The following is a 115,343-nucleotide window of genomic DNA, read 5'->3' as shown; positions in this document are numbered from 1 at the left end:
ATCACTTCGGTACCGGGTACGCCGGGTAGCCGCACATCGGTAAGAATCAGATTGAAACTCTTTAAATCAAATTTTTGTTCCGCCTCTTCAACCGATTCGGCTGTTTTAACTTTGTAACCGCGGCGGGTCAGCAGTCGATCCACTGCCGAGCGAATGACCGACTCATCTTCAATAACCAGTATCTGACTCATGATGCTTTGGGTCCGTGTGTTTGGGCAGTTGGATAATGACCCGGGTGCCGATACCCGGTGCCGAGTCGATCTCAATGCTGCCATTGTGTTCGTCGATGATTTTTCCCACCATGGGCAGTCCCAGGCCGGTTCCCTTTCCGGCATCCTTGGTGGTAAAGAAGGGCTCGAAGATCTCTTCCCGGACCTCTTCAGGTATGCCTTCACCCTGGTCCATCACTTCGATCTGTATCTGGTCGTTAGATGCAAACGCGAAAATCTCCACCCGGTCACCCGGTTTGGAGGCGTCACAGGCGTTGGTCAATAGGTTCACCATGACTTGGGCCAGTCGTTGGCGATCGCCTTTTATGCTCAGCTCGGTCGGGCAACTGTTGCTGAAGTCTACGTGTTTGCCGGCACGTGTCAGCCCTACCAGCTGAATCGCCTCCTCCATGATCTCATTCAGGTTGCAGGTCTCGAAGTTGAGGCCGATGCGCCCGCTACGGCTGTAACTCATGAGGGAGTGCACGATACTGCTGATCCTTTTGGTCTGTTGCAGGATCGCCTCGATGCTCTCTTCGGTGGTCTGTTCGTCTCGCTCTTCGAGCAGGTTCTGAGCCAGTGATGCGATGCCGGAGACCGGGTTGCCGATTTCGTGGGCCACGCCGGCCGCCAGCTTACCGATGGAGGCGAGACGGTCGCTGTGGGCCAGTTCCGCCTCCAGGGTCTCCAGATCGGTGAGGTCTTCCAGCAACAGCACCAGACCGCTGCGCGGTCCGGTTTGGTAGCGTGGCAGGTCGGGATCAAGAATGGCCGCTTTGTGCAGGTTGAACCAGTGTGGGCGGTTGTTGATCGGCACTTCCATGTGATGAATATGTTCATCCTGGGCCAGCGCGAAACCGGCCAGCAATTCACCCCAAGGTTGGGTTAAGGTGGAGAGCTTGCGGCCGGTAGCTTCGTTACTGGGTACGCCGCTCATTACCTCCAGGGCCAGGTTCCAGGTGACCACCGTATGGTCCGGATCCACCGCACACACGCCGAGGGGCAGGTCCAGCAGGATCTGTCGATGATAGCGGCGCAGCGCATCCAGGTCGGCGGTCAACCCCTTCAGTTTGCTGCGGGACTGCTCCATGCGCTCTTCCATATGACGGATCGAATCGGCCAGGGCGGTCTTGGCATCGGCATCGATCTTGAGCTGCTGGTTGATGATCATGTGTGCCATGGCCGGGCCCAGCAGGCCCGACAGGTTGCGCTCAATGCGTTGCCTGAGCCGCTTCAACTCACGCGGGCGGGTCTCGGTGCGTTCCAGCTGCAGATCGTCCAGTGCCTGGTTGACCTCCATCTCGGCTGCCTCCTGCCCCAACATCACGGCCAGCCCCTCGGCAAACTGGGTAGGGGAGGCCGCGGTCAGAGTGCCGGACAATGGGGCCATAATCGCCACTTCGCTACGGCAGGCAAAGGCGGTCTCTTCCTCTTCCGGTGATTGGCGGGTCATCAGTGAGATGATGGCGAACAGCAAGCCGTTGCAGGCTAGGGACCAGAAAGTGGAGAACTGCCAGGGATCCAGTCCGGAGGTGTCCTGCATGGCCGGCAGGTCGATACCGGTGGTGAGAAAGCCTGATTTCTCCAGCAGCGGCAGCAACAGGGTGATGATCCATATGGTGATTCCCCCGAGCAGGCCGACGATAAACCCTTCGCGGGTAGCTCGACGCCAGTAAAGCAGTCCGATGATGCCGGGGAAAAACTGGGCCACCGCCACAAACGAGATCAGTCCCAACTGCACCAGCCCCTGATTGTGTTCCAGCACCTCGTAGAAGATGTAGCCGGCAAAGATGATCAAGCCAATCAGCAGGCGCCGGCCCCACAGCAGCCAGCGATACAGGTCTACCTTGGGATCCGGGTAACTGGCTGGCAGCAACAGGTGGTTCAGGCACATGGAGGAGAGTGCCAGAGTGGAGACGATGACCATGGCGCTGGCAGCCGAAACGCCGCCGATAAAGGCTACGATCGGCAACCAGGCTGGACCTTTGCTGAGGGTAATGCCGAGCACATAATAGTCGGCGTCCATGTTCAACTGCAGATACTCACCGGCCCACAGGATGGGTGGTATGGAGAGATTCAGCAACAGTAGAAACAGCGGGAATGCCCAACTCGCGGTTGCCAGGGAGCGGATCGACAGGTTTTCCGTGAAAGTCATATGGAACTGTCTTGGCAACAGGAACGCGGCGCAGAAGGAGAGGAACAGCAGGGTGGTCCAGGGGCCTTCCCGCACCGGTTCATAGAGTTTTTGCAGCGCCTCGGGATGTTCGGCCAGATACTGGTTAATCGATTCGGGGCCGGAGAAGACGCCGAAGATGGCGAAAAATCCCACCATCAGCATGGCGATGATCTTGACCAGGGACTCGAAAGCGATGGCGGCCACCAAGCCCCGGTGCTTTTCACGGGGTGAGATGTGACGGGCACCGAACAGGATGGAGAACAGCGTCAGCATGCCGCAGAAACCGAGAGCCAGCAGTTGCGGGATTTCGTCGTGCGTCAGCACCTGGATGGAGCTGGTGACGGCACGGATCTGCAGGGCGATATAGGGCAGCGAGCCGAGCAGCATGAACAGAGTCACCAGTACCCCGCCCCACTGACTGCGGTAGCGGAACGCGAGCAGGTCGGCCAGCGAGGTGAGCTGGTATTCCCGGGTCAGCCGCAGCAACGGTTGCAGCAATACCGGACTCAGGATGAATGCGATGGTCACCCCGAGGTAGACGGTCAGAAACTGGTAGCCCTCGCTCTCGGCGAAGCCGACACTGCCGTAGTAGGTCCAGGAGGTGGCGTAAACCCCCAGTGAAAGGACGTAGACCGGGGCGTTATCGGTCCATCGATCGGGTACCAGTCCGCTGTCGGTGACGTAGGCGACGAAGAAGAGCAGCAGTAGATAGAACAGGCTGGCCCCGAACAGGATCTCCAGGTCATAAGTCATGGTGTGGATAGCGCCAGCGTAACCAAGCCCCCAGCAGAATAACGCATAGCCACAGGGCATAGGGCATGAGCCAATGAGCCCGGTCGTCCGCCCACCAAGCGGTTAGGGGCGAGGCGAAGAGAAATAGGGCGAAAAGCGCCAGTAACAGCGCACTCTCTCTTAACCGAATCGGGTCGGGATGGCTTTGCATGCGGCAAGAGTACCAGTTGTTACCAATAGTAACAACTTGGCTGGTTGGCGCGTGCTGCCGGTCTCCCGAGTCCTCGGCAATATCGCCGGATGAGTCAATTCCAACATGGGACTTGGTACAACTGAATACAGGTCGTATGATCGGGTAGGGCTTTGCTTCCGTGCCTTGAGGTTTGATAACCAAGGTCTGGATAATCGGAGAGAAAAAGAGGGTGATCGATGAATCCTGAAAAGGTGGTTTTTGGCTTTTTTATTGTGTTGGCGCTGACGCTGAATTTCGGCTTTTTTGTAGGTGAGATCGACAACCCTGATCACCACCACGTTTATGAGCTGTTTGCCGTGGTGGTGGTCAATTTGATCGCTACCCTGCTCAAGTTCGGAGACCGAACCCAGATGGGGGCGGTGTTGCTGGCCACCAGCCTGGTGGCGGTACTGCAACTGCTGGCGGCGGCGCTGATCTGGGCAGTGGCCGAGCATGCCTCAGGTATCGGCCTGACGCCGGCCATGATGGCGAGTATCGTCTCCCTGTCGGGCGGGGCCATGCTGGCCAATGTGATTTCCGTGATACTACTGGTAATCGAGACAGTGATGCTGCGGCGTTAATCCCGGCTGGCGACTATGCATAGCATCTTTTTCCTCATCTTTCGCCGTATGCGTCAGCCACTGCTGACGTTGGTGATGACCTATGCCATTGCCGTACTGGGCCTGACGCTGATTCCCGGACAGGATGCTGTCGGTAATCCTTGGCGGATGGATTTTTTTCATGCCTTTTATTTCGTCAGCTTTATGGCTACCACCATCGGTTTTGGCGAAATCCCTTATCCCTTCACCGATGCGCAACGTCTCTGGGTCACCTTTTCCCTCTACGCCACGGTGGTGGTCTGGATCTATGCTCTCGGTACGCTGCTCTCCCTGGTGCAGGACAAAGCCTTTCAGCAGGCGCTGACGGAGCGTGCATTTGCCCGCCGGATACGCCGCATACGGGAGGATTTTTACCTGATTTGCGGTTACGGGGAGACCGGCGGCGCACTGGCTTACGCCTTGACCGAACGGGACCGGTCAGTGGTTGTGATCGATATCGACCCCGACCGGATCAGCATGCTGCAGTTGGAGAATCTGCGCCGCTTTATACCGGCCCTGCATGGCGATGCGGCGCGCCCCCGTTATCTGTTGGAGGCCGGTCTGAAGCATGCGCGCTGTAAGGGGGTGGTGGCGCTGACCAATGACAATGAGGTAAATCTCAAGGTCGCGATCACCAGTAAGTTGCTGCATCCTGAGATCAAGGTAATTTGTCGGTCCGATTCCCATGATGTGGAAGAGAACATGGCTTCGTTCGGCACCGACTACATCATCAATCCGTTTGATACCTTCGCCAAACATTTGGCCACCGCCCTGCAGGCGCCGGGGATATATCTGTTACACCACTGGCTGACCGGTGGCCGGGGCGTTGACTGGGAGGTGCCGGTCAACCCTCCTGCCAAAGGACGGTGGATTGTTTGCGGATATGGTCGTTTCGGACGGGCAGTCTGTCATCGTCTGAAGAGCGAAGGGATCGAACCGATGGTGATCGAATCGATGCCGGGGATGACCGGCATGCCGGAATCGGGCTTCGTACTGGGGCGCGGGACCGAGGCGAAGACTTTGCATGAAGCGGGCATCGATCAGGCAGTCGGTTTGGTTGCCGGTACCGATAACGATGCCAACAACCTTTCGATCATCATGACCGCGCGGGAGCTCAGGCCGGAGCTGTTTGTGATTCTGCGGCAAAATCATAAGGAGAATCAGTCGATTGTCGATGCGGTAAACGCCGATATGGTGATGCATCCGAGTGCTATCATCGCCAATCGTATCCGGGTATTACTCGGTACCCCCTTGTTGTATCAGTTCACCAGTCTGGCGCTGCACCAAGACGATGCTTGGGCGCAGAGTCTGGTTAAGCGCATCGGTCAGTTGGTCGGTTACCATCCCCCTGCTATCTGGGAGGTGTTGCTGGATAGCGAAGGTTCCCTGGCGGTCTGTGAGGCGCTTGATAGCGGTCGGAAAGTCATCCTCAGCCATTTGTTGGCAGATCCGGTCACGCGAGAGAATACACTTCCCGTCATCTGCTTGCTGTTGAAACGCGGAGGGACAAGTCTGATGCTGCCTGAAGGTAGTGAAGGGGTCAGATTAGGTGATCGGTTGCTGTTTTGCGGGCGCCGCCAGGCACGCGACCGCATGGAGTGGTGTCTGCAGAATACCCATGCGCTGAATTATATTCTGACCGGAGAGGTAACCTCGGGCGGTTGGATTTGGCGAAAACTGGGACTGAAAAGCCGTGTAACGCTAACGGGTCAGCAGGTGGCAAGTAAGGATAATGGTGGTTGATGGGGGGCCGAGCTGAAATTATTTCAGTGAGGTGCAATGGCCCAAGATCGGTTAGGATGAAGGTCTAGCCTGGCCCCGGATGAACCGGCTGAAAAGCGTTAGCATGCTCTGAAGAGCGGTTCGTCTACGCGGAGCTGACACGAATTTTATGGGATAGCAAAAAATATGCTTATACCCAAATCACTGGATTCTTAGCTTGTTATATGGAGGCATCCCATGCATTATCTATTGGAAAAACTACATAAAGATCATAGGAATCTGGAGAAAATTCTCGATCTGTTGACGGCTCAGCTGGATCACTTTCTGGCAGGACGTGAGTCCGACTTCGATCTTAAGATTGAACTGCTGGAGTACATGGAGGCCTACGCCGATCAGGCGCACCACCCGCTGGAGAATGCCATGTTTACGGTGGCGAAGCCTCTGGCTGGTGAAAAGGCTGATCTAATGGATCGCCTGATGCAGCAGCATCAGGAACTGGCGCATTTGACCCGTACCTTTCGCAACTCCCTGGAGAATATCTATCAGGGCGGGGTGATGCCGCGGGAAGAGCTGGAGGTGCAGGGCAGGGAGTTTATCGCGCTGCAGCGCCTACATCTGGCGCTGGAAGAGCAGGAGGCGTTTCCACTGCTGGAGCAAGTACTGCAGGAGAAGGATTGGGATCAGATTGTTGAACAGTCCCCCAATCATGCGGACCCGGTGTTCGATAAGCCGGATAAAATCCGTTTTCAGACTCTGTTTGAGTATCTGAGTAAGGTCGAATAGAGGTGTGGCCTTGCACGACACAGGTGGATGTCGTGTAAGGCCAGTCAGGATGACGGCGTGTATTAATAAAGAAATCACCGTAGGATTCAGGAGTAGAAACCGATTGATTCAGTGCCGGCTGGGCATGTATAGATCATTGTTAACAGCGACGTTCCTTGGGAGGAAGAGAGTATGGCTCATATCGTTGTATTGGGGGCAGGTACAGGGGGTATGCCCTGCGCCTATGAATTGAAAGAGGCACTGGGCAAAGAGCATCAGGTCACGGTAATTAATGAGCGGGAGGAGTTCCAGTTTACCCCTTCCAATCCCTGGGTGGCGGTGGGTTGGCGCGACCGCGCCAGCGTGACCTTTGACATTCGTCCTCACCTGGAACGTAAAAACATCGGCTTTATCGCCAAACGCTGCAGCAAGATTGATGCGGTAAACAATACTCTTGAGATGGAAGATGGCGAGGTAGTCAGCTATGACTACCTGGTGATCGCCACCGGCCCCAAGCTGTTCTTTGAAGAGGTGGAAGGCGCCGGGCCGGCTATCGGAAACACCCAGTCCATCTGTACGGTGGATCATGCACTGACCGCCTATGATGCTTACCAGAAGCTGTTGGATGATCCCGGACATGTCATCATCGGTGCCATGCCGTTTGCCAGCTGTTTCGGGCCAGCTTATGAGTTTTCATTCATCATGGATGCCGATCTGCGTAAGCGCAAGATTCGCGACAAGGTACCCATGACCTACGTAACCTCCGAGCCCTATATCGGTCACCTCGGATTGGGTGGTGTAGGCGATTCCAAGGGGTTCCTGGAGTCTGATCTTCGCGCGCACCACATCAACTGGATTACCAACGCCAAGGTCACCAAGGTTGAAGAAGGCAAGATGCACGTCGAGCAGTATGATGACGGTGGCCATCTGGTGAAGACCCATGAACTGGAGTTTAAATACTCCATGATGCTGCCGTCGTTCAAGGGTGTGGATGCGGTCGCCAACGTGGAGGGGCTCTGTAACCCCCGCGGTTTCGTTTTTGTCGATAGCCATCAGCGTAATCCGACTTATCCGAATATCTACTCGGCGGGCGTCTGTATCGCCATTCCGCCGGTTGAGGCGACAGCCGTACCGACCGGAGCCCCCAAGACCGGTTATATGATTGAGTCCATGGTTACGGCGATCGTGCATAACATCGCCGATGAATTGGCGGGACGTGAGTTGTCGACCAATGCTACCTGGAACGCCATCTGCCTGGCCGATATGGGTGATACCGGTGCCGCCTTTGTGGCTCTGCCGCAGATCCCGCCGCGCAACGTAGCCTGGTTCAAGAAGGGCAAATGGGTGCACATGGCCAAGATCGCCTTCGAGAAGTATTTCATCCGCAAGATGAAGAAGGGCACATCCGAGCCGATCTACGAGAAGTACATCCTGAAGATGTTGGGTATCGGCAAGTTGAAATAACGGTCACCAACCGAAACAGAAAGCCCGGCGATTAGCCGGGCTTTTTTTGTGCCGCGAAGTGATCACCTGGTCGGGAAATTGGTGAATCAGTGCTGGAACTGCTCCAGCAACTGTTTCAACTCATGTGCCTGATGACTCAGGTTGGTGCTGGAGTTGGCGACCAGCTGTGCACCTTGGGAGGTGCTGTGGGAGGCGTCATCGATACGTCCCATGTGCTCTTTTACCGTGACGATCAGGGTGTTCTGGGATGTGGCGGCCGTGGACAAGCTGTTGCTGATCTGGTTGACCGAGGAGATAGTACCGGCGATCTCTGCCAGCAGTTCCGCCGCCCGCTCGAAATGCTCTTCTGTCTGCATGGCGCGGTTACGGGCGTTCTCCATCACGTTCACGGCCGAACGTGAACCTGTCTGCAGTTGGCCGATGATTTTTTCAATCTCTTCGGTGGATTCCTGGGTGCGGGTTGCCAGGGTGCGTACCTCATCGGCCACCACGGCAAATCCGCGCCCCTGTTCGCCGGCACGGGCGGCTTCGATGGCGGCATTCAGTGCCAACAGGTTGGTCTGCTCGGCGATGTTGCGGATGACATCCATGACGATACCGATACTGGCACTTTTCTCATCCAGTTGTCCGATCACTTCACCCGCTTTGTTCATATCCGTGATTAACGCCGAGATGGAGCCGATCGCCTCGGTGGCAATCAGGGTACCCTCTTTGGCGTGCTGGTCGGCCTGTTCGGTGGAGTTGGCCGCTTCAATGGCCATATCCGAAACTTGGTGAATGGTGCCGCTGATCTCGTCAATCGCCTGGACCGACTGATGGGTCTCTTCCTTCTGTTGGGCCGCCTGCTCCCGGGCCTGATTGGCGATTTCAGCAAGCTGGTGGATATTCTCATCCAAGGCGTTGGTGGAGTGGCCGATGCGGCCGATCATGTTGCGCAGGTTGGTGGACATCAGGTTGAAGCTGTTGATGATTTCGCCGATCAGATCATGGCTCACCATGGTGCATTGGTGGCTGATATCGTTGTTGCTGATCGCTTGGGCGACTTCGGAAATCCGTTTCAGGCGCCGCAGCAATACTTGCTTGCAAACCCAGTAATTAGCTATGCCGATGGTCAGGCCGGCAATCAGGCAACCGATGTTGAACCAGAGCTGCATGCCGGGCTTCCATTCCACAAAAAACTGCGCATAGAGGGGAAAGAGCAGTCCCATTGCCAAGCCAAAGCCCAAATAGGCCATGAGAAGTGTGCGCAGAATACTTGGCTTCATAGACAATTACCTGATTGTTATTGGGTAACTGAATAGCGGCAATACCTCCTTGATCTTTATGGTCATTAATATAAGTATTTCTTATTGATGTGATAAGTGTAGGTGGCTGTTGCGGTTCGGACGACCAACAGATTGCACCGGGCCGGTTTGGTTAGGGGTGCCGCCAGAGATGTTTGGTCACCAGACCGGTGAGGGCATCGATATGCGTCGGTCTGTCATTCAGTGCCGGTATGTAACGGTAAGTTTGTCCACCAGCAGCGAGATAGTATTCCCGGTTTTCTTCCCCGATCTCCTCCAGTGTTTCCAGGCAGTCGGCCGGAAAGCCGGGGCAGATAACATGGACCCGTTTCACGCCCTTGGCACCCCACTGTTTCAGGGTTTCATCGGTATAAGGTTTTAGCCACGCCTGCCGGCCGACCCGTGACTGGAAGGTGATTGCCCACTGTTCCGGTTTAAGTGCCAGGGCGGCCGCCAATCGCTCAGCTGTAAGCCGGCACTCATCCGCATAGGGGTCGCCTTGATCGGCATAGGTTTGGGGAATGCCGTGAAACGAGAGCAACAGGCGGTCGCACTCACCTTCGGTCTGGGTAAATTGCTGTACGCTCTCTGCCAGAGCATGGATATAGCCCGGATCATCCGGATAGCGGTTGATAAAGCGTAGCTCGGGTAACCAGCGCCAGCGCCTTAAGATACGGCTGATTTCGTCGAAGGTGGAGGCGGTGGTGGTGGCCGAATACTGCGGGTAGAGCGGCAGCACCAGGATACGTTGTGCATTGGCTTGGCGCAGGGTTTCCAGCCCATCCTCAATTGAGGGAGAGCCATAGCGCATGGCCAGCACGACCTTGGCTGGGCTCTCCAGCCTTTCATCAAGACGCTGCTGCAGCGCGTCGGCGATCGCCCTGGAGATGACCAGGAGGGGAGATCCTTGATCTGTCCAGACTTTGCGATAGGCTTCGGCGGAGCGTTTTGGTCGGATACGCAGAATGACGCCGTTCAGTATCAGCCACCAGATCAAACGGGGAATCTCCACGACCCGGGGGTCGCTGAGAAACGCTTTCAGGTAACGCCTGACATCGGTGACCGAGGGGGAGTCAGGTGTTCCCAGGTTGGTGATCAGGATACCGGTGCAGGGAGGGGTTCGGTTATCGGGAGCGGGTCCGTGAAATCGCATGTGCTGCTTCGGGTGGCTGACATAAGTTCGGCCTATGATCCCCTATTCTACCGGTGAGGCGCAATGCCCGACCCGGTGATAAGGGCGGCGTGCCGCCGCTCGGTGTATGATGACGGCACCGCCCGGGACTTCCGTTGTCTGGGGGGCGAATTTAACCGGCGTGAGACATAGGTGGATGAGTGGCTATGGTGGAAGCAGCGGACAGCGCGATCATTGAGCGTTTTGCCGATGCGTTGTGGATGGAGCGTGGGCTCAGCCGCAATACCCTGTCTGCCTACCAGTCCGACCTGGTCAAGCTGGCGGAGTGGCTGATCCGTCAGCGTCATACCAACCTGTTGCAGGCGAGCCAGGATGACCTGCTGGCGTATTTGGCGGCACGGGCGGTGGCGGGCAAAAAGGCGCGCTCCTCGGCGCGTATGCTCTCCTGTCTCCGCCAGTTCTATCAACACGCGTTGCGAGAGGGGTGGGTTCGGTTGGACCCTTCGGCGCAGATCGATTCCCCGAAACTGGGACGTCCCTTGCCCAAGTCGCTGACCGAACAAGAGGTGGAAGCGCTGTTGGAGGCGCCGGAGATTGACGATGCCGAAGGGATGCGGGACCGTGCCATGCTGGAGTTGCTCTACGCCACCGGCCTGCGCGTTTCCGAATTGGTCGGTCTACAGTTCTCCCAACTTAGCCTGAATCAGGGGTTGGTCAAGGTGATGGGCAAGGGGGGCAAGGAGCGGCTGGTTCCCCTGGGCGACGAGGCGGTGGAGTGGCTAACCCGTTTCATCCGTTCGGCTCGCCATGAACTTTTACATGAGCGGCCCAGTGACGACGTGTTCCCCACTCGACGCGGGGCGGCCATGACCCGGCAGGCGTTTTGGTACCGGATCAAGAAACACGCTGTCACGGCGGGTATCAACAAACACCTTTCACCCCACACCCTGCGCCACGCCTTTGCCACCCACCTGTTGAATCATGGCGCCGACCTGCGGGTGGTGCAAATGCTGTTGGGACACAGTGATCTCTCCACTACCCAGATCTATACCCATGTAGCCCGTGAACGCCTGAAGAGTATGCATCAGCAGCATCACCCCCGTGCCTGAAGGAAGGTCCATGGGGGATCATCTGTTGGGCCGCGCTTGACGGCGGGCAATATGGTAGCCTTATCCGACCCGAAACCGAGTATAGAGGAGTGAAACCCGTGCCATCATTTGACATCGTCTCCGAAGTGGATATCCAGGAGGTTCGCAATGCCGTCGATCAGGCCAAGCGCGAAGTGTCTACTCGCTTTGATTTCAAGGGAACCAAGTGTAGTTTCGAATTGAAGGATGCCGAGGTCACATTGAAAGGTGAGCAGGAGTTTCAGCTTCAGCAGATGATGGATATCCTGCGGCAGAAAATGGTCAAGAGGAAGGTCGATATCGCCTGCATGGATATCAAGGATCCGGAGACCACGCTGAATGCGGCTACCCAGAAGGTGTTGATTAAACAGGGCATCGAAACCGACACGGCCCGCAAGATGGTGAAGAAGATCAAGGGGAGCAAACTCAAGGTGCAGGCGCAGATACAGGGCGATCAGGTGCGCGTGACGGGCAAGAATCGTGATGATCTACAACAGGTTATTGCGCTGTTCAAGCAGGAAGACTTCGACCTGCCCCTAAAATATATCAATTTCCGGGACTGAGTCGAGGGGATGCGGATGCAGCGGTGTCGATGGCTGATCCTGGTCTTGCTGTTATCGGTTATGAGCGGCGTGGCTGCTTCCGTGAGCGAAGCGGAACAGATCGACCAAGTGCGAAAAAGCCTGGCCCTGCTACTGCCGGAAGTGCTTCCGGAAAGCATCCGGCACACGCCGATACCCAACCTGTTCGAGGTGGTGGTGGGGACGCGCCTGGTCTACGTGACCGGCGATGGCCGTTATCTGATCGAGGGTGAAATTATCGATCTGGAGCAGCAAAAAAACCTCACCAATCCCCGTCTCAACGCGGTGACTGTGGCGGCTATTGATGCGATTGGTGAACAGAATATGCTGATCTTCGAACCGAAGGAACAGGCCAAACACACCATCACTGTATTTACCGATATCGACAGTGCCTACAGCCGAAAACTGCATCAGGAGATCGAGCAGTACGCCCGTCGTGGCATCCGCGTCCGTTACCTGTTTTTTCCGCGGGCCGGGCTGGAGAGTCATTCGTTTAACAAGGCGGTAGCGGTATGGTGTGCCCCCGATAGGCGGGCGGCACTGGAACGGGCGATGGCCGGCGAGCCGATCGATTCCCCTTCCTGCCCGAATCCGGTACAGCAGCACTGGCAGTTGGCGGGGCGCATGGGCGTCTCCGGTGCGCCGGTACTGGTACTGGATAACGGGGATATGTTGCCGGGTTATGTCTCGGCGGAACGGCTCTCTGAAGTCCTGGACAAAATGCAGCGCTTGCAACAGCCGTGATACCGTTTGCCTGGCTGATCCGGACGACCTGGAATCGTTCGGATGGCCAGCTTGCAGAAATGTGCAGTCGTTTACAGATTATTCCGCGCTGGTAGCTGAAGATTCAAGTCTGATAGAAAAGCTGCCGATACCACGGTCATGGAAAGACAGTGCCACACTGCGAGGGTGATCTGAACCGACCGGGTCAGGATCAGTAAACAAATATGAAAGTAATGCCCATCAGCGCTGTCACCTGCACCGATACCGGTCGGGTCCGCGAGATCAATGAGGACAGTGTGGCGGCGCTTGAGGCATACGGACTGGTTATTTTAGCCGATGGGATGGGAGGCTATAATGCAGGTGAAGTGGCCAGTGAACTGGCGGTAGAAACCATTACCGCCAATTTGTTGCCGCTCTATACTGACGATGAGATGGTGCCGGCGGCAGAGTTGATCGGTCCGGCGGTCGAAGCGGCCAATGAGATGATCCTCGACACGATGCAGGCCGAGCCGGCCTACCAGGGTATGGCTACCACCGTGGTCATGGCGCTGTTTTGCGATAATCGGGTGCACTTTGGGCATGTGGGTGACTCACGGCTATACCGTTTTCGTCGTGGAGAACTGGAGCAGTTGACGCGCGACCACTCCATGGTACAGGCACTGGTGGATGAAGGGATGTTCGACACGATACAGGAGGCGCTGGATGCCGGCGTCAAGGGCAATATCCTAATTCGTGGGCTGGGTATCCATGATGCGGTGGAAGTGGACGTGGGCGTCTCCAGGGTCGAAGCGGGTGATCTGTATCTACTCTGTTCGGACGGCCTCAGCAATATGGTCGCTGATCCGGAAATGCGAGATATATTGAGACAAGCGGACGGACGTCTGCAAGAGGCCGCCGATCGGTTGTTGCAAATGGCACTGGACAATGGCGGTCTGGATAATGTGTCACTGGCACTGGTAAACCCACAACCTTAATGTGAATGCGGCCAGAGAAACTGGGTCGGGAGTAACGATGGAAAAGCTGGTTATTAAGAAAGATGATGTGCTGGTTGATGAGATGCCGATTGATAAACAGGTATTCACAATCGGTCGGGACACGGAGTCCGATCTGCAGCTGAACGATCCTTCGGTGAGTCGACATCACGCTACGATAAAGCGAATCTATACCGATCTCTATATCGAGGACCTGGGTAGCACCAACGGCACCCAGCTGAACGGGCGGACCATCACCAAGCATGTACTCAAAGCGGGCGACCAGTTGGTCATCGGCAGCTTCCTGCTGGATATGGTGGCCGAGGCGCCCGAGGAAGAAGAGGCTGACTTGGACAAGACGGTGGTGATTCAACCGGAGGCAGTGGCGGCCGCCCGTGCCAGCCAGGCCAAGCCGGTAAGAAAACTGTTGCCCAAGAGTGCCACCCTACGTTTCTTCCGCGGCCCGAACAAAGGCAACCTGGAAAAGATCGACCGCTCCCTCTATACGATTGGGAAACCGGGGGAAAATGTGGCGGTAATCGCCCGCCGCCCCCAGGGTTTCTATCTGCTGCATATTGGCGGTTCCAGTTTCCCCCGCATCAATGACAAGGAGATCGACTCCAAAGGTGGCGTGCAGCTGCAAGAGGGCGATGTGGTCGAGGTGGGAGAGTTCATGGCGGAGATCTCCTTCGCCACCAAATAGCGGTGGCTGTTCGTTCCACCTTACGTCGCCTTGTCTGCCCGGCGGTTCACCCCGCCAGGGCCGCTCACCGCTGTTGAGCGTATCCTGTTCCCATCTCCTATCCTGGTATACAGGTCGATCAGACGGCATCTCCCACTACCTTCCCAAATGGCAACAGCCGACGTTCCTGTGCAATAGCAAGAATCGGGTGGCCTCACCGGGTCGTCGTATCTATAGTTGCCTTAACCTGAATCCTTCGCGAATTATCCGGGGTAACCGTTAATCACGGCCAGTTCCGGCCCCATTTTTTGTCGGCTCATTTTCCCCGATAGGAGTCTTGATATGGATAGTGCCAGTTTTGTACGTCTCTTCAGCTTGGCGGCGATCTGGGGTGGCTCGTTTCTGTTTATGCGCATCGGCGCACCGGTGTTGGGAGCCGCCTGGCTGGTGGAGTGGCGAGTCGGGTTGGCCGCGCTGTTTCTGGCGCTGGTGGGTTGGCATCTGCGTAAGCGTCTGCAAGCTGCGGCCCATTGGCGGCATTATCTGGTACTGGGGCTCTTCAATTCGGCGTTGCCATTTTTGCTGTTCAGCTACGCCGCCCAGACGCTTTCCGCGTCGCTGTTGTCGATACTGAATGCCACGGCGCCAATCTGGGGCGCGGTAATTGTGGCGCTGTGGACCCGCTCCCCGCTCGCTGCCAAGACGCTGACCGGTCTGCTGTTGGGGATTGTCGGGGTTGCCCTGTTGGTGGGGTTCGACAGCGTGGCCTGGCGTCCCGGTGCGCCGCTGGCGATCTGCGCGGCACTGGGGGCGGCCTTCTGTTACGGCATTGCCTCCACCTATGCCCGCACGGCCCGGACGGTCGATGCCTTTAGTAACGCCCACGGCAGCATGTGGGCCGCCACGTTGTTGCTGTTGCCGGTGGTGCCGTTTTTCCCCATGTCCGGCACACCGGATGGATCGGTGATCGCCTCGGTCGTGGCCTTGGGGATTCTCTGTAGCGGTATCGCTTACCTGCTCTATTTCCGCCTGATCCAGGATTTGGGTGCGCCATCGGCCCTGACGGTCACTTTCCTGATCCCCATGTTCGGGGTGTTCTGGGGACACCTGTTTCTGGATGAGGTGGTCGGCTGGTACACCTTGGCCGGATCGCTGGTGGTGATTGTCGGCACGGCCCTGGTGACCGGCTTCTCACCGCGCCAGCTATTTCTTTCGAAGGTCGGTCAACATGCCTGAATCCCCTGACAGTGAAGGGTCGCTTCAGTATTCGCGCGTCGCCCGGGCGATTCGTTATCTGCAGTCGCATGCCCGGCGGCAACCGTCGCTGGCCGAGGTGGCCGCCGAGGTGGGATTGAGCGAGTACCATTTCCAGCGTCTGTTCAGCCGCTGGGCCGGTGTCTCGCCAAAACGGTTTCTGCAATACCTGACCAAGGAACGGGCCCGGCAAGTCTTGCAGGAGTCCCAATCGCTGCTGGATGCCAGCCTGGAGGCGGGACTCTCGGGTCCGGGGCGCTTGCACGACCTGATGATCAGTTGCGAGGCGATGACTCCCGGACAGATCAAGGCTCGGGGAGCGGGACTTGAGATCGGTTACGGTTGGAGTGAGAGCCCGTTCGGCATGGCGCTGATCGGTTGGACGCCGCATGGGATTTGCCACTTGGCTTTTCACGATGAGCCGGAGAGCCGTTTCGAGGAAGAACTGGCCGGGTTCTGGCCCGAGGCCCGCCTGCGACAGGATGCCACGCAGGCAGGCCGATTGGCGGCGCAGATCTTTCCGCGCCAACCGCGGCCGGGCACGTTGCATCTGGTGCTGCGGGGTACCAACTTCCAGATCAAGGTGTGGGAAGCGTTGCTGCGGGTCGCCGCCGGGGAGTTGGTCTCCTATTCACGATTGGCGGCCCTGGCGGGTTCACCCGGCGCGGCGCGGGCAGTCGGGTCGGCCCTGGCCGGCAACCGGATCGGTTATCTGATTCCCTGTCACCGGGTGATTCGTGAAACCGGTGAACCGGGGCAGTACCGCTGGGGCAGTGAGCGCAAGTTGATCATGCAGGGGTGGGAGGCGGCCCATCGGGACGCGCTTCACTCACTCAGCGATTTCAGCCGATAGAGCGCGTCCAGTGCTTCACGGGGGGTCAGCTCGTCCGGGTTTAGTTGTTCCAGCGCTTCCAGTACCGGGGATATCAATTCCGGTTCGGCGGCGAACAGGGAGAGCTGGCTGGCGTGCTGGTCGGTGTGGCGCTGGGCCGATAGCTCCAGTTCCCGTAACCGCTGGGCGGCCCGTTTGATGATGGGGCGCGGAACGCCGGCCAGGGCCGCTACCTGCAGACCGTAACTCTGATTGGCAGGACCTTCGCGCACCGCGTGCAGGAAGACGATCGACTCTCCGTGCTCGACCGCATCCAGGTGCACATTGGCAATGCCAGGGTACTCTTCCGGCAGGGTGGTGAGTTCGAAATAGTGGGTGGCGAACAGGGTGAAGGCGCGAATGCGGGTGGCCAGTTCCACGGCGCAGGCCCAGGCCAGCGACAGGCCGTCGAAGGTGCTGGTCCCGCGGCCGATCTCATCCATCAGCACCAGACTGTTTTCCGTGGCGTTGTGCAGGATGTTGGCGGTCTCTTCCATCTCCACCATGAAGGTGGAGCGGCCGCCAGCCAAGTCGTCCGAGGCGCCGATACGGGAAAAGATCCGGTCCACCGGACCGATGTGTGCTTCGTCCGCCGGGACAAAACTGCCGGCATAGGCGAGTAACACGATCAAAGCCGTCTGACGCATGTAGGTGGATTTACCGCCCATATTGGGGCCGGTGATGATGAGGATACGCCGCAGGTCACTGAACTCGACACTGTTGGCCACGAACGGCGCGTCACTGACCCGTTCCACGACCGGATGCCGGCCATTTTCAATCTGGATGCCGGGGTTGTCATCGAGTACGGGCGGATTGAGTCGCAGGTTTTCGGCCCGCTCGGCGAAGTTGCCGATCACATCCAGTGCGGCCAGTGCGGCGGCACACTGCTGCAGTGGGGCGATGACGGCCTGCAGGGTCTCCAGCAGCGCTTCGTAGAGCATCTTTTCCCGGGACAGGGAGCGTTCCCGCGCCGATAGCACTTGATCCTCGAACTTTTTCAGTTCCGGGGTGATGAAGCGTTCGCTGCCCTTCAGGGTTTGGCGACGCACATAGTCATCCGGTACTTCATCCGATTTACTGCGGCTGATCTCAATGTAGTAGCCGTGCACCCGGTTATAGCTCACCTTCAGGTTGGCGATACCGGTGCGCGCCTTCTCCCGGCCCTCCAGGTCCAACAGAAACTGATCGGCGTTCTGCGACAGGTTGCGCAGTTCATCCAGTTCCGCATCATAGCCTTCGGCCAATACCCCGCCATCCCGGATCAACATGGGCGGTTGTTCGATAATGGCGCGCTGCAGCAGGTCGACGGTGTCGGGATGGGTACCGCACTCCTGCGCCAGCCGCTGCAGCAGCGGGGTCTCCAGGGTGGCCAGCCGGGATTGCAGTGACGGCAACTGATGGAGCGAGTCGCGCAGGGTCGCCAGATCCCGCGGTCGGGCGCTCTTCAATGCCACCCGGGCGAGGATGCGTTCGATATCGCCAATGCCCTTGAGGCACTCCTGCAGGGCGGGAAACGCCTGCTGTTTCAGCAGCAGGCCGATGGCGTCGTGGCGTTCCCGGACCTGGGTCATATCCCGTAGCGGACGGTTAATCCAGCGCCGCAACAGACGGCTGCCCATGGCTGTGCTGGTCCGGTCCAGTATTCCCGCCAACGTATGCTGGGTCTGGCCGCTGAGGCTGTTGTCCAGCTCCAGGTTACGCCGGGTGGCGGCATCGATAATGATGGCCTCTTCGCGGCGCTCCACCGAGAGTCCGCGGAGATGGGGTAAGGCACTCTGCTGGGTATCCTTGACATACTGCAGCAGGCAGCCGGCGGCGCCGATCGCCAGCGGCAGGTCGGCGCAGCCAAATCCCCCCAGGTCACGGGTGCCGAACTGGCGGGTTAATAGCTGCTCGGCGCTGTCACGATCGAAGTGCCAGGCGGGGCGACGGGTGGTGCCGCCCGGGGCGGTGATTCCTTCCGGCAGGGCATAATCCTCCATCAGCAGCAGTTCAGCCGGGTGCAACCTTTCCAGTTCACCAGCCAGCGCTTCGCTACCGTCCAACTGCTGCACCACGAAGCGCCCGCTACTGAGGTCAAGGGTGGCGAGACCGAAACGGTCGATTTGCTGTATCAGCGCGGCCAGCAAGTTATCGCGGCGCTCCTCCAGCAGGGCATCGTCGGTGACGGTGCCGGGGGTGACGATGCGCTGTACTTTGCGTTCGACCGGCCCCTTGCTGGTGGCCGGGTCGCCCACCTGTTCGCAGATCGCTACCGATTCCCCCTGTTTGACCAGTTTGGCCAGGTAACCTTCGGCGGCATGGTAAGGGATGCCGGCCATGGGAATCGGCTGCCCGGCCGACTGTCCACGCTTGGTCAGGGTGATGTTGAGTAACCGTGCGGCCCGCTCGGCGTCGCCATAGAACAGTTCGTAGAAATCCCCCATACGGTAGAACACCAGCATATCCGGATAATCGGCCTTGATGCGCAGGTACTGCTGCATCATTGGTGTGTGGGCGGGGCTGGCTGTATTGCTCATCGGTCTCGGTTGGGTGTGGGTTGGAATGGATTACTCGAAGTTGTAGTGCTTCTCGACGGGTTTGAGGATCTTCCAGGTACAGGAGAGGCCGGCCGGAAAGGTAACCAGGTCGCCGCGCCCGAAGGTCTGTGGTTCACCGCCATCCGGCGTTACTTCAACCTGACCGCGCAGAAAATAACACACCTCGGTACGGTCGTACTGCCAGGGAAATTCGGAGATCTCTTTTTCCCAGATGGGCCACTCAAATACACCGAGGATTTCCAGTTTGGCGGGCGACGCCTTGTGCTCACAAAGGATTTGCATGGACAGCTTCCGGGTTGATGCTTCAGGGTCGCACAGTGTAGCCGAAATCGTCTGTATGGTCAGGCCCGATCTGCGAGGAAGTGCCGTTCGACTTGCGCCGGCCAAGGCGAAACAAGATACTCTGCGCTATGAATACGGAGTTGGAACAATCTGCCCAGGCATTGGCGCAGCGCCTGTTGGCCGCCCACTCAACGCTGGCTACCGCCGAGTCCTGTACCGGCGGTTGGATCGCCAAGGTGCTGACCGATATCGCCGGCAGCAGCCTGTGGTTCGACCGGGGCTTCGTGACCTACAGCAATCAGGCCAAGCAGGAGATGCTGGGGGTCAGCGGTGAGACGCTGGCGATCCATGGTGCGGTCAGTGAAGCGGTGGTGCGGGAGATGGCGGCCGGTGTGCTAGCCAAGAGCCCGGCCGATCTGGCGCTGTCGGTCAGTGGCATTGCCGGGCCCGGCGGGGGTACGCCGGAGAAGCCGGTGGGCACGGTTTGGTTCGCCTGGCAGGTTCGCGGCGGCGAGCTGGTTAGCGACTGTCACCTGTTTGACGGTGACCGGGAGGCGGTGCGGCGGCAGGCGGTCGTGGTGGCCCTGCAGGGTGTGTTGGCGCTTTTGTAGCAGGTGCCCCTGTCCGAATCGTATTCGCGTGGGCACAAACAACGTGCCTACCCTTACCAAGTGGACAGGGGGGCTTGAATCAGTCGTTCGTATGTCCCGCCAACCGCTTCAAGCGTCGCACGCCAAAGAATACCGCTGTCAGTACCAGCGGGATGGCAATGCCGGTCCCCAACTCCACATTGATACCGATTCCCGCTGATTTGAGCCCCTTTAGGCCATAGCCCACCAGGCCCAGCAGGTAGTAGCTGAGCACCACCACCGACAGACCCTCCACCGTCTCCTGCATACGCAGTTGCAGGTAGGCGCGACGATCCATGGAGCGCAGCAGGTCTTTGCTCTGTCCCTCCATGCTGACATCGACCCGGGTGCGCAGCAGGTTGGAGGCGCGGGCCACCCGGGTCGCCAGTCCCTGAATGCGCTGTTCCACCGAGCGGCAGGTGTGCATGGCCGGCGCCAGGCGGCGCTGCATGAATTCGTGCAGCATCTGTACTCCCTGAATCCGCTCCTCACGCAGTTCTGCCAGGCGTTGCAGGATGATGTCGTAATAGGCGCTGGAAGCGCTGAAGCGGTAACTGGTGCTGGCGGCAATCTGTTCTACCTGTGCCGCCAGACCGGTGAGCTGCTCCAGGGCGCGGTGTTCATCTTCCAGATTGTCAATATCGACGATTTCGCTGGTCAGGTCGTTCAGTGCCTGGTCGAGTTGACCGAGTTGCTGGCCGTATTGCTGGGCCAACGGAAAGGCGAGCAGGGCCAGCAGGCGGTACTGTTCCACCTCGTAAAGACGCTGCAGCAAGCGACCGGCCTGGCGGCTGCGCAGGTGATTGTCCTGGATTAGAAAGCGGCTAAAACCGTCGGCGTGGATATGAAAATCGGTCCACACTTCGGCCGCCCCGCCGGCTACCACTGAACCGGTTACAGTATTGCTGGCGAACAGGGTTGCCAACTCTTCGATCTCCTGTTTCGGGTACTCTTTGGGGGCCAGCGCCAGATGCACCGCCGTCAGCAGTTGTCCCGGCAGCTGTTCCAGCCAGTCCGGCGGTACCCGGCTGATGGCGGTCTCCTGGAACGGCTGGTCGAACGGGGCTGTGTGGAAGAAGGTGTAGCTGGAGAATTCGCTGTGGCGCTCCCATTTCAAGCGAAACAGCCCCATATCGGCACTATGGTGGCGGGCATTCGGTGCCGGAGGGGCCACCTGGAACCGTTCGCACAGGGCGGCGATCATTTCACGCTCTTGCGCCAGCAGGCTCTCGTCTGAGAGAACCGCCAGATGGCTTGCCTGGACCGGCGCGGTCAGCTGCTCATAGGGACGGGCGTGAACTTCGCCGGCCAGCTGACTGCGGAGTGGGTAGTGGGCGATGCCGGCGGTCTCTCCTGATAACATGCGCGATTTCCTGTTTGAATCATGAAGCCTGAATGATACAGGGTGCTGCTGTGAACTGTAATGCTCCAAATGAACGATACAAGCCTGTGGCGACAGGATGACGGTGGGATGTGCCGGCCGGGTTCAAGGTCCCGTTTTGGGCTTGAATAGCCGGATTCTCGATCAAGGCAAAATTTTTTTTAACTGACTCATGACTTGAGCCTGTGGCTGTGCAATAATGGAGAACATCAAGAGAACTTAATGGGCGGCGGGATGCCGCAATTCTTCAACCGGGGGAAACAATGGACGAAAATCGCAAGAAGGCTTTGGGTGCCGCACTGAGTCAAATCGAGAAACAGTTCGGCAAGGGTGCAGTCATGCGCATGGGTGATGGTACGGCTATCAGGAATATCGAAGTGATCTCCACCGGATCGCTTAATCTGGATATCGCACTGGGTGTCGGGGGCGTACCTAAAGGGCGCATTGTCGAAATTTACGGTCCGGAGTCTTCAGGCAAAACCACCCTAACCTTGCACGTGGTGGCGGAGGCGCAGAAACAGGGCGGCACGGCGGCCTTCGTTGATGCCGAGCATGCGCTGGACCCCCAGTATGCCGAGAAGCTGGGCGTTAAGGTGGATGAGTTGCTGGTTTCCCAGCCGGACACCGGTGAACAGGCGCTGGAGATCACCGACATGTTGGTGCGCTCCGGTGCGGTGGATGTCGTGGTGGTCGATTCGGTGGCGGCCCTGACCCCCAAGGCCGAGATCGACGGCGACATGGGCGACACCCACGTCGGCCTGCAGGCGCGCCTGATGTCCCAGGCACTGCGCAAGCTCACGGCGAATATCAAACGCTCCAACTGCGTGGTGATTTTTATCAATCAGATCCGCATGAAGATCGGTGTCATGTTCGGTAATCCGGAAACCACCACCGGCGGTAATGCACTGAAGTTCTATTCGTCGGTCCGGCTGGATATTCGCCGCACCGGTGCCATCAAGAAAGGAGACGAGGTGGTCGGCAACGAGACCAAGGTTAAGGTGGTGAAGAACAAGGTGGCACCACCTTTCAAACAGGTGAATTTTGAAATTCTGTATGGTGAAGGTATCTCCCGTGAGGGTGAATTGATCGACCTGGGTGTCCAGTATGGGCTGGTAGAAAAATCCGGCGCCTGGTACAGCTATAACGGTGACCGCATCGGTCAGGGCAAGGATAACGTGCGTAATTTCCTTAAGGAGAATGCCGATATAGCCCAGCACCTGGAAGATCAGATCCGTCAGCAAGCCTTTCCCAAACCCGAGATAAAATCGGATGTGGTTGAGGCCGACATCGAGGCCTGAGTCGGTGGAACCCGAGCAGGCGCGGCGGCAGCGGGAAGAGTTGGAGCAGGCGGCTATCCGCCTGCTCACCATTCGGGAGCATAGCCGCGTCGAGCTACGCCGGAAACTGCAATCCAGATGCGATGAGCCGACGCTGCTGGAGCAGGTGCTGGATGGCTTGGAACTGCGTGGCTATCAGAGTGATGCCCGTTTTGTCGAGCAGTATGTCACGGGTCGCAAGCAGAAGGGCTTCGGCCCCGTCAGGATCAGACAAGAGTTGCAGGAGAGGGGGGTGGCCTCCACTTTGATCGATCCCCAGACAGACCCCCGCGACAGTGAATGGCAAGTGCTGCTCCAGGCTTGCTGCCGTCGCAAGTTCGGCGATACCCTACCGGCGGATTTTAAGGAACGGGCCAAGCGTGCCCGTTTCCTCGAGTATCGCGGTTTTCCCAGTGAGTTGATTCGCGATTTTCTCTGGAGCGACTCTGCCGAGCTGCTTTAAACGCGCGTCAACGGCCTGGTCGCGTCTTATTATTCAAAACGGCCGAACTTATCACCGGTTGGCGTGGCTGTATCGGCGACTCTCCTATTCTCCGTTGACGCTTGCTAAACCGGGTAACACCGTTATCCGCTCTAATAACTATACTCAATTGGGTGATTACCTTAAGCTTGGAAGGGATGATTGGGGACGGGTGGTGCGTCGCCAAAAAACAAGCTTAACGGATCGGCTTGCCAAAACCTGATACGAAAAACGCCAACAGACACCTGGTTGATCCTGAACCAGACCAATCGAGGATTGTGGTTTGCATCTGCCTTCCCTGACACTAGAACAGTATAGGGATATTATCGAGACAACCCTGGACGGGGTCTGGTTTCTGGATGGCGAGGGCAAGACCCTGTTCGTGAATCAGCATGTCGCGGACATGCTTGGCTACAGCCAACAGGAGATGGCGGGCAGGCGTCTGCTCGATTATATCGATAGTACTTCTCGTTCCAAGATCGATCTCTGCTTGGCGCGTAGTCAGAAAGGGCATAAGGGAGAGTGCGAATTACGTTTCCGCTGCAAAGACAAAACGGCTTTGTGGGCGCTGTTTATTTCGTCTCCGTTACATGAGCAGGGAGTCCTGGCCGGTAGTGTCAACCTACTGATCGATATCACTGAACGCAAGCTACTTGAGCAGGCTGCCCAGGTTAGCGAAGAGTTGTATCGGCGCATCTTCAATTCGGCGGGTGTGGGTATCCTGGAGCAGGATGTCGCCAAGTTGTTGCAATGGATCGGCACCCTTGATTCGCAGGACATCAGGCATCCCGAACAACTTTTTAAACGACACCCCGAGCTGGTATCCGCTGCGGCGGGTCATATTGTCATTTCTCGGGCCAACACGGCGGCCATACAGATGTTCGATGCCGATGGCGAGTCGGCGTTGCTGGGTCCATTTACCCATCTGTTGACCGGTGAGTCTTATGCGCCCTTCACCCAGGGACTGATCGAGTTTATCCAGGGGCGGCAGTTGATTGAGATGGAGTTGCCCTTGCTGCGCAGTAACGGGCAGACCTTTAGGGCACAGTTGCGGGTACAGGTGTCGGCTGACAAACAGGCACCGCTTCTGGTAACGGTGATGGATATCACCAAGCACTTCATGCTGGAAGAGGCGCTGCGTCATAGCGAGGAGCGATTTCGCGATTTCGCTGAGTCGGCGGCGGACTGGTTTTGGGAGATGGGGCCGGACCTGCGCTTTAGCTATCTTTCAGGCCGGGTGTACGAAGTGTTGGGGATGCAGCCGGAGGATTTGATAGGCAAAACCCGCAAGGAGGCCCACAGTGACCAGTCACATATCGACGAGCCGTGGCGCGATCACCTGGATCGTCTGGAAGCCCATGAACCGGTTATTTCAATCGAATTGAACTGGCGACGTCCGGACGGGGAGGAGCGCATCATCCGTCTTCAGGGGCGGGCAAGGATTGACAAAGAGGGGGTGTTTCGCGGTTACAGGGGGGTCGGCACGGACCTGACAGGGGTAAAGGCCATTGAGCAGGATCGGCTGAAAGAAGCCGCGTTTCGGCATGCGGTGATTGAAAAGGCGGCGGAAGGCCTGTGTGTCTGTCACCCGATTGCCGATGCACCCTATATGCAGTTCACGCTGTGGAACTCCCGTATGGCCGAGATCACCGGTTATACCCGCCAGCAGATTAATCAGAACGGGTGTTATCAATTGCTCTACCCGGACCCCGAGATACAGGCCAGGGTTGCGCAGCGGCTGGAGCGGATGCGTCAGGGTGATGATCTGCGAGGAGAGGAGTGGGAAATTATCCGGGCGGATGGGGCGCATCGGGTAATCAGTATCTCCACATCGGTGTTGCCATCGGAAGAGGAGACACCTCGCGTACTGGCTTTGATTCAGGACGTTACTGAAAAACGCCAACAGCAGGATGCGGTACTGGAGATTGCCAAGGGCGTTTCAACGGTCACAGGTGAAGGTTTTTATCATTCGCTGTTGGCACATCTTACCCCGGCACTCGGCGGCTGCTTCGCGTTTATCGGACTGGTTGATCAGCACGAGACTGACCGGGTCGAAACTCTTGCCGTTTTTAGTGCGGACCAAGTGGTGGAAAACTTCAGTTATCGGCTGGCGGGTACGCCCTGTGCCGATGTGTTATCCGATCACTATTGCATCTATCCCGAGCACGTGGTCGAGCTGTTTCCAGATGATCCCGGCTTGGTCATGCGCCGGGCGCAGGGGTATGCCGGTGCACCATTGGTCGACTCCCACGGTTTGAGCCAGGGATTGCTGGTGGTGTTGTTCCGGACGCCGATTGATAAACCGCGTTACGTAGAATCGATTTTGCGTATCTTCGCCACGCGAATTTCCGCTGAACTGGAACGACAGCAGACGGAAAAGCGGATACGTGATGAACGAAAACGCGTCCAGGATTTTGCGGAAATCGCATCTGACTGGTTCTGGGAGATGGGACCGGACCTGAAATTCAGCTATTTCTCCGAGCGCATCACGGAGACGCTGGGTGTCTCCGTGGATAGCTTATTGGGCAAAACCCGGCAGGATCTGCTGGTGAAAGAGTACGATAAGGAACAGTGGGATGCGCATCTGCAATTGATTGAGCAACATCAGCCGTTCCGTGACTTTGAGTATGTCGTTGAAAAGCCGGATGGTACGCAAGCTTATATACGTATCAGCGGAAAGCCGTTGTTTGGTGCGGAGGGGGAGTTTCTCGGTTATCGCGGAATCGGCCGCAATCTGACCGAGGAAGTCGAATCAAAAACGGCTGAGCGCCGTCTGCAGGACCGGCTACATGACGCCATGGAGAGTGTTCCGGGCGGCGTGATTCTATTTGACAAGGATGACCGGATGATCCTTTGCAATAGTGCTTATCGACGGGCGGTGCGAGAGATTAGCCCAATTTTGCAGCCGGGTATCACTTTCAGGGAACTCAACATATCCCTGGTAAAGGTAGGCCTGGTCGACACCGAAGGACTAGGTATGGACGCCTGGCTGGAGAAGCGGGAACGCCTGCATAAACAGCACAGGCCTTTCGTACTTCGGGTAAAAGACAATCGCTGGATAGAGGTGCTTGAGTTTGCCACCAAGGAGCGGGGCACACTGATCCTGCGCATGGATATTACCGAACGTATGCAGACCCAGAAAGCGCTGAAAGAGAGTGAAAGTCGCTATCGCGCGCTGATCGAGCAGGCGGCCGATGGCCTGATCGTCACGGATGAGCGGGGCGTTATTACCGATTGTAACCGGTCTGCACAGGTTATGTTGGGCCAGCGCGTAGACAGATTGTTAAATCGTTCTCTGATTGATTTTATTGAGCCTTCGGAGCGTGCCAAATATCTGCAGCAGTACAACGATATACACCGGAGAGGATCAATGTTGATCCAGTGCCGAATGCAGAGCCGGGACGGTAGAGTCGTACCGGTTGAAGTGAGCGCCCGGTCGCTGCCTGACGGAGGCATCCAGTCTCTGATCAGGGATATATCCGAGCGGCTCTCATCGGAAGAGCGATTGCGCCTCTCGGCAACGGTTTTTGAAAGTACCCGTGAGGGAGTCATCATCACCGACCGGAATGGTCTTATCACAGCGGTTAACACGGCATTTACAGAAATTACCGGCTATACCGAGGAGGAGGTGAGCGGCAGAACACCCGGCATTCTCAACTCGGGGCGTCACGATGACGCCTTCTATAAGGAGATGTGGGAGTCCGTCAACGAGGTGGGTTATTGGCGCGGTGAAATCTGGAATCGCCGGAAAAACGGTGAGATCTTTCCGGAGTGGGAAACCATCAGTACAGTCAGGAATGAGCAGGGGGAGTTGACTAATTATGTTGCGGTGTTTTCCGATATCAGCGATATCAAGGAATCGGAGAATCAACTGGAATACCTGGCTCACCATGATCCGCTGACGGAGTTACCCAATCGGCTATTATTTACCGCGCGTTTGGACCATGCTCTGGAACGGGCGCGGCGGGATGGCAGCTATATCGCGGTGCTGTTTATCGACCTGGATCTGTTTAAGAATATCAATGACAGCCTGGGACATCCGGTGGGTGATACCCTATTGCAACAGGTTGCCAGGCGGATCAAACAGCAGTTGCGCGATGAGGATACCGTCGCACGTTTGGGTGGCGATGAATTTACCGTATTGCTTGAGCAACTGGCGAATCCCCAGAAGGCTGGCAATATTGCGGATAAATTAACGCAATGCTTCGTAACCCCCTTTGAAATTGAAAGCCGTAGCCTGCATGTGACGGCCAGTATCGGCATCAGTATTTTTCCGAGCGATGGAGACAATACCGCCACCCTGTTGCGCAACGCGGATACGGCGATGTACCAGGCCAAAGCTATGGGGCGCAACGGGTTCCAATATTATGTGGAAGAGATGACCTCTTCCGCAGTGAAGCGGGTGTTGCTTGAAAACAGTCTCAGGCAGGCGCTCAATCTGAATCAGTTCGTGATCTACTATCAACCCAAACTCTCATTGGTGGACGATAGTTTGATCGGTTCAGAGGCGCTGGTTCGCTGGGTGCATCCGGAAATGGGCCTGATGCCGCCCGACAGCTTCATTCCCTTGGCCGAAGATACCGGTTTAATCGTATCCATCGGTGCCTGGGTACTGAATACTGCCTGCTGCCAGATCAAACAGTGGCAGGATGCCGGGTTGGAGACCGGTACTGTGGCGGTTAATCTGTCGGTGCAGCAGTTGCAGCGTGGTGACTTGATCAAAACGGTGAAGCAGGCATTGGCGCATTCCGGTATCGCCGCCGAATTCCTGGAACTGGAAATTACCGAAAGCTTTATCATGGATGAAGCGGAGAAGGCGATCGAAGTGCTGAGTGAACTCCGGACGCTGGGCGTCACGCTCTCTATCGACGATTTTGGTACCGGCTATTCATCGCTCTCCTACCTGAAGCAGTTGCCGATCAATAACCTGAAGATTGATAAGTCGTTCGTGCGCGATATTCCCCAAGACCCCAATGATGAAGCCATCGCCCGCGCCATTATTGCATTGGCTGCGAACTTGCAACTGGATGTCATCGCGGAAGGCATAGAGACTAAAGAGCAACTGGCATTTTTGCGCCGCGAAGGGTGTGGTCTGGGGCAGGGTTATCTGTTCAGCCCACCGATTCCGGCGGATGATTTTGAAGCTTATCTGCGCCATCGCAAGAGGTTGATGCAAGCCTCGTCGTAGCGGCGGCAGTCGTGATGGCGGCTGGCGCTCTCCGATCCTGATATCGATGGGCGATCTCGATGAAGTCCGCCTCCCGGGCGATGAACGCATCGACCACATCCGGGTCAAAATGACGACCTTTACCCTCAAGCAGAATGGTCTTTGCCTCGTTATGGTTGAAGGGCGGTTTGTATACCCGTCTTGACCGTAGTGCGTCATACACATCGGCCAGTGCCATTAAACGGCCGGAAACGGGAATCTCTTGCGCTTTTAATCCATTGGGATAACCGGTGCCGTCCCACTTTTCGTGGTGGGTGAGGCTGATTTCCCGTGCGAATCGTAGAAATGAGTTACTGCCCAACTGATCGGCCGCCACCGCCAGCGCATCGGCCCCGATCTGGGCATGGCGCTTCATAATGGCAAACTCTTCCTCGGTCAGTTTGCCCGGCTTCAGCAGGATATGGTCCGGAATGCCGACTTTACCCACATCGTGAAGGGGCGCGGATTTGAATAGCAGTTCAATGGTTTCAGCGTTTTGCAGTATCTCGAATCCTGCCGTTGTTTGCAGCTGTTCCGCCAGTAACCGGACATAGTGCTGGGTGCGCAGGATATGTGCACCGGTCTCGTTGTCCCGGGTTTCCGCCAGAGAGGCCAGTCCAAGGATGCTGACATCCCGGGTCAAGTGCAGCTCCGCCGTACGTTGCGCCAGTCCTTTGATCATCTGATTGGTGCGCGCGGCGATCAGTCCGAACTCGTCATTGCTGGTGACCGGCACTTGGGTATCCAGGGCGCCGCCGGTTACCTGCAGTAGGGTGCGGCTCTGATTGTTGAGAAAGTAACGCAGGTTGCGCGAATACCCAAGGATGATGGCCAGCACGTAACCCATCATGACCGTCACCACAAAGCTGATCTCAAGCAGAATATAGCGTTGTGACAGCTGATGCGGGATATCCGCGCCGGGGCCTTGCAGCCACTCCAGGTCCTTATTGATGACCAGAAACACCACGCCGATCACCGACAAGGCGCAGACGATGGCAAAACCGCTGAATTTCTTCGATAGGGGATAGGGATTGCTGTCGGGTGCGATCTGCTCGCCGGTTACCGCAATGGTTTGCGCCAGGCGGTACTCCTGATCCAGGGCCAGCTCACAGGCGATCATGAAACCGAGAATCAGCATACCCGCTAATACCTTGATGCCGCTTAGCAGAGGAAAATCGAAGGTCACAGTGTTGAACAGGGCGAGCAGCGCTCCGCCGGAGGCAAATAGGGTCAAATCCGTCGTGAATTGCCGCTTTACCCGCCGCTTCAATGTGGTGGTATCGATACGTGTCTGATTCGTCAGGCGGATCAGGAACAGTCCGGTAAATACTACCAGGATAGGGATCAAGAGTTGTGCCGGGTTCAGGGAGTCGAGAAAGGGGCAGACCTGCACGCCGTAGATGGCGAGTAAAACCATACCGAGTAGGTAATGGAGAAGCGTACGGCGAATTGCCCGTTTCATGAGTCCTGTTCACCCGAGATGTGCTGTTGGCCTGTGTACATGCCTCTTACTCCTTTCGAATCCTTGCTGTACTTATAGTGACCGGAAAAGGTATCGGCCAATTTCACCGGCTCTGTAATCGGTGTGAGAGCGGTTCGGCCTGAACACAGGCAAAAGGAGCAGCGAACGAACTGGCAGCCTGCCTATATAGTGATGTAGGAAGCGGCACCGGTAGGTGGAATCTGCCGTGCATCCTGCTTGGATGGCTACTTTAGCTCCACGGCGACGCTTTTCTTCTGTTCCTTAGCATAGATCTCGTCCATATCCTGGACCTGGCCGCTGGCCAGTTCTTCCTCGATGGCGTCGCGCACTTCGACGATCACCACGTCCATCTGAATGGTGACGCCGGCTAGTGGCGGGTTGGCATCCACCACCACATTTTCTTCATCCACCTTGACCACGGTCACGATCACCTCAGTGTTGTCACGCTGGGTCTTGAATTGGCTGCCGACGCTGATTTCCCCCTCCATGCGGAATTTGTCCCGGGGAATGACCTTGATCAGGCGTTCGTCTGTGGCGCCGTAGGCCTGCTCCGGGGTGAGGGTGATCTGCAGGCGTTCGCCGATCGATTTGCCTTCCAGGGCTGTTTCCAGCGCCGGAAAGATCGCGCCGCGCCCCTGGATGAAAGAGACAGTATCACCGTTGTCCGAAGTATCCAGCAGATTGCCCAACGGGTCGGTCATGGTGTATTCGATGGTCACTACCTTGTCGTTGCTGATCTGCATTTTCTGATACCGGGGCTGCTGGATGGGCCGGACATCTTACGGCGGATTGGCCGGATGGCCAAGTAGGTCCGTTTTCAGGGAAGCGGCTTCTTGATGGCGTCTATCTTTCCGGTGGGTTCATTTGTTCTCACTGACCGATTTCCGTAGAATTGCAGGTGACAACGCCAGCCGATCTGCCTAATATCCACCATTTCGTTCAATCACAAAGTCTAGCCTGTATGAAGACCAGCGCCGAATTACGCACCGCCTTTCTGAATTTCTTTATTGAAAAGGGACATACCGAGGTTCCCAGCAGTTCGCTGGTGCCCCATAACGATCCCACGCTGCTGTTTACCAACGCCGGTATGGTGCAGTTTAAGGACACCTTCCTGGGGCGGGAAAAGCGCGACTATGTGCGCGCCACCACTTCCCAGCGTTGTGTGCGCGCAGGCGGCAAGCATAACGACCTGGAAAATGTCGGTTACACCGCTCGTCATCACACCTTCTTTGAGATGCTGGGCAACTTCAGTTTTGGCGACTATTTCAAGCGTGAAGCGATCCAGTACGCCTGGGAATTTCTCACCGAAGTGCTGGGCTTGCCGGAAGAGAAACTCTGGGTAACGGTGTTTGAAGAGGATCAGGAGGCGGAGGATATCTGGCTGAAGGAGATGAATGTTGACCCGACCCGTTTCTCCCGTTGTGGCGCCAAGGACAACTTCTGGTCGATGGGTGATACCGGTCCCTGCGGCCCCTGTTCCGAGATCTTTTATGATCACGGTCCCGAGATATGGGGTGGACCTCCCGGCTCGCCGGAAGAGGATGGCGACCGCTATATCGAAATCTGGAACCTGGTGTTCATGCAGTTTAATCGTGACCAGTCAGGCGAGATGACCCCACTGCCCCGTCCCTCGGTGGATACCGGCATGGGACTGGAGCGTCTGGCGGCTGTGCTACAGCATGTGCACAGCAATTACGAGATCGATCTGTTCCAGCACCTGATCCAGGCCGCTGCCAATGTGACCGGATGCAGCAACCTGGAGGAGAAATCCCTGCGGGTGGTCGCTCCCGGCATCCCTGCCTCCCGCGAGCTTAGTTCATCCTTGAACGTCATTGCCGATCATATCCGTTCCTGCGCCTTCCTGATCGTGGATGGGGTGCTGCCCGCGAATGAGGGACGCGGCTATGTGCTGCGCCGGATTATCCGCCGCGCCATTCGCCACGGTTACATGCTGGGTATGAAAGATCCCTTCTTCTACAAGCTGGTAGCGCCACTGAGTCAAGAGATGGGCGCCGCCTATCCTGAGTTGCCCAAGGCGGCCGACCAGGTGGAGCGGGTCTTGCGCCTGGAAGAGGAGCGCTTTGCCGAAACCCTGGAGCAGGGGATGAAGATCCTGGATCACACCATCGCCTCGTTGAGCGGCAAGGAGATCCCGGGCGAGACGGTGTTCAAGCTCTATGATACCTACGGTTTTCCAACCGACCTGACCGCCGACATTGCCCGTGAGCGGGATCTGTCCCTGGATATGGCCGGTTTTGAGCAGGCGATGGAGGCGCAGCGGGAGCGGGCGCGTGCCGCCAGTCAGTTCGGCAGTGCCCAGCAGGTGGATATCAATCTTGATGGGGCCACCGAGTTTACCGGTTACGACAAGCTGGAGTGCAAGGCGACCATCATCGCGCTGTTCCAGAACGGACAGTCGGTGGATACCATGGGCGATGGTGAAGAGGGATTGATCGTGTTGGATCGCACACCCTTTTATGCCGAGTCAGGTGGACAGGTCGGCGATGTCGGCGTATTGGAGTGCGGAGCCACTCGATTCGTTGTCGCCGATACCCAGAAACAGGGCGGTGACGTGTTCGTTCACCGTGGCCATTTTGAAGGTGACTCACTCCAGGTTGGCAGCGAGGTGCTGGCCAAGGTGGATGGCTACAAACGCGCTGCCACCGCACTCAACCACTCTGCTACCCATTTGATGCATGCCGCACTACAGCGGGTATTGGGCGACCACGTCCAGCAAAAAGGTTCATTGGTCAATGCCGAACGGCTGCGTTTCGATTTTTCTCACTTTGAGCCGGTTAACCGTGACCAGCTCAAGGAGATCGAGCACATGGTCAATGAGCAGATCCGCGAAAATCATATGGTGCAGACCCGCATCATGTCGCTGGAAGATGCCAAGGCGAGCGGTGCCATGGCGTTGTTTGGCGAAAAGTATGGTGACAACGTGCGGGTATTGCGCATGGGGGATTTCTCCACCGAGCTGTGCGGCGGTACCCACGTTAAGGCGGTGGGAGATATCGGGCTGTTCAAGATTATTTCGGAAACCGGTATCGCCTCCGGCGTACGGCGTATCGAGGCCGTGACCGGGGCGGCTGCCCTTCAGTGGGTGGAAGAGGATGAGAATAGGTTGCAACGGATAGCCGATCTGGTGAAGTCCGGGCGTGATGATGTAGCGGATAAGGTGACGCAACTGGTGGAGCGTAGCCGGCGCCTGGAAAAGGAGCTGGAACAGTTAAAGAGTAAGCTGGCCAGTGCCGCCGGCAGTGACTTGGCCAGCAGCGCGGTAGAGGTGGCGGGTGTCAAAGTATTGGCTGCCAAACTGGATGGCGTCGACCCCAAATCACTGCGTGACACGCTGGATCAGCTGAAAAACAAGCTGGGCAGTGCCGTCATATTGCTGGCGGCGGTCAGTGGTGAAAAGGTAAGCCTGGTTGCGGGTGTGACCAAGGACCAGATTCCGACCTTGAAGGCGGGAGATCTGGTCAAGTTCGTCGCTGAACAGGTGGGTGGCAAAGGCGGTGGGCGGCCCGATATGGCGCAAGCCGGCGGCAGCGATCCGGCTGCACTGCCCGGCGCATTGGCGTCGGTCGAGGGGTGGGTGCGCGCAGCGCTGGGTCAATAGCCGCCCCCCAGGGATAAGTGCGGTTTCGCGGATGAAATCGTGGAAACCTCCTATATTTTGTTGTTTAATGTGCGCCCTTTGGATGCCCGGTTTTTGGCCGGGCCGTGTATGTAACTGAAAGCGAGTAGCAGAATCAATGGCCCTTATCGTACAGAAATACGGTGGCACATCGGTCGGCAGCATCGAAAGAATACAGGCTGTAGCCGAGAAGGTCGCGGCGGCAAGAAATCATGGCGACCAGGTCGTGGTAGTGGTTTCCGCTATGTCCGGCGAGACCAACCGATTGATCGCCCTGGCGAAGGCGATCGAAGAGCACCCCTCCAACCGCGAAATGGATGTGCTGGTATCGACCGGTGAGCAGGTGACCATCGCGCTGCTCTCCATGGCCTTGCACAAGATAGGCTGTCCGGCGAAATCCTACACCGGCGGCCAGGTGCATATCCTTACCGATAGCGCCTACAGTAAGGCGCGTATCCAGGATATCGATGATATCAAGGTAAAGGCCGACCTGGATGCCGGTTGCGTAGTGGTGGTGGCTGGATTTCAGGGCATCGACGAACAGGGCAGCATTACTACCCTGGGGCGCGGTGGCTCGGATACTACGGCGGTAGCGTTGGCGGCGGCATTGAAGGCCGACGAGTGTCAGATCTTTACCGACGTGGACGGTGTCTACACCACCGACCCGCGGGTGGAGCCGAAGGCGCGCCGCATGAGCAGAATTTCATTCGAAGAGATGCTGGAGATGGCCAGTCTCGGATCCAAGGTGCTGCAGATCCGGGCGGTTGAATTTGCCGGTAAATACAATGTACCCCTGCGCGTACTCTCGAGTTTCGAAGAGGGCGAGGGAACCCTGATCACCTTTGAGGACAAAGGTATGGAAGACGCAAAAATTTCAGGTATCGCGTTCAACCGCGATGAAGCTAAACTGACCATTCTGGGCGTACCGGACCAGCCGGGCGTTGCTTACCAGATTTTGGGTCCTATCTCCGATGCCAATATCGAAGTGGATATGATCATTCAGAATATCGGCCAGGACGAAACCACCGACTTTACCTTTACGGTGCATCGCAACGACTACGATAAAGCCGTGGCGATTTTGAATGACGTTGCCAAGAATCTCAATGCACGTGAGGTGATCGGTGATAACAGTATCGTCAAGATCTCCCTGGTCGGTGTGGGTATGCGCTCCCATGCCGGTATCGCCAGCTCCATGTTTGCCGCCTTGTCCAAGGAAGGGATCAATATCCGCATGATCTCTACCTCTGAAATCAAAATCTCAGTGGTGGTCGATGAGAAATACCTGGAGCTGGGTGTGCGAGCGCTGCACGAGGCGTTTGATCTGGCAGCAGAACCGACCAAGATAGGCTAGAGTTTAATTATGGCGGATGTGTCAACTCCGTCAGCCAGCAGTGAGGGTCTATACTGTATCGCGGAATAGACCTTTAATTCCCTTTATTTCTCAATGGGTTAGCTGGTAGAATCCCATCGCTCTTTCGCCACATCTCCTGTGGGGTAAGTGCTTGGTTGGCGATGTTCCTACTCACTTTCCGGAGGACGGAGATCCTCACAAGGTTGGTGTACGGAGCGTCACAGTTGGAAATTGAAACAGGGAGATTGGACGATGTTGATCTTGACACGCCGCGTAGGTGAGACTCTGATGATCGGTGACGAAGTAACGGTGACGGTACTGGGTGTCAAAGGTAATCAGGTTCGAATCGGTGTCAATGCTCCACGTGATGTAACGGTGCATCGTGAAGAGATTTATGAGCGCATTAAACGTGAGCAGCAGACTGACCAGGAAATGGTTGACGAGTAAATCGTACCGCCCATGCGGGGCCGTTCAGGCCCCGTTGCACTCGACTTCGCTAACACATTGATGATGTTGTCATCAGGCGCGGGTGTGACTTAAAAAAGGGCCGATCAAAAGCCATTTTTAAGTGAAATTCATAGAAGCAATACGAAAAAAAATGGGTTAGAATACCGCCTCTTTTGAGGGGCAGGGTATAACCCGAGTGATTCTGTGTATCAGGACGGCCCCGAAGGGGTGAGGTGCGAAGCACCGAATCACGCGCGCCCCTGATGGTCCGCAGGACCATTAAACGTGTGAACCGATTTAGGAGAGCTGGCCGAGTGGCTGAAGGCGCGCCCCTGCTAAGGGCGTATACGTTAATAGCGTATCGAGGGTTCGAATCCCTCGCTCTCCGCCATTATTCTGAACGACATCAGAAGATCAGTGACCGTGGACAGTTGATTAGTCCACGATTCGAACCCTCGATTCATATGGAAGGTTCGATCGCGGAGCGCGAAGCGCGTAGCAAAGCGACCGCAGGGAGCTCATCCCTCGCTCTCCGCCATTATTTTGAATGACAGCAGAAGTTCATAACCGTGGGTAGTTAATTAGCCCACGATTCGAACCCTCGATTAAAACAGTGGGTTCGAGCGCGAAGCAAAGCGACCGCAGGGAGCTCATCCCTCGCTCTCTGCCAACAATAAAATCCCTGAAGAATCGATGTGCTATAGGGATATTTCACCCCCATTTCCGCCCCTCAACAGATCTGAAGTTAAACCCGCCAACAGGCGCAACGGCCGTTTGAGATAGCCATTACCCGCCGAACAGCCGTGCGCAACACCTCCCGGCATATTCAGGATTCGGTCGCCTGCCGGGCAAGTAAGGCCGCCTCAACCCGGTTTCGTACCTGCAACTTCTGCAGGATATTGGTCATGTAGTGTTTAATGGTTTTTTCACTGAGGAAGAGTTCCTGGGCCACCTCCTTATTACTCTTGCCGGTTGAAACCAGTTCGAGGATGCCGCGCTCCCTTGGTGTCAGCTCGGAGAGTGGATCGGACGGGGACTGCTCCGCGTTGTCGCTTGGGCGCCACTCACCCAGCAGACTCGCCGCCAGGGCTGGAGTGACATAGGCCTGTCCGGTGTAGATGGCACGTACGATTTGCACCAGTTCCGGACCGCTGACCCCCTTGAGGATATATCCCCGTGCACCGGCCTTCAGTGCGGCCAACACATCATCCTCATCCTCGGACACGGTCAGCATGATGATTTTCACAATCGGGCAGGCCGATGCGATCGCCCGGGCGGCGCGAATACCGCCACCCTCCATGCTGACATCCAGCAAGATCAGGTCAGGTAACAGATCCAGGGCCAGACTCAGTGCCTCGTCTGCATTGCAGCCTTTGCCAACCACCTCGAAGTCGGTTTCCGCAGTCAAGGTGGCGGCGACCCCTTCGAGCAACAGGGGATGATCATCAACCAGTACCACACGAATATTATTGGACATCTTCCGTCTCCATGATGCCAAGGGGCAGGCTTGCCATTACCAGAGTTCCTTGTCCGGGCGTGCTGATTATACTGAAACGGCCACCCATGCTTTCAATCCGTTCGCGCATGCCCGCCAGCCCCAGGCGCTCAGTCAACAGATTGAGCTGGGCGGTATCGAAACCAGGCCCGTGATCGGATACCGCGATGACCAGATGCTGGTTATCACAGGTTACCCGAACCCGTTGCTCTTTGCCTTCGCCATGGTGATAGGCATTGTTCAGGGACTCCTGGACGAAGCGGTAGGTAGCGATTTTTAGCGGTAGGCGCAGCCGCCCCGGGGTTTTTTCCAGGGTCAATTCGACCTCGGTGCCGGTACGTCGTCGATGAGCCCGCGTCACCCGCTCCAGAGTCTGCTCCAGGCTTAGCTGACCCAGCTCCGGCAAGGCCAACCCTGCCGAGAGGTTACGAATCTCCTGTAACGCATCGTTAAGCGCACCACGAATGATGGTGGGATCCTGAGTATTTGTCGCAGCCAGGGTTTCAGCCGATGAGTGATTACCCGTCTCGTCCAGGACCGCATCCAGACGTAGCAGGGCGAAGCCGATGGATTGAGCAGGTCCATCATGCAGTTCGGCACTCACACGTCGTAAGAAACGTTCGTTGACCTCGGTGGCCCGGTTGGAGGCGCGTTGGACCCGCTCATGCAATTGCCGGTTCTGGGCCAGCAGGCCGGATAACTCCTGTACCTGTGAATGCAACTCCCGCTGTTGGGTGTCGATCGTCTGGCTGCCCCGCCTGACAATACCGAACAGCAGGAGAAACATCACAAATGAGACACCACTCACCACCAGCCAACTGGAGACCTGGGCATTGAACAGTTGAGTCTCGAACAGTTTGGCCGATTTGTAGAATTCGGCGACTGCGATAATACGGTCACTGCCTTTTTCCCGAACCGGGCTATAGAGTTCCAGCAGGCGACTGCCGAAATCGCGCTCCAGGGCATCTTCCTCATCCACCAGATCCGACAACTCCGAGGTGACCATTCCCTGCCAGGCCCGTTTCAGGTTTGGTGTTTCGGGAAAGACCTTGCCAAATATCGATGAGCGACTGCTATAGACGATCCGGCCACCGGGTCCCCAGATCTTGAACGATACAATCTGCTGGCCCAGCGGGGTCTCCCGATGCAGATAGTCCAGAACGGCCCGCGACTCCGCAGAAAGATCCTGTTGATGGGCCAGTTCCTGGACCTCGGGGGCTACAAAGCTGTTCATATACAGTGCGGTGGTTACCGCGGTGTTTTGTATGACCCCTTGCTTGATCTCTTCGCTAACCCACCAGCCGATGACCACGGTACCGGTAACTATGACCGAGAAACTGACGGCTGCAAACAGTTGCGCCAGGCTCATACGGCCCTTGAGTGCCCTTAATCGTCGTTTCATGCTCGGTTACCAGCCCAGGTTTGGCATCCATTCTGACACAGCGATACAGGCCGTTCATCGGACCAAGGTCCGAAGCGTTATGGTCATTAAGTCTGACCTCAGACACGCCATGAGTCAGGGGCTAATTTCCATCGTTGGTCCGTAGTGCCAGCCTCCCTTTATTGGAATGATAGACACACCCAATGATGCCTATCAACACCTCGGCAGCCGAGCAGGGAGAGCCAACATGAATCTCAGTAACATCGTCAGTGAAATTCACCCGATCGCATCCACTCGAGAAAAGTCAACGCCCGTCACCCTCGATCGGGGCCACCTGGGCCAGGCCAAGGCCGCCTATAATACGCGTCGGGTGGATCTGACACGTGCCACGCACCTGTTGCAGGGGGATATTCGTCCCCAGGCCGGCGACCTGGTATTGGCCCGTATCGAAGGTATCGGTCAGCATACCCGTATCGAGCTGGCCAATGGCCGTCGTGCCCTCTTGTATAAAGGGGATGAAGTGATCGTCTGTTATGGCGCCCGCTATGCACCGGATCAGTTTGAGTCTTACCTGCCTGACGACCTGGGGCCATGTCACCTGGTCGCCGCCGGCGGCGTGGCATCCCGCTGTGAAAACCGCCATAAACGAATGAAACCACCCACCGCGATTCATCCCCTGGGTCTGCTGGCGGATAGCCAGGGCCAGCGGATCAATATGCAGGGTGCGGCGTTACCGAGGATACCCGCAGTCACCGGCCATCCCTTTACCGTTGCAGTGGTGGGCACCTCGATGAATGCCGGGAAAACCACCACCGTCGCCAGCCTGGTACGCGGATTTAAGGCCACGGGCCGGCGGATCGGGACCGCCAAGGTGTCGGGAACCGGGGCTGGCGGCGACCGCTGGGCGGTGGTGGATGTTGGAGCAGATCCGGTATTGGACTTCACGGATGCCGGTGTGCCCTCGACCTTTGGTCTGCCGTTGGCCCAGCTGGAGGACATTTTCATCCAGCTTAACCGCCAACTGGCGGCCCAGGGTGCGGAGGTAGTGATACTGGAGGTGGCCGATGGGTTGTTTCAGCGGGAAACCGCCGCCCTGCTCGCCTCCCGGGTGTTTAGAGAAGGGGTAGACTGCCTCCTGTTTGCGGCCACGGATGCCCTCGGTGCGAAGGCGGGTGTCGATCACCTCAAGCAGTTGGGCCTGGAGGCAGCCGCAGTCAGCGGCATTATCACCGCTTCGCCGCTGGCCTCACGTGAAGCCGCCCAGGTCCTGGAGATACCGGTGGTGAGTGCCGCCGAGTTGGCCAATGCCAGCTGGCTACCTAACCCTGAAGCGGCGGTTGCCGGTGACGAGCTCGGACGCATCCTGTCGGTCAGCCAGGCGTTACCTGCCAGCCGTGTCAGCGCCTGAGGAGGTAGATGCGATGGCTATCCCCAGAATCATCGCCGGTCGACGCCGCTGGTTGCTGCTTAAACTGATCAGCAACGGTTTTGCCCAGGCCGGCGTCGCTGTTGCGACCGCACTGTTGATACGCAGGGTATTTGATCAATGGATCAATGGTGGATTGCTGCTGCCGTCATGGTGGGACGCGGCAATCGCGGCCTCCCTGATTGCCCTGGCTCTTGCCGCGGCCGCACTGCGGGTACGTGAACGGGTCGCTGCTGAGCAGCTCGGCCAGGATTATACTTATCGGGTTCGGCTGGCACTGTTTGATCATCTGAGTAGTCTCTCTCCGCGCACCCTGCAGCAGCGCAGTCGGGGTGGTCACCTATTGCGATTTATCGGTGATCTCACCGCTTTACGCCAGTGGGTCAGTCTCGGCCTGGCACGCCTGAGTGTGGCCGCTATCGTCGCCTGCTTCGCGCTTGCTGCGTTGGCCTGGGTCAGCACTCCGCTGGCTATCTCCGTGGCACTGGTGCTGCTATGCGGTGCCGGCGCCGCGCTGCTTACCGGGCGCGCTATGCGGGCCGCGGTTTCCGAATCGCGCCGGCGGCGTGCCGCGCTGGCCGCGAATATCAATGAGAAGATCGCCGCCATGTCCGTGGTGCAGGCGTTCGGTCAGCAGCGTCGTGAACGCCGTCGACTAGCGCGACAAAGCCGAAAGCTGCGTCAGGCCATGCTCATTCGCGCCCGGGTTATCGGCTATCTTCGGGGGTTAACCGAGGCGACCAATGGGATAGCCCTGGCCCTGGTATTGATAATGGGTGCGGTGGTCGTCAACCAGGGTCAAACCAGTGCAGGTTCGGTGGTTGCGGCGCTGGCGATATTGGGCATGCTGACGCCGGCCCTGCGCGATCTTGGTCGGGTGCATGAGTATTGGTATGGCTATCAGGTTGCCCGGAAAAAAATAGCATCATTTATGGCCATTGAACCACAGATGGATGCGTTACCCGGAGCACCGGCGCTACCGGTTACCAGCGGTGGCATCAGCCTTTGTTCGATCCGGCTCGATGGTGTGTTCGATAACCTGGAGGCCAGCGCCCCGGGGGGCTCGATGGTGGCCGTCGTGGGGGACAACGGGGCGGGCAAGTCAACCCTGTTCAACCTGATAAGCCGTATGCACCTGCCCGATTCCGGCGCGGTGCTGGTCGATGGTGGTGATCTGGGAGATTACAGCCTGTCGTCTATCCATTGGCACATCGGCATGGTGAGTCCTGACCTGCCGCTACTGCGTGGCAGTATCGAGAGCAATGTCCGCTACCGCTGGCGCGATGCGCCCAGCCACGAGGTACAACGTGTCTGTGTGCGTTGCGGCGTGGATGCACTTGCCGCCGGGCTCCCGGAGGGGATGCGAACCCGCGTGGGTGAAGGGGGGATTAATCTTTCACTGGGCCAACGCCAACGCATCGCCCTGGCGCGTGCGCTGCTTGGAAATCCTAAAATTCTGCTGCTGGATGAGGTCGATGCAAATCTGGATGCCGGTTCCTGCGCCTTGCTCGACAGCGTGTTGCAGGAGTTTCAGGGGACGGTGCTGCTGATTAGCCACCGCCTCGAACTGGTCTTGAAAGCGGATATCATCTGGCATCTGGCTGGCGGCGCACTACTGGAGGCCGGCTCACCCGATAGCCTTTTGATGCGTCCCGGCCCCACCCATCAGCTGTTCCAGAGAAAATTGAAGAGTGTCGCCTGATCCGATACACAATATCCGGCATAGTGATAACAGATAACCATCCATGGACCGCGATCGCTCCTTGATCCCAAGTGCCATGTCCAAGAACCACGAGGACAACTGAACATGTCGAAGACACCAATGGCCATCTCCAGCGAACCACTCTGTGCGGCCATGCCGCCCGAGATCGATCATACCCACATGACGGGCGTCATAACCCGACATCAATTGGGTAGCCTCCCCAGGCTGGGCTACTACCTTTATGTGCCCGCCAGCTGTGGTGAGGGTGCGCCCTTGATGGTGGCGGTACACGGCATCTCCTGCAATGCAAAAAGCCAGGTGCGCCAGTTTGCCACCCTTGCCGAACGCTATGGTGTGGTACTTGCGGCACCCCGGTTCACGGCGTCGCAGTTCCCTGCCTATCAACGATTGGGCGTCAGGCGTGGTGCCGTTTGCAGTCGCCCTGATGAGGCCGTGCACGCCCTGGTGGAAGAGGTGGGTATGCTGACGGGTGCGCGAACCGATCGGTTGTTCCTGTTCGGCCACTCGGGTGGCGGGCAGTTTGTCCACCGCTACGCCATGGCCTATCCGCAGAAGATACAGGCTGTCACCATGGGGGCTCCGGGATGGTATACCTTCCCCGATGATCAGCGACGCTTTCCGCGAGGGATTGCCACATCAAGAGTGCCCTGGATCAGTGAGTTATGCCCCGAACATTTCTTGCAGGTCCCGATGGCAGTATTTGTCGGCGCACGGGATATCTACCGGGATGAGGCCCTTAACAGAGCCAGGCGTATCGATGCGCAACAAGGCAGGAGCCGTCTGGAACGCGGCTATCGGTGGATAGAGACAATGCGTGCCGCCGCAGAGAGCCGGGGCTTTAACACCCGCTTTGAGTTTCAACAACTGGAGGGGTGTGGCCATTCCTTTCACGAATGCATGCAGCATGGCGAGATGGGGCAGCGCGTATTTGAATTTCTCTTTGGTCAGTTCAAGGGTAACGACATCGACCTGCCACAACAGTCTGCAGCGGACTCCACTTCTCCCTTTGTGATTTTTCAAAATGGATAGATGGCCAATGCTCCCGAGTTCAGCCAAACCATCACCGGGCAATCCATGAAAGCCAAGGAGGGCCTCGAGGGGGCGGGGCAGCGGGCAGCTGAAACCCTCCTGTTGCCTTGTAATTACCCATAACCTACTGTTTCTGTCGCACACAGGGATATTGGGTATGTGAATAAGAATTAATTATTTATCCCGTCGATTTTATTTAGCAAGCTTATTTAATCCGAAGAGGGTATGCGTGATTGCGCGATCACGTGGTCTGGGAATGTGGAAACGGGATTAAGATCTATAAATCTATAACTCTATGAATTATATAGCTAAGTTTCAGGAAAAATTAGGTAACTGTGGACAGACGTTCAGCCCATAATACGAACTGCCGATTCAAGCGGCAGGTTCCGTCACGAGGCGTATAGTTACAGCGAGCGCTGGGGAGCGCATCTCGCTCTACGCCATTATTAAGTCGGCTAATCAGTTGACAAAAGCGCCATAAATCTTCAGAATTCGCGCTCCAAAGTTAAGCGCCCGTAGCTCAGCTGGATAGAGTACCTGGCTACGAACCAGGTGGTCGGAGGTTCGAATCCTTCCGGGCGCGCCATATAAACAAGAAGCTCACCCAAAGGGTGGGCTTTTTGTTTATGCGTTATCGAAAAGAGGGTTCGAACCTCCGACTTCAAAAGTTTGGTTCGACAAGTCCCGTAGGGCCGCAGAACGAGCGCGTAGCGCGAGTCATCCTTCAGGCGTGCCATATAAACCGAAGAGGCTCACCGTCAGGTGGGCCTTTTCGGTTATAGCGTTTGTGTTGGGTGAAAACCTCCCGAGGTTGGATAAAACGGCAGGATGCTGTTTTTGGACGGTGCGAAGCACCGCCCGAAGGGTGAGACCCACGGATGGTGCGAATCAGTCTCTCCATGTATATCGCAGCGGGTTCGAATCCCCGGGCTTCAAGCTTGTGGTATTCCGGAACCTATAGAAGGTACAGATAGACAACGAAAACGATTCTAGTTCCGTCCGCTTAAAACGGAATGCGTATTAAAATCATGGTTTGCTGCCGGATGCGTTTAGTCTGAAATCGTGTAAAAAAGGATGAAATAGGTAGTTGATCTGATGATAGGCGCCTATTATTTGTCCATGGATCCCAGCGCAAAACCAAGAGCGTTAAGATGGATGCATGTCGACGTATCCGACAGAAACCGACAATCAGATGTATGGTTAGATGAGTCGATCATTATTTCTCGAAGATCAGGCAGCTTGAAGATAAACTGCCGCCATTCAGTTGTATGGAAAAGATATGGAAGTAGATGATAAAAAAGGCGAGGCGTTAAAAAACCAGCGCTTTCAAATGTTGCAGGATATCGCTGAAGAGCTCTCAGGGGAGATTAATTTTCCAACCAGCTTCGATGTGGTTATCCGACTAAGGGAAGCGCTCAATGACCCCGACTGGTCGCTTGAGCAGGTTACCAGCATTTTAAGTACCGAACCGCTGATCGCCTCACGCCTTGTCGTACTGGCCAATTCAGTTGCCTATAACGTCAGCGGTGTACCGGTAAATGATGTGAAAACGGCGGTAATGAGGCTCGGTATCAACTTGGTGCGCAGTACCGCTTTGGCGATCGCCACGAGCCAGATACGCAGTGCCAAATCCATGTCTGTGTTTGCCGACTTTTCCCAGCGGCTTTGGGAGCATTCCCTGCGCACCGCCAGTTTTGCTTACGTTATCAGCAAACACTACACGAGCATCAACCCGGATGAGGCGATGTTGGCCGGTATTGTTCACGATATTGGAGGCTTCTATATGCTCTATCGTGCTTCACAGTATGAAGAGTTGCGTAGTCGCCCGGATACGGTGAAGTACCTGATTACCCAATGGCATGAACATATCGGCTATACCCTGCTTAATGCACTGGGCCTGCCCGAGGCCATTACGGAAGCCGTGCGGGAACATGACGAACCGCGTGCGGTACCGTCCGTGCCGCGCAATCTTCCCGATATTATTTACGTATCAAATTTATTGGCGGGTGGGAGTTTTGAGTGGCAATACATGGATAACACCTACGATGATGAGGTGATCGCCAGGATCAATGAAAAATTCGCAGACTTGATCGATGAAGTGGATAGTTACGAAGGTGAGATTCGTTCTGTGTTCAACTGACTTGATTGGCCTGCGGGGCAATCTGGGTTTTCAGCGTTTAGCCCGATCGCAAAGCGTGTATTTGAAAAAGGTGCTTTTTGCCCTAAATAGGCTGCGGCAATTTCCTTACCAAATTACCTGTTGACATCGCTCCTGTACAACAGAGACACTTAGCCCATGTACGCGACACTCACCAACAAACCGGTCTATCTGCAGGCATGGCGCCTAGTTCGCCGTATGTGTGCCTGTGGACCGGGTGGTGTGAGGTGATTTCCCGCTAAGAAATCAGTTTAAACCGACACTTAAACGGCCACAGGTTCCAATGAATCTGTGGCCGTTTTGTTTTCTGAAGCCCAAAAAAAGGAGAAGGGATCATGTCTGTACCGATGGCCTACATCGGCGTTATCGTGGTTTGGACCACCACCCCGCTGGCGATCCAGTGGAGTGGCGCCGGGCCGGGTTTTCTGTTTGGCGTCGCCAGCCGCATGAGCATAGCCGCGGTATTGGCGCTGCTGATCGTCGCCCTATTCGGTAAAGGCATGCGCTGGGACAAGCAGGCACGACGTGCCTATCTGGCGGCTGGGATCGGCATCTATCTCGCCATGCTTAGCGTCTATTGGTCGGCTCAGTACATTCCCTCCGGCTGGATATCGGTGGTATTCGGGCTGTCACCGCTGATAACCGGGCTGTTTGCCTATCTCTGGTTGGGAGAGCGGAATATCACGCCTACCCAGCTCATCGGTATGCTGCTTGGTGTCAGTGGTTTGCTGGTCATGTTTGGAAGTAGCGCCGACATGTCCAGCGGTGTCTTTTATGGAATGTGTGCCATCCTGTTTGGGGTGACCATGCATTCAGGTAGCGCCGTGATGGTGAAACAGATCAATGCGGATATCCCGGCTATTGTTCAGACGGCTGGTGGATTGCTGGTGGCAACACCGCTGTTCGACATAACCTGGTATCTATTCGATGGGGCCTGGCCGGCGAATTTGCCGTTGAAGGCGTCTGTCTCAATACTCTACTTGGCTATATTTGGCTCCGTCCTCGGCTTTGCACTTTACTATTTTGTGTTGAAGCGACTGGCTGCCACACAGGTGGCGCTGATTACCCTGATCACGCCGGTTGGAGCATTGTTGCTGGGGCATCTAATTCAGAATGAGCCCTTGTCGCTGACAATTGTTTTCGGTACCGCTTTGATCCTGTGCGGATTAGCGTTATACCAAATTGGCGCGCTACGTCTGGCCAAGCTACAGCGGATGCAGCTTGCGGCCGGGGAATAGGGGTGATTGGCGAGGGGTTATAGTCAGCCGATATGCTGTGCCATATCGGCTGACTTGGGGACGGTTCGTTGAGTTAACGGGGGCGCGCCGACACACCGATAAACACTAAAACGTTGTTCGCCCTGGCTGATCGCCGAAATCGGTACCACCGTGTCACCACCTATTCGGGCAGCGCTGTTTCGAGCCAGAATACGTAATTCTTCAGCGACTTTTTCAGGATCCCGATCGATCCCAGCGACCTTGTCGATCAGGGATACGGTGGTATGGCCTAGCTCTTTACAGGTGGTCACTTCGCTATGGTCAAGAACGCGAACTTTTTCACCTTCCGCTGTGGTCTTCACCCAGCTGCAGCCGCCGATGAGAAGGGAAATCGTAACCAGGCCCGTTAGGCAATGTCTTACGTGCATGGAATCCACCAGGGTTGTTAAGCTATGCCGATGTAATGGGACGCAGTCATTGCGTCAGTAGGCGACCCGGGTCGTACCGCCGTGCTGCAATAGGCGAATTCTGTCACCCGGTCGAAAATACTGCTCATTTTCCACCTCTTGGACGACAGAGAGTATTTCACCCGTTTCCAGGCGAATCGTGATCTCCTGGCCCTGCTTTGTTGTCAATTCTTTTTCCGCTGCCTGACCGGCCAGACCACCGGCCACAGCGCCCACCACGGTGGCGATGCTGCGTCCCTTTCCACCTCCCACGGTACTGCCCGCCAGACCACCGATAATGGCACCGGAGCCGGTGCCGACAATGCCTTCGGTTCTGCCTTCAATCACTACCGGAGTAACGGATTCGACGGTGCCATATTTAACCGTCTGCACTTTTCGGGCTTCATCGCGGCTATAGGTGGAGCCGGTTAAGCTGCCGGTACAGCCGATCAGTGTCATGGTTAGCAAGATGAGCAGTGAGATTTGTCCTATCAGTTTCATCGCCTAACTCCATTCCTGTGGAAAACGGGACTATTCATATTGTAGCTGTAGTACTTACTGACTCGTTTAGGATGTAAATCGTTCAATGGCATCGGATCTACATTTTTGGCAGTTGTACGCCAATGCCCTTGAACACCTCATCTCGCTGACCCTCATGGGTGCCGATGGCCCAGCCGCCGTCGGCGGTCTTGAGAATGCGTATATTTACTTTCCTGACGACACTTTTTCCACGTAGTGACGTCGTGACGCGGGTCACGACCTCGGCGGCCCGGTCGCCATCGGGGATGATCTCGACGATCTCCATGGCGTTATTCATCAGTAGTCCAGAGAGGGCGGTGTGTTTGAGCAGCCCGGCGTTTAGGAGCCGGTAGAGATCGGCCCCCGACATGGCCTCGATCGTGCTAAGGTTCGTCTCCTCGTCCAGTTCAAGGCCTATCTGTTTTAGCGCTTTTTGTTGTCCTTGTTTAAATGTCTCGATGACGGCGGTCTTCAAGTTGGCATGAGAATCGGGGTGGGTTAACTGTGTCAGGGCATCGGTATCCAGTAGGTGCATAGCCCGGATCTGGCTTTCGATAAGTGCTTGTGGTGTACGGGGATAGGTTTTTGGAAGCGGTCTGTTCGCCGGCTGAAATTCGTGTATTTTTTCAACGCCTTTGTCTTCCTGATATTCATAGGCGTAGCGTACCATCTGGCAATATTCCGTCGAGAACCAGATTCGCTCCTTCCACCCGTCGCTGCTCTCAGTTTCCAGGATCAGGGTATCGGTAACCCCGTCCGGATCGGAAAAACCGTTCAGTCGCTCATTTCCGACAATCGATACCTTGTACTTGTCGGTGTGATACTGCGTGTACTCGGCGTGCTGGCCGGGAGTCGGGTTTTGCCAAAGCTTATCCATGGCCGCCACCAGTTCCGGTTGGCGCTTTTTCAGGCTAGCTTCTATTTTATTCAGCATTGCCGCGTCCGGCATCGTGCCTTCCCATAGACTGGCTAGCGCAGACCGCTCTTTGCGCGGGGTCAGGTCGATGATGTCGGACGCATAGATGAAGCCGTAGTAGACATCCAGGTGGCGCTGGATGGCGTCCTCTTCGGCCGTAATTACCCGTAAAATGGTCAGAGGGCCTTTCTGGGCAATAATAGTCTCGACCGACGTGTTGGTTTTGGGATCACCTTTTCCTCCCCAGGCCCAACGACCGGTGGCACCGATTCGGGCGGCATCATCCGCCGTGCAGAGAGCCGCAGCGATGGGTGAGGTGGCGATGAGTGTTAGGGCCAGCAGGGCGGGAGCAACGTGACGCATACGGGCGGAATCTCCTGATAATGGTTTTCATTGGGTGCTATGAAATCTGCCGACAGACCAGGCGTATCGCTTATCCGGGCTGTCCATCGTCGACAGCAAGAGAAAGAGTAAAATTCTTACGTGGCAGAAACAACCTTCCCGGTCACATCTTCAACCTGTTTCGCCAATCGGGCACACAAAACCGGACGGATCCAGGCCTTATCCTGTGCTGGGAGAACTGCCAGCCAGATCAAACGATTCATTCAAGATCACTGCCGACAAAATCCTTCCGCTTAATCTCATACTGGCTCATTTTGTTGTTCAGGGTGCGGCGCGGCAATTCCAACTCTTGCATGACTTCGCTGATATTTCCTTTATGCTTTCTCAATGATCGCGTGATCAGTTCAGCCTCAAACAGTTGCACCCGTTCCGCTAAGCCGTTGCTTGTTCTGGCAGTGTCGGGCTGTTGTTCAGAGGGTTGACCCAAAAGGGTGTGAATATTGCGTGACGGACCAACACCCAGCACATAGCGTTTGGCGATGTTTTTCAACTGGCGGACGTTGCCAGGCCAGGGATAACTGATCAGACACTCGATCTCTTCTTCGGTGGGTTGGTGATAGTCGCGGTCAAACTGGTAGGCGGCTTTTTGCGCGTAGTGTTCGAACAGCAAGGGAATATCATCACGGCGGTCGGCCAGACTGGGGATATAGAGCTCCGCGACATTGAAGCGATAGTAGAGATCTTCCCTGAAGTCGCCGCTGGCGGATGCCTGTTCAAGGTCTACCTTGGTGGCGGCGATGACCCAGATATCCAGATCGATCTGTTGGTTGGATCCGAGCCGTTCCAGCTTCCGCTCCTGCAGTACCCGTAACAGTTTGATCTGAAAATTGAGCGGCATGCTCTCAATCTCATCCAGAAATAGGGTGCCACCGGCGGCATGCTCTATTTTTCCGATACGCTTTGCGGTTGCGCCGGTGAAAGCGCCTTTCTCGTGACCGAACAGTTCACTTTCAAACAGTGCTTCGGGTATCGCTCCACAATTGACCGCCACGAAAGGGCTGTTGGCGCGGGGACTCCATTCATGCAGACACTGGGCGACCAGCTCTTTACCGGTTCCGGTAGCACCGTTAATGACCGTGTCGACGGGGGTTTCCGCCAGTTGCACAATCTGTTTCCTTAGTTGGCGAATCCCCGGCGAGCGTCCCAGTAGGCGGTTTTCCAGGCTGGCGCCCCGGTTGACGATACGTTTAAGTTTTCGGTTCTCCATGACCAGTTGACGTTTTTCCCAGGCCCGTTGGATGCGGTCGATCAGCAGTTCCGGTTCGATGGGCTTTTCGATGAAGTCATAAGCGCCATCACGCATCGCCCTGACGGCCATGCGAATGTCTCCGTGAGCGGTAATCAGGATGACCGGCAGATCGGGATCGATATCGTTGCACCGTTTAGCGAATTCCAGGCCATCCATACCGGGCATTTTGATATCGGATATGACGACCACGTTGGACTCTGTTGCCAATTGCGACAAGGCTTCCCGGGCGCCGGCATAATCCAGTACCCGCATACCCGCCAGATTCAACCACTGACTGGTGGCTTTGCGAACCGCCGCGTCGTCATCCACCAGTACTACCCGCGGTTGCATTTCGTCGTCGTTAGGATTCAGTTTGTTTTGATTCATGGTGACTTCCAGTCTCGTGTGCGTTATCCAGCGAGAGTTTAAACAGGGAACCCCGGTCGGCGTTGTTCACCACTTCCAGGTCTCCACCAAACTCCTTGGCGATACCGTAAGAGACCGAGAGGCCAAGCCCCAGTCCTTCACCTTGTGGTTTGGTGGTGAAAAAAGGATCGAATACCTTGGGCAGGTCGTCGGGGTTGATGCCGGTGCCGGTATCCGCGATGAAGATATGAACCCGGCCGTTATTCGTTTCGGTCCAGATCTTCAGCTGATGTGGGGCGGTGTGTACGGCCTGCTGCATGGCGTCCAAGGCATTGCGTATCAGATTGATCAGGATCTGTTCCAGTTTGATTTCGTCGGCGATGACATAAAGGGGTTGCGGTGTTTTTTCGATAGTCAATTGAATGGTGCTGTCATCCAGCCTGGGTCGCAGAATAAGCAGGGCATTTTCCAGCACTTTCTGAATCTCTACCGGAGAGGTGTGTCCGCGGGATTTACTGGCAAAGCTTTTCAAGTGAGTGACGATGCTGGTAACGCGTCGCACCATGGAGCCGATATCATCGAGGTTCTCTATGGCACCACTGTTATCCCCGCGTTGCAGGAGCAGACGACTGCTGGCGACAAAGGTCTGCATGGCCGATAGCGGTTGGCTTATTTCATGCACGATTCCGGCTGACATCTGACCCAGGGCCGCCAGTTTCTCCGCCTGGACCAGCTCTTCGTGAGTTTGTCGCAACTGCTCCTCTGTTTCGATACGGGTATCGATCTCTTTTAGCAATCGGCGGTTGGTTTCATTCAACTCCTGGGTGCGTCTGGCTACCCGCTCTTCCAGTAGGCGACGGCTTTGACTCCGGTTGATAAAGATGAAGCCGGTCAATGCCAGCAGTAGGGTAATCAACAGAGCGATAAAATTGGCCGAGCGCTTTTTATAGACAAGGTCTTTTAGGTCGGTCAAGTAGTAGAGGGTCCAGTTTAGTTCGCTGAGCGGTCGCTGGTGCATCAGATAATTGGTGCTTCGGGGTAGTTGGTCAGGCGATGCGGCGAGCTCGATAATCGTGTGTCCAAGCGGTGATAGCCGCTGCTTGTGGATCTCCAGTGGTGTGATGATTCGGCTGCTGTATTTGCGTTCGGTTGACAAGCGTTTGAGGATGTTGGCGTCAATCGCCTTCAGGCTGTGGTATTTCCACTCCGGGTTGCTGGCGAGAAAGATCACTCCATCACTGTCTGCTACCAGCACATTTTCCCCACCCAATGCCCAGTCGGTTTCCAGTTGAGTCATGTCGATCTTGACCACAGCGACACCAATAATGGTCTCTTCATCCCATACCGGACGTGACAGGAATAGCCCGGGTTGGCCGGTACTGGCGCCGACGGCAAAGAACTGTCCCTGGCCACCCTGGATAGCATCCTGGAAGTAGGGGCGAAAGTGGTAGTTGCTGCCGACAAAGCTCTGGCTATCCTGCCAGTTGCTGGAGGCCAGCACGTTCCCCTGGTGGTCCATCAGATAGAGCACAGCCGCTGCAGACTCGGTTTGCCAGGAGTGTAACTTCTTGCTGACCGGGTCGCCGCTAATCAACCCCTTTAACAGCGCTCTTACTTGCCTGTCTCGGGATACGATAAAGGGTAGATAATCAAACCGTTGTTTAGCCGACTGTACGGTGGATGCGTAGAGCTCCAACCGTTCATTGCCCTGTCGGTCGAGCATTTCAAAATGTTGGTACTCCGTCCATCGCGTCAGGCCATAGGCCAGGGCGATACCGCCAATCAGTGTGATCAACAAGATCAGCAAGTAGCCGTTATACGGGACCTTCCCGGATTGGGGGCGGTTGTCTGATTGGGTGCTTTCGTTCATGCCGATCCGTAAATACCGTTGGCGTAGGGGCGACCGCTTCGTCGCCTGTTTCAACTTTTACCGCACCCATCACTAAGAGAGAAGGATTGACCTCTCCTGAGCGTTAGCGGTAACGCAAGATTTAATGCACTTTTCACACCAGCCCGCAAATCCTTTGGATTCGGTTGATATCGGCAATATTCGGCTTGTTTGGCCAATATTCATAAGCCAATTATGGCCTATTCATCGTCTGGCGTCTTCCATGCGGTCTGCTGGTGAAATCGGATGTTTTTAAATAAATTCATTTTAATCAATCAGATGGGAGTATGTGTCGGATAATTGGCCTGCATTTTGTAATAGGGGGAGTGAGTTTGTTCCGATGATTCCATCGGCTATCCATAAAAAGTGAGGAGGAGTGAGATGAGCAAGATGAAAAAAGTGGCACTGTGTACGGCGTTGGCGGCAACCTTTACCGTTGCACAGGTTTCGGCGGCAGAATACGAGTGGAACGTTTCGACCTGGGGAAAACGCCGGGCTTTCACTGAGAATATTGAAAAGCTGGCGGAACTGGTTGAGCAAAAAACAAATGGGGAGTTCAAACTGAATATCTCTTATGGCGGCCTCTCCAAGGCCAAGGAGAATCTTGACGGTATCTCTATCGGTGCCTTTGAGATGGCCCAATTCTGCTCCTTCTATCACAAGCATAAAAACCCGACCATGACGGTGGTCGAGTTGCCATTCTCCCGGGATGTATCGCTAAAACGTATGGCCGAGATCTATGCCGCGGTGTTTAAGCACCCGCTGGTGGTACAGGATATGGCACGCTGGAATGCCACGCTGCTGATGCCTACGCCGATGCCCCAGTACAATATCGTCAGTAAGAGTGAACCGTTGCAGCAACTTTCCGATTTCAGCGGACTGCGCGTGCGGGGACCGGGCGGCATTATGAGTGTATTGGGTAAGCTTGGTGCCGTTAAAACCGGCGTGCCGTTTTCGGAAGTGCGTCAATCGATGGACTCCGGTGTGATCGACGCGGCCTCCTTTGCACCCCATGCACATTTGGCCACGAAATCGTACAAGGTGGGCAAGTGGGCCACCACCAATTTGAATCTGGGTACGGCCAACTGTCCAGTTATCGTCAATACGGATGCGCTGAATACCTTAAAACCAGCCTACAAAGAGGCATTGCTAAGTTCCGTTGATGAGGCAATGGATTACTACGTCAAAAATTACGATAACAACACCACTGCCAAGTATGAGGCGGCCATCAAGGAAGAGGGGCTCACACTGGTCACCTTTACCCCGCAACAGACCGCCGAGTTAGATCAGCTTTCTCAGTCGGTGCGCGATGAGTGGATCAAAGAGAATAATCAGTACTTTGATGCCAAGACGTTGTTTGATTTTACGGCGGCTCAATTCGCCAAATAACGGACATAAGGGATGAAACGTTCGTACCCAACCTGCTTGGGTACGAACGCACGAGTCACCCGTGAAGTGTCGGGATGGCGGGTCAATTTATTCATCAAACTATGTGAGACATGACATGTCTGCAACTTCTACTGTGCTGGAAGACAGCTCCAAACTCAGCTGGGCCGATCAAATGCTTTTTCGTTTTGAGTCGGTATTAACCCTGATAGGCGGGGTGGTCATCTTTCTTTTGGTCTTTCTTGCTTCCGCCAACGTGTTAGGGCGTTGGATATTTGAATTGCCCATCGATGGTTACGTGGATTGGGTGGAGCAAGCCATGGCGTTTTTTGCCTTTCTCGGAATCGCCTATACCCAGCGCATGGGTGGGCATATCCGCATGGATATGCTGATCGGTCAACTTAAGGGGCGGCTGCTTTGGTTCAGTGAGTTTGTCTCGGTACTACTGATGTTTCTCGTTACCCTGGTACTGATCTATGGCTCCTATATGCATTTTTATCGCGCATTTCAGATTGGCGACTCGTCACTGGATATCGATCTCCCTACCTGGCCGGCCAAGCTGGTTGTTCCGGTTGCCTTGGGCATCCTGGCGCTACGGCTGCTGTTGCAGATGTGGGGATATATCCGGGCGATAAAGCTGGGAGGCGATGAACCGATTGCCGTGCCCCTGATTGAGAATGCCGCTACTGTGGCGGCGAAAGAGGCGGAAGCGGTGATGGGCTCGGTGGCTGAAGAGGAGGCATCCTGATGGGATACGTCGATGCGATGCTGGGTATGGACAACGTATCCATCGGTATCTGGGTGACCGCTATCATGTTGGTGTTGGTTGTCATCGGAGTTCGGGTGGCTTTTGCCGCCGCCATTGCTGGATTTCTGGGATTGTTGTGGATTTTTTCAGCCAAGATGGGGTTTGAAAAAGGTTTTGTGGTGGCCGTAAAGATGGCCGGCACCATTCCCCACTCTAAGGTTTCCACTTTGGCACTTTCGCTGATACCGACCTTTATCTTGATCGGTTTTCTTGCTTATCACGCCGGGTTGACCCGGGCGCTGTTTGAGGCGGCAAAACGCTGGGTGGGTTGGTTACCCGGGGGCATGGGTGTGGCAACGGTCTTTTCAACGGCCGGATTTGCCGCTGTATCCGGCGCGTCGGTCGCCACCTCTGCAGTGTTTGCCCGCATCGCCGTTCCCGAGATGTTGAGTCTGGGCTATGACAAGCGTTTTGCCTCCGGAGTGGTGGCGGCAGGCGGTACCTTGGCTTCGCTGATTCCGCCGTCGGCGATCCTGGTGATCTACGCCATTATAGTCGAACAGGATGTAGGGGCGCTGCTGATGGCGGGCTTTTTGCCCGGTGCTGTCTCGGCCCTGATCTATGGCGGCCTGGTGATAATTTTGGCAAAAACGCGAAAAAATTTCGGTCCGCCCATTACCGGTTTCAGCTGGAAACAGCGTTTCGAAACGCTGCCGGGCGCCATGCCGATATTCTTTGTGATCGGCATCATCGTGATCTGTATCTATGGCGGTGTCGGCACGCCGACGGAAGCGGGTTCATTGGGCGCCTTGGTTATATTGATCATGGCGGTCTATCGGGGCATGCGCTTGCATGCGTTGAAGGACTCGCTGCTCGAGACCGCCAAGCTGACGGTAATGATCTTTACCATCATCTGGGGTGTCCTGCTCTATGTCCGCTTCCTGGGGTTTGCCGAGCTGCCCAGTGCCTTTTCACACTGGATCAGCGGTCTGCAACAGAGTCCCATGATAACGCTGCTGTTGATTCTCTGTGCCTATGCGGTGCTCGGTATGTTCATGGATGCCATCGGTATGTTGCTGCTGACGCTTCCGGTGGTTTATCCCGCGGTGATGGCGCTGAATGGCGGGGAAGCAGTGACCGCGGCTGATTCAGCCTTCGGTGTGTCCGGTGTTGGCTGTGCGATCTGGTTTGGCATTATCGTGGTGAAGATGGCCGAGCTGTGCCTGATTACGCCTCCGATAGGATTGAACTGTTTTGTAGTGGCCGGTGTGCGCCCCGAGTGTTCGGTACAGGATGTGTTCCGGGGTTGTATTCCCTTCTTTGTGGCCGATGTCATTACCATTGCGGTATTGATCATGTTGCCCGGCATTGTCTTGTGGTTGCCGGCGCAGATGGGATTTACCTGATCGAGGAGATGACCTGCATGTATTGGGGCGACCCAATGCGTGCAGGTATGCATATGGATTTCATACCGATAGATCGACACCCTCTTTTTTAAAACGCTCAATAATCCGGCGTTCAATGATCGGCCCCAGCAGTTGTCCCCAGCGTCGTCCGGCCAGCATGCTCTCCTGCAGCAGGATCGGCATAACGCGAATCGTTTTCATGCCGATATCCGTTCGATAGAATGCGATCAACTCTTTGATCTCTTGGTGGGTGAAGAGCTTGTCATAGATAGGTACCACCAGTGCAACAAACGCGGGCAGATTCTCTTCGATCAATTGGTTAACCTCTTCCGCCATGGCGTCGAATAACTCAGGAGGGAGATCGGGTCTGGCGGCTTTCAACTTCTGGGTCATCTGCACGATCACTGCGTCGGACATCTGCTTGCCGATCGACAGTGCGCCAGTCATATCAAGTATCAACTTTATATCGGCTTCCTTTTCCGTATCGATCGCCTCGGCCTGTGCCGGAAGCGAGAGTGAAAGGATCAGTAGATATGCAGCATATTTCAGGAAGTGGTGTTTCATGCCAAATCCTCCTTTTTCGTTTCGGAAAGCCTATGTGGAAAGCATACACCATGCCTGGATGTGCAGGTTTTGGCAGAGTAGGGAAGAAGAGAACGGTGCGAGTATCTGTTTATAATCAAGCAAAGAGAGTGGCGTGGGGTCACCTGTCGGGAAGGAGACATTTATAGCCATGAGATGGTGGTTTGTCGGGAGTCGGTCGGCGCAATCCGCGGCAACACTGGAAACGCTTTTGCGACAGGGTGTGGTGCCGGACGGGGTGTTTATCGATGGGCCGGATTATTCAGGTTCGATCGCCCAAGGTGTGATACCGCCGTTGATTCGGCCAGATGTGTCTCCAGGCGCGTTGGAGTTGGCGGCAACCCAGGGTATTGCGGCAACGAGCGGGTCGCCAACACAACTGCAACAGCTGGTCCAGGGTAACCGACCGGAACGGGTACTGGTCTCGTGCTATCCGCATCGTATCAGCCGGTTACTGCTAACGGCCGTGCCACAGGGTTGGTTGAATATTCATCCTTCACTGTTGCCGGCGTATCGCGGTATCAATCCGGTTTTTTGGCAATTGCGCGACGGCCACGACTCTATCGGGGTGACCCTGCATCGCATGAACGAGATATTTGATCAGGGACCCATTATCGATCAGTGTCGTTTTAGTTTGGCCGATTTTCCCGACTACGGGATGATCAACCGGCGTGTGGGGCAGTACGGGGCGCAACTGTTTCTGGCCTATCTGGAAAATAGCCGCCAGGAAGCCGTGGAGGGGGTGGCACAGGATGCCTTGGTCGGGAGTCGACAAGGCCCGCCCCAGGAAAGGGATTTCGCCGTTGATCCGGATTGGTCGGCGCAGCGGTTGATACGTTTTGTAAGTGGTGTACGGGGTTTGGCTACCCCTTTCCTTGTTGATAGGGCTGCCGGAAAGCTGTTGATCGAGGATGCCGCGTTCGCCAACGAGGCGCGGCTGGCAGCACCGTTGCCGGGGAAGAGACTGATTCACTGCTATGATGGTAATGTGTTACTGCAGATTCTCGGCGAGGAGAGCGAGTGAATCACCCAATCCCGATGGATGACTACCAACTGGTTGAAACCTGCCTGCAGGAGCAGCTGCCCGGCGGCACGGTTCGCTGTGGGCTCTGTTCCTGGCGCTGCAAGGTGGGCCACGGACAACGCGGTTTCTGCCAGGCCCATGTCAACCGCAATGGCACCCTCTACAACCTCTCCTACGGGATCATTTCGTCGATCGACGTCAATCCCGTTGAAGCCAAGCCGGTGCGCCATTTTCGTCCCGGTACCCGGGTGCTTTCGGTGGGTAGCTACGGCTGCAGTTTTCGTTGCGGTGGCTGTCATAACCTGGAGATCTCCTGGGGTGTAACCGCCCTCGACGAGTTGGCCCGGGGTGCCTCCACCGAAGCCTTTATCACCCCGCATGAACTGGTGCAGGCGGCCCTGCGCGAAGGTGTGCAGGGCATTGCTTTCACCTACTCCGAACCGGCCGTGTGGCTGGAATATATTCTGGATGTGGCCCCATTGGCGCACCGGGCCGGCCTCTATACGGTCTATGTCAGCAACAGTTTTATCACCCCGGAGGCCCTGACCCGGGTGGCGCCCCATATCGATGTGCTCTGCTCCGACATCAAGAGTCTGCGGGATGAGTTTTATCATGAAATCTGCCCCACGGCGCAGGTCGAACAGGTGCTCAGTGCCATCGAGCTGGCCCATGAATTGGGTATTCATGTTGAAACCCGCACCAATGTGATTCCCGGTAAGAATGACGATCCGGATGAGCTTTATCGCATCGCCTGCTGGGTACGTGACCATCTGGGAGAGGAGAGTCCCTGGAACATCACCCGGTTTTTCCCCGCCTATAAGCTGTCGCATATACCGGAAACCCCCACCGAAACCCTGTGGCAGGCGCAGGCGGCGGCGCAGCGGGCGGGACTGAAAAACAGTTATATTTACGGCGATACGGGGTGTGATTGTGCCAAGGAGAATAAGCCGCTGCAGGACTATTTTCCGGAGAAATCTTTGCAGTTGCACGCGGTGAAAAAGTGCAGTGCCTCCTGCTGCGGCGAGGAGGGGGTGCTATTGAAAAAGTATGAGTAGAAGCATGACGGGTAGGGTAATCGACGATGAAACGAATGGTTGAATGTGTGGTGCTCAAACGCAAGGCAGAGGGGCTGGAGCGGCCGCCACATCCGGGTGATCTGGGTCAGCGTATTTATGAGCAGGTTTCCCGGGAAGGGTGGAAACAGTGGCTTGAACGCCTGGTGATGATTATCAATGAAAACGGGCTGAGCACCGCCGATCCGAACAATCTGGCCTTGATCGAGCAGCATATGCTCGGGTTCCTGTTCGGTGAGGGGGACTACGGTCAGCTCCCCGCCGGTTTCCGTTCCGGCGGCGGTAAAAAATAATCGAGCCCGTTTTGAGTATTAACGGTTGATCAGCGGGTCGATGGTGATTTCCAGTCGTTGATGGGCTTCGCGAAGCGCCTGTTCCGCCAATTGCGGGGTATCCGCCCGGCTATAGATAAAGCCCAGGTAGCTGGATGCCTCGGGTAGGGTTTCCACCACTTGGCCGGGTGCCACGCTCAAGCGGATATCGATGATTCCCGGTAGTTTCCGGACCGCCTCTTCGCCATCGATTCGGCGCAGGACGCCGGCGCGGGGGATGGGAATCATCAATACGCCGGAAGCACCCATCCGTCGCTCGACAGGCAGCGGCGCTCCCATGGCGGCGGCCAGTACGTACTCTTCCAGCGGGCGCGCCAAGACGGCGTCCAGGCTGCGGCTGCACTCTCCGCCAATGGTGCGGGAGGCGATTTCCAGGATCCAGACTTGCTCCCCATCGATTCTCAACTCGGCATGTACCGGTCCCTGATGGAGGCCGTAGGCGCGGCAGGCGCCGGCCACCGTCTGTTCGATCTGTTGCTGCATAGATTCGGGTAGACGCGACGGGGTGATGTAATAGGTCTCTTCGAAATAGGGGCCGGTCAGCGGGTCGGGTTTATCGAACAGCGCCAGTGGGGTAAATCGCCCATGTTGCAGCAGTCCCTCCAGCGCCACCTCCTGCCCGGGCAGGTAACGCTCTATCAATAACGTGCCACGCTCGATCGGATTATTGAGTGTGGCGACGATCCGGCGAATCGTTTCACAGGCGACTGCCGCTTCGTCCAAAGTGTTAGCACGGATTACCCCGCGGCTGGCCGAGAGACTGATCGGTTTCAGCACTACTGGGTAAGGGAGTCCCTGCAGTTGCGGGGTGATGGCTTTTGTCAGATCCAGTTGCCAATGTTCGGGAACGGGAAGGCCTGCCGCCTGCAGCGTGCTGCGCGCCAGATCTTTACGGCGACTCAGGGCGGCGGAAGCGATCGAATTGGAGGGTAGCTCCAGGGCGGTGGCGATTCTTGCCGCCAGTTCGACGGTATTGTCGTCGGTTGCCACCACGCCGACCAGTGGGGTGTTTTTCGCCCGCTTCAGGATAGATTGAATCAGTGGTCCTGGTTGGGCAAATTCGCCCAGGATGCCATTCGCCACCTCCCGGGTAAGGGAGTAGCGACTGTCGGAGACGATGGTAAGGGTTACACCAAGCCGTTCTGCCGCTGCCAGATAGGGGGCCAGGCGATAGCTCTGGCTCGGGCTGATCAGCAGTAATTGGGGTTGCATCGGCTTGGATCAGGCACAGCCTCCGCCACCACCACCGGCGGCCCCGCAGGCGTTACAGGCGCCGGTTCCACCCACATTCTGGAATACATTACGGAATACAATACTGCTGTTGAGCCCTTGCGTCTGATAATCCACCTCGACCCCTTCCAGGAAGCTCAACGCCACCGGGTCGATAAAGATCTTCAGATCATCCTGTTCCAGGATGCAGTCGATCTCCTGCGGTTGCTCCACAAAGGTCAAGCCATAATTCATGCCGCCACAGCCGCCGCCGTATATGAAGATGCGTATGCCGACGATATCTTCCTCTTTCTGGATCAACTGCGTGAGCTGATCCTGCGCCTCGGGTGTGACCCGCACCTGATCGGTGATTTGATGACTGAACTGGGCATTCTCTTCGGGTTTCTCGCGGCGAAATAGACTCATGCATTACCTCCTGACAGTGATCTCTATCAGTATGACCACGATTGGGGTGATAGGTTACCCACCAGTATAGATTGTGTGACAGAGTGTCGGCTAGGTTGGCGTCTATCTATACCGATTTCACATGATAAAAAGGATTGTCCCCGTGGTTTAGTGGCAGTTAATCATCCCCTTCAAGCTGTGTGGACTCATCCCTTTGATGATGGTCGTATAATATTTTGAATACATATTAAAATACCATTGAATATCTTCAGCTTATTTGACCGTATAAAGCTATAATTGATAGTATTCAAAATTAATTGTTCAGAATGAAATCATTTTTAATAATTAATTATCAATATCTTAGTGGTTAATTTCTGTTGTGTATCAAAGAGAAGATATTAAGTTTTTTATCTATATATCTTAGGCAGTTAGGTTGTATATAACCATAGTCCACTAATCATATAAGTCATTCGAGATATCGAATGACGGGTTGCGCAGATGTCGCAGCCTCTCATCCGGAAGTGATCGATTTATGCAGCAATCACCCATTAAGGTTCAGGTTAATAACCTTTATAAAATTTTTGGGAAAAACCCCAAAGAGGCGCTCCGTCTGGCAAAGGAGGGCGTCGATAAAGAGACGATTTTTGATAAAACCGGTCATGCACTCGGTGTCAATAACGCCTCTTTTGATGTCAGGGAAGGTGAGATTTTTGTCGTCATGGGTTTGTCTGGTTCCGGTAAGTCAACCCTGGTGCGACTGCTCAATCGGTTGATCGAACCCACCGCCGGTGAAGTCCTGGTGGATGGTCGCAATATCGCCGCCATGACGGATGAGCAGTTGCGGGATCTGCGGCGCAAGGATATGAGCATGGTGTTCCAATCCTTTGCCCTGATGCCGCACCTGAGCGTGCTACAGAATGCCGCATTTGGGCTGGAACTGGGCGGCACGCCGTTGAATGAACGGCTGCAACGTGCCGAGCAGGCGCTACAGCAGGTGGGGCTGGAGGCCTGGGGTGGTAGTTTTCCCCATGAGTTGTCCGGCGGTATGCAGCAGCGCGTAGGCTTGGCTCGCGCACTGGCCAACGATCCCTCGGTACTGCTGATGGACGAGGCGTTTTCCGCGCTGGATCCTTTGATCCGCAGCGAGATGCAGGATGAACTGCTGAATCTGCAGGAAACCCGTCAGCGCACCATCATCTTTATCTCCCACGATCTGGATGAGGCGATACGTATCGGTGATCGGATTGCCATCATGGAGGGTGGGCGTGTAGTGCAGGTCGGCGCACCGGACGAGATTTTGCGCAACCCGGCGGACGATTATGTGCGCTCCTTCTTCCGTGGCGTGGATGTCTCAACGGTATTCACGGCCGGGGATATCGCCCGCAAAACCCAGGTGACTGTGATCGAGCATGGCGGCATTGGCGTACGCGCCGCTTTGGAAAGATTGCGTCAGCACGACCGTGAATACGGTTATGTGATCGATCGTGGCAGACGTTTCGAAGGCGTTGTCTCGGTCGACACGCTGAAACAAGAGTTGCAGAGCGATGATCCCCATCTCAAGAACGCCTTCCTCCCATCGGTTGAGCCGGTTCAACAGGACGCCTCTTTAGGAGATCTTTTTGGACCCTTGGCACAACACGGTTATGGCCTGCCGGTGGTCTCCAATGAAGGGCGCTATATCGGTACGGTCAGTAAGGCCACCATGCTGGAAACGTTGGATAGACAAGCCAGGTGATCAATGAGTAGCGAAAACAGTAGTAACCCATGGGCTACAGCCAGTAACGGCGGCACATCCGCCGTTGCGCAAACAACGGATACCACGGCAGCCGCTCCTGCCGCTAACCCTTGGGGTGAAGCCCCTCAGGTACCACAGGATTCACCCACCAACTGGTTGGATACCCAGCAGGCCCCCTTGCCCGATGACACCTTCAACTGGCTGGATCCCTTTGCCCACAAACTGATTCCACTGGATCACTGGGTCGACCAGGGACTGGAGTGGCTGGTGGATAATTTCCGCCCTGCGTTTCAGGCGGTGCGCTGGCCGATCGATGCCACCCTGACCCATATCGAATCGGCCCTGCTGGCGGTGCCGTCGCTGATTATGATTGCCCTGTTCGGACTGATCGCTTGGCAGGTCAGTGGCCGGCGCCTGGCCCTGGCGACGGTCGCATCACTGGCTTTTGTCGGCTTTATCGGTGCCTGGCCGCAGGCGATGGTGACCCTGGCATTGGTACTCACCTCGGTCTTTTTCTGCATCCTGTTTGGCTTGCCGACCGGCATTCTCTTGGCGCGTAGCGACCGTGCCGAATCGGCGCTACGACCGTTCCTGGATGCCATGCAGACCACCCCCGCCTTTGTGTATCTGGTACCGGTGGTGATGCTGTTCGGTATCGGCAATGTACCGGGTGTGGTGGTGACCATCATCTTTGCCCTGCCGCCATTGATACGCCTAACCAATCTGGGTATACGGCAAGTGCCGGCGGACCTGGTGGAGGCATCCCGCTCATTTGGTGCGTCACCCCGCCAACTGCTGTTCAAGGTGCAGTTACCCCTGGCTATGCCGACCATTATGGCCGGCGTCAATCAGACCCTGATGCTGGCGCTCTCTATGGTGGTTATCGCCTCCATGATTGCCGTGGGTGGTCTGGGCCAGATGGTGTTGCGCGGGATCGGGCGGCTGGATATGGGCCTCGCCGCTGTGGGTGGAGTAGGCATTGTTTTGCTGGCAATTATTCTCGACCGCATTACCCAGGCGATGGGTGAGCAAGAGCGTAAGCAGCCGGTGGCGCGCTGGTATCAGACGGGACCGCTGGGCGTTGTCTGGTCGATGTTTAAGTCCGGCGGCCGCTCACAGACCCATCCGTAAGTTTTCAGGGTGGTATCTACTTTCAAAATTAACGAGGAATAGTATGAAACTGAATAAAATAAAACGAATGCTCCAGCTATCGGCTGCCGCTGCCGTGCTCTGTTTGAGCGGGACGGCGCAGGCGGCAGATATGCCGGGCAAAGGCGTAACGGTTCAGCCGTTGAAAAGTTCCATTGCGGAGGAGACCTTTCAAACCCTGTTGGTGATGAAGGCGTTGGAGCGTCTCGGCTACGACGTGAAGCCGATTAAAGAGATTGAGTATGCCGCCGGGCATATCGCTATCGCCAACGGTGATGCCACCTTCCTGGCCGACCACTGGGATCCGCTGCATGTGGATTTCTTTAACAAGGCCGGTGGCGACGAAAAACTGTACCGCGAGGGTATCTACTCTGGTGGCGCTCTGCAGGGTTATCTGATCGATAAAAAGACCGCGGATAAATACGGCATCAAGAACGTGGCCCAGTTGAAAGACCCAAAGATTGCCAAGCTGTTTGACAGCAATGGCGACGGCAAGGCGGATCTGGCCGGCTGTAATCCGGGCTGGGGGTGTGAAAAGGTGATCGAACATCACCTGGATGCCTATGGCCTGCGCGATACCGTGACTCATAATCAGGGCTCCTACGGTGCCATCATTGCGGACACCATTGCCCGCTACAAACAAGGTGAGCCGATCTTTTACTATACCTGGACACCTTATTGGGTAAGCGGTGTGCTGGTGCCGAACAAAGACGTGGTCTGGTTACAGGTGCCGTTTTCCAGTTTGCCAGGGGCACGTAAGGATGTAGATACTAGTTTGCCGGATGGCAGCAATTACGGCTTCCAGGCCAACACCCAGCGCATTGTCGCCAACCGTGCCTGGGCCATGGCCAATCCGGCCGCCGCCAAGCTGTTCTCTATCATGGAGTTGAGCAATAACGATATCAGTGCGCAGAATCTGCGTATGCGTGACGGTGAAAAGAGCGCCGCCGATATCGAACGGCATGCGGATGCCTGGATCAAGGGCCACCAGGCTACCTTTGACGGCTGGATTGCCGCAGCCAGGAAAGCGGCTATGTAATCGAATCGATGCAGGTTAAAGGTAAGGGGGCCGCACGGCCCCCTTATTGCTGGAGCGGAAAAAGACAAGCTCTATATCGATTGATGTGCGGCGTTGGAAACAGATAGGTATTCGCTGACTTACGGTTGCGAGACATCGATTGTCATGGGTAACAGGAAATTATTCGTTGCTGATTTCCCTGACGTAGACAATAGAGGCCGACCGTCACCACAACGTGGGTGGTAGCGTCAAACAGGCGTCAATCGGTAAGCTTTTCGTTTTTTATTGCTGAATAACGGGGGTTAAGGGGCTAACAATGCCTCGAGCTCCGGGGTACCGAAGTACAAGCCGATCTGTTCCGCCCTGGCGAGCAGTTCGCTTGCCTCCTGTATTAGCGGTTGGTGGATACCGCTTTCCAGTGCGGTGGCCAGCAATCGGCCGCGGCGGATGTAGAAGTCGCTCCACGCCAGCGGCTCGGCAGCCGTATACCGTTCCAGTGCCTCGGCGTAGTGCCGTGCCCCTGCAGGATCGTTTCGGTTGAGATAGACATCGATCAGGTTTTGGTAGAAATGGAGATAGTTGTGGCCGACACAGCCTTGATCCAACAGCCGTTGGCCTTCGGTGATGGCCCGGTCTTGCCGTTCCCTGTCCGGGGTCACACGGGCTAATACGCCCAGGATAAAGCCGGCGATATGGGTTGGCACCGAATCGAGCGCGGCTTGGTAAGCTTGTTCGAGATAGTCGAGTCCTCCCTCTATGTCACCTTGCAGCACCAGGGCTTCACCAATACCCGCCAGCGTGTCACCATAAAAACGACTGGCTCCAAGTTGTCGCACCAGTTTCAGCCCGGTTCTTGCGGCTTGCTCCGCTTTGTCGATATGGCGGGTATACAGGTAGATCAGTGTCTGACTGAGATAGGCCGTCATCTCCGCGCGCAGATTGCCATACTCGGCGGCCAGTTTGGCCGCTTCAAACTCATCCGCCAGGGCATCCGCGACGGAGCCGCTGTAAAAACGGGTCAAGCCGCAGATGGAAAGATTGCCCAGTTCCTGTGGAAGCCGCTTCTGTTGTCGTGCCCGTTCAATACATTGTTCAAAATGGCGCTTTGCGGTGCGCATCTGTCCACGGACGTAATAGGCATCGGCTATTCCGGCCAGCGCGCGGATCTCCAGTAGCGGGGCCTGGGCGGCCCGCGCCAATTGCTCGGCTTGCTGATGCGCCTGCAGGCACGCATCCGCTTTACCCTGCGCAAACAGGATGTCGCCGCGTCGATAATGTATTTCCGTTTGTAGGGCGACGTCTGCGCAGTGTTGTGCCAACGGGGCGGCTTGTTGGAGACGGTCGAGGGCGCTGTCCAGATCATCCTGCACGGTTAAGCCGGTGGCCAGGCCGATCAGGGCACGACAGCGTGTCGTCTCGTCAGGCGTCATTTCAACGGCCGATTCAAAGGCGTGGTTGGCTTCGCTGATTACGCCGGCTTGAATCAGGAGGTCGCCCCGTTGCAATTGCAGTTGCGCTGTCAATGCCGGTTCCCGGCTGATTGCTTGCCCGCGTGACGCCAGCGCCAGTGCCTGCTCGAAATCAAAGCGGCGCACCGCTTGCTGGGAAGCCGTCAGGTAGGCGGAGGCGGCTCGTGGATCTTCGGCCAGGTCGAGGTGTCGGGCGTACAGGGCCGGTTCTTGCTGTTGAAACCAGTTGGCTGCCAACAGGTGTAGTGCGCGACGCTGCGACATGAGCAGGGAGGCATAAATGCCATCACGCAACAGGGCGTGTGCAAACAGATAAGCGTCGCCTTCCGGTCGAACAAGACGTTGATTGAGCAACTCATCCGGACGGTAATCAGCTTGTTCCAGTATCTGTTTGAGTGCATCCACTTTAAAGCGCTGCCCCAGAACACTGGCCGCCTGTGCCGCCCGTCGGTCGTTGGCAGAGAGCAAGTCGAGCCGATTTAATACCAGGCTTTGAACGGAGTCGGGTATTCGGTCTGCGTTAGCCTCACCGTTCCAAAGCAGTTGCTCCAGGAAGAAGGGGTTTCCCCCGGACCGGTCTATGCAGTTTTGGATGAAAGCCGAATCGGCACCCGATAAGGCGGTAGCCAATTCTTGAGCCTGTTGCGCCGGCAACGGGGTGAGGTCGATGGTGGTGAGCGGTGCACCGTGCATGGCACTACGCCATTGCGGATCGAGCGGCTCACCCTCAATGCGGGAGGTGATGATCAGCAGCGCTGCACAGTGGCTCACGGCAGAGGCCAATTCCGCCAGCCAAGCCAGGGTTTGCTGATCGGCCCAATGGATATCCTCCACAACGAGTAACCTTGGCTGAGTTTCACAAGCCCACTCCAGTAGGTGCTGAAGCAGTTGCCGGGTATGGCTCTGCCGGTTTATTTCAGTGAGCGGCTCGCCGGTTTCCGTATCGCCCGCTTCCAGCGGCAGCCGAAACAGGGCATGCAGGGCAGCGTGGTGAAGGTGGCTATTCCAACGATCGCCGAAACGGGTCTGCACCACCTTTTCAATTTGCATGGCACTGGCGGCATTATCCAGTGCCAGCAGCTGGCGCAGCAGACTGGGGATCGGTTCTGACCGTGACTCCATGCCAAAATCCAGCACCAGCGCGTGATGACTGGCGATGCCCAGTTGATCGGCCCGCTGACAAATCTCCTGGATGAGACGGGTTTTGCCGATGCCCGCTTCACCACGTAATAGAAACGTCTCCCCGGCGGCGTCCTCCACACAGGCGTGTAATGCCGAATCGAACTGGCGCCGTTCGCGACGACGGCCGACGAACGGTGCGGCCCCGGAGGGCGTGGTGCCGGTCTCACCGATGGCTGTTATTCGCCAGGAGGAGGCATCATGGGGTGTTGCTGTCACCGCCAGTCTCAGTCCGCGGTAGCTGGTATCGCCCATAAGCACGGTTTGCGGGTCTGCTGAGCGGGCCAGTTGGGCCGCCTGATCCCATACGCCGCCGGCAATCGTGCCTTGATCATCATAGATCACCGATCCGCTGGCGATGCCGATCCGCATGCCCCAGTCGGTAGCGGTGTGAGCCTCGTCGGGATGGGGTGTGAACAGTTTAAAGGCAAACTGCAGCGCCTTTTCGCTTTCATTGCCGCGTGCTACCGGCAGGCCGAACAGGACCACCCAGTTATCGGCGTGTTGGTGATGCAACTGTCCGCCGTAGGCAGACGCCAGCCGTTCAATCCTATCGGATAGTGCCCGGATCTGTTGGTGTACCTGTTCCGGGTCGAGTTCATGCAGTTGTTGCTGATAGTGGGCCAGACACAGGTGGGCAACGGATATCGGGCGAAGCTCCGGTGCTGCCTCCGCGGTGGCGGCTTTCGGTTTGACCGTCTCGCTAATATTCGGGGTATCGGTTTTCGGATGCGCGTCAGCCGAGGTTGTGATCGGTGCAGAGGTCGCCGGTTGTGGGGCGTGTTGACGTTTTTCGCTAATCTCCCGGAACAGTCGATCCGTTTCCGGCTCCGGCGTGATATTCAGTTCGCGAAACAGGATGCGGCGGCATTGGCGATACTGGCGTAGTGCATCCGCCGGGCGGTTGAGTTTTGCATAAAGCTGCATCAAGGCGCAATGCACCCACTCTTGTAGCGGATCACTGCTCAACAGCTGGATGGCCAATCGGACCCCGGGCTCCAACTGGCCGGAAGCCATATAGTGTTCCAACAGCGCGGACATGGCGGTCATGGCACGTTCGCGATAGTGGCTGCGTTGTAACAGGAGCCACTCTTCGTAGTTGTCTGAACGGGGGTTAAAGGCTTCCAGAAATTCACCGCCATAGAGCGCCACGGCTTCAATCTGTGCAGACTCCGTTTGCCTCTCCAGCAACTGGTCGAAGCGTTGCGCATCGACCTGGATCTGGTCGACGTTCAGGCAGAGGCTCTCCTGGTCGCTGCTCAGTGCCTCGGCATGGCTGCCCAATGCCTTGCGCAAGCCGCTGAGTGCCTGACGCAGGCTGTGGCGGGCCTGGGCCTCATCGCTCTCCTCCCACAGCAGCAGGGAGAGCCGTTCTCTCTGATGGCGTTTGCCTGGATGCAGGGCAAGCCAAGCCAGCAGCGCTTTGGTTTTACGCGCCGTGATCTCCACGGGGGAACCCGTGTCGTCAAACAGTTGAAAGCCGCCGAATAATCTTAGATCCATTCGATTATTTCCTACATTGCGGGGGTCAGCACGCTACTTTGACACCCTTTTGACGCTTCGCCACCGGGGATGGTGACGTTTGCCGGCTAGATTATGACACAGCTGGACAGAACGGCCGATCACGGGTCGGAGGCAACTGACAAGAGGGTAGCACGATGCAAAACGAAGCTTATACCGCCGCGAGTGAGCGGATAGAACAGCAGGCATTGGATGACCTGTTTCAAACCGCGCCGGATGATACGCGCCAGGCGTTGGGTTTGGCGCGCTACGACACATCGAGTGGAACCTGTTATTTGGCGGCGAAGGAACCGAATATCTTGCTCAATCGAGTGATTGGCATCGGTATTCAGCAGCCGGCGACAGCGGCGGATATCGGGATGATTCTGGACTGTTACAGCGCGGCCGGTGTCGCGGACTACTTTCTGCATATTCAACCCTGGGTGCGGCCGGCCCAAATATGGAACTGGCTGTTTGAGGCCGGCTTGGCACGCAGTCGGGGCTGGACCCAGTTTGTCCGGAACGCCGCATCGCCAGCCGGCTGTAGTACGGCGCTTAGGGTTGAGCAGATAGGGCCGGGCTATGCCGACGAGTTTGCCCGGATAGCGGCGGATGGATTTGATTTGAGCGTGGCGGCGCGCCCCGCCATAGCCGCCTTGGTCGGCTTGCCCGGTTGGTATCACTTTATGACGTATAGCGGTGACCAGCCCGCCGGTGTGGCGGCGTTGCGCGTGGCGGACGACGTGGCCTGGTTCGATTGGGCGGCGACGGATGTGGCTTTTCGTGGTCAGGGCAGCCAGACCGCGTTACTTAACCGGCGCATCGAAAAAGCCCTTGAGCTGGGTTGTCACACCCTCTGTACCGAAACCGGAGAGGCGGTTCCGGGCGATCCGCAGCACTCGTTCCGCAATCTGGTCAAGGCCGGTTTCAGGCCGACCCACACCCGGGACAATTTTTCCCCTACCGCCGCGTACGATGAAAACGGCCGGATCCCGTCCGCGGCGTCATGAGTTCATTTCAATTGCACCGCGGGTGCAGTCAAAACGGAGGAGTTTATTTATGTGTAATCCCGTAACGGTTCCCGTCATCCATCAGACTGAAGCTTCGGACGCCAGTGAAGCCTTTGCCGAGCGGCTGGTGGAGATTCTTAACGGTGGGGCGATATCCCTGATGACGTCAATCGGTCACCGTACCGGTCTGTTTGATGCGATGTCCCGGTTACCGCCACAGAGTAGCCAGGCCATTGCTGAAGCGGTTGGGCTGAATGAACGTTATGTTCGCGAGTGGCTGGGTGCCATGTATACCGCCGGATTTGTCGATTATGATCCGGAGCCGGGGCATTACCATTTGCCCGCGGCCCATGCCGCCTGGTTGACCCGTGATGCCAGTCCCAACAACGTCGCTGTTTTCGCCCAATATATTCCGCTACTGGGCCAGGTCGAAGATGCAATCATCAACTGCTTCTATAACGGTGGCGGGGTGCCGTACGAGCGGTTTGGACGCTTTCATGAGGTCATGGCGGAGGACAGTGGCCAGACTGTAGTGAGTGCCCTGTTTGAACATATCCTGCCGTTGGTGGAGGGGCTGGAATCCCGGCTTGAGCAGGGAATCGATGTGCTGGATTTAGGCTGTGGCAGAGGTCAGGCGCTGCTGGTTTTGGCAAAAGCGTTTCCCAATAGTCGCTTTACCGGTTATGACTTCTCCAGCGAGGCGATCGACTGGGCCAGCCAGCAAGCGGACAAAGCGGGGCTTGCCAATCTGCTGTTCGAGGTAAAGGATGCCGCCAACCTGGGTGAACAAGAGGTATACGACTGGGTCGTCACCTTTGATGCCATCCATGACCAGAAGGCCCCGGATAAGGTGTTGACCGCCATCCAACGCGCGCTGCGTGCTGATGGCGTCTATCTGATGCAGGACATCAAGGGCTCCAGCCATCTGCACAACAACGCCGATCACCCGATCGGACCGCTGCTTTACACCCTCTCCACCATGCACTGTATGACGGTTTCGCTGGCACAGGACGGCGCCGGACTGGGTACGGTGTGGGGGAAAGAGTTGGCCTTGCAGATGCTGGAGGAGGCCGGTTTTGGCCGAGTCGAGGTCAAAGAGCTGGATCACGATTTCCAAAACTACTTCTATGTCATTCGTAAATAGCGGGCGGACTGGACGTATCCCGGACGAAGTGCCCGGTGAATGGATACTTGGCATCAACCTTCACTGGGCGCTTCGCAGGCCGGCGATTCTCAAGCCCTCGATGAACGGGTCCAGGTCGGCGGGATTTTTGAAGGGGAAAGAGCGCTTGATCCGTTCAAGGGAGAAATCGGGATTGAGTGTCAACACTTGGTCAATCTCCCATTTTGCATCCGCCACTTGTCCCGATTTGGCATAGGCGGCGGCCAACCAGACGTGTAACCGTTCCGAGGAAGGGTTGGACTGTAGTCCCTGGTTAAAGGCGTCAATCGCCTGTTGATAGTCGCCCAATATGAAGTAAGCCTGCCCCAGGTGGAACGGATAATTGTAAGGATGATGCGGGTTGAGGCGCATGGCCTTTTTGATCTTTTCCAGACCTTCTTGGGGACTGCCGGTGTAATAGAGCAGCGTCGCCAGCAGCACGTGGGCATTGGCATAGTTGGGGGCAAAGGTGAGTGTCTTTTCTACTTCAGCCAAAGCCTTCATGTATTGACCCTGCTCGCGGTAAACCAAGCCGCTGACAAAGTAGGCGGTAGGGAGATTCGGATCGAGACTGAGCGCCTGGCCGGCCAGGCGCTGGGCTTCGTTAAGGGCTTGTTCGCGGTCGTCGGCCCAGCCGTTCATGGCGTCGAAGGCGTAGGTCCAGCCCAGCATGGCATAAGCCGCGGCAAAGTTCGGATCGAGTGCAATCGCCTGTTGGTAGAATTGGCGCGCATTGCGGTTTTCCGGCTTGCTGGCAAATTTGAAGAATTGATTGCGTCCAAGCAAGAATTGATCGTACGCCTCGCTGTTGACGCTTTGCCGGCTGACGACCGGGGTTTCGCTCCCACCCGAGGCGTAGTTCAGCGCCGACAGGATATCCCGGGTAATCCTATCCTGTAGCGCAAAGAGTTGGTTCAACGCTCCATCGTAACGTTCCGCCCAAAGCGGATGGCCGTCGATGCCATCGAGCAGCCGCACATTGAAGCGCACCTTGTTATCCGCCCGACGGATGCTGCCGGTCAGGAGATAGCGGACATGCAGGCGGCGGGCGATCTCCCGGATGTCGGAGAGGGGCTGTTTGTAGAGGAAGCTGGATTCACGCGAGATGACGAACAGATCGGGCCTTTTCGCCAACTCGGTGATCAGGTCGTCGGTCATGCCGTCAGAGAAAAAGGCCTGGTCCCCCTCCTGGCTGAGGTTTTCAAATGGCAGCACCGCAATGGAAATGGGAGTGGTGGGGACGTCATCGGCGGTATCCCCGGCTTGCCAGAGTGTGTCACGGTTGATGAGCAGTACGGCAATCAGGATCAGCACCATGATGGCGATGGGTAACAGCCTGGAGCGGATGGCGCGTTGCCGTGTGGCAGGCGTGGAGGTCGGTGGCGAGGCGGATGGCGGAGGGTGCGTGACCGGTGCAATCAACCGATACCCGCGTTTTGACAAGGTCTCGATCACCTGCGGCTGTCGGGCGTCATCGTTAAACGCTTTGCGCAGTTTTTGTATGCTGCTGGTCAAGGCATCATAGCTGACGGGCCTTCCCAGCCAGATCTCCGTCTCCAGTTCATCGCGGGAAACCACCTGGCCGGCGTGCTCGGCAAGATAGAGCAACAGCGCCATGACGCGCGGTTCCAACGGGATCTTGATTTCATCCCGCCAGATCACTCCTTCGAGGGGTTCAATGCGCCACTCCCCGATGGCCAAAGGGTGTGGCGTCGGCAGTGCTGGCGGCGTCTGCGGCAGTGTCATGACAGGTTGTCTGATACTTCAGTGTAATATAACTATTTGAATATAAATATAAAATTTAAAAGTCAGATAAACATCATCTATTCGTCACAAGTTTAGTACAGCGTGCTGCTAACGTTTTCCTTACCACGGAAACGGAGAGGTGATGAGATGAAACGCAGAACATTTCTGGGCTATGTCATGGCATCCGGTTCGTTGCTGACGGCGCCCCTGGGTGGATGGCTGCTGCCTGGGCAGGGGCTGGCCAATACGGCACCGCAACAGGGGTTTGCCATTCGTACCGAGGCGGTGTTGCTGAGACATCTGTTTGGTACTTCGGCGATCGAGACGGATCACCGGGTCAGTATAGAGCTGCCTATCCAGGTGAAGCGCAACAGCGGGGTGCCGGTACGGGTTCGATGCGATCTGGAAGGGGTTGAGATGATAGCGGTCGTCAGTCGAGAAAACCGCTATCCACTGAATACGTTGCTGCATCTCACCGGTGCCGCCGGTTATTACAATAGCCGGATACGGTTGGAGAAGAGTTCGCTGGTGAGCGCCTATGTGCTGGCGCAAGGTCGCGTCTATGTTGCGGCGGCACCGGTCAAGGTGAGCATCGGCGGCTATGGCCTGGATGCGGCTTGATGCGCGGCACCCTGTTATCAAAATCCGTTGGGAGGATATGTCATGTCAGGATCAACCAAAATGCGCTTGCGTATGACCGGACGTCACTGCGAAGTGCTTGCCCTGATCAGGCACCCGATGTCACGACAGGCCAAAGGCGATCCGGAGCCGAACTGCCTCATTCAAATGACCTTTGAATTAAACGGTCAACCGGTTGCCGAGGCGTATCTGGGGCCAGGTGTGGCGGTGAACCCGCTAACCTCGATTGTGCTGGATGGGACGCGACCGGGAGATCGGATCACGGTGCATTGGGTGGATAGTCAGGGGCGCAGCGATGTGGTCAGCGCCCGGGTGAGCTAAAGATTACCGGCCATTTCGGTGTATTGTAGTAACGCGTTAATACCTCCTGCTTTGGGTCACCTGCTAGGGTGAAAGCTCAAAAACCAGAGGAGTGACTACCGTGACCAATAAAAGAATTCTGATGATTACCGGTGACTTTACCGAGGATTACGAGACGATGGTGCCGTTCCAGGCGCTACAGGCGGTCGGCCACAGTGTGGATGCCGTCTGCCCCGACAAACAGGCCGGCGAGAGCGTGGCCACCTCAATCCACGATTTTGAGGGACAGCAGACCTACAGCGAGAAACGGGGGCATAATTTCACCCTGAACGCCAGCTTTGCCGAGATCAACCCGGCGCAATACGATGCCCTGGTCATCCCGGGCGGGCGGGCGCCGGAGTATCTGCGACTCAATCCCGCCGTGCTCGACATGGTGCGGCACTTCTTCGTCGAAAACAAACCGGTGGCCGCCATCTGCCACGGCGCCCAACTACTGGCCGCTGCCGGGGTGTTGGAAGGCAAGCGCTGCTCGGCCTATCCGGCCTGTATGCCGGAAGTGAAGATGAGCGGCGGGGAGTATGCGGAGATCGCCATCGATGGCGCCGTGACCGACGGCAATCTGGTGACTGCCCCCGCCTGGCCGGCCCATCCGGCCTGGCTGGCGCAGTTCATGGATCTGCTCGACCAGTCATAACGATCTTCGACGGGGTGGCCAAGGCCTCCCGCGCGGTAATACCTTGATCAAAAGCGGGTAATGCGTTATCGCATTACCCGCTATGCTTGGTCTAATCGGTGCGGTTGACGGCTTATCGGAGGCTAGGATGTGCAAACTGTTTATCAATGCTGACGCCCATCTCTGGGACAGCAGCACCCGTTCACTGCGTATTGACGGTATGGTCACCAGCGTGCGCCTGGAAAACTACTTCTGGAACACCCTGGAAGAGATCGCTCAACGGGACGCCATGAACGTGCCGCAACTGATCACCCGTCTCTATCATGAATCGATCGATGCGGGGCACGATCTGGGTAATTTCACCTCATTTCTGCGGGTCTGCGGCATGCGCTACCTGGCGTTGCAGTTGAAAGGGGAGATCCCCAGCAAAACCGATGTGGCGATCGCGTCACTGGACGCCGAACAGATCCTCGCCCGGGAAGAGGCGCGGGACCTGCATTAAACGCAGGAGATTGTGCCTGTCATTGATCGGAAGCGGGCAGCCAAGTCGTGCAGGGAGAGTCGTGGCCACGGCTGGCCGGTCCACAGGATTGAGTTCGTCCTACGGCGTCATCTTCTCTTTTTGACTGTTCATGTAATCCATTAACGCTTCGTATGAGCCGACAACGTGCTGGCGGGTTAGCTCGGCTGCGCGCTCTCCGTCCCCCTGCACGCACGCTTCCAGGATAGCGGTGTGCTCGCTGCGCGCACGCTCCATGCCATCGGTCAGCGCGATCTGGGCACGCAGGTAAGAGTCGATACGGTCAATCGCTTCGTCGATCAATTTCATGTGGTACGGGCGCTGGGCGTCGCGATAGAGTGCTTCATGAAATTGGCGATTCCACTCTCCCCATTTGGCCGAATCGGTCTCGGCACTGAACGCTTCGCAGAAATGGCGTGCCTCCTGCAGGGTCTCGGGCGTCATATTGGCCACGGAGCGTTTGATCACCAGGGGTTCCAGATTAGCGCGGATTTCGTAGATCTCCTGGATCTCGTCGGTGGTGAGCGAAGAGACCACCGCGCCCTTGTAGCGGACGTTCCTGACCAGCCCCTGTGCCTCCAATCTTTTCAGCGCTTCCCGTACCGGTATGCGGCTGACATTAAACAGTTGGGCGACAGACTCCTGGCGGATCGATTCGCCAGCCTTCAAGTGGCCGCTGATGATTTCGTCGCGCAGGGCGGCGTAGATGACATCAGAGGCGGAGGCGGTTTGGCCCAGGTCGATCGCCCGGGCTTTCATCTGTTCGTACAACGTTTTGCCTTCCTGTCGGTGACTGATTTTGGTTACTAAAAGATTAGATTACCGCAGTCTGTGGGACAAAAGAAGAGAGATTGTAGCAAATATATTGAATATTGGATCCAAAAAGGGCTATAGTTTTGCCACGAGGGAGAGGGGGTGTCGGTAACCGGCCCGGTGTTCGTATGCCGTTGCCGGCCTGTTTTTATTAAGGCCCCTGTTCCCGCTCCGCTCCTGTCGTGATGCCTGGTGATAGGCGTCCGGCAGATCAATGAATCGTCGCCCGCTTCGCAATCGGGGCAAGGAATAAGGGGTATCCAGCATGTGGACAGGTGTATTGCCGGCGGTAACGACCAAGTTTGATGAACAGGATCGACTGGATCAGGCCGAGATGAAGCGCTGTTTCGATTACCAGATGGCGGCGGGCGTGGATGGCTTGATCGTCTGCGGCTCGCTGGGTGAAGGCTCCATGCTGAGCCGGGACGAAAAACTGCAGGTACAGCAGTTGGCGATCGAGTCCGCCCAGGGCAAACCGGTGCTGATGACGGTCAATGAAGCCGCCACCCGTGACGCCTGTTCGTTGGCGAAAGCGGCGGCCGCTGCCGGGGCGGCCGGCCTGATGGTGGTGCCAAGCCCGATTTATCATACCGATCAGCGGGAGACGGTAGCGGCGCTGCGCGCCGTTGCCGAAGCGGCCGATCTGCCGATTATGATTTACTCCAATCGCGTCGCCTACCGGGTCGATGTGACACCGGAGATCATGCTGGAGCTGGCCGATGATGAGCGCTTTGTGGCGATCAAGGAGAGCTCCGACGATATTCGCCGTACCACAGAGGTGATCAATCAGCTGGGTGACCGTTACGCCGTGCTGACCGGAGTCGACAACCTTGCCTACGAAGCCCTGAGCATGGGGGCGGTGGGTTGGGTGGCCGGCTTGGTGGTGGCCTTCCCGCGTGAAACCGTGGCGATCTACCGCCTGCTGCAGGCGGGCCGCCGGGAGGAGGCGCTGAGTATCTATCGCTGGTTCCGGCCGTTGCTGGACCTGGATGTCTCCACCTACCTGGTACAGAACATCAAACTGGCGGAACAGATTGAACAGGATTCCAATGATCGGGTGCGTGCGCCGCGTCTGCCGCTGGTTGGCGAGCGGCGCGAGCAGGTAACGAAAATCATCACCGATGCCATCGCTACCCGTCCTACTTTGCCAGCCGATATAGCGCACGCGGCTTAACCGCACAGGAGTGGTCCAATGCAGGAATTCCCCAATTATATCGACGGCGAGTGGTGCATGAGCGCCGTTACGCGGCCCAATATCAACCCCTCGGATATCCGTGATGTCATCGGTCAGGCGGCCAACGCCGACGCGGCTGATCTGGATCGGGCCGTAGCCGCCGCCCGCCAAGCGGCCCCAGGCTGGGCGGCGAGCACACCGCAACAGCGTTTTGATGTACTGGATGCTATCGGCAGCGAAATCCTGGCGCGTAAACAGGAACTGGGTACCCTGCTGTCCCGGGAAGAGGGCAAGACCCTGGTGGAAGGCATCGGTGAAGTGGCCCGTGCCGGGCAGATCTTTAAGTTCTTCGCTGGCGAAGCCTTGCGCATGAGCGGTGAGAAACTGGCTTCGGTACGACCCGGGGTCGAGGTGGAGATCCAGCGGGAGCCGTTAGGGGTGGTGGGTCTGATCACGCCGTGGAATTTTCCCATCGCCATCCCTGCCTGGAAAAGTGCCCCGGCCCTCTGTTTTGGTAACAGTGTGGTGCTGAAGGGGGCGGAGGCGGTACCGGGCAGTAGCTGGGCGCTGGCCGATATCATCGCCCGTTCCGGATTGCCCAAGGGCGTATTCAATCTGGTCAATGGCGAGGGCGCTGACGTGGGTGCGCGATTGGTGGCCCACCCCGACGTGGATGCCATCTCTTTCACCGGTTCGGTCGTCACCGGTCGCCAGATCGCCCAGGTCTGTGCCGGGCAGATGAAAAAGGTGCAACTGGAGATGGGCGGCAAAAATCCCATGGTGGTTTTGGACGACGCGGATCTGGATCTGGCGGTGGATGCCTGCATCAATGGCGCCTTCTTTTCCACCGGCCAGCGCTGCACCGCCTCCAGTCGTTTGATCGTTACCGAGGGGATCTATCCCGATTTTGTCGAGCGGATGGTCACGGCGCTGTCGCAACTGAAAGTGGGTCCGGCCCTGGATCCGCAAACCCAGATCGGGCCGGCCATCGATCAGGCACAGTTGGAGAAAGATCTGCACTACCTGGCCGTTGCCCAACAGGAGGGCGCGCGCTTGCTGTGCGGCGGTGAACGGTTGTCGTTGGAGCCGGCCGGCTTCTACCTGTCGCCTGCCCTGTTGGCGGAGACCGACAACGCCATGCGCATCAACCGGGAAGAGGTGTTCGGCCCGGTCGCCACGCTGATCAAGGTGCAGGATTACGAAGCGGCGCTGGCGGCGGCCAACGATACCGAGTTCGGACTCTCGGCTGGCATCTGTACCCGCTCCCTGAAGTACGCCAGCGATTTCAGGAGACGCGTGCGTGCCGGTATGGTGATGGTCAACCTGCCGACGGCCGGGGTGGATTATCACGTACCTTTCGGGGGCACCAAAGGTTCCAGCTACGGTCCCCGGGAACAGGGGCGCTATGCGGCGGAGTTCTACTCGAGCGTGAAGACCGCCTATATTCAACCCTAATGGACCCGGAGATGAATCAGAGCCCCGCCGCCTCCCCGCATGCCATCGTTATCGGTGCCGGTATAGTCGGCCTGGCCGTGGCGGAGAAGCTGCAGAGCCAGGGTATGCGGGTCACGCTGTTGGAGCGGGAAGCGGTGGCCGCGGGGGCCAGCCGGGGTAACGCGGGGGCCTTTGCCTTCTCCGATATATTGCCGCTGGCTTCACCCGGGATGATCAAAAAGGCATTCAGATGGCTGATCGATCCGCTGGGTCCGTTTGCCGTGGTGGCGGCGGATCTGCCCTGGACGCTACCCTGGCTGCTGCGCTTTCTGTGCGCCAGCCGGCCGTCCCGGGTCAAGCGTAGTATTCAGGCCCAGTCGGACCTGATGCAATTGGCCAAACAGGCGATGCACGACCTAGTGGCGCGCACCGGGCTGGCGGGGATGATCCGTTCCGACGGGGCGCTGCATCTGTACGAAAGCCTGGCCGCCTATCGTGCTGACCAGGCCAATTGGACCTTGCGTGCGGCGCATGGGATCGCTTTCGAGCGTTACGAAGGCGAGGCGCTGCACCGTTTCCAGCCCGGCCTGTCGAGGCATTTCCGGGTAGGCCTCTTTGTCCCGGCGTGGCAGACCGTCTCCAATCCGGCTGATTTCTGCCAGGCGATCCATTACTACTTGGGTAATCAGGGGGTGGAGACGCGCTACGCCGAGGTCGAGGGGCTCTCCGGTGTCGCGGGTGGGGCCGAAGTGCGGCTGGCCAGTGGCGAGCGCCTGCGGGCGGATTACGTGGTGCTGGCCGCCGGGCCCTGGTCGGCCGAACTGGCTGCCCCGTTGGGGGACGCTATACCGCTGATCGGTGAGCGCGGCTACAACACCAGCTTTCCCCGTGAGGCGCTGGAGTTGCGGCGCATGCTAATCTTCTGTGATCACGGGTTTGTCGTCACACCGCTGGATGACGCTATCCGGGTCGGCGGCGCTTCGGAGATAGCCCGGCTGGACCGGCCGCCCAACTACCGCCGCTCGACGGCCATGGTGCGCAAGGCGCAACAGTTCCTGCCTGGCCTGAAGACCGATCACGGCGAACCCTGGATGGGCAGTCGTCCGGCGATTCCGGATACACTGCCGGTAATCGGGCGGTCGCGCGTATCGGAGAATATTATTTACGCCTTCGGGCATGGGCACCTGGGCTTGACCCAGTCTGCGGCGACCGGGCAACTGGTCAGCGAATTGATCAATGGTCTACCCACATCGGTCGATCTGACACCGTTTCGGCCGGACCGTTTTTGACAGGAGTTACCGGATGACACGACACACCTTTTTCTGTATCGACGGACACACCTGCGGTAATCCGGTGCGGGTGGTGGCCGGTGGCGGCCCCGATCTGCGGGGCGACAACATGCTGGAGAAGCGCGCGCACTTCCTGGCGGAGTACGACTGGGTGCGTACCGGACTGATGTTTGAACCGCGTGGCCATGATGTGATGTCGGGCTCCATTCTCTACCCGCCGACCCGCGACGATTGTGACGTGGCGATCCTGTTTATCGAGACATCCGGCTGCCTGCCCATGTGCGGGCACGGCACTATCGGTACGGTCACCATTGCGATTGAAAATGGCTTGGTGACGCCGAAGACGCCCGGGGTGCTGAATCTGGATACGCCGGCCGGTCGGGTGGTGGCAGAATATACCCAGAACGGTCCCTATGTGGAGGAGGTGCGCCTGACCAACGTGCCGGCCTTTCTCTACCGTAGCGGCTTGACGGTCGACTGTCCCGGCCTGGGTGAGATCAGCGTGGACGTCGCCTATGGCGGCAACTTTTACGCGATCGTCGATAGCCAGGCGAACTTCCGCGATATGGCCGACTACAGCGCCGCCGACCTGATCCGTTTCAGTCCGGCCCTGCGCCGGGCTTTGAATGAAAAGTATGACTTTGTGCACCCGGAACAAGCCAGTATCAGTGGCTTGAGCCATATCCTCTGGACCGGCGCGCCGACCCAAGCCGAAGCCACGGCCCGCAATGCGGTGTTTTACGGCGACAAGGCGATCGACCGCTCTCCTTGTGGTACCGGCACTTCGTCGCGTATGGCGCAGTGGGCCGCCCAGGGCAAACTCGGTGTCGGGGATGCGTTTATCCATGAAAGCATAATCGGGTCCCTGTTCAAGGGGCGGGTGGAAGCGACCACGCGGGTGGGGGATTTCGAGGCTATTATTCCCTCTATCGCCGGTTGGGCCCGGGTGACCGGGCACAACACCCTGTTTATCGATGATCGTGACCCCTTTGCCCACGGCTTTCTGGTGCAGTAGCCGGATCACCGCCCCGAGCGGGCCGATCCACCCTACGAGAGGTGAGCGATGTCCTATCCCAGTCTATTCAACGATGTGATCGGCCCGGTCATGCGCGGACCGTCCAGTTCGCATTGTGCCGCCTCCCTGCGTATCGGCCGGCTTTGTCGCGATCTGATGGGGGGCACTCCGGATGAGGTGCTGATCCAGTTCGATCCCAACGGTTCCCTGGCCGCCACCTATGAAGCACAGGGTGCCGACATGGGACTGATGGGGGGGCTGCTCGGTTGGGATGCCCAGGATGCGCGTCTGCCCGGTTATCGCCAGGCGATTGCCCAGGCCGGCGTTCGTCGCCGGGTGGAGATTGTGGATATCGCCGCCGAGCATCCCAACACCTATCGCATCAGCCTGTCGCGCCAGGGCCGATCGCGGCAGGTGATCGCGTTGTCGGTCGGGGGAGGCATGATCGAGATCATCGCGATCGATGGCGCGCCGCTCTCCATCGCCGGCGACTACTACGAAACACTGATCGAGACCGATACACCGGAGTCGGTTTGCCGCTTTATCGAGCAATCGGTAGCGGCGGATGCCTGCCTGGTGTGCCGTGGCGGGACCACCCTGGTGGAGGTGAAATCCCCATCCGCCCTGACAGCGGAGTCGTTGTCGGCGTTGGCGCGGCTGGAGGGGGTGAGTGCGATCATGCCACTCAATCCAATCCTGCCGGTGATGTCCCGCAAGGATCTTCGCGTACCCTTTATGACGGCGGCCCAGTTGCTCGATTACAACCGGGAGCGTTCGCTCGCGCTCTGGGAGTTGGCGCTGGATTATGAAGCGGCTCGCGGCAACATCACGCGGGAACAGGCGTGGCAAAAGATGGCTACCCTAGTGGGGATCATGCAGGCAGCGGTGCAGACGGGACTTCAGGGCACCGATTATGCCGATCGCATCCTCGGTTGCCAGTCGGGGCGGTTCCGTGAACAGATGCAGCGGGGCCGGCTGGTTGAGGGCGACCTGTTGAACCGCATCATCCTCTATGTCACGGCCATCATGGAGGTGAAGAGTGCCATGGGGGTGATCGTGGCGGCCCCCACCGCCGGTTCCTGTGGCGCCCTGCCGGGGGCGGTACTGGCCACGGCCGAGGCGTTGGGTGCGACCCAGGAAGAGACAGTCCGCGCCTTGTTGGCGGCCGGTTTGATCGGGGTGTTCCTGGCCGCCCACGCCACCTTCGCCGCCGAGGTGGGCGGGTGTCAGGCCGAGTGCGGCTCGGGTGCCGGCATGGCGGCGGCTGCTATCGTGCAATTGGCGGGCGGTTCCCTGGGGCAGTCGCTGGCGGCCGCTTCCCTGGCCCTGCAAAACTCGTTCGGCATGGTCTGCGACCCGATCGCCAATCGGGTCGAGGCGCCCTGCTTGGGCAAGAACATCATGGCCGCCACCAACGCGCTCTCCTGCGCCAATATGGCGCTGGCCGATTACGATCCCCTGATCCCGCTGGATGAAGTGATCGTCGCCATGCACCAGGTCGGCCAGTCTATTCCCAACGACCTGCGCTGTACCGGCCTGGGGGGGCTGGCCATGACGCCCGCCGCCAAGGCCATCGAGCAGCGCCTCGCCGACCAGGGAATGGTCGGCCTGTCCACAACGGGCAAACGGTTCAAGGTGTGTTAGGGCTGGTTGACAGGCACTCGATAACTCTCAAGGTGGACAATGAACGCTTTACCCTATGTACGACCGGCTGATGTAGAGCCGCAGGTGCGATGGCGCGATATGGTGCAGGCCATGAGGCGGGGCCATCGTCTGCCCCGTGCCGATATCGATGACATCATCTTCCGGCATGAGCGGAATACGCTGCTCAACCGCGCCGCCTGGATTGAGCAGCTCGGTATAGCGGTAAAAACCGCCACCATCTTTCCCGGCAATGGCGAGCAGCAGCCTCCGCTGCCATCGGTCAACACCTTGGTCACCCTGTTCGACGATCAGACCGGCGTGCCCCGGGCACTGCTGGATGGTGCCATGGTGACCAAATGGAAAACCGCTACCGACTCGGTGCTGGGTGCCCAGCTGTTGGCCAGGCCCGACAGCGAGCGGTTGCTGATCGTGGGTGCCGGCACCGTCGCCCGCTCCCTGGTCTCCGCCTACTCGGCGCTGTTTCCGGGGCTGAAGCGGATTCAGATCTGGAACCGCACCGATGACAAGGCCGCGGCGTTGGCAGACGAGCTCACCGGTCCGGCGATCCCGGTCAACGCGGTGAGTGATCTGGCCGGCGCGGTCAGCGAGGCGGACATCGTCTCCACGGCCACCCTCAGCCAGGAACCGATCCTGCGGGGTGACTGGGTCACTCCCGGCACCCACGTGGATCTGATCGGTGCTTTCCGTCCCGACATGCGCGAGGCCGACGATGTCTTGCTGCTGAAATCCGAGCTGTTTGTCGATGCGCGGGAGACCACGCTGGAACATATCGGTGAACTCTGTATCCCGCTGCAACGGGGGGTGATCGATGCGTCGTTTGTGCGCGGCGATCTCTACGATCTGTGTAACGGCGGCCCTGGCCGAAGTAGCGATCAGAGCATCACGCTGTACAAGAATGGCGGCGGTGCCCATCTGGATTTGATGACGGCGGATTACCTGTTGCAGGTTTTTGCAGCGGGCAGCGCGTCCCAGCTGGATTAAGCGTCGGCGCGGTGCGCCGCGTAATAGGCGCTGCACGCCGTCTCGCGGCCCCGCACTACCCGCCGGCCGGTCAGCGGGCCGTGGGTTTCGGTGACCACGGTCTGCTGTCCCTCCTGATGATGATCGTCATAAAAATAGATCACTACCCAGTCGCGGGTTTTGTGCAGTTGATGAGCGAGGGCAGAGTTGGAGTAGAGCGCGGTAAAGTGCCAGCCGGCTTGCTCGGTATGCAAAATCGGCAACCACGCTTGCTGGTCCGGATTGAAGCGTTTGGGGGCGATCCGCGGCAGCTCACCCGCTACGGCGCTCTCCAGATAGCGACGGTCGATCTCCAGGATCAGGTCCACGTCGGGACCGCCGGCACGGCCGGATTGCGGTAACGATCGGGTGCGGCCAAGCATGCTGGCCAGGGAGGCGCGCAGACCGGCCAGCCGACGCTGGCCGATCCCCTTGACCTGTTGCAGGCGCCCATCATAGGCGGCCGTTTCCAGCGCCTCCAGCGAGTCGATATGGAGTGCGCGGTAGATACGTTCGGCCAGTTCCTGACCGACGCCCGGCACGGTCTGGAACAGCTGTACCGGGTCCAGATTGCCGCGCAGCCGCTCCAGTTGCACCCAGTGGCCGGTCTGTACCATTTCGGCAATCGCGGTGGCGATCCCCTGACCGATATGGGGGAGGGCGATCAAACCTTTGCTACCCTGCAACTGCAATATCTCCTGCACGCTGCGATTCATCGCGGCCAGGGTTTGGGCAGCACGTTGGTAGGCGCGGATACGAAACGGATTGGCCCCCTGCTGTCGTAACAGTTCGGCCATCTCTTGCAGTTTGGTGGCGATTTTATTATTCAGTTCGCTCGGCATGGGCGGGTGATGACTCGGGTTCTAGTCTGACTCATCCTGTTTGAGGGCGTTACTGGCATAGTGCAGACGCAGGGCGATCCATTCAGCCAGTTTTATCTGGATCAGATAGTTGATACTCCCTTCCGGAAACAGCCCATCGCCATCCGGTACTCCGGCGGGTAGATCGGTGAGCAGTTCCATGGCCTGTTCCACATGCTCGACCGCATAGACGTGGAACAATCCCGCTTCGGCCGCCTCGATGATCTCCCGCTTCAACATCAAATCTTTGATATTGGTCTTCGGGATGATCACGCCGTGCTGTTTGTCCAGGCCGCGGGCCTGGCAGATATCGAAAAATCCTTCGATCTTTTGGCAGACGCCGCCGATGGCTTGCACCTGACCATGCTGATTGACGGAACCGGTAATGGCGAGAGACTGTTTCAACGGAATGTCACCGATTGCCGACAGCAGGGCGCAGAGTTCGGCGGCGGAGGCGCTGTCTCCCTCGATCTGGCCATAGGTTTGCTCGAATACCAGGCTGGCGGTCACCGAGAGCGGTTGGTTCTTGGCGTAGCGCTGGCCGAGGTAAGAGGAGAGGATCAATACCCCTTTGGAGTGGATCGGGCCACCCTGCTTGGTTTCCCGTTCGATGTCGATGAATTCGCCGCTCCCCATGCGGGCGGTGGCGCTGATGCGGGTAGGGGCACCAAAGGCGTGATCGCCCAACTGCAGGTAGCTGAGGCCGTTGATCTGCGCCAGTTGCACGCCGCTGGTTTCGATCTGCAGCGTGCCGTCCAGTATCAACTCCTGCAACTGCTTTTCATGCTGGTTGCCTCGGTATGCCTGAGCCCGTATGGCGGCGTCCACGTCGAGCCGCCGGATGCGCGTACCGGCACGCTGTTCCGCTTGATAGTTGGCTTCCTGTAGCAGATCCAGCAGGCTGCTCAGCTTCAGCGAGATCTTGTCACCGTTGTTGGCCTGTCGCGCCAGTTGCTCGATGATGCGGGCGACGCCGTCGCGGGTGATGACGCGGATCCCTTCGCGTTTCTGCAGGGTGGCGATGAGACGGGCGTAGAGCATCTCATTGTCCTGTTCGCGGGAGAGCTGTTCGGCAAAGTCGGCCTCAACCTTGAACAGCAGGCCAAACTCCGGATCGTACTCCTTCAACAGGTAGAACAGCATACGACTGCCGATCAGTACCACCTTCAGGTCCATCGGGATGGTTTCCGGCTCCAGGGAGATGGTGCTGATCAGGCTGAGCTGTCGCTCCAGGGACTCGATGCGAATTTCCCGCGAACGGATGGCCCGCTTTAGCCCGTCCCAGGCGAAGGGGTTGGTAAGCACCTTTTCGGCGTCCAGGATCAGATAACCGCTGTTGGCCCGGTGTAGCGCGCCCAGTTTGATCAGGGTGAAGTCGGTCTGCAGGGTGCCGAATCGGGCCAGGTGTTCGATGCGGCCGAGCAGGTTCTGGTAAGTGGGATTGTCTTCAAAGATGACCGGTGCGCCCTGGGTCTCGGCGTTGTCCACCAGCACGTTGACCCGATAACGGGTGAACTCCGGGTCCTGGGCGGTGAAGCTCTTTTCGTTGGATTCACCGGCTTGGCGGAACATGTCGACATTCTCGATGATGTCCTGTTTGACCTGTACCAGATAGGCGCTGATCTTTTCATTGCTCTGGTAGCGCTGTACCAGTTCATTGAGGAATTCAGTAACGGTCAGCTCCATGGTCTCCCGGTTCAGGTGGCTGAAACGCTGCTGCATCTCGCGTTGCCACTCCGGCAGGTGACTCATGGTCTCTTTCAGCTCCTGCTTCATCTCTTCCATCGCGCCGCCGAGACGTTTCTGCTCGTCTTCCGGCAATTTATCGAATTCACCCGGGGTGAGCATTTTTCCATTGATATGCGGTGCCAGGGTGAAACCGGTCGGGCCCTGCATCAGTTTGATGCCCAACTGTTCCGCTTTTTCACTGAGCCGCCGGACCATACCGCTTTCACGTGAACTGATATCGTCCTGTATCTCTTTGGCCCGACGCTGGTACTCATCGCCGCGGAAGGCGGCCGGTATCGCCTTGATCAGGTCGTCGATCAACTGCTCCATATCGCGCCGCAGGGAGCGTCCCATACCGGCCGGTATGCCCAGTGCGGTAGGGTTGTGGGGGTTCTGGAAGTTGGCGACGTAGCACCAGTCCAGGGGGTTGGGTGCGTCCATCGACTGTTTGATCAGTGCTTCATGCACCAGGGTGTGGCGGCCCAATCCATAGGAGCCCATGACATAGAGGTTGTAGCCGGAGTGAGGCATGCCGACGCCGAACTTGATCGCTTCCAGTACCCGTTCCTGGCCGATGGTCTCCGCCAGATGTTCCAGTTCGGCGGTCGACTCGAAGGTAAGCCGTTCCGGATTGCATGCGTGGTAAAGCTGTGTGGGCTTCAACAACATGTCTCAATTCTCCTTGCGCCGGTTATTTTGTTGTTTGTGGTGAGCGATTCCGGCAGCGGGATAACCGCCATGCTCCGATCTCAAGGTTCCCCGGACTCTGTTTAAAGCATAATACCTCTGCACCTCCCCGGCTATGACAGGACGCACCAACGGGGATTGTGATAGGCGGTAATCGGCCGGCAACCGCTGAAATGTGGCGGAATAGTGTGTCCGGGGCGCAGTGCGGTTTGCGCGCCATGCCGATTAAACCGCCCAGCTCTCCGGTTGGGTCCGTAGCGCGGTGCCGTATTCAATACGTCGTGACAACAGTTCACCAATGATCTCTGCGGCGATCACCACCGGTTTCGCGGGCGTCTCTTCCAGCTGAATGCGATAGCCCATCGATGGGAGTGCCGGCAGCGCGGTACCGCCGGTTGGCAACAGCAGCGATGCCGGACATTGCGATTGCGGCGTAACGGTGATGACCGCGCCTGCGGCAGCGGCGATGCGCAGGGCTTCCAGGCTGGCGCTGATGAGTATCACCGAGTAGGCGCGTCCCTGGCGCTCCATCGCTTCAATCGCCACCTTGCGAAATGCACAGGGGCCGGGATAAAAGGCGAAAGGCAGGGAAGGCGATTCCAACAGGGATTTCCGGCCGACCCACACCAGGGGCTCCTGGCGCACCGCGGCTTTCGTGGCGGGGGCCTCTTTCACCAGGGCAATATCCAGCCCCCCGGCGCCGAGTTTTTCAGTCAGCACAATGCCGGTCCCCACCTCTATCGCCAGCGCCACATTGGGATAGTGCAGCCGAAACCGGCTGAGCAGATCGACCAGGTGGCTGTAGGCGAACTCTTCCGGTACACCGATGCGGACTTCACCGGTGATCGTCTCCATCGCAATACTCTGTTCCGCCGCTTTGGACGTTTCGATCAACTTTTCCGCATAGGGTAAAAATCGCTCGCCGGCCAACGTCAGCTTCACCGAGCGTGTCGTGCGCAGAAACAGCTTTTGTCCCAACCGCTCTTCCAGGCGCCTGATCTGGTGGCTGATGGTGGACTGGGTAACATGCAGCTGATCGGCCGCCACGGTAAAGTTGCCGCTGCTCGCCACCGCCTGAAAAGTGAGCACCTCATCCAGGTTTAGCATCGCCTCTCCTATTAATGATCATAATAAATCAATGTGATTAGTATAATTCATTTAAATAATTAATCTAACCTGGCTAGAGTGTAGCGCAAGGGTTGGTCATGTGGATGGCCCCCCATTTCTCAAACACACATTGAGGCACGCGCTAATGAGTCATACGGATAACGCTAATCTCTACACCGCTTTGAAGCATGCCGAGTTTGATCCGGTGGTCGGCATCGGTCTGGCACGCCTGACCGGGGATACCTCGTTGTCGGTCTACGCCACCGAGATAGCGCCGGGAAAGCAACTGAAGGCCCATCACCACCAACAGGGTGTTGAGGTTTACCTGGTTATCCGGGGTAGCGGGGTCATGTGGATGCAAGGGGGAGCTGACCACAACCGGGACGCGGCGGGCACCTATCGGCCACTGCACAAAGGCGATGTATTGATGGTACCGGCGATGACGGTCCATCAGTTGTCGAATCCCGGACCGGATCCCCTGGTGATGGTGTTTGTCTGTCCGCCTGCCCATATCACCACGGATCGCCACCTGTACACCGACACCCAACAGTGAAACAAGGAGAGACATTATGCCTTTCGTAAGAATAACGCTGGCCAAGGGCCGCAGCGCCACATTTAAACAGCAGATCAGCCACGCGGTTCATCAGGCTCTGATCGAGGCCTTCGGTATCCCGGAAGATGATCGCTTCCAGGTCATCGAAGAGCTGGAACCGGAAAATATGGTTTTTCCGCCCCGTTATATGGGCATCCCCCACAGTGAACGGATGATCTACATCCAGATCACGGCCAAGGAGGGGCGCAGTGCGGAACGTAAACAGGCGCTCTACCGCACCCTGGCGGCGCTGATAGCTCAACAGGGTGATCAGAGTAGCGATGATCTGGTAATTACCCTGGTGGAAAACGATGCCGCCAACTGGTCATTCGGACGCGGCGAAGCGCAACTGCTGCAGTGATATGCCGCAGTGGCTGGCCAAAGACAAACCCCATACACCCCATAATAGGAGTAGCAGGATGCCATACATCAACATACGCATAGCGACCCGATTAACCCCGGACCAACGGGCACAACTGTTCCAGCAGACGACGGATGCGATGGATCAGATCATGGGAAAGCGCCGCGACGTTACCGTGGTTCATATCGATGAGAGTGATGCGGACGGGTGGTCCGTGAACGGTGAGCCACTGCAGGCGCAGTCACCCGTTGCCGTTTATGTCGAGGTGAAGATCACCCTTGGCACCAATAGCGACGCAGAGCAGGCGGCCTTGATTTCGACACTGATGGAACGGTGTCGCCACACTATCGGCACCGTTCAGGAAGCCTGTTACGTCGTGGTGCATGAGATTAAACCGACATCCTGGGGATTTGACGGTATCACTCAGGCCGAACGGGCGGCCCGAACCGTATCGGGGGGTGGCTGACTTGATGCTGGGCGCGCAGTTGGGTAAAGGGGAAGGGGCCTTTGCGTGACGGATTGTGCCTGCTACCGGAGCCAGGTTAATCAATCTATCGCATCCGCTAGGATCACCCGGTCGCGCCCTTCATGCTTGGCTTGATAGAGCAGTCGGTCGGCGTGGTTGAGGAGGAGTTCCAGGCTCTGTTCGTGGGCGCTAAGGGTGACCAGTCCGACCGACAGGGTGATGACAATGGTCTGACCCTCAAATTGGAACGGCTGCTCTTTAAGGCGGCGGCCCAGCCGGTTCACCATCTCCCGGGACGCCTCGAGACCGGTCTCCGGAACGATGACGGCGAACTCTTCGCCCCCCATGCGCCCAATGATCTCGGTTTTCCGGAACACATCGCGACAGGCGTCGGCAAAGTATATCAAGGCCAAGTCGCCTGCTTGGTGTCCATAACGGTCATTGACCGACTTGAATCGATCCAGATCAATCATCATGACAGACAGATTACGTTCGTAGCGTTGGGCGATCTGGAGCAGTTTTTCTCCCTCTTCCAGAAAACTGCGGCGATTGAGCAGCCCGGTCAGGTGATCGATCCTGCCCAGTTCGGCGAGGCGCTCTTCGTTGCGTTTTTTGTCGGTGATATCCCGGGCGATGCCTTCAACGCCAATCGGTTGTCCGTTGGCATCCACGCGGATGTAGGCGTTGGTGGAGATCCACATGGGTGAACCATCCTTATGACGCATGCAGGCCTCCACCTGACGGGCCTTTCCACCACCCGCCTTGATCGCCTGTACCACCCGTTCCCGATCCGCCTGGTCGCAATAGAAACGGGACATATTCTCTCCCAGCATCTCTTCCGGTGCGTAGCCGATGACCGACTGACAAGAGGGGGATATCAGGGTGATCGTGCCCGTCATGTCGGTCCGATAGAATACGTCCGGCATGTTGTTGAGGATGGATTCAATATCGGCCTGTGATGTGGCCAAAGCGCTCATAGTGTGGATCTGGTCGGTGATGTCATGTAAAGAACCGACGGTACTGACAATCCCGTCCGCTCCCCGAATGATACCGACCCGCATGCAGACACTGCGAATTTCCCCGAGTTTGGTGACGATTCGGAAGCGGTATTCATTGGTGATCTGTTCACCCTGTTGTCGGGCGCGGTAGCGCTGCATCACCATCTCCCGGTCTTCATGAAAGATGAACTCGGTGACGGGATGGTGCAGCATCTCTTGTTCGGTAAAGCCGTACAGGGCAGACATCTGTTTGTTGATGAACACAAAACGGCCCGCTTCGATGGCAAATACCGCATCCTGAAGGTGGTCGATCAGTGCGATCAAGAGTTTTTTGGAGGGGGTTTGTTCCGTCATTTGTGTGCAGCAATCCGATGTTAGGCGTTGTGTGTAAGGGGCGCCCCGATCCGGCTTAGGGAGATCGATTGGGTGAATATACAGTCGAACTGCTGGTGGCTGGCTCTTCTACCGCAAACAGACGGTTATGTTAACAGCAGATAAATCGGTATTGCACGCAACGATTTTCGTTGGGTAAGCATCAGAAAAAGGTTGAAGTAACCTTGGCCTTAGCGGTGTCAGGTCAGGGTCACCAAGGGCTTTCAATCAGTGGCTAACTGGCGGTACTGGCTGTTTGGCTTTCGCTGATCACCTGTACCTGGGCAAATTGATGGTGCCCTTCGACCGAACCATGAAATCCGTAGCCGCTTTGCTTGGCGCCCACCCATGGTGTGCCATTGGCGCCGAAACAGCTTTTGTTTATGCCTATCATGCCGGTTTGCAGGTGGCGGGCTATCGCAAGGGCATGTTCCCGTTCACCGAAAACAGCGGCGCCCAGGCCATAGGGGTTGTCATTGGCGAGGCGGACCGCTTCCTCTTCATTCGCCACGCGTTGGATTGCGAGTACAGGTCCGAAAGTCTCCGTGCGCATGATATCCATGGACGCGTTACAATTAACGAGTACGGTGGGTATGACGAACCGTTCAGGATGGTCCTTTCCACCTGTGAGGGCTCGCGCACCCTGGGCAATCGCCTGCTCAATCTGCTGTAACACATGATTGCGTTGCCGGGCGTTGATCATGGGGCCCATGGTGACCTGGGCTTCATTCCAACAGCCAAATTTGATTTGTGCTACCAGTTCGGCCACCCGTCGTTCAAAGGCGTCGGCAACGGCAGGTGTGACATAGACCCGTTCGGTTGAGACGCACATTTGACCGGCATTTTCGAAACCGTTTTCCACAGCGCAGAGCGCTGCCTGCTCGATGTCTGCATCGTCCAAAACGATCAGCGGGTCTTTTCCGCCCAGTTCCAAAATCACCCGTTTCAATCCCGGAGCGGCACTGGCGAGAATCTGTTTGCCCACCTGGCGTGAGCCGGTAAAGGCGATGAGGTCAACCTTACCGTTTACTAACGTTTTGCCCTGTTCGTCGGCACCCTGCACGATCTGCAACACATTGTTGGGTAGAAAGGCATTCAGCGTCTCGACATAGCGTTGTGCGATCAGGGGCGTCTCTTCAGAGGGTTTGAGTATGACGCTATTGCCGGCCATGAGTGCCGGCAGCACCAGCCATTGGGGCATGGATAGGGGGTAATTCCAGGGAGAGATAGCGGCACAGACGCCGAAGGGTTGGTAAACAAGGGTGGAGCAGGTGTTGTTGTCCCGGATTGTGCGTGGCTGAAAAGCGGCGACCATCTCCGGCACTTTTTCACGGATACCATCCGCGCAATAGCGTACTTCACCAATGCCGGCGTTGAGTGGTTTGCCCATCTCGCGACTAAGCAGATCCCCCAGCTCTGCCGACTGAGTGAGTAACTGATCGCTTGCACGAATGAGCAGTTCAGCGCGCTGTTCGACGAGCAGTTCGCGCCAGTGATTCTCCGCTTGGCGGGCGCGGGTGATAGCCTGCTCTATCTCTTGGTTGCTCAGGATGGGTAGTTCACCTACCAGGTCGCCATTTGCGGGGTTGTACGATTTAAGCGTTTCGCGCATGGTGGCTCCCTGGCTTTGGCAGGTTAATGGAAAAGGAAGCAGCAAGACCATTCCCGAGTGGAGGTAGATGTGCTTGCGTCCATTCGACTGTGTGGTATGGCAAAGTGACGATCTCCTCAATATGGGGCATAAATCGGTCACCGCCCGTGATGGGCTCTTCACAGAGCCTCTGAGTTATCAGGATAACGCCATGCCGTGCAGATTAGGTTCCGCTAATTGCATCGCGACAACGCCCCGGGGAGATTGAGAATACCTTCACGCACGCCGTCGAAACTGTAGCTTGAAGTGGACGAATTCAACGGAACCTCTCCCTTGCGATCGGCGCTGTCGATCAGTATCTGCCGAATTTGCTCCGGTGTCGCTGAGCATTTCTGTTTCAAGAGCGCTGCGACGCCGGTAACGTGGGGAGCGGCCATGCTGGTCCCGCTCATGCGCAATGTCCCGCTACCTACAGCAAGTGACAGGATGCCTTCTGATTCAATAAAGCAGCCCTTGCTAATATTTTCCCTTCTCTCCCCGGGTGCAGAGATCGCGACCTGAGTGCCATCGGTGGTGAAATAGGAGGCGGTGTCGGACTCTATCGGGCCTGAAGCACGTCGGCATCGATTGCTCCCTTTCTCGGCGGTCGAACTGGCCACGGCAATGACCTCCGGATAACCGGCGGGTACCATATCTTGAACTTCACGGGTTGCGCTGTTGCCTGCCGCGACAATGACTGCAATTTGATTGCTCACCAGATTTTTTACCGCGATGCGTAGTGGGTGGTTTTCATCATCTTCCGCATAGCGGGGTCGGCCGAGGCTCATGTTTACAACCGAGATAGAGCCGGCTCTGGCCAGGACCCACTCGAGTCCGGCGATGATGTCTGAGTCGGAACCTTCACCATTGGCATTCAGTACCCGGGTTGCGAAAAGCCGCACCTCCGGCGCAACGCCAATCACGCCCAGGTTGTTATCCATCGCGCCGACGGTCCCGGCGACATGGGTACCGTGACCGTGCAAATCACTGCCGTTGCCGCCAAAAGCGTCGAAGGTATCTGTTGCTACCGTGAGATCGCTATTGTTTAAATCGATTCCGGTGTCGGTAATGGATACACCGATGCCGGTACCTTTGTAGCTGTTGCTCGGTGCGCCAATGCGTGTGATGCCGGCGGGCGTCAGTTGACTTGGGTCGGTGCCAGAGGAGCCGCCACCGTTCTTGTTAGGGCCTTTGCCATCGGGTGGGGCAACGATTTGGTGTATGCGATCCGGATAAACTCGGGTACCACCTAGATAACTCAGTGTTTTGAGCACCCGGGCATTCGGGACTAACAACGCGGCACTGTTCTGATATTTAAATTTTCGTTTCAGTTGTGCGCCGGCGCTGCGGCCCATGGAGGCCAGCACCGAAGCAGAGAGATTATCGGGGCCACTGAGAATGACGCCACAAGGAAAGATGGCGGTAGCACTGTTGGCGCGGTGTTCATTGTCGCAGGCGGGATTAACCGCGGCGTAGGAGAACGGTGCCGCGATGGACAAGAATCCTGCCAATAGTAGAAGAAATTTTCGGGAAATGGGTGGATTCATCGTCGCCCCCTGAAATACGAGAAAGCCAGGTAGTATCCATCCATGGTCGGAGGATCAGTGCACTGAGGTTTCAAGTCACGGCCATAGTGAAAACTATAGACGAAATATCGACCGGTTGTTCGACATACCTGCCGAGTAGGTGGCTACAAAGCGGGCTGGGGGAAGTGCCGTCTGTGGGAGTTGAGAATGGTTCGTCCTCGGCTATAGTATTGGATTCAAGCCTGGATTTAAGGGAATGGAAGTCGGAATGATTGCGGTCATATAAGGTAAGCATGTTTATGGTGAATAGCGGCAATTGCACAAAACGGTTGTTGGATAGACGATTGAGGGGTAAACGTCCGACGGAGCGCAGCCGTTTTTTTGTGGTATGCCTGTTCCTGGCGTCTATTCTTGCTACATCCTGGGTGATGGCCGCCGAACCGGGCAGGATAACGGGTGGCGTACGCTACAGCATACCAAGCTGGTTCAAGCAGAGCTTCCTGGAGCTGGCGGATGATGCCGCCGAAGCGGGCGAAGCCGACAAGCACGTCATGCTCTTTATGCATCTTGACGAATGTCCTTACTGCGAGGCGGTATTGCGGGAGAGCATTATCAATGCCGATTATCTTCCCTGGTTGCGGTCGCGTTTTGATGCTATCGCCATCAATATACGCGGCGATCGGGAAGTGGCCTTCAATGAAACGGTACGCGTTTCTGAGAAAAAACTCGCCGAGATCCTGAAGGTTTCCCAGACCCCGGTAATCATCTTCCTGAATGGTGAAAACCGACCGGTGATGCGGGTCGACGGGTACCGCACACCGCTGGAATTCGAGCGGATTCTCAAGTATGTCGATGACAAGGCTTACCTGCAGATGAATCTCGCCAGTTACGTGGCTAAAACCTCGGCCGGTCCCCACTATCGGCTGCGTTCTCACCCCGCCATTGCCCCGCTCACCGATCTTTCGTCAAGCGACAAACCGTTACTGGTGCTCTTTGAGGATAGCTGGTGCGGTGGTTGTGATCTGCTGCACGATACCCTCCTGGCCGATCCCGAGGTCAATCAGTTACTGGAGAAATTCAACTTTGTGCGTCTTGATGCGGAAAGCCGCGAACCTATCGTGACACCGACCGGTCAACAGACGACACCGAAGGCCTGGATAGAGGCGCTCGGTATCGATGCCCGCCCGGCATTTGTTGCCTTTGCGGAGGGTGAAGAACGGGTACGCATCAAAGGGGTTTTGCGTCACTGGCACTTCACGACGGCCATCCGTTATGTCGGCGAGGGTTACTACGAAACTTACCCCACACTGCGCCAATTCTCCCGGGCATTCCGGCAACAGCAGCTGGAAGCGGGAATCAATGTGGATTTGGGAAGGCAATGATTATTTGGAATCAAGCTTAACTATTTTCAGGGACGGCCGATATACAACAACGATACCCAGGGATCCCTGATTCAGTCAGGGGTTTCGGCGGCACAAGTAGGTGCCTTCATGTTCGATAGCTGTATGCCATCGAACATGAAGAAAACACAAAATCACATTTTTTGTTTTCGTGCTCTGGTAGAGCCAAGGATGATTTAAATCAGAGCTTCCATAAGAGCCACGGCATGTTTCAGTATCCTGACATGCACATGATTGGCCGTTGTGGGGGACGGGTACTGTTCCTGTTCCCATATTTTGAATAACCACAATATTGGAGGAGTGGCCGCGGCAAACGGTCACAGGAGCTATTGATGAGTTACCAAATCACTCTGCAATTGGAAGATGTCGCCGGTGCTCTGGCCCGGGTCATGAGCTGTCTGCGTAAGTTGGGTCTCGGTGTGGTCGGACAAAGTTTTGAAGTCTTGCCGGAGGGCGGGCGGAACCTGGTTCTTGACGTGGACGGCCCGGTGTTGAATGACGAACAGTTACGTACACCGCTGGAGGCGCTCAACGGCGTGGCAAGACTACTGACAGGGAGTCGCGAGGCGGCAACTGAACCGGTAGCGGTAGAAAACAAGGCCCCGGTTGACGTGCCCGACACCCGATATAAAGACAAAGATTCTGAAGCCGGTGATGCCGAGATTCGGGATCGCATGCTGATCTTCACCCTGCTTAGCCGTTACCCGAAAATTTCCGGGAAGTTATTGGAATTACACACATCGATTCCGGAGGCTGAGCGTTCAAAACGTATGTTGGAATTGGGACAGGGGTTTGGCGGTTATCTCTATAAAAACCTGAAAATCAAAGGTGTTGTGTCTGAATTGCGCGCTGCTATTGAACTGGCGATCGTACCTGCCCTGTCTCCGCTGGTTCAGGTTTCCCAATACAGCGAGGGCGTGCGGGTGAGCGGTTTTTCCAAGAACATGAAGCATGCGGCGGAAAAACCGGAATGCTGCCAATTTCTGGCCGGTACGATACAGGGGTTGCTGGATAGCGCAGATGAACTCCCGTCTTACCGGGTCGAACAGGTTCAGTGTATCCATCAGGGTGCGCATGCCTGTGAGTACAAGCTATCGCCGGCATAAACGCCTGGCATTGCTTGGCCCATTGTTTAACCGTCCATGCGGCAGCAGAAGCGTGACGGTTTGAGCAGACGTGCACAGTCACGAGCAGGGCTTGGCTGTGGCGCAAACGCGCCGTTTAAATCCAGCCGGTATCACCTGCCCCTTCTTTCACCGTATCAGTCAAACCATCCATAGAACGCTTCCGATTTGACGAAGTCGGCATAGAACTCATCGTCGACAAAGTTTTGCTTGCTGAACTGGTAACCGAGGTCAGTTTCGACATTTTTCAGTGCGGCGACCACATTGTCATATTGCCGGGTGGTCACATAGAGGGCGACCAACGACCAGTGGCCGTCTTCGTAATCGGGCTCAAGCCGGGTTGCCTCTTTGGCATAGGCTATCGCTTCGCTATACTTTTTTGACGTGAAGGCTATGCTGCACTTCAGGTTCATCAATGCCGCGTCCTTACCGTATTCGTCAATCATTCTGTCTATGGAGTGGTTGACCTTCGCCATATTACCCTGCGTGTAAAAGTGATCGATCAACATGAATGCGGTAGAGGGGTCATCACCGTAGTATTTTTCCAGCAGGCTGAGTTGGCGGAAGTACTCCTCGTCGTTGATGGTTTGGGCGAGTTGTATGGCCAGATCAATAATGACCCGCTTGGTACGGACTTCCAACGGCAACTTGTTGATCAGGTCATAGGCGTCTGCATAGCGTTTCTCCCGGCGCAGTTTTCCCAGTTCCCTGAATTTGGCGCTCATCTGCTTGTCGATTTTTTTGATGCCAAACAGCTTTTTGAGCATGGAGTCGTTGGGTGCGACCAACAGTTGTGCCGCCGCACCCAGGCTGGTACTTAAGTTTTTACCGGATGTGGCGGTGAAGATATCGACGATGGCCAGTTCACCCAGTAGGTTTTTTTGCACGGTGAGTATCACATACTCGAATCCGCCGCTGGGGATGTCTACGCGAATAAGCGGATTGGCTTTGTCCCCGCGGTGCAGTATCCGCAAATATTTGGCCTGTCCCTTTTCGTCAAGCACCTGTCCGAATGTCGAGCGGATAAAGGTCATCCGTCCTCGGGAGAGAAAACCCTGGTTGAATTTTTTGATATCTGACTCTTTGTTAAAAATCGTCCTGGCGGTGCGCTCCCCCAAAGCTTGCAGATCGAAAAGCTTGCTGAGCGCTTCGAAATCCTGGCGGTTGATCGCCGCCACAAAGTCGGCGCTCAGTGTCTGCAGTTCGCTGTCATTCAAGGCTTGACTGTTTTGTCCCGCGATACTCTGGCTCGGCGATACAAAACAGAAGAGGGTGAAGAGTATGGCGGCAGACAGATAGCTTGATAGTGACGCCTTTGGAAGGTGGAAAGGGGTGAAGTGAATCATATTGATCAGTCTGCCATGTTGAAAATATATGAGAATCAAAAAATGAAGTTTAAACGATATGAGCGCCGATTAGTTTGTCCGATTTCAAATAGTCGGCAGATCATCGGTTATCTGGAATATCCCGGATAGAGCGCGGTAGTCGTTATCGCGGCTTAAGTCTTTTTATCTGTTCCCATCGCAGCAGGGCCTGTTTGCGGCTTTGATTCAGATCGACCATCGGGAGCGGGTAATTCAATCCTCCATCGATCGACAACCGGCCGTTATGCAGGATCCGCTTATCGGCGGCGGCAAGCTCCGGAACCCAGCGTTTGATATAGCGGCCGGACGGATCGAAACGATCGGCCTGTCTGGCCGGATTGAAGACACGGAAGTAGGGCGCGGCATCGACCCCGCAGCCGGCGGTCCACTGCCAGCCGAGCGTGTTGTTCGCCAGGTCGGCGTCCAGTAGGGTTTCCCAGAACCAGCGTGCCCCCTCCAGCCAGTGGATGCCGAGGTTTTTGGTCAGTAGCGAGGCGACGATCATACGCAGCCGGTTAGGCATCCAGCCGGTATGCCAAAGTTGCCGCATCCCGGCGTCGACGATCGGAATACCGGTTTTGCCGCGCTGCCAGCGCTGTAGCCAATCGGCCTGCTCATCTGTCGGTAGCCAGGCGGCCGTTTCGAAGCGGCCGTCAAGCGATTCACCGGCACTCTTTGGGAAATGGTAAAGGGTGTAATAGGCAAATTCACGCCAACCGAGCTGGCGGATAAAGCTTTCAAGCTGATCTTCCGACGTCGGCCCCAGGCCGTCCAGGTGGCGCCGTTCCCAGATGATCTGACGTGGCGTCATTTCGCCGAAATGGAGATGGGGTGACAGACGGGAGGTGCCTTCATATCCGGGTATATCCCGCCGGTCGGCATAGTTGGGCAGCGCGGCCTGAGAAAATTGGTTCCATGCCTGCCAGGCACCGGCCTCACCCGGTTGCCAGATGCTTTCAAAGCCTCGATACCAGGGATGATCGGGCAGCAGCTCAAGCGACTCCAGCTCTATTCCTGGATAGACGACGGGCGGGGTCGGCAGGTGCTCGACGGGTGGCCGCGGAGGCGTCAAATCATGCAGTCGTTCACTGACCCCTCTCCAGTAGGCGGTAAACACCTTATAGGGAGTGCCCTGGACGGTGAGGAGGCCTGCCGGTTCCTGTAGCAGATCGCCCGGCAAGCGGCGGCAGATGACACCCTCATTCGTCAGATCCTGCCGGATCAACCGGTCGCGATCCCGGATTGCCGGCTCATAGCGCCGATTCCAGAATAGATGGGTGGCACCCAATTGTCGCACCAGATCACGCAGTCGCTGCCGGGTAGGTCCCCGGGTGATCAATAGGTTGGAGCCGGCCCGTTGCAGCTTTCCCTGGAGTGCAGCGAGGCTGTGATGCAGCCACCAGTTGCTGGCGCTGCCGGGTGACCAGGGCGCCTCTTCATCGGGGGAGTGGATGTAGATCGGGATTACCCGCTCACACTCTGCCAGTGCGGCATCAAGGGCCGGATGGTCGGCCACCCTCAGGTCACGGTGAAACCAGATCAGGGCGGTGGTGGAGGTATGCATGCCGTCAGTCTCTATCCTGCGTGTCAAGTTGTCATGGGAGCGCCACTGTGGGTACCGGCACGGTATTAACAGGACCTAAATGATCCACCAGGTCACCAGACTGATCAGGCATGCCAGTAGCAGATTCAGCACCATGCCCATGCGCATCATCTGAACCTGTGGGATAAAGCCGGATCCGAATACGATGGCATTGGGTGGCGTGGCGACCGGCAACATAAAGGCGCAGGAGGCGGCGATGGCGATCACCACCGTCATGATGGCGGAGGAGATCCCCATGGCCTCGGCAATCGAGGCGAAGATGGGGATCATCAGGGCACTGCTGGCGGTATTGCTGGCCACCTCGGTCAGCATCACCATGAAAAAGATGATGGCGAACAGCAATAGCAGCAGCGGTGCGTCCTGCAACAGCCCGGCTGCCCCCTGTGCCAGGAACACGCTGGTGCCGGTCTCTTTGAGCAGGGCAGACAGGGTCAGGCCGCCGCCGAACAGCAGCAGCACGCCCCAGTTGGCCGATTGCTCGATATCCTTCCACTCCACCAGTCGCAAGGCGGCGATCAGGACGATGGCCATGATCGCCACGAGTGAGTCAAAATCTGCCGTGATCCCGAGCCAGAGCGAAAGCGGTCGACTCAGCAACCAGAGCAGTACGGTAAGCAAAAACACGCCCAGCGTCAGTCGCTGCGGCCGGGTCAGTGCAGCCGTTGTCGCCGTGGTCGACGCCAACGGCTGGGAGAGGTCGGGGCGAAACACCAACCACAGCAGCAGCCACATCAGCGGCAGCAGGGCGAGCACAATCGGCAGGCCAAAACTGATCCATTTGGCAAAGCTGATGCCTGCCGAGGCGGCGGCAATCGCGTTGGGTGGACTGCCTACCAGGGTGCCGATGCCGCCAATATTGGCCGAGTAGGCGACCCCGAGCAGCAGATACCAGTATGTCCGGCGATGGGTTTCATAGGGCAGGCAGGCGAGCAGGCCCAGCGCCAACGGCAGCATCATGGCGGTGGTGGCGGTATTGGAGATCCACATCGAGACGAAGGCGGTGGTCGCGAACAGCAGCAGTGCGGCGGCCGACAGTCGCCCCCTGGCCGTGCGCATGACCAGCGTGGCGAGTCGCACATCCAGTTGCTGTCGGTGCAGGGCCGCGGCCAGGGCGAAGCCACCGAGGAACAGGAAGATGATCGGGTGGGCAAAGTGTTTCAGGGCGTCAGCGCTGGTGAACACACCGCTGGCCACCGTCAGGACCGGTATCAGCAGGGCGGTGATGGTGATGTGAAAGGTCTCCGTGACCCAGAGCAGGGCGATGAAAGCGAGGATGGAGAGCCCAGTGCGCAGTGGCAGTGCCAGATCGATGCCCCAATACAGGCCCAGCGCCATGGCCAAAGCTGCGCCCAGTGTGATCCAGCGTCGATCCATCCGCCTCTCCTTTTTACTGTTCCGCTAGGGGACTATTGTGCCGTGATTCGGGCGCGTTTTTAAGGGGGCGCGGTTTGCCGACGGGGCGGGTCGATCAACCATTTTCTATCTCCACATCGTGGGCGGCGATGGCATTCATGAAGGCGTCCCCGTAACGCTCCAGTTTGGCCTGGCCCACACCGCTGATCTGTAAAAACTGCTCTGACTCCGTCGGTTTGTCCCGTGCCATCAGTAGCAGCGAGTTGTCGCCGAACACCACATAGGGCGGTACGCCTGCCTCGTCGGCCAGGGATTTGCGCAGGCGACGCAGGATTTCAAACAGGGCTTCATCATAGGGCCCGATCTCGGCGGCGCCTTTCGGTGCCTTGGCCTTGCGGCGGTTGGTTTCCCGGATACGTGGCAGCGCCAACTGCAGCGGTTTTTCGCCACGCAACACGGGACGCGCTTCCGAAGTGAGCCGCAGCACCGAATAGTGCTCGATATCCTGCTGCAGATAACCGTGGTGGATCAGTTGGCGAATCAGGCTGGACCACTCGATATCGTTTTTGTCACGGCCGATGCCGTAGGTGCTGAGCCGGTCATGGCCAAGGCGGCGGATACGTTCGTTGTCGGCGCCGCGCAGCACATCGACCACATGGCGGATGCCGAAGGCCTGGCCCACCCGGTAGACGCAGGAGAGCGCTTTGCGGGCGTCCTCGGTGGCATCGAAGGTCTCGGGCGGATCGAGGCAGAGGTCACAGTTGCCGCAACCGCCCTCGATCTGTTCGCCGAAGTAGTTCAACAGCACCTGGCGACGGCAGGTGACGCTTTCGGCCAGGGCGATCATGGTGTTCAGTTTGTGCAGTTCGATCCGCACCCGTTCCGGGTTGTCGCCACCTTCCACCAGTTGGCGTACCAGCACCATATCCTGGGTGCCGAACAGCAGCAGTGCCTCGGCGGGCAAACCGTCACGGCCGGCGCGGCCGGTCTCCTGGTAATAGCTCTCGATATTCTTCGGCAGGTCGTAATGGACCACGAAGCGCACGTTGGGCTTGTCGATGCCCATGCCGAAAGCGACGGTGGCGACCACAATGTCGATCTCGTCGCGCAGAAACTGCTCCTGCACCCAGTGGCGCTGTTCGGCCGACAGCCCAGCGTGGTAGGCGGCGGCACGGATCCCCTTTTCGTAGAGCTGGGCGGTGAGCCGCTCCACCCGTTTGCGGCTGAGGGCGTAGATGATCCCGGCCTCGTCGCGGTGACCCTCAAGAAAGCGGGTCAACTGGTTGAACGGGTTGTGCTTCTCCAGCACCGCGTAGCGGATGTTGGGGCGGTCGAAGCCGGTGATATGGCAGGCGGCCTGCTCCAGCTTCAGTACGCGCAGGATATCCCGGCGGGTCTGGGGGTCGGCGGTGGCGGTGAGGGCGATGCGCGGGATACCGGAAAACAGGGATTCCAGCTCTCCGAGCTGGGCGTATTCCGGGCGGAAATCGTGTCCCCACTGGGAGACACAGTGTGCCTCGTCGATGGCGATCAGGGCGATATCGATCTCCCGCAGCCGCTCGATGAAGTCTTCGCGCATCAGCCGCTCGGGCGCGACGTAGAGCAGCGTCAGCTCCTGGTTATGCAGTTGCGCCAATACCTGGCGGGCGGCTTCGGCAGACAGGGATGAGTTGTAGAAGGCCGCTGTGACCCCGTTGGCGCGCAACGCATCGACCTGGTCCTTCATCAGTGAAATCAGCGGTGAGATGACGATACCGACGCCGGGGCGTAAAAGGGCGGGTAACTGGTAGCAGAGCGACTTGCCGCCGCCAGTGGGCATTAGCACAAAGGCCGATTCGCCGCGGCAGAGTTGCTCGATGATTTCACGCTGATGGGGACGGAAGCGTGGGTAGCCAAAGACACGGCTGAGAGTTTGGTCGAGCCGGTCTGGCGTAAGAGAGGGATCGTTCATCGGGGCATTCTAAAGGGTGTGGTGGGTTGTCACAAATGCGGGCAACACCCTTTGCGGGAGCGGTTATCGTGCGGTATGCATTCCCATGCGGAGCGTGGGAACGAGAGCCTTGTGCCGAATGGGCATTCCGGTGCCGTAGGGGCAGGCCCCCGTGCCTGCCTGAGTCGGTATCCGCACGATTGTCCGGGCAACCACGGGGGGTTGCCCCTACGGGCCGATATAAACGCTGTACCGGGTGGACATTGCGATGTCGTAGATACTCTGTTTCGAGCCTGGTAGGGTGGGCACGTCTTTTGTGCCCACGCGATTATCGCGCGGTATGCATTCCCACGCGGAGCGTGGGAACGAGAACCTGGGCAATCCGGTGTTGTAGGGGCAGGCCCCTGTGCCTGCCCGGATCGGCGTCTGCACGAATGTCCGGGCAACCGCAGGGGGGTTAGGCCTTGCCCTCACCCCGCGGATTGATTCCGGGCGCCACCGAGCGCAGGTGCAGATCGCGCTGTGGGAAGGGTATCTCGATACCGCCCTCGGCCAGCGCTTTGTTCAATCCCATGTGCAGGTCGTGGATCAGTGGCATGCGTTTGAGATTTTCACTGACAAAGACGCGTATGTCGAAGTCCAGGGAGCTGTCGCCGAATCCGGTGAAAAAGATGGTGGCCCGCGGTTCCTTCATGACGTCGGGATGGCGCTCCACAACGTCGGTCATGATGCGCAGGGCCTTGTCGGTATCCGATCCGTAGGCGATCCCCACCTTGATGACGATGCGGGTAATCGGGTCCGACAGGGTCCAGTTGATCAGCGGATCGGTAATGAAGTTTTTGTTCGGTACCACCAGCTCCTTGTTGTCCCAGTCGGTGATGGTGGTGGCGCGAATGCGGATGCGTGACACCGTACCGCTGATGTCGCCGATGGTGACGGTGTCGCCGATGCGGATCGGACGCTCGAACAGGATCAGGATACCGGAGAAGAAGTTGGCAAAGATCTCTTTCAGACCGAAGCCGAGGCCGACACCCATGGCGGCCACCAACCACTGTACGTCGCTCCACTCCAGTCCAATCAGGTTTAGCACCAGCAGACTGCCGCCGCCGTAGATGGTGTAGCGGCTCATGGTGGAGACGGCGTAGCGATTGCCGAGATCCAGGTTCAACGGTTGCAGCAGCGCGATCTCCAACAGACCGGGCAGGTTGCGCCCGGCGATCAGGGTCAGCATGAGTACCAGTAGCGCCAACAGTCCGTCCCATAGGGAGATATTGGCCAGTTGTCCGCTGCCGTTCTCGAATTGCCACAGCACCACGTTGTTGAGCCAGCTCAGGGCCGGGGTTAGCTGCTCCCAGATCAGGTAGAGCAGGGCGGCAAACACGATGCCGGACCCGACCCGCAGCAGGCGACGGGTCTGTTCATTGATGGTGGCCAGATTGACCGCCTCAAATTCCGCCAGCTCCGGCATACCTTCACCGGCGGCCTCGGCGGCCTCTTTGGCAATCTTCGCCTCCTGGGCCGCCTGCCGTTTGGCTCTGGCCCGTGCCAGCGCCAGGCGTCGCTCCGCGACCAGCAGCCAGCGCGCCAGCAGATGATAGATCAGGAACATGAGGATGCCAGCAAACAGGGAGATAAACAGCATGCGTTCCAGGTTGAGTGCGCTGAAGTAGTAACCCTCCATCGCCAGTACGGCCAGACTCAGGCAGATGAAGATGGCCGTGGGATACCAAAGCCGGCTTAGACGGGTGCGGTTGCCATTGCCATCCACTGCCAGGAACCCGGTCCAGGGATTGAGCATGCGATGGAAAAACAGCGCGGTGACCAGCAGCGCGGCAATAAAGGCCAGTCTCCCCAGGGAGTTGATGTAGGCTTCGTTTTCCACCCACTCGAATACGCCGACGGTGAAGGCAAGAGGGACCAGCGCCGCGACCAGCCAGTGCAGATGGTGCCGGAACATCTTGCCGTTGGCCGGATTCCAGCGGAAGTGGACTTCGGCCAACCCGTTTGCGATGAACAGGTAGCGCAGGATCTGGATGATAAAAAAGAACACCGCCACCCGTCTTAGTCCGATGGAGACCGCGACAATGAAGGAGTGGTCGGAACCCGCGGTCAGCCACCAGCCCAATGCCGCCATCAACAGGGGCCAGGGCAGCGCCAGCAGCAGGGTGATGGCAAAGGCTTTCACCGTGTGTCTGAAATGATCTTTGGTGACGTTGCCCACTGACGGGGCGATCTGCTCCAGTTGTCGGTACATTTTTTTCCGGTTAACCAGCAGCAGGCCGAGGATAATGGCCAGGGTGATTACCCGGTAGGGGGAGCGTTCCAGGCCGTTGATCATGCCTGAAGCGGCATTTTCCCAATTGACCGCAGAAAAAAACCAGCTCAGTCCTTCCAGGGCGAAGCCGAATGTCCCGGCATCTATCCGGGTGGTGGAGGGGATCCACAACAGATGCCGGTCAAGCAGTTCGCCATACTGGGCGACCCGGTCATAGAGTTGGAGTTGTTCGGCGCTGAGATCGGCCAACGCTTTTTCGTAACGATCGTAGGCGGTCTTGAGTTTGTCCAGCAGCAACTGTCTATTTTCCAACAACTGTTTCAGCTCGTTGCGAATCGATTGCCACGCCGACTCGCTCAGTGACTCGGGCCGGGTTTCATCGATCAGATCATGGCTCAGTTCCGCCTGCAGTTGCTGGCGCAGATCCTCAATCTGGAATGACTCAAGCCTGGAGGTGGCAATCTGGGAACGGCGTTTCGCAACGCTCTTCTGGATATCGGATAACCGGGGCAGGTCGCTGCGCTGTCTCTGCAGTACCCGTCCCGGTTGTTCTTCAAGCCCACCGATGCTGATCTGTTGTTGCACCCGTTCCTGACTCTGGCGGATCGACTCTTTGCGGGCGACGTTTTTTTCCAGCTCCAGGGTGACGCTCTCCGTCTGGCTGGCCAGCTGTGTCAACTGTCGGCTCAATTCGGTGTTTAGGGCGGCATATTGCTGGATTAATGGGTGCTTGCCGGCCGCCTGCTGCTGGGCGATGGCGGCTTCCGCCTGGGCCTGCTGTGCCTCTTCGGCCTGGACGGATGAGACCCGTTCCTGGAACAGTTGCACCAGGGTATCCGTCTGTTTGAGCCGGGCCTGGGCCAATTGAATCTGCAGCGCCAACTGGTCCATGCGATGGGTGTAGCTGAGTCGCTCCATCTGTATCCGCTGGATTTTATCTTTCAACATCGACTGATTGGCTAGCAGCAACTGCTTCTGATGCGCGGCGAGGGTGGTACTGCTCTCGCCGCCAAGACGTCCCTCCAACTCTTCCAGTTGCCGTTTGCTTTCGGCCAGCTCCATACCCGACTGTTCCGGTCGCAGCCGCTGGATTGCGCGCTGCTCCTCCAGATCCTGCAGTTGGGTTTGGGCAAGTTGCCGTTCCGACTGGGCCTGGTTGTAGCGGCGGGTCAGCTCTTCAACGGTAAGATGGTCCGGAATGGCGGGCTCCGTGTTCTGTTTGAGGAACCGGTTGAGTGCGCTACGCTGTTGATTGAGCTGCTGTTCGGCATTGTCGACCGTCTGCTTGTAGCGTTCCGCCTGTTGCTGCTCTTTCTCCGCTTGTTGCAGGTAATCCAGTATCTGGCGGTAGCTCTCCAACTCTTTGGCGTCGCTCCCCTCTTGCCCAGCGATGGCTTCCAACTCACTGATCTTGGCCTTGGTGCCTTCGATACTCGGTGCGGCGATACCCAGCGGATTGGCTGGGCTGCTTTGTTTCGCCGCCATCGCCGTCGGCGCCAATATCAGGCTGAACAGGATAAACAGCAGGGTCTGGACAAGCACCGATGGGCGGTTAAAGAGGTTGGGCACGGATTTCCCCGATAGTTGCTTTAAGTAATAGCCGTTGAGGCAGATTCCGACCGAGATGGGGACGGTTAGTTCAAAATCTCACCCCGTTGATTGGCTGTCAACCGGGATGGTTGGAGCAGCTGGAAGCTGACTTACTGTAGAGGGAGAGGTCCGACGCCGTGACGGATCATATCCACCATCAGGTCGGCAATCTGGCGCCCGCTTTTTCCACCCTCCCGGTACCATAAAAAAATCCAGTTCATGCCGCCGAGAAGAAAAAGGCGAAGTAGCGAATGATCGACCTTGTCGGTGGTAGGCAGGGCATCGATGAGTTGGCGGAAGATATCTTCGTAGGCTTGCCGGTAGGGCTTGATCTTGGCCTGCAGGGCCAGGTTGTCAGACAGGGCCAGGTTATGTCCGGTGATGCGATGGATGGGGGAACTGTCAACGATACCGTGGACATGCTCTTCGCACTCCAGCTTGAGTCTTTCCCACGGATCGCTCTCCTTTGCCACCGCTGCTTTAATCCGTGCCATCTGGGAGACGAAGCCTTCGCGTAGGACCGCCAGATAGAGTGCCTCTTTGGAAGGGAAGTGGTGGTACACGGACCCCGGCAACAGGCCGACCTTGGCGGCGATATCCCGGATAGAGGTGCGGTCATAGCCGGAAACCGAAAACAGCTCCGCCGCCGCGTTCAGGATGATCTGGCGACGTTCCAGCGGTTCTTCCCCATTCTCCGCATCGCCTTCGGTAGCTCCCCCTTGACGTGTCAAACGTGCGGTCAGGTTACCGCGCTCCAACAGGCGCTGCTGGTTTTCGGTCAGCGAATCGATTCCGTCGGGGGCTTGCTGCGCCAATGCGCGCAGACGCTTGATAGCGGTTTCCAGGTTGTGTTTTTTCCAGATGTAGCGCACCCCTGACGGCGAAATGCTGAACCCTTGGGCACGTAGTTTAGCCGCGACGGCCGCCTGGCCCTGTTCGGGGTATTCACGTGCAAATGCCAGGATTCGTCGCTCGAGTTCCGAGCTGCTGGTGGTGTCGCTGCTTAGGGGTGAAGGGTTGTTCATCCGTCTCGTCTATTGTGTCGTCGGTGGCCAAGGGGTGGTGTACGGAGATCGGCAACGATGTGTGCGACGACGCCATTCAGGTGTTCGGCGGCATGGGCTTTGTCGAGGAGACCGGCATCGCCCAGCTGTTTCGTGACGCGCGCATTATCACCATCTATGAAGGCACCACCGGCATTCAGGGCAACGATCTGATCAGTCGCAAGATCTTGCGTGAAAAGGGCGAGACGCTGCGTGAACTGATTGTCGATCTGCGTGAAACCTGCCGTTTGTTATGTGACGAAGACCTCTTGCGGCCGATTGGTTTGGTGCTGTCGGATATGGTGGATGCGCTGGCCTCCGCTACCGACTGGGTATTGGCCAACGGCCGTGAATCGCTGACCGCGGTGCTGGCCGGCGCGGTCCCTTTTCTCCACATGCTGGGTAACCTGGTCGGTGGCTGGCAGTTGGCCCGTACCGCTTTGGCGGCACAGCGGCAGCTGGCCGCGAAGCAGGGGGATACCGTTTATCTCAACAGCCTGATCGATTTGGCGGCATTCTACATGACGACGTTTGGCGTGCAGGTGGTGGCGCAGGCTAAAACCGTTTGTGAAACGGGGGTGGCGCTTGAGCCATTTCCGTTGGACGGTTTTTAGGGCCGGTTAACAGCCAAACCTAACGAATTTTTACTGCTGTGCTCTGCCGATGATGAAGGTTATTCCCGATCGTCGGATTTTGTCCCTCTGGCGTTGCCGTACGCCAGGGGGCTTTTTTTTGACACGCCTTGATGGAGGGGGCGCTACGCAAACAGGGTGGCGTCAGTTTTTATCATGTGCATGCTGGTGTTCCGGCACGGTGCCGTCATGCTCATGTCCGGCATCGATACCGGCGGCATGGATATGCAGATGGGAATGGGTGTGCACGTGGGGATGGCTATGCATGACGCCTTCAACCAGGGTGCCGTCTTGGATCATCACGGCACGGGTGGCCAACCGCTCGACCAGTTTCCGGTCGTGTGAGACAAACACCATTGCCTGGGGCAGCGATTCCAGATGTTGCAACAGCCGCTGTTCGGCCTTTTCGTCGAGCCCGTTGGTCGGCTCATCCATCAACAACACTTCCGGTTGCATGGCCAGTACCGTGGCCAGGGAGATCATCCGTTTCTCGCCTCCGGAGAGTTTGTGGGTCACCCGTTCGGCGTAGCGGGAGAGCTCCAGGGAAGCGAGAACCTGATCGGCAATCGCTTTGGCCTCCGCCTCGCTCTTGCCCAGATTGAGCGGACCAAACACCACGTCTTCCAGCACCGTGGGACAAAACAACTGGTCATCGGCATCTTGAAACAGTAACCCGGCCTTGGCCCTCACTTCGTGAAAATCTTGTTCACTGCGGCGCTCGCGTCCAAACGCGGTAATCCGTCCACTGGCGGGTTTGTACAGTCCCACCAGCAGTTGCAGCAAGGTGGTCTTGCCGGCGCCGTTTTCACCTAGCAGCGCGACCCGCTCACCCGGGTGCAGATGAAAGTTGACGCCGGACAGTACCGGGTGGCCCGGATAACCGAAAGCAACATCCTGTAGCGCAATCAAGGTGTGGGTCATAGGCTCTGCTCCAGCAGTAGCAAGGTGGTGGCGAGGCCGGCAGTCGCCAGTAACGCGAGACTGTCCCGATGGCGCCAGCGGTTGCGATTGATCAGGTAGAGGCGGCCGTTGAAACCGCGGCATTTCATCGCCGCCAGAATGCGCCGTGAACGCTCCAGACTGCGTACCAGTAACATGCCCATCAGCCAGCCGAGACTGCGCCAGGTGTGCCGGTTGCTGCCGGCCACAAAAGCGCGTGCGCGCATCGCCTGGCGCAGGGTTTGATACTCGTCGGACAGCACGCCGATATAGCGCACCGTAAACAAGAACAGGTGGATCAATTTTTCCGGTATGCGTAACTGTCCCAGTGCGTGTCCCAACACGACCGGTTCCAGGGTGCCGATCAACGCCATCAACATGATCACCACCGAATTGGCCTTGAGGATGATCGCCGCGGTCCGTTCCAGGCCGGCGGTGCTGGCACTCAACGGCCCCAGGGTCAGCCAACTCTCTCCCGGGACCGAGAACGGTAGCGTGATCAGTAACACGATCATGAACCCTTCCATCGCCAGCAGTCGCTTGACCAGCAGCGGCCCGCGCAGGCCGATGTGCCAGGCCAGGGTCAGCGCCAGCATCAGGGTGGCCAACAGCAGCGGTAAGCGTTGCAGCGAAACCACCGTCACGGCAAACAGTAGGGCGGCGATCAGACGCAGACGCGGATCGAACTGCTGCAGCCGGTGTTGACGATCATCGTCGTTGAGGAGGGTTAGCGGCATCATGACGACGGGGGACCCTTCCGGTTACGCCACCAGAGTGCAACGCCGGCCAGTCCAAAGATAAAACCGACGCCGCCGATGATGTCGCTCAGTCGCGCCCGCGCTTCACTGCGTTGCAATGCTTCGCGCAGCGGTCCTATCTGGTGTGCCAGCGCTTGCTCGATCAGCGCCGCCAGCCGTGCGTCGGATGGGGGGGGCTGTTGTGCCGGTGCTGTGCGTGCCGGGGATGTAACGGTCTTTGCATCTGTGGGCGGTGAAGCGGTGAATTCATCGGTGCGAATACGCCACTCTGCCTGATGGCCGTCGCCGGTATCGGCCCGTAGCCGGTAGTCGCCCGGGGCCGCCGGGGTGTAGTTGAAGACGCCTTGGGCATCGGTGGTGAAATCGGCCAGCAGCCGGTCATCCGCGTCGTGGACGGTGAGCGCCGCTCCGGCCGCGTTGGCGCCTCCGGCAAAGTAGACCGAGCCGTGAATCTGCTCCCCCTCGACATAGGCAAACAGCTTTAACAGATGGGCCTCGGCGCTACCTTGTACCAGCAGCAAAAGCAGGCAGATCAAACGGACGTGCGACATCGCATCACTCCTGAAGACGGATCAATTCCGGGGCGACCTTGAGGATAAATCCCAAGGTAAACCCGGTGACGGCCGCCTCGGCGATCATCAATGGGGCATAGGTGGCGAGTACCACCTTGGCAGCCGGCAGAAAATCGGGACTGCTGAAACCGAGACTGAGGCTGACCAGGATGCCGGTCAGCACGACTCCCAGGGCACCGCTCGCGGCGCCCCAGAACAGGCTGGCGCGGCCGTTAGAGCGCCTCAGTGCCGGACCCAACAGGGCGCCGCAGATCAGTGCCGGCAGAGCAATATTCATGCTGTTCACCCCCAGTACCAACAGGCCGCCGTAGCCGAAGAAAACCGCCTGCATGAGCAGCGCCACCAGGATGGCCGGTACCGCCGCCCAACCCAGGACCACCCCCATCAAACCGTTGAGGATCAGGTGCACACTGCTCGGCCCGACCGGTACCGAAACCAGTGAAGCGATGAAGAACGCGGCAGAGAGCACGGCCGCCTGGGGAATACGCTCGAAATCGAGCCGGCGCACCGCCACCGCCAGCAGACTACTGGTGACGACGGCGCCGGTGATCAATATCGGTGTGGAGAGCACACCATCAGGGATATGTGCGATGGTCCTGACTCCTCTCTTAGGGCATGTCCCGGGCAAAGACCCAGATCAACGCCCCCTGTTCGACCGGTACGGCCGCGCCGTCCGGCCCCGGCAATTTGTCGGGCCCTTCCAGCAATGCGGCAAATCCCCACCAGCCGGCCCGGGGCAGGGCATAACTGAAGGTGCCGTTGGCATCCGCCTTGATCACCTGGGTCAGGTAGGCATCGGCCGGTGGCGTGACGGAGCCGTCATTCAGCCATTCGATCTCCAGTTTGGCAAACGGCACCGGCTGGCCGTCGCGTCTGACGACGCCCTGAAACAGGTTGCCGGTCCAGAGTCCGTAAGGGCGTACCAACGGCTCGATCTCAACCGGGAATCCCACCAGCCTGTCCCAGTCGCTGGCACCGTCGAAGGCGTCCACCACTACCTTGGTGTAGTGCTCGATCATTTTCCCCTCGGCCGGCTCCCAGTAAGGGGCGGGCTGCAGGTAAAACAGGTAGTCGCCGGGCCGGGTAAAGCGGTAGTCGGCCCGATAGGCGGTGGCACTGTTGACCTCATAGGGGGTCAGGGCGGGGCGCAGGTCAATGTCGCCCAGGGGACTCAATACGCCAAAGCGGACAGGTTTCCCCATGCTCATCACCGGGCCTCGGCGCATCGGATGGGTAAAGCGCATATCCAGTTGTACGACGCGCGGGGTGGCGGCATGGATTAAGTCTTGGGACGGAATCAGGGTCTGAAAGTGGGCGACGGCCAGGGACGGGAGCAGGGGCACTGCGGTGACCAGGTAGCGGATTAGCCGTTTAAACATCTGCAGACTCCGGTGGAGGGCGGACCGGGAGTGGGTGCGGCAGTACCCGGATGGTTTATGAGATATTACAAAAAAATAATTCGTAATACAATCGGCCAGCCAAAGATGAAATTTCCTACACCTAACTCGGATCCCGGTCCATCAATGGTTGCGCGTGAATACCCTCTAACCCAACGTAGGGGCAGACCCCCGTGTCTGCCCTTTCCCCAAACCTGGTAGGCATTCCCACGCGGAGCGTGGGAACGAGAACACGTAGGGGTAGGCCCCCGTGCCTACCCTTGTCCGTGGACGCCGGCAAGACAGGGCAACAACAGGGGGTTGCCCCTACACCCGCCTCGGATCCTGGCCATAGATGGTTGCGCGTGAATACCCCTGACCCACCGTAGGGGCAGACCCCCGTGTCTGCCCTTTCCCCAAACCTGGTAGGCGTTCCCACGCGGAGTGTGGGAACGAGAAGGGCAACCACAGGGGGTTGCCCCTACACCCGCCTCAGGTCCCGGTCCATCAATGGTTGCGCGTGAATACCCCTGACCCAACGTAGGGGCCGACCCCCGTGTCTGCCCTCTCCCCAGGGCCGGCGGCTGATTCAGGTCTGCGGGTGGGTATGGCTGTGTTTATGGGCGCCGCTGCCGTGGTGGTGGTGCTCTTGCTGTACTTCCACCGGGATCAGGTTCAGCTTACCGTGCCGTACCCCCGGCTGGCTGATGACTGCGTTGGCAAACTCCTCAACCTGTTTGGTGGGGCCGTTAACCACCACCGTTTCCAGGCAATTCTCGTGGTCCAGATGGACGTGCAGGGTGGAGATGGAGACGTCGTGATGATGGTGGTGGGCGTGGGTCAGGCGTCTGGCCAGCTCCCGCTCTTCGTGGTTGAAGACATAGGTCAGGGTACCGATACAGTGGCCGCTATCGGCATTTTCCATGCGGTCCGCCTCCAGGGTATCCCGGATCATATCCCGTATGGCCTCGGAGCGATTCTTGTAACGGCGCCGTTTCAGGTACTCCTCAAACTGACCGATCAGCTCTTCATCCAGGGATATAGTGATACGTTCCATCGGGTTTCCTCGGGTTGCTGTCATGTTATGCTCGAATCATCGCAGGAGAATCGGGCCGGGGCAAACCTCCGCCGACATAAATCTACGGATTCATCACCGACAGAGGAGAAGCTTCATGGGACAACGATATGGCGAAATACCGGCCAGGATGGTCGATTTTATTGGCCATCAAAAACTCTTTTTTGTGGCCACCGCAGCCGCGGATGGACGCATCAACCTGTCGCCCAAGGGGATGGACTCACTGCGCGTGCTGGATGAACGGCGGGTGATCTGGCTCAACGTAACCGGTAGCGGCAATGAGACGGCCGCCCATGTCCAAGAACTGCCCCGGATGACACTGATGTTTTGTGCCTTTGAAGGTAATCCCATGATCTTGCGTCTGTATGGCACGGCCCGCGTTATCCACACGTACGATGCCGAATGGGAAACCCTTTATAGTCACTTCAATCCACTGCCGGGCGCACGGCAGATCTTCGATCTGGCGGTAGATCTGGTACAGACCTCCTGCGGTATGGCAGTGCCGTTTTTGGATTATGTAGGCGAACGTGAGCAATTGCTCGATTGGACGGAAAAGAAGGGGGAAGCCGGTATTCGCGACTATTGGCAAGAGAGAAACCAGCAGAGCCTGGATGGCAAACCAACCCATATACTGGAGCCGCAGAGCTGATCGGGTTTTGTATCCGCGACTTCTCACAGCATGGGTTAGGTCTGGTATGCGACCAAGCAGACATTCGAGTTTTTCCTCTGGAAGGCTGCTTTCGACATAAACCTGCCGTTCATCTTGCGGCTGTTCAACATAGTTGCTGGCTGATAAGCTTAGGCATGTTAAGGAATAAACTTCTATGGCCGGAATGCCTAACTCCATAATTATTCCAAAACATAGAACATGGATAAAATAATATGTCGGAATCATAAAAATATTCTACAGCTGTATATTGCGCCGGATGTACCGGTTGTATAAACAGGGTTAGCGTTTAAATGCAATGAATAAATACATAGAGGATTTAGAGGAATTTATTGGGGTTCGGAAAGGCTTCTTTCAAGATGCTCAAATGGATGATGATTGGACAATGATCATCAAGTTATTCTCATTATTTGAAGCTGTAACAGCTGTAATGATTGTTGAAGAATTGAATAGACCAGAACTACTTGATCCAATAACTTCAATTCAAATGGGAACTACCAATAATGGAAAGATTGCCTTTGTTAAGTCATTGCAGTTATTACCAGATAGTTATATCAAGTATATTGAAATGCTTGGCTGGTTAAGAAATAAATTTGCTCATAATATCTCCTCGTCAAGCCATGATTTAAAAGATTTTTTGGAGACAATCTCAACAAAAAGAAGAAAGGAATGTCAGAAATATCTTCACAGAATTAAGAGCACTGTAGTAAATGAAGATGAAATATCAGGAAATGAATTTTTCAATGATAATCCTAAAATTGCCATTTTCTTGACTGGTCAACAAGTACTTGAATATATGAGGCAAAGAATCATAACTGGTCAGCAAGCAGGTAGAATAAGGAAGCAGCAGGCAAAAGAGTACATTGAAGAAAATGGCCCTATCAAAATTAGTGCATATGAGTTTCAGCTTGAAAAAATACGCTAACAAAAATTCAGCCGAGCTTTAGTTACTGCTGGCTTCGCGCAAGCTCACTATCACAGCCGATGGAATTTATATTTGGAGGTCGCATGGACGAAATAGAAAAGAAAATATTGAAATCCCTGAGTAATAAAAAATTTAGAGCCAGGACAATACATGGAATAGCAAGAGAAGCTCATATTGCCCCTACGGTCGTCGTCAAAAAGCTAAATTCATCACCGGAGCTGAACCAGCAAGTCAAGATCTATCCGAGAAGGTCCAAAGAGGGTCATGTCTTATTGACGACAAGAGCAAACTTCGATGCAACTGCTTCTATTAAGGACAAATTCATTGAGGCCTTCGCCTCTAATCGTATCAGGATAGAAGATGAATATTGACCAGTTGCAAGCAATTATAACCGGGAATTTCGGTACACTTATATTTGTCGTGCTAGGCGCTTTCATTTTGACTGGCATATCTATCAAAGAACACTTAGATAGAGATCCAAAAGACAAGATGTCCAAGTCAAAATATTTGATATATTTTTTTGGTTGGATGATTGGGTATCCGAGTATGGGATTTGTTATCGCGGTGGCTTATTTAGCAAATGACAATCAATTTGGCGCTTGGTTAGCACTTCAGATTGGGTTGACTTCACCTGCAATCGTGGCGGGAATAGCAAGTGGCGGGGCCAATATTCTGGCTAAAGAAGGTGTTGCGACTACTGATGGTCAGTAATCAACATACAAGCGCATGTTGTCAGGTTGGTTCTCTGCTAAGCTCCAAACCAGTCGTAAATATAAATAAGAGCGTTGATTCGACAGTCCGCTTTTTGATGGTTCCAGCCCGTGCCACGGGTTAGCCTGATGTCTGCTCTTGACTGCCGATAGCGGACGCTTCCGAAAACAGAGCCAGTCTTATCAGCGCGCCAGATAAAATAAGGTAACCGTTATCGCTTGGCTATGCCCCCCATCCATTCAGTACCTTAGCGAAATAATTTCACCAGGCGTTTCTTGTTTGTTAACCTACTGAGCATAAGGGATATCTGCTTGGTAGGATGCTGAATACCACTTCAAACCAGTATCCCCTCAAAGGCTGCCTGGTTTAGATGGGCGGAATAATGCATAGAGCGATATGTCCTGTATTGCAATGGATTGTGCGAATTTGCTGGGTAATAACATGTTAGCTTTGACGAGGAAATAAAATGGATTTTTCAAGACAATCACATGAGGAAATACTCGAGATAGCAGAGCCAATAATGGCAAATATTGTTCAGGGCTCAAATGAGAACGACTATGAAAAAATGTCTAAGGATTTTTCCACCAAGATGTTGAAAGCCGTTCCAAAAGAAGAGGTTGAGCGGCAAATGGCTGAAAGCTACAAAGAAACTGGAAATATTAAAAAGGATAGAGAGTTTCTGTCATGCATTTATAGAGAGTCTGGTGTTACGGTTCTTTGGAAAGGATTTTTTGAAAGAAAAAAAGGTGAAGTACTGGCTCAATTAACACTCGATGAAGAAGAGGGTGTCATCAAAGTGTTTGGGGCCTTTATCGGGTAAAAATACCAGCCAACTGGGGCGTTACAGTGGATTTTCCAAGGGCGGTGGTTTTTTGAAGTATGTGTTTCTTGGTTTATCCGCTGTTAAAGATCGTGTGAAATGCCAAATCTTAAATATATTCACAGCCGTACTGTCCAGATTTATGAGCGTCATGCTCATGCCTGGGATGACCATCGTCCTCGCACTTTCTTTGAGAAGGGTTGGTTGGATAAATTCATCAAACTATTACCTTCAGAAGGCCGGGTTTTGGATGTGGGTTGTGGGGCGGGAGAACCGATTACGGGGTATTTTCTCGAACAGGGGCTTAGGGTGACCGGTCTGGATGCGTCACCGAAAATGCTGGAGATCTCGAAGTCCCGTTTCCCCAATGCTACTTGGATAGCAATGGATATGAGAAACCTGAAGCTTGATACCAAATTTGACGGAATCGTCAGTTGGGATGGATTTTTTCACTTAAATCAGGAAGAACAGCGTCAAGTACTACTTCTGTTTGCTGACCACCTTAATTTGGAGGGTTCTCTGCTTCTCACCATCGGACACGAATCGGGCGAGGTCACAGGCAGAGTAGAAGGCGAAGAGGTTTACCACTCAAGCTTGGATCCTGATGAATACAAGACAATATTAAATTCTGTTGGATTTGAAAATATTGAGATCAAATTGGTGGATGAGAGTTGTGGTTTCCACTCGATTCTCTTGGCGAAAAGAGGTTAACGGTTGGATCAACGGTCACAACCAATC

The 115,343-nt window shown here is 56.9% G+C and carries 96 protein-coding genes and 2 tRNA genes (1 of these 98 running past the window's edge); 58 read left to right on the top strand and 40 right to left on the bottom strand.

Annotation, left to right across the window (positions count from 1 at the left end; all coding sequences use genetic code 11):
* Together ACQY5R_RS01780 and ACQY5R_RS01775 are read right to left on the bottom strand one after the other, a co-directional pair.
* Positions 1-191, bottom strand: partial view of a sigma-54-dependent transcriptional regulator gene (locus ACQY5R_RS01780; protein WP_428603773.1) — the beginning only. It extends 1,165 nt beyond the left edge of the window; only the first 191 of its 1,356 coding nucleotides appear in the window; it begins with the start codon at positions 189-191; its stop codon lies beyond the left edge, outside the window.
* Positions 169-3,138: an ATP-binding protein gene (locus tag ACQY5R_RS01775; protein WP_428603771.1), complete on the bottom strand. Its 2,970-nt coding sequence runs from the start codon at positions 3,136-3,138 to the stop codon at positions 169-171. Before ACQY5R_RS01775 ends, ACQY5R_RS01780 begins: the two co-directional genes overlap by 23 nt.
* Before the next feature lie 408 nt (positions 3,139-3,546).
* Between ACQY5R_RS01775 and ACQY5R_RS01770 the strand changes: the two genes are divergently transcribed.
* From ACQY5R_RS01770 to ACQY5R_RS01755, 4 genes are all read left to right on the top strand, one after another.
* A complete protein-coding gene (locus tag ACQY5R_RS01770) occupies positions 3,547-3,930 on the top strand; it encodes a DUF6394 family protein (RefSeq protein WP_428603769.1) in 384 nt (127 codons plus the stop codon).
* Between the two features lie 15 nt (positions 3,931-3,945).
* The gene (locus ACQY5R_RS01765) at positions 3,946-5,691 is read left to right on the top strand and encodes a potassium channel family protein (protein WP_428603767.1); all 1,746 of its coding nucleotides are present in this window, start codon (positions 3,946-3,948) and stop codon (positions 5,689-5,691) included.
* Positions 5,692-5,907: 216 nt separating this feature from the next.
* Positions 5,908-6,453, top strand: coding sequence for a hemerythrin domain-containing protein (locus tag ACQY5R_RS01760; protein WP_428603765.1), 546 nt, complete (start codon positions 5,908-5,910; stop codon positions 6,451-6,453).
* Positions 6,454-6,624: 171 nt separating this feature from the next.
* Positions 6,625-7,896, top strand: coding sequence for an NAD(P)/FAD-dependent oxidoreductase (locus tag ACQY5R_RS01755; RefSeq protein WP_428603763.1), 1,272 nt, complete (start codon positions 6,625-6,627; stop codon positions 7,894-7,896).
* A gap of 86 nt (positions 7,897-7,982) precedes the next feature.
* Here ACQY5R_RS01755 and ACQY5R_RS01750 read toward each other — a convergent pair whose 3' ends face one another.
* Positions 7,983-9,161 carry a methyl-accepting chemotaxis protein gene (locus ACQY5R_RS01750; protein WP_428603761.1) on the bottom strand — a complete coding sequence of 393 codons (1,179 nt, stop codon included), beginning with the start codon at positions 9,159-9,161 and terminating at the stop codon, positions 7,983-7,985.
* 151 nt (positions 9,162-9,312) lie between these two features.
* Complete coding sequence (hemH, locus tag ACQY5R_RS01745) at positions 9,313-10,332, bottom strand: ferrochelatase (RefSeq protein ID WP_428603759.1); 1,020 nt, start codon at positions 10,330-10,332, stop codon at positions 9,313-9,315.
* A gap of 185 nt (positions 10,333-10,517) precedes the next feature.
* Between hemH and xerD the strand changes: the two genes are divergently transcribed.
* The 7 genes from xerD to ACQY5R_RS01710 all read left to right on the top strand — a co-directional run bounded on the left by xerD (position 10,518) and on the right by ACQY5R_RS01710 (position 16,502).
* Positions 10,518-11,420 carry a site-specific tyrosine recombinase XerD gene (gene xerD, locus ACQY5R_RS01740; protein WP_428603757.1) on the top strand — a complete coding sequence of 301 codons (903 nt, stop codon included), beginning with the start codon at positions 10,518-10,520 and terminating at the stop codon, positions 11,418-11,420.
* Positions 11,421-11,518: 98 nt separating this feature from the next.
* On the top strand, positions 11,519-12,001 hold the full coding sequence (locus ACQY5R_RS01735; protein WP_428603755.1) for a YajQ family cyclic di-GMP-binding protein: 483 nt from the start codon (positions 11,519-11,521) through the stop codon (positions 11,999-12,001).
* A 15-nt stretch (positions 12,002-12,016) separates the two neighbouring features.
* Positions 12,017-12,763 carry a DsbC family protein gene (locus tag ACQY5R_RS01730; RefSeq protein ID WP_428603753.1) on the top strand — a complete coding sequence of 249 codons (747 nt, stop codon included), beginning with the start codon at positions 12,017-12,019 and terminating at the stop codon, positions 12,761-12,763.
* Between the two features lie 203 nt (positions 12,764-12,966).
* Positions 12,967-13,716, top strand: a complete 750-nt coding sequence (locus tag ACQY5R_RS01725) for a Stp1/IreP family PP2C-type Ser/Thr phosphatase (protein WP_428603751.1) — start codon at positions 12,967-12,969, stop codon at positions 13,714-13,716.
* Positions 13,717-13,753: 37 nt separating this feature from the next.
* A complete protein-coding gene (locus ACQY5R_RS01720; protein WP_428603749.1) occupies positions 13,754-14,416 on the top strand; it encodes an FHA domain-containing protein in 663 nt (220 codons plus the stop codon).
* Between the two features lie 321 nt (positions 14,417-14,737).
* A complete protein-coding gene (locus ACQY5R_RS01715; protein ID WP_428603747.1) occupies positions 14,738-15,631 on the top strand; it encodes a DMT family transporter in 894 nt (297 codons plus the stop codon).
* Positions 15,624-16,502, top strand: a complete 879-nt coding sequence (locus ACQY5R_RS01710) for a methylated-DNA--[protein]-cysteine S-methyltransferase (RefSeq protein WP_428603745.1) — start codon at positions 15,624-15,626, stop codon at positions 16,500-16,502. Before ACQY5R_RS01715 ends, ACQY5R_RS01710 begins: the two co-directional genes overlap by 8 nt.
* Here ACQY5R_RS01710 and mutS read toward each other — a convergent pair.
* Positions 16,475-19,039, bottom strand: a complete 2,565-nt coding sequence (gene mutS, locus ACQY5R_RS01705; protein WP_428603743.1) for a DNA mismatch repair protein MutS — start codon at positions 19,037-19,039, stop codon at positions 16,475-16,477. The genes ACQY5R_RS01710 and mutS overlap by 28 nt on opposite strands.
* A 30-nt stretch (positions 19,040-19,069) precedes the next feature.
* A complete protein-coding gene (locus ACQY5R_RS01700) occupies positions 19,070-19,342 on the bottom strand; it encodes a cupin domain-containing protein (RefSeq protein ID WP_428603741.1) in 273 nt (90 codons plus the stop codon).
* A 128-nt stretch (positions 19,343-19,470) separates the two neighbouring features.
* Here ACQY5R_RS01700 and pncC point away from each other — a divergent pair, with 128 nt between their 5' ends.
* Positions 19,471-19,953, top strand: coding sequence for a nicotinamide-nucleotide amidase (gene pncC, locus ACQY5R_RS01695; protein WP_428603739.1), 483 nt, complete (start codon positions 19,471-19,473; stop codon positions 19,951-19,953).
* 79 nt (positions 19,954-20,032) lie between these two features.
* Here pncC and ACQY5R_RS01690 read toward each other — a convergent pair whose 3' ends face one another.
* Positions 20,033-21,334, bottom strand: a complete 1,302-nt coding sequence (locus ACQY5R_RS01690; protein ID WP_428603737.1) for a DUF3422 family protein — start codon at positions 21,332-21,334, stop codon at positions 20,033-20,035.
* 281 nt (positions 21,335-21,615) lie between these two features.
* Here ACQY5R_RS01690 and recA point away from each other — a divergent pair, with 281 nt between their 5' ends.
* The 3 genes from recA (at position 21,616) to ACQY5R_RS01675 (ending at position 28,337) form a co-directional block, all read left to right on the top strand.
* Positions 21,616-22,650, top strand: a complete 1,035-nt coding sequence (gene recA, locus ACQY5R_RS01685) for a recombinase RecA (RefSeq protein ID WP_428603735.1) — start codon at positions 21,616-21,618, stop codon at positions 22,648-22,650.
* A gap of 4 nt (positions 22,651-22,654) precedes the next feature.
* Complete coding sequence (locus ACQY5R_RS01680) at positions 22,655-23,131, top strand: regulatory protein RecX (RefSeq protein ID WP_428603733.1); 477 nt, start codon at positions 22,655-22,657, stop codon at positions 23,129-23,131.
* Between the two features lie 301 nt (positions 23,132-23,432).
* Positions 23,433-28,337 (top strand): PAS domain S-box protein, encoded by a 4,905-nt coding sequence (locus ACQY5R_RS01675; RefSeq protein ID WP_428603731.1) that lies wholly within the window; start codon positions 23,433-23,435, stop codon positions 28,335-28,337.
* On the opposite strand, the gene ACQY5R_RS01670 is transcribed toward ACQY5R_RS01675, so the two are convergent.
* Positions 28,261-29,817 carry an HD domain-containing phosphohydrolase gene (locus ACQY5R_RS01670; RefSeq protein ID WP_428603729.1) on the bottom strand — a complete coding sequence of 519 codons (1,557 nt, stop codon included), beginning with the start codon at positions 29,815-29,817 and terminating at the stop codon, positions 28,261-28,263. The two genes, ACQY5R_RS01675 and ACQY5R_RS01670, sit on opposite strands and share 77 nt — an antisense overlap.
* A gap of 245 nt (positions 29,818-30,062) precedes the next feature.
* Entirely contained in the window at positions 30,063-30,581 is a 519-nt protein-coding gene (locus ACQY5R_RS01665; RefSeq protein ID WP_428603727.1) for an FKBP-type peptidyl-prolyl cis-trans isomerase, read from the bottom strand.
* Positions 30,582-30,799: 218 nt separating this feature from the next.
* On the opposite strand from ACQY5R_RS01665, the gene alaS reads away from it, so the two are divergent.
* From alaS to ACQY5R_RS01645, 4 genes are all read left to right on the top strand, one after another.
* A complete protein-coding gene (gene alaS, locus ACQY5R_RS01660; protein WP_428603725.1) occupies positions 30,800-33,457 on the top strand; it encodes an alanine--tRNA ligase in 2,658 nt (885 codons plus the stop codon).
* A 136-nt stretch (positions 33,458-33,593) separates the two neighbouring features.
* Entirely contained in the window at positions 33,594-34,826 is a 1,233-nt protein-coding gene (locus tag ACQY5R_RS01655; protein WP_428603723.1) for an aspartate kinase, read from the top strand.
* 252 nt (positions 34,827-35,078) lie between these two features.
* Positions 35,079-35,273 carry a carbon storage regulator CsrA gene (csrA, locus tag ACQY5R_RS01650; RefSeq protein ID WP_428603721.1) on the top strand — a complete coding sequence of 65 codons (195 nt, stop codon included), beginning with the start codon at positions 35,079-35,081 and terminating at the stop codon, positions 35,271-35,273.
* A gap of 300 nt (positions 35,274-35,573) precedes the next feature.
* A tRNA-Ser gene (locus tag ACQY5R_RS01645) sits at positions 35,574-35,664 on the top strand.
* A 435-nt stretch (positions 35,665-36,099) separates the two neighbouring features.
* On the opposite strand, the gene ACQY5R_RS01640 is transcribed toward ACQY5R_RS01645, so the two are convergent.
* Entirely contained in the window at positions 36,100-36,750 is a 651-nt protein-coding gene (locus ACQY5R_RS01640) for a LuxR C-terminal-related transcriptional regulator (RefSeq protein WP_428603719.1), read from the bottom strand.
* Complete coding sequence (locus ACQY5R_RS01635; RefSeq protein ID WP_428603717.1) at positions 36,740-38,170, bottom strand: sensor histidine kinase; 1,431 nt, start codon at positions 38,168-38,170, stop codon at positions 36,740-36,742. The genes ACQY5R_RS01640 and ACQY5R_RS01635 overlap by 11 nt, the downstream gene beginning before the upstream one ends.
* Positions 38,171-38,396: 226 nt before the next feature.
* Here ACQY5R_RS01635 and ACQY5R_RS01630 point away from each other — a divergent pair, with 226 nt between their 5' ends.
* The 6 genes from ACQY5R_RS01630 (at position 38,397) to ACQY5R_RS01605 (ending at position 45,723) form a co-directional block, all read left to right on the top strand.
* Positions 38,397-39,557 (top strand): hypothetical protein, encoded by a 1,161-nt coding sequence (locus tag ACQY5R_RS01630; protein ID WP_428603715.1) that lies wholly within the window; start codon positions 38,397-38,399, stop codon positions 39,555-39,557.
* A 13-nt stretch (positions 39,558-39,570) separates the two neighbouring features.
* Positions 39,571-41,277 (top strand): ABC transporter ATP-binding protein, encoded by a 1,707-nt coding sequence (locus ACQY5R_RS01625; RefSeq protein ID WP_428603713.1) that lies wholly within the window; start codon positions 39,571-39,573, stop codon positions 41,275-41,277.
* Between the two features lie 105 nt (positions 41,278-41,382).
* The gene (locus tag ACQY5R_RS01620) at positions 41,383-42,327 is read left to right on the top strand and encodes a hypothetical protein (RefSeq protein WP_428603711.1); all 945 of its coding nucleotides are present in this window, start codon (positions 41,383-41,385) and stop codon (positions 42,325-42,327) included.
* Positions 42,328-42,836: 509 nt separating this feature from the next.
* Positions 42,837-42,913 (top strand) — tRNA-Arg (locus tag ACQY5R_RS01615).
* 693 nt (positions 42,914-43,606) lie between these two features.
* Positions 43,607-44,467, top strand: coding sequence for an HDOD domain-containing protein (locus tag ACQY5R_RS01610; protein WP_428603709.1), 861 nt, complete (start codon positions 43,607-43,609; stop codon positions 44,465-44,467).
* Between the two features lie 353 nt (positions 44,468-44,820).
* Positions 44,821-45,723: a DMT family transporter gene (locus tag ACQY5R_RS01605; protein ID WP_428603707.1), complete on the top strand. Its 903-nt coding sequence runs from the start codon at positions 44,821-44,823 to the stop codon at positions 45,721-45,723.
* 23 nt (positions 45,724-45,746) lie between these two features.
* On the opposite strand, the gene ACQY5R_RS01600 is transcribed toward ACQY5R_RS01605, so the two are convergent.
* From ACQY5R_RS01600 to ACQY5R_RS01580, 5 genes are all read right to left on the bottom strand, one after another.
* Positions 45,747-46,064, bottom strand: coding sequence for a DUF4156 domain-containing protein (locus ACQY5R_RS01600; protein ID WP_428603705.1), 318 nt, complete (start codon positions 46,062-46,064; stop codon positions 45,747-45,749).
* 120 nt (positions 46,065-46,184) lie between these two features.
* A complete protein-coding gene (locus ACQY5R_RS01595) occupies positions 46,185-46,649 on the bottom strand; it encodes a glycine zipper 2TM domain-containing protein (protein WP_428603703.1) in 465 nt (154 codons plus the stop codon).
* Between the two features lie 97 nt (positions 46,650-46,746).
* The gene (locus tag ACQY5R_RS01590) at positions 46,747-47,946 is read right to left on the bottom strand and encodes a hypothetical protein (protein ID WP_428603701.1); all 1,200 of its coding nucleotides are present in this window, start codon (positions 47,944-47,946) and stop codon (positions 46,747-46,749) included.
* A 238-nt stretch (positions 47,947-48,184) separates the two neighbouring features.
* Entirely contained in the window at positions 48,185-49,600 is a 1,416-nt protein-coding gene (locus tag ACQY5R_RS01585) for a sigma-54-dependent transcriptional regulator (protein ID WP_428603699.1), read from the bottom strand.
* Positions 49,575-51,449, bottom strand: a complete 1,875-nt coding sequence (locus tag ACQY5R_RS01580) for an ATP-binding protein (protein WP_428603697.1) — start codon at positions 51,447-51,449, stop codon at positions 49,575-49,577. Before ACQY5R_RS01580 ends, ACQY5R_RS01585 begins: the two co-directional genes overlap by 26 nt.
* A 399-nt stretch (positions 51,450-51,848) precedes the next feature.
* Here ACQY5R_RS01580 and dctP point away from each other — a divergent pair, with 399 nt between their 5' ends.
* The 3 genes from dctP to ACQY5R_RS01565 all read left to right on the top strand — a co-directional run bounded on the left by dctP (position 51,849) and on the right by ACQY5R_RS01565 (position 55,007).
* The gene (gene dctP, locus ACQY5R_RS01575) at positions 51,849-52,856 is read left to right on the top strand and encodes a TRAP transporter substrate-binding protein DctP (protein WP_428603695.1); all 1,008 of its coding nucleotides are present in this window, start codon (positions 51,849-51,851) and stop codon (positions 52,854-52,856) included.
* 115 nt (positions 52,857-52,971) lie between these two features.
* A complete protein-coding gene (locus tag ACQY5R_RS01570) occupies positions 52,972-53,601 on the top strand; it encodes a TRAP transporter small permease subunit (RefSeq protein ID WP_428603693.1) in 630 nt (209 codons plus the stop codon).
* Complete coding sequence (locus tag ACQY5R_RS01565; protein WP_428603691.1) at positions 53,601-55,007, top strand: TRAP transporter large permease; 1,407 nt, start codon at positions 53,601-53,603, stop codon at positions 55,005-55,007. Before ACQY5R_RS01570 ends, ACQY5R_RS01565 begins: the two co-directional genes overlap by 1 nt.
* Before the next feature lie 60 nt (positions 55,008-55,067).
* Here ACQY5R_RS01565 and ACQY5R_RS01560 read toward each other — a convergent pair whose 3' ends face one another.
* On the bottom strand, positions 55,068-55,571 hold the full coding sequence (locus ACQY5R_RS01560) for a DUF2059 domain-containing protein (RefSeq protein WP_428603689.1): 504 nt from the start codon (positions 55,569-55,571) through the stop codon (positions 55,068-55,070).
* Positions 55,572-55,740: 169 nt separating this feature from the next.
* Between ACQY5R_RS01560 and ACQY5R_RS01555 the strand changes: the two genes are divergently transcribed.
* From ACQY5R_RS01555 to ACQY5R_RS01545, 3 genes are read left to right on the top strand one after another with little or no spacing between them, the layout of a single operon-like run.
* Entirely contained in the window at positions 55,741-56,613 is an 873-nt protein-coding gene (locus ACQY5R_RS01555) for a formyltransferase family protein (RefSeq protein WP_428603687.1), read from the top strand.
* On the top strand, positions 56,610-57,668 hold the full coding sequence (amrS, locus tag ACQY5R_RS01550; protein WP_428603685.1) for an AmmeMemoRadiSam system radical SAM enzyme: 1,059 nt from the start codon (positions 56,610-56,612) through the stop codon (positions 57,666-57,668). The genes ACQY5R_RS01555 and amrS overlap by 4 nt, the downstream gene beginning before the upstream one ends.
* A 26-nt stretch (positions 57,669-57,694) precedes the next feature.
* On the top strand, positions 57,695-57,979 hold the full coding sequence (locus ACQY5R_RS01545; RefSeq protein WP_428603683.1) for an oxidative damage protection protein: 285 nt from the start codon (positions 57,695-57,697) through the stop codon (positions 57,977-57,979).
* 18 nt (positions 57,980-57,997) lie between these two features.
* Here ACQY5R_RS01545 and ACQY5R_RS01540 read toward each other — a convergent pair whose 3' ends face one another.
* Both ACQY5R_RS01540 and ACQY5R_RS01535 read right to left on the bottom strand, forming a co-directional pair.
* Positions 57,998-59,230 (bottom strand): ATP-grasp domain-containing protein, encoded by a 1,233-nt coding sequence (locus ACQY5R_RS01540; RefSeq protein WP_428603681.1) that lies wholly within the window; start codon positions 59,228-59,230, stop codon positions 57,998-58,000.
* A gap of 9 nt (positions 59,231-59,239) precedes the next feature.
* On the bottom strand, positions 59,240-59,653 hold the full coding sequence (locus ACQY5R_RS01535) for a HesB/IscA family protein (RefSeq protein ID WP_428603679.1): 414 nt from the start codon (positions 59,651-59,653) through the stop codon (positions 59,240-59,242).
* A gap of 511 nt (positions 59,654-60,164) precedes the next feature.
* Between ACQY5R_RS01535 and proV the strand changes: the two genes are divergently transcribed.
* From proV to proX, 3 genes are read left to right on the top strand one after another with little or no spacing between them, the layout of a single operon-like run.
* On the top strand, positions 60,165-61,367 hold the full coding sequence (proV, locus tag ACQY5R_RS01530) for a glycine betaine/L-proline ABC transporter ATP-binding protein ProV (protein WP_428603677.1): 1,203 nt from the start codon (positions 60,165-60,167) through the stop codon (positions 61,365-61,367).
* 3 nt (positions 61,368-61,370) lie between these two features.
* Entirely contained in the window at positions 61,371-62,498 is a 1,128-nt protein-coding gene (gene proW, locus ACQY5R_RS01525; RefSeq protein WP_428603675.1) for a glycine betaine/L-proline ABC transporter permease ProW, read from the top strand.
* 43 nt (positions 62,499-62,541) lie between these two features.
* The gene (proX, locus tag ACQY5R_RS01520) at positions 62,542-63,555 is read left to right on the top strand and encodes a glycine betaine/L-proline ABC transporter substrate-binding protein ProX (protein WP_428603673.1); all 1,014 of its coding nucleotides are present in this window, start codon (positions 62,542-62,544) and stop codon (positions 63,553-63,555) included.
* Between the two features lie 281 nt (positions 63,556-63,836).
* Here proX and ACQY5R_RS01515 read toward each other — a convergent pair whose 3' ends face one another.
* Complete coding sequence (locus tag ACQY5R_RS01515) at positions 63,837-67,685, bottom strand: BTAD domain-containing putative transcriptional regulator (RefSeq protein WP_428603671.1); 3,849 nt, start codon at positions 67,683-67,685, stop codon at positions 63,837-63,839.
* Positions 67,686-67,840: 155 nt separating this feature from the next.
* Between ACQY5R_RS01515 and ACQY5R_RS01510 the strand changes: the two genes are divergently transcribed.
* On the top strand, positions 67,841-68,692 hold the full coding sequence (locus ACQY5R_RS01510) for a GNAT family N-acetyltransferase (RefSeq protein ID WP_428603669.1): 852 nt from the start codon (positions 67,841-67,843) through the stop codon (positions 68,690-68,692).
* 49 nt (positions 68,693-68,741) lie between these two features.
* Positions 68,742-69,836: a class I SAM-dependent methyltransferase gene (locus ACQY5R_RS01505; RefSeq protein ID WP_428603667.1), complete on the top strand. Its 1,095-nt coding sequence runs from the start codon at positions 68,742-68,744 to the stop codon at positions 69,834-69,836.
* Positions 69,837-69,896: 60 nt separating this feature from the next.
* On the opposite strand, the gene ACQY5R_RS01500 is transcribed toward ACQY5R_RS01505, so the two are convergent.
* Positions 69,897-71,600, bottom strand: coding sequence for a winged helix-turn-helix domain-containing tetratricopeptide repeat protein (locus ACQY5R_RS01500; protein WP_428603665.1), 1,704 nt, complete (start codon positions 71,598-71,600; stop codon positions 69,897-69,899).
* A gap of 147 nt (positions 71,601-71,747) precedes the next feature.
* Here ACQY5R_RS01500 and ACQY5R_RS01495 point away from each other — a divergent pair, with 147 nt between their 5' ends.
* The 4 genes from ACQY5R_RS01495 (at position 71,748) to ACQY5R_RS01480 (ending at position 73,714) form a co-directional block, all read left to right on the top strand.
* Positions 71,748-72,221: a thiosulfate oxidation carrier protein SoxY gene (locus tag ACQY5R_RS01495; protein WP_428603663.1), complete on the top strand. Its 474-nt coding sequence runs from the start codon at positions 71,748-71,750 to the stop codon at positions 72,219-72,221.
* 42 nt (positions 72,222-72,263) lie between these two features.
* Positions 72,264-72,560 carry a thiosulfate oxidation carrier complex protein SoxZ gene (locus ACQY5R_RS01490; protein ID WP_428603661.1) on the top strand — a complete coding sequence of 99 codons (297 nt, stop codon included), beginning with the start codon at positions 72,264-72,266 and terminating at the stop codon, positions 72,558-72,560.
* Between the two features lie 100 nt (positions 72,561-72,660).
* Positions 72,661-73,233 carry a DJ-1/PfpI family protein gene (locus tag ACQY5R_RS01485; RefSeq protein WP_428603659.1) on the top strand — a complete coding sequence of 191 codons (573 nt, stop codon included), beginning with the start codon at positions 72,661-72,663 and terminating at the stop codon, positions 73,231-73,233.
* A 127-nt stretch (positions 73,234-73,360) separates the two neighbouring features.
* Positions 73,361-73,714 carry a ribbon-helix-helix domain-containing protein gene (locus tag ACQY5R_RS01480; protein WP_428603657.1) on the top strand — a complete coding sequence of 118 codons (354 nt, stop codon included), beginning with the start codon at positions 73,361-73,363 and terminating at the stop codon, positions 73,712-73,714.
* Positions 73,715-73,813: 99 nt separating this feature from the next.
* Here ACQY5R_RS01480 and ACQY5R_RS01475 read toward each other — a convergent pair whose 3' ends face one another.
* Entirely contained in the window at positions 73,814-74,503 is a 690-nt protein-coding gene (locus tag ACQY5R_RS01475; RefSeq protein ID WP_428603655.1) for a GntR family transcriptional regulator, read from the bottom strand.
* 307 nt (positions 74,504-74,810) lie between these two features.
* On the opposite strand from ACQY5R_RS01475, the gene ACQY5R_RS01470 reads away from it, so the two are divergent.
* Genes ACQY5R_RS01470 through ACQY5R_RS01445 form a run of 6 tightly spaced genes read left to right on the top strand, consistent with a single transcriptional unit; the run spans position 74,811 to position 82,103 of the window.
* Positions 74,811-75,719, top strand: a complete 909-nt coding sequence (locus ACQY5R_RS01470; protein WP_428603653.1) for a dihydrodipicolinate synthase family protein — start codon at positions 74,811-74,813, stop codon at positions 75,717-75,719.
* 18 nt (positions 75,720-75,737) lie between these two features.
* Positions 75,738-77,174: an aldehyde dehydrogenase family protein gene (locus ACQY5R_RS01465; protein WP_428603651.1), complete on the top strand. Its 1,437-nt coding sequence runs from the start codon at positions 75,738-75,740 to the stop codon at positions 77,172-77,174.
* Between the two features lie 11 nt (positions 77,175-77,185).
* On the top strand, positions 77,186-78,442 hold the full coding sequence (locus ACQY5R_RS01460; protein ID WP_428603649.1) for an NAD(P)/FAD-dependent oxidoreductase: 1,257 nt from the start codon (positions 77,186-77,188) through the stop codon (positions 78,440-78,442).
* Between the two features lie 13 nt (positions 78,443-78,455).
* Positions 78,456-79,457 carry a 4-hydroxyproline epimerase gene (locus tag ACQY5R_RS01455; RefSeq protein ID WP_428603647.1) on the top strand — a complete coding sequence of 334 codons (1,002 nt, stop codon included), beginning with the start codon at positions 78,456-78,458 and terminating at the stop codon, positions 79,455-79,457.
* Positions 79,458-79,505: 48 nt separating this feature from the next.
* Positions 79,506-81,101, top strand: a complete 1,596-nt coding sequence (gene sdaAA, locus ACQY5R_RS01450; protein WP_428603645.1) for an L-serine ammonia-lyase, iron-sulfur-dependent, subunit alpha — start codon at positions 79,506-79,508, stop codon at positions 81,099-81,101.
* A 39-nt stretch (positions 81,102-81,140) separates the two neighbouring features.
* Entirely contained in the window at positions 81,141-82,103 is a 963-nt protein-coding gene (locus ACQY5R_RS01445) for an ornithine cyclodeaminase family protein (protein ID WP_428603643.1), read from the top strand.
* Here ACQY5R_RS01445 and ACQY5R_RS01440 read toward each other — a convergent pair.
* From ACQY5R_RS01440 to ACQY5R_RS01430, 3 genes are all read right to left on the bottom strand, one after another.
* Complete coding sequence (locus tag ACQY5R_RS01440; RefSeq protein ID WP_428603641.1) at positions 82,100-82,963, bottom strand: helix-hairpin-helix domain-containing protein; 864 nt, start codon at positions 82,961-82,963, stop codon at positions 82,100-82,102. The two genes, ACQY5R_RS01445 and ACQY5R_RS01440, sit on opposite strands and share 4 nt — an antisense overlap.
* Before the next feature lie 21 nt (positions 82,964-82,984).
* The gene (locus ACQY5R_RS01435) at positions 82,985-85,378 is read right to left on the bottom strand and encodes a Lon protease family protein (RefSeq protein WP_428603639.1); all 2,394 of its coding nucleotides are present in this window, start codon (positions 85,376-85,378) and stop codon (positions 82,985-82,987) included.
* Between the two features lie 243 nt (positions 85,379-85,621).
* Positions 85,622-86,503, bottom strand: coding sequence for a LysR family transcriptional regulator (locus ACQY5R_RS01430; protein WP_428603637.1), 882 nt, complete (start codon positions 86,501-86,503; stop codon positions 85,622-85,624).
* Positions 86,504-86,648: 145 nt separating this feature from the next.
* On the opposite strand from ACQY5R_RS01430, the gene ACQY5R_RS01425 reads away from it, so the two are divergent.
* The 3 genes from ACQY5R_RS01425 to ACQY5R_RS01415 are packed head-to-tail and all read left to right on the top strand — an operon-like array spanning position 86,649 to position 87,922.
* A complete protein-coding gene (locus ACQY5R_RS01425; protein ID WP_428603634.1) occupies positions 86,649-87,056 on the top strand; it encodes a cupin domain-containing protein in 408 nt (135 codons plus the stop codon).
* Between the two features lie 16 nt (positions 87,057-87,072).
* On the top strand, positions 87,073-87,456 hold the full coding sequence (locus ACQY5R_RS01420) for a tautomerase family protein (RefSeq protein ID WP_428603632.1): 384 nt from the start codon (positions 87,073-87,075) through the stop codon (positions 87,454-87,456).
* A 58-nt stretch (positions 87,457-87,514) separates the two neighbouring features.
* Positions 87,515-87,922 carry a tautomerase family protein gene (locus tag ACQY5R_RS01415; protein ID WP_428603630.1) on the top strand — a complete coding sequence of 136 codons (408 nt, stop codon included), beginning with the start codon at positions 87,515-87,517 and terminating at the stop codon, positions 87,920-87,922.
* 80 nt (positions 87,923-88,002) lie between these two features.
* Here the strand turns inward: ACQY5R_RS01415 and ACQY5R_RS01410 are convergent, their stop codons facing one another.
* The 3 genes from ACQY5R_RS01410 to ACQY5R_RS01400 all read right to left on the bottom strand — a co-directional run bounded on the left by ACQY5R_RS01410 (position 88,003) and on the right by ACQY5R_RS01400 (position 92,469).
* Positions 88,003-89,274, bottom strand: a complete 1,272-nt coding sequence (locus tag ACQY5R_RS01410; RefSeq protein ID WP_428603628.1) for a sensor domain-containing diguanylate cyclase — start codon at positions 89,272-89,274, stop codon at positions 88,003-88,005.
* 253 nt (positions 89,275-89,527) lie between these two features.
* Entirely contained in the window at positions 89,528-90,904 is a 1,377-nt protein-coding gene (locus ACQY5R_RS01405; protein WP_428603626.1) for an aldehyde dehydrogenase family protein, read from the bottom strand.
* Positions 90,905-91,116: 212 nt separating this feature from the next.
* Positions 91,117-92,469, bottom strand: a complete 1,353-nt coding sequence (locus tag ACQY5R_RS01400) for a S8 family serine peptidase (RefSeq protein WP_428603624.1) — start codon at positions 92,467-92,469, stop codon at positions 91,117-91,119.
* A gap of 323 nt (positions 92,470-92,792) precedes the next feature.
* Between ACQY5R_RS01400 and ACQY5R_RS01395 the strand changes: the two genes are divergently transcribed.
* Together ACQY5R_RS01395 and ACQY5R_RS01390 are read left to right on the top strand one after the other, a co-directional pair.
* The gene (locus ACQY5R_RS01395; protein WP_428603622.1) at positions 92,793-93,830 is read left to right on the top strand and encodes a thioredoxin family protein; all 1,038 of its coding nucleotides are present in this window, start codon (positions 92,793-92,795) and stop codon (positions 93,828-93,830) included.
* 350 nt (positions 93,831-94,180) lie between these two features.
* Complete coding sequence (locus ACQY5R_RS01390) at positions 94,181-94,954, top strand: hypothetical protein (protein WP_428603620.1); 774 nt, start codon at positions 94,181-94,183, stop codon at positions 94,952-94,954.
* Between the two features lie 155 nt (positions 94,955-95,109).
* On the opposite strand, the gene ACQY5R_RS01385 is transcribed toward ACQY5R_RS01390, so the two are convergent.
* The 6 genes from ACQY5R_RS01385 to ACQY5R_RS01360 form a co-directional block, all read right to left on the bottom strand.
* Complete coding sequence (locus ACQY5R_RS01385; protein WP_428603618.1) at positions 95,110-96,318, bottom strand: tetratricopeptide repeat protein; 1,209 nt, start codon at positions 96,316-96,318, stop codon at positions 95,110-95,112.
* A 142-nt stretch (positions 96,319-96,460) separates the two neighbouring features.
* Positions 96,461-97,900, bottom strand: a complete 1,440-nt coding sequence (locus ACQY5R_RS01380) for a cryptochrome/photolyase family protein (RefSeq protein WP_428603616.1) — start codon at positions 97,898-97,900, stop codon at positions 96,461-96,463.
* 75 nt (positions 97,901-97,975) lie between these two features.
* Positions 97,976-99,313, bottom strand: coding sequence for a DASS family sodium-coupled anion symporter (locus ACQY5R_RS01375; protein WP_428603614.1), 1,338 nt, complete (start codon positions 99,311-99,313; stop codon positions 97,976-97,978).
* Between the two features lie 94 nt (positions 99,314-99,407).
* Positions 99,408-101,243, bottom strand: coding sequence for a DNA helicase RecQ (recQ, locus tag ACQY5R_RS01370; protein ID WP_428603612.1), 1,836 nt, complete (start codon positions 101,241-101,243; stop codon positions 99,408-99,410).
* A gap of 436 nt (positions 101,244-101,679) precedes the next feature.
* Positions 101,680-105,066 (bottom strand): mechanosensitive ion channel domain-containing protein, encoded by a 3,387-nt coding sequence (locus tag ACQY5R_RS01365; protein ID WP_428603610.1) that lies wholly within the window; start codon positions 105,064-105,066, stop codon positions 101,680-101,682.
* A 131-nt stretch (positions 105,067-105,197) separates the two neighbouring features.
* On the bottom strand, positions 105,198-106,112 hold the full coding sequence (locus ACQY5R_RS01360; protein WP_428603608.1) for a TetR/AcrR family transcriptional regulator: 915 nt from the start codon (positions 106,110-106,112) through the stop codon (positions 105,198-105,200).
* 23 nt (positions 106,113-106,135) lie between these two features.
* Here ACQY5R_RS01360 and ACQY5R_RS01355 point away from each other — a divergent pair, with 23 nt between their 5' ends.
* The gene (locus ACQY5R_RS01355; protein WP_428603606.1) at positions 106,136-106,744 is read left to right on the top strand and encodes an acyl-CoA dehydrogenase; all 609 of its coding nucleotides are present in this window, start codon (positions 106,136-106,138) and stop codon (positions 106,742-106,744) included.
* 162 nt (positions 106,745-106,906) lie between these two features.
* Here the strand turns inward: ACQY5R_RS01355 and ACQY5R_RS01350 are convergent, their stop codons facing one another.
* The 6 genes from ACQY5R_RS01350 to nikR all read right to left on the bottom strand — a co-directional run bounded on the left by ACQY5R_RS01350 (position 106,907) and on the right by nikR (position 111,464).
* The gene (locus tag ACQY5R_RS01350) at positions 106,907-107,683 is read right to left on the bottom strand and encodes an energy-coupling factor ABC transporter ATP-binding protein (RefSeq protein ID WP_428603604.1); all 777 of its coding nucleotides are present in this window, start codon (positions 107,681-107,683) and stop codon (positions 106,907-106,909) included.
* The gene (gene cbiQ, locus ACQY5R_RS01345; protein ID WP_428603602.1) at positions 107,680-108,441 is read right to left on the bottom strand and encodes a cobalt ECF transporter T component CbiQ; all 762 of its coding nucleotides are present in this window, start codon (positions 108,439-108,441) and stop codon (positions 107,680-107,682) included. The genes ACQY5R_RS01350 and cbiQ overlap by 4 nt, the downstream gene beginning before the upstream one ends.
* Complete coding sequence (locus tag ACQY5R_RS01340) at positions 108,438-109,010, bottom strand: carboxypeptidase regulatory-like domain-containing protein (RefSeq protein WP_428603601.1); 573 nt, start codon at positions 109,008-109,010, stop codon at positions 108,438-108,440. Before ACQY5R_RS01340 ends, cbiQ begins: the two co-directional genes overlap by 4 nt.
* Before the next feature lie 4 nt (positions 109,011-109,014).
* The gene (gene cbiM, locus ACQY5R_RS01335) at positions 109,015-109,659 is read right to left on the bottom strand and encodes a cobalt transporter CbiM (protein WP_428603599.1); all 645 of its coding nucleotides are present in this window, start codon (positions 109,657-109,659) and stop codon (positions 109,015-109,017) included.
* The gene (locus ACQY5R_RS01330; RefSeq protein ID WP_428603597.1) at positions 109,640-110,410 is read right to left on the bottom strand and encodes a DUF4198 domain-containing protein; all 771 of its coding nucleotides are present in this window, start codon (positions 110,408-110,410) and stop codon (positions 109,640-109,642) included. Before ACQY5R_RS01330 ends, cbiM begins: the two co-directional genes overlap by 20 nt.
* Positions 110,411-110,996: 586 nt before the next feature.
* Positions 110,997-111,464 carry a nickel-responsive transcriptional regulator NikR gene (nikR, locus tag ACQY5R_RS01325; RefSeq protein ID WP_428603595.1) on the bottom strand — a complete coding sequence of 156 codons (468 nt, stop codon included), beginning with the start codon at positions 111,462-111,464 and terminating at the stop codon, positions 110,997-110,999.
* Between the two features lie 115 nt (positions 111,465-111,579).
* Here nikR and ACQY5R_RS01320 point away from each other — a divergent pair, with 115 nt between their 5' ends.
* From ACQY5R_RS01320 to ACQY5R_RS01295, 6 genes are all read left to right on the top strand, one after another.
* Positions 111,580-112,131, top strand: a complete 552-nt coding sequence (locus tag ACQY5R_RS01320; RefSeq protein ID WP_428603593.1) for a pyridoxamine 5'-phosphate oxidase family protein — start codon at positions 111,580-111,582, stop codon at positions 112,129-112,131.
* A gap of 316 nt (positions 112,132-112,447) precedes the next feature.
* On the top strand, positions 112,448-113,074 hold the full coding sequence (locus tag ACQY5R_RS01315; RefSeq protein WP_428603591.1) for a hypothetical protein: 627 nt from the start codon (positions 112,448-112,450) through the stop codon (positions 113,072-113,074).
* A gap of 83 nt (positions 113,075-113,157) precedes the next feature.
* Positions 113,158-113,445, top strand: a complete 288-nt coding sequence (locus ACQY5R_RS01310; protein WP_428603589.1) for a hypothetical protein — start codon at positions 113,158-113,160, stop codon at positions 113,443-113,445.
* Complete coding sequence (locus ACQY5R_RS01305; protein ID WP_428603587.1) at positions 113,435-113,785, top strand: hypothetical protein; 351 nt, start codon at positions 113,435-113,437, stop codon at positions 113,783-113,785. The genes ACQY5R_RS01310 and ACQY5R_RS01305 overlap by 11 nt, the downstream gene beginning before the upstream one ends.
* 466 nt (positions 113,786-114,251) lie before the next feature.
* On the top strand, positions 114,252-114,605 hold the full coding sequence (locus ACQY5R_RS01300; RefSeq protein WP_428603585.1) for a hypothetical protein: 354 nt from the start codon (positions 114,252-114,254) through the stop codon (positions 114,603-114,605).
* A 99-nt stretch (positions 114,606-114,704) separates the two neighbouring features.
* On the top strand, positions 114,705-115,316 hold the full coding sequence (locus ACQY5R_RS01295; protein WP_428603584.1) for a class I SAM-dependent methyltransferase: 612 nt from the start codon (positions 114,705-114,707) through the stop codon (positions 115,314-115,316).
* The last annotated feature ends 27 nt before the right edge of the window (positions 115,317-115,343 follow it).

Source organism: Sedimenticola sp., from assembly GCF_050289425.1.
Classification (GTDB): domain Bacteria; phylum Pseudomonadota; class Gammaproteobacteria; order Chromatiales; family Chromatiaceae; genus Sedimenticola.
This window is presented reverse-complemented; position numbering and strand designations above follow the sequence as displayed.

Excerpts from the sequence above, each read along its gene's own strand:
- ACQY5R_RS01775 (WP_428603771.1), bottom strand. The coding sequence starts at position 3,138 with ATGACTTATGACCTGGAGATCCTGTTCGGGGCCAGCCTGTTCTATCTA.
- ACQY5R_RS01770 (WP_428603769.1), top strand. The coding sequence starts at position 3,547 with ATGAATCCTGAAAAGGTGGTTTTTGGCTTTTTTATTGTGTTGGCGCTG.
- ACQY5R_RS01765 (WP_428603767.1), top strand. The coding sequence starts at position 3,946 with ATGCATAGCATCTTTTTCCTCATCTTTCGCCGTATGCGTCAGCCACTG.
- ACQY5R_RS01760 (WP_428603765.1), top strand. The coding sequence starts at position 5,908 with ATGCATTATCTATTGGAAAAACTACATAAAGATCATAGGAATCTGGAG.
- ACQY5R_RS01755 (WP_428603763.1), top strand. The coding sequence starts at position 6,625 with ATGGCTCATATCGTTGTATTGGGGGCAGGTACAGGGGGTATGCCCTGC.
- ACQY5R_RS01750 (WP_428603761.1), bottom strand. The coding sequence starts at position 9,161 with ATGAAGCCAAGTATTCTGCGCACACTTCTCATGGCCTATTTGGGCTTT.
- hemH (WP_428603759.1), bottom strand. The coding sequence starts at position 10,332 with ATGCGATTTCACGGACCCGCTCCCGATAACCGAACCCCTCCCTGCACC.
- xerD (WP_428603757.1), top strand. The coding sequence starts at position 10,518 with ATGGTGGAAGCAGCGGACAGCGCGATCATTGAGCGTTTTGCCGATGCG.
- ACQY5R_RS01730 (WP_428603753.1), top strand. The coding sequence starts at position 12,017 with ATGCAGCGGTGTCGATGGCTGATCCTGGTCTTGCTGTTATCGGTTATG.
- ACQY5R_RS01725 (WP_428603751.1), top strand. The coding sequence starts at position 12,967 with ATGAAAGTAATGCCCATCAGCGCTGTCACCTGCACCGATACCGGTCGG.
- ACQY5R_RS01720 (WP_428603749.1), top strand. The coding sequence starts at position 13,754 with ATGGAAAAGCTGGTTATTAAGAAAGATGATGTGCTGGTTGATGAGATG.
- ACQY5R_RS01715 (WP_428603747.1), top strand. The coding sequence starts at position 14,738 with ATGGATAGTGCCAGTTTTGTACGTCTCTTCAGCTTGGCGGCGATCTGG.
- ACQY5R_RS01710 (WP_428603745.1), top strand. The coding sequence starts at position 15,624 with ATGCCTGAATCCCCTGACAGTGAAGGGTCGCTTCAGTATTCGCGCGTC.
- mutS (WP_428603743.1), bottom strand. The coding sequence starts at position 19,039 with ATGAGCAATACAGCCAGCCCCGCCCACACACCAATGATGCAGCAGTAC.
- ACQY5R_RS01700 (WP_428603741.1), bottom strand. The coding sequence starts at position 19,342 with ATGCAAATCCTTTGTGAGCACAAGGCGTCGCCCGCCAAACTGGAAATC.
- pncC (WP_428603739.1), top strand. The coding sequence starts at position 19,471 with ATGAATACGGAGTTGGAACAATCTGCCCAGGCATTGGCGCAGCGCCTG.
- ACQY5R_RS01690 (WP_428603737.1), bottom strand. The coding sequence starts at position 21,334 with ATGTTATCAGGAGAGACCGCCGGCATCGCCCACTACCCACTCCGCAGT.
- recA (WP_428603735.1), top strand. The coding sequence starts at position 21,616 with ATGGACGAAAATCGCAAGAAGGCTTTGGGTGCCGCACTGAGTCAAATC.
- ACQY5R_RS01670 (WP_428603729.1), bottom strand. The coding sequence starts at position 29,817 with ATGAAACGGGCAATTCGCCGTACGCTTCTCCATTACCTACTCGGTATG.
- ACQY5R_RS01665 (WP_428603727.1), bottom strand. The coding sequence starts at position 30,581 with ATGCAGATCAGCAACGACAAGGTAGTGACCATCGAATACACCATGACC.
- alaS (WP_428603725.1), top strand. The coding sequence starts at position 30,800 with ATGAAGACCAGCGCCGAATTACGCACCGCCTTTCTGAATTTCTTTATT.
- ACQY5R_RS01655 (WP_428603723.1), top strand. The coding sequence starts at position 33,594 with ATGGCCCTTATCGTACAGAAATACGGTGGCACATCGGTCGGCAGCATC.
- csrA (WP_428603721.1), top strand. The coding sequence starts at position 35,079 with ATGTTGATCTTGACACGCCGCGTAGGTGAGACTCTGATGATCGGTGAC.
- ACQY5R_RS01640 (WP_428603719.1), bottom strand. The coding sequence starts at position 36,750 with ATGTCCAATAATATTCGTGTGGTACTGGTTGATGATCATCCCCTGTTG.
- ACQY5R_RS01635 (WP_428603717.1), bottom strand. The coding sequence starts at position 38,170 with ATGAAACGACGATTAAGGGCACTCAAGGGCCGTATGAGCCTGGCGCAA.
- ACQY5R_RS01630 (WP_428603715.1), top strand. The coding sequence starts at position 38,397 with ATGAATCTCAGTAACATCGTCAGTGAAATTCACCCGATCGCATCCACT.
- ACQY5R_RS01625 (WP_428603713.1), top strand. The coding sequence starts at position 39,571 with ATGGCTATCCCCAGAATCATCGCCGGTCGACGCCGCTGGTTGCTGCTT.
- ACQY5R_RS01620 (WP_428603711.1), top strand. The coding sequence starts at position 41,383 with ATGTCGAAGACACCAATGGCCATCTCCAGCGAACCACTCTGTGCGGCC.
- ACQY5R_RS01610 (WP_428603709.1), top strand. The coding sequence starts at position 43,607 with ATGGAAGTAGATGATAAAAAAGGCGAGGCGTTAAAAAACCAGCGCTTT.
- ACQY5R_RS01605 (WP_428603707.1), top strand. The coding sequence starts at position 44,821 with ATGTCTGTACCGATGGCCTACATCGGCGTTATCGTGGTTTGGACCACC.
- ACQY5R_RS01595 (WP_428603703.1), bottom strand. The coding sequence starts at position 46,649 with ATGAAACTGATAGGACAAATCTCACTGCTCATCTTGCTAACCATGACA.
- ACQY5R_RS01590 (WP_428603701.1), bottom strand. The coding sequence starts at position 47,946 with ATGCGTCACGTTGCTCCCGCCCTGCTGGCCCTAACACTCATCGCCACC.
- ACQY5R_RS01585 (WP_428603699.1), bottom strand. The coding sequence starts at position 49,600 with ATGAATCAAAACAAACTGAATCCTAACGACGACGAAATGCAACCGCGG.
- ACQY5R_RS01580 (WP_428603697.1), bottom strand. The coding sequence starts at position 51,449 with ATGAACGAAAGCACCCAATCAGACAACCGCCCCCAATCCGGGAAGGTC.
- dctP (WP_428603695.1), top strand. The coding sequence starts at position 51,849 with ATGAGCAAGATGAAAAAAGTGGCACTGTGTACGGCGTTGGCGGCAACC.
- ACQY5R_RS01570 (WP_428603693.1), top strand. The coding sequence starts at position 52,972 with ATGTCTGCAACTTCTACTGTGCTGGAAGACAGCTCCAAACTCAGCTGG.
- ACQY5R_RS01565 (WP_428603691.1), top strand. The coding sequence starts at position 53,601 with ATGGGATACGTCGATGCGATGCTGGGTATGGACAACGTATCCATCGGT.
- ACQY5R_RS01560 (WP_428603689.1), bottom strand. The coding sequence starts at position 55,571 with ATGAAACACCACTTCCTGAAATATGCTGCATATCTACTGATCCTTTCA.
- ACQY5R_RS01555 (WP_428603687.1), top strand. The coding sequence starts at position 55,741 with ATGAGATGGTGGTTTGTCGGGAGTCGGTCGGCGCAATCCGCGGCAACA.
- ACQY5R_RS01545 (WP_428603683.1), top strand. The coding sequence starts at position 57,695 with ATGAAACGAATGGTTGAATGTGTGGTGCTCAAACGCAAGGCAGAGGGG.
- ACQY5R_RS01540 (WP_428603681.1), bottom strand. The coding sequence starts at position 59,230 with ATGCAACCCCAATTACTGCTGATCAGCCCGAGCCAGAGCTATCGCCTG.
- ACQY5R_RS01535 (WP_428603679.1), bottom strand. The coding sequence starts at position 59,653 with ATGAGTCTATTTCGCCGCGAGAAACCCGAAGAGAATGCCCAGTTCAGT.
- proV (WP_428603677.1), top strand. The coding sequence starts at position 60,165 with ATGCAGCAATCACCCATTAAGGTTCAGGTTAATAACCTTTATAAAATT.
- proW (WP_428603675.1), top strand. The coding sequence starts at position 61,371 with ATGAGTAGCGAAAACAGTAGTAACCCATGGGCTACAGCCAGTAACGGC.
- proX (WP_428603673.1), top strand. The coding sequence starts at position 62,542 with ATGAAACTGAATAAAATAAAACGAATGCTCCAGCTATCGGCTGCCGCT.
- ACQY5R_RS01515 (WP_428603671.1), bottom strand. The coding sequence starts at position 67,685 with ATGGATCTAAGATTATTCGGCGGCTTTCAACTGTTTGACGACACGGGT.
- ACQY5R_RS01510 (WP_428603669.1), top strand. The coding sequence starts at position 67,841 with ATGCAAAACGAAGCTTATACCGCCGCGAGTGAGCGGATAGAACAGCAG.
- ACQY5R_RS01505 (WP_428603667.1), top strand. The coding sequence starts at position 68,742 with ATGTGTAATCCCGTAACGGTTCCCGTCATCCATCAGACTGAAGCTTCG.
- ACQY5R_RS01500 (WP_428603665.1), bottom strand. The coding sequence starts at position 71,600 with ATGACACTGCCGCAGACGCCGCCAGCACTGCCGACGCCACACCCTTTG.
- ACQY5R_RS01495 (WP_428603663.1), top strand. The coding sequence starts at position 71,748 with ATGAAACGCAGAACATTTCTGGGCTATGTCATGGCATCCGGTTCGTTG.
- ACQY5R_RS01490 (WP_428603661.1), top strand. The coding sequence starts at position 72,264 with ATGTCAGGATCAACCAAAATGCGCTTGCGTATGACCGGACGTCACTGC.
- ACQY5R_RS01480 (WP_428603657.1), top strand. The coding sequence starts at position 73,361 with ATGTGCAAACTGTTTATCAATGCTGACGCCCATCTCTGGGACAGCAGC.
- ACQY5R_RS01470 (WP_428603653.1), top strand. The coding sequence starts at position 74,811 with ATGTGGACAGGTGTATTGCCGGCGGTAACGACCAAGTTTGATGAACAG.
- ACQY5R_RS01465 (WP_428603651.1), top strand. The coding sequence starts at position 75,738 with ATGCAGGAATTCCCCAATTATATCGACGGCGAGTGGTGCATGAGCGCC.
- ACQY5R_RS01460 (WP_428603649.1), top strand. The coding sequence starts at position 77,186 with ATGAATCAGAGCCCCGCCGCCTCCCCGCATGCCATCGTTATCGGTGCC.
- ACQY5R_RS01455 (WP_428603647.1), top strand. The coding sequence starts at position 78,456 with ATGACACGACACACCTTTTTCTGTATCGACGGACACACCTGCGGTAAT.
- sdaAA (WP_428603645.1), top strand. The coding sequence starts at position 79,506 with ATGTCCTATCCCAGTCTATTCAACGATGTGATCGGCCCGGTCATGCGC.
- ACQY5R_RS01445 (WP_428603643.1), top strand. The coding sequence starts at position 81,141 with ATGAACGCTTTACCCTATGTACGACCGGCTGATGTAGAGCCGCAGGTG.
- ACQY5R_RS01440 (WP_428603641.1), bottom strand. The coding sequence starts at position 82,963 with ATGCCGAGCGAACTGAATAATAAAATCGCCACCAAACTGCAAGAGATG.
- ACQY5R_RS01435 (WP_428603639.1), bottom strand. The coding sequence starts at position 85,378 with ATGTTGTTGAAGCCCACACAGCTTTACCACGCATGCAATCCGGAACGG.
- ACQY5R_RS01430 (WP_428603637.1), bottom strand. The coding sequence starts at position 86,503 with ATGCTAAACCTGGATGAGGTGCTCACTTTTCAGGCGGTGGCGAGCAGC.
- ACQY5R_RS01425 (WP_428603634.1), top strand. The coding sequence starts at position 86,649 with ATGAGTCATACGGATAACGCTAATCTCTACACCGCTTTGAAGCATGCC.
- ACQY5R_RS01420 (WP_428603632.1), top strand. The coding sequence starts at position 87,073 with ATGCCTTTCGTAAGAATAACGCTGGCCAAGGGCCGCAGCGCCACATTT.
- ACQY5R_RS01415 (WP_428603630.1), top strand. The coding sequence starts at position 87,515 with ATGCCATACATCAACATACGCATAGCGACCCGATTAACCCCGGACCAA.
- ACQY5R_RS01410 (WP_428603628.1), bottom strand. The coding sequence starts at position 89,274 with ATGACGGAACAAACCCCCTCCAAAAAACTCTTGATCGCACTGATCGAC.
- ACQY5R_RS01405 (WP_428603626.1), bottom strand. The coding sequence starts at position 90,904 with ATGCGCGAAACGCTTAAATCGTACAACCCCGCAAATGGCGACCTGGTA.
- ACQY5R_RS01400 (WP_428603624.1), bottom strand. The coding sequence starts at position 92,469 with ATGAATCCACCCATTTCCCGAAAATTTCTTCTACTATTGGCAGGATTC.
- ACQY5R_RS01390 (WP_428603620.1), top strand. The coding sequence starts at position 94,181 with ATGAGTTACCAAATCACTCTGCAATTGGAAGATGTCGCCGGTGCTCTG.
- ACQY5R_RS01385 (WP_428603618.1), bottom strand. The coding sequence starts at position 96,318 with ATGATTCACTTCACCCCTTTCCACCTTCCAAAGGCGTCACTATCAAGC.
- ACQY5R_RS01380 (WP_428603616.1), bottom strand. The coding sequence starts at position 97,900 with ATGCATACCTCCACCACCGCCCTGATCTGGTTTCACCGTGACCTGAGG.
- ACQY5R_RS01375 (WP_428603614.1), bottom strand. The coding sequence starts at position 99,313 with ATGGATCGACGCTGGATCACACTGGGCGCAGCTTTGGCCATGGCGCTG.
- recQ (WP_428603612.1), bottom strand. The coding sequence starts at position 101,243 with ATGAACGATCCCTCTCTTACGCCAGACCGGCTCGACCAAACTCTCAGC.
- ACQY5R_RS01360 (WP_428603608.1), bottom strand. The coding sequence starts at position 106,112 with ATGAACAACCCTTCACCCCTAAGCAGCGACACCACCAGCAGCTCGGAA.
- ACQY5R_RS01350 (WP_428603604.1), bottom strand. The coding sequence starts at position 107,683 with ATGACCCACACCTTGATTGCGCTACAGGATGTTGCTTTCGGTTATCCG.
- cbiQ (WP_428603602.1), bottom strand. The coding sequence starts at position 108,441 with ATGATGCCGCTAACCCTCCTCAACGACGATGATCGTCAACACCGGCTG.
- ACQY5R_RS01340 (WP_428603601.1), bottom strand. The coding sequence starts at position 109,010 with ATGTCGCACGTCCGTTTGATCTGCCTGCTTTTGCTGCTGGTACAAGGT.
- ACQY5R_RS01330 (WP_428603597.1), bottom strand. The coding sequence starts at position 110,410 with ATGTTTAAACGGCTAATCCGCTACCTGGTCACCGCAGTGCCCCTGCTC.
- nikR (WP_428603595.1), bottom strand. The coding sequence starts at position 111,464 with ATGGAACGTATCACTATATCCCTGGATGAAGAGCTGATCGGTCAGTTT.
- ACQY5R_RS01320 (WP_428603593.1), top strand. The coding sequence starts at position 111,580 with ATGGGACAACGATATGGCGAAATACCGGCCAGGATGGTCGATTTTATT.
- ACQY5R_RS01315 (WP_428603591.1), top strand. The coding sequence starts at position 112,448 with ATGAATAAATACATAGAGGATTTAGAGGAATTTATTGGGGTTCGGAAA.
- ACQY5R_RS01310 (WP_428603589.1), top strand. The coding sequence starts at position 113,158 with ATGGACGAAATAGAAAAGAAAATATTGAAATCCCTGAGTAATAAAAAA.
- ACQY5R_RS01305 (WP_428603587.1), top strand. The coding sequence starts at position 113,435 with ATGAATATTGACCAGTTGCAAGCAATTATAACCGGGAATTTCGGTACA.
- ACQY5R_RS01300 (WP_428603585.1), top strand. The coding sequence starts at position 114,252 with ATGGATTTTTCAAGACAATCACATGAGGAAATACTCGAGATAGCAGAG.
- ACQY5R_RS01295 (WP_428603584.1), top strand. The coding sequence starts at position 114,705 with ATGCCAAATCTTAAATATATTCACAGCCGTACTGTCCAGATTTATGAG.